Annotated in this window: 95 protein-coding genes, 1 tRNA gene and 1 pseudogene (1 of these 97 only partly in view); 56 read left to right on the forward strand and 41 right to left on the reverse strand. The window is 61.7% G+C overall.

Features of this window, described 5'->3' with window-relative positions; genetic code table 11:
• The 3 genes in view from crtY to B3N48_RS05655 are tightly spaced (each overlapping or abutting the next) and all read left to right on the forward strand, a layout consistent with a single transcriptional unit that may run on beyond the window.
• Positions 1-388, forward strand: the end of a protein-coding gene (gene crtY, locus B3N48_RS05645) for a lycopene beta-cyclase CrtY (RefSeq protein WP_296180519.1). It extends 779 nt beyond the left edge of the window; the window shows 388 of its 1,167 coding nt (coding positions 780-1,167); its start codon lies beyond the left edge, outside the window; its stop codon occupies positions 386-388.
• Entirely contained in the window at positions 385-1,875 is a 1,491-nt protein-coding gene (locus tag B3N48_RS05650) for a phytoene desaturase (protein WP_296180521.1), read from the forward strand. The genes crtY and B3N48_RS05650 overlap by 4 nt, the downstream gene beginning before the upstream one ends.
• Entirely contained in the window at positions 1,872-2,873 is a 1,002-nt protein-coding gene (locus B3N48_RS05655; RefSeq protein ID WP_296180522.1) for a phytoene/squalene synthase family protein, read from the forward strand. The genes B3N48_RS05650 and B3N48_RS05655 overlap by 4 nt, the downstream gene beginning before the upstream one ends.
• Here B3N48_RS05655 and B3N48_RS05660 read toward each other — a convergent pair.
• Positions 2,755-3,297 (reverse strand): sterol desaturase family protein, encoded by a 543-nt coding sequence (locus tag B3N48_RS05660; RefSeq protein WP_414704206.1) that lies wholly within the window; start codon positions 3,295-3,297, stop codon positions 2,755-2,757. The two genes, B3N48_RS05655 and B3N48_RS05660, sit on opposite strands and share 119 nt — an antisense overlap.
• Positions 3,298-3,510: 213 nt before the next feature.
• On the opposite strand from B3N48_RS05660, the gene B3N48_RS05665 reads away from it, so the two are divergent.
• Complete coding sequence (locus B3N48_RS05665) at positions 3,511-4,185, forward strand: HAD family hydrolase (RefSeq protein WP_296180527.1); 675 nt, start codon at positions 3,511-3,513, stop codon at positions 4,183-4,185.
• A 73-nt stretch (positions 4,186-4,258) separates the two neighbouring features.
• Here B3N48_RS05665 and B3N48_RS05670 read toward each other — a convergent pair whose 3' ends face one another.
• The 5 genes from B3N48_RS05670 to B3N48_RS05690 form a co-directional block, all read right to left on the reverse strand.
• The gene (locus B3N48_RS05670) at positions 4,259-4,612 is read right to left on the reverse strand and encodes a helix-turn-helix domain-containing protein (RefSeq protein ID WP_349677023.1); all 354 of its coding nucleotides are present in this window, start codon (positions 4,610-4,612) and stop codon (positions 4,259-4,261) included.
• Entirely contained in the window at positions 4,599-5,618 is a 1,020-nt protein-coding gene (locus B3N48_RS05675; protein WP_296180529.1) for an SMP-30/gluconolactonase/LRE family protein, read from the reverse strand. The genes B3N48_RS05670 and B3N48_RS05675 overlap by 14 nt, the downstream gene beginning before the upstream one ends.
• A gap of 55 nt (positions 5,619-5,673) precedes the next feature.
• On the reverse strand, positions 5,674-7,062 hold the full coding sequence (locus B3N48_RS05680; protein WP_296180531.1) for a tripartite tricarboxylate transporter permease: 1,389 nt from the start codon (positions 7,060-7,062) through the stop codon (positions 5,674-5,676).
• Positions 7,059-7,535, reverse strand: coding sequence for a hypothetical protein (locus tag B3N48_RS05685; RefSeq protein WP_296180533.1), 477 nt, complete (start codon positions 7,533-7,535; stop codon positions 7,059-7,061). Before B3N48_RS05685 ends, B3N48_RS05680 begins: the two co-directional genes overlap by 4 nt.
• A 190-nt stretch (positions 7,536-7,725) precedes the next feature.
• Positions 7,726-9,012, reverse strand: a complete 1,287-nt coding sequence (locus tag B3N48_RS05690) for a hydroxymethylglutaryl-CoA reductase, degradative (protein WP_296180535.1) — start codon at positions 9,010-9,012, stop codon at positions 7,726-7,728.
• Between the two features lie 132 nt (positions 9,013-9,144).
• Here B3N48_RS05690 and B3N48_RS05695 point away from each other — a divergent pair, with 132 nt between their 5' ends.
• Positions 9,145-10,515 carry a PLP-dependent aminotransferase family protein gene (locus tag B3N48_RS05695; RefSeq protein WP_296180537.1) on the forward strand — a complete coding sequence of 457 codons (1,371 nt, stop codon included), beginning with the start codon at positions 9,145-9,147 and terminating at the stop codon, positions 10,513-10,515.
• Between the two features lie 32 nt (positions 10,516-10,547).
• On the opposite strand, the gene B3N48_RS05700 is transcribed toward B3N48_RS05695, so the two are convergent.
• The 8 genes from B3N48_RS05700 to B3N48_RS05735 all read right to left on the reverse strand — a co-directional run bounded on the left by B3N48_RS05700 (position 10,548) and on the right by B3N48_RS05735 (position 19,756).
• Positions 10,548-12,290, reverse strand: coding sequence for an ABC transporter ATP-binding protein (locus tag B3N48_RS05700; protein WP_296180540.1), 1,743 nt, complete (start codon positions 12,288-12,290; stop codon positions 10,548-10,550).
• Entirely contained in the window at positions 12,287-13,234 is a 948-nt protein-coding gene (locus B3N48_RS05705) for an acetamidase/formamidase family protein (RefSeq protein ID WP_296180542.1), read from the reverse strand. Before B3N48_RS05705 ends, B3N48_RS05700 begins: the two co-directional genes overlap by 4 nt.
• Positions 13,235-13,319: 85 nt before the next feature.
• Positions 13,320-14,927: an ABC transporter substrate-binding protein gene (locus B3N48_RS05710; protein ID WP_296180545.1), complete on the reverse strand. Its 1,608-nt coding sequence runs from the start codon at positions 14,925-14,927 to the stop codon at positions 13,320-13,322.
• 26 nt (positions 14,928-14,953) lie between these two features.
• Entirely contained in the window at positions 14,954-15,880 is a 927-nt protein-coding gene (locus B3N48_RS05715) for an ABC transporter permease (RefSeq protein ID WP_296180548.1), read from the reverse strand.
• On the reverse strand, positions 15,880-16,728 hold the full coding sequence (locus tag B3N48_RS05720; protein ID WP_296180551.1) for an ABC transporter permease: 849 nt from the start codon (positions 16,726-16,728) through the stop codon (positions 15,880-15,882). The genes B3N48_RS05715 and B3N48_RS05720 overlap by 1 nt, the downstream gene beginning before the upstream one ends.
• Complete coding sequence (locus tag B3N48_RS05725) at positions 16,725-17,321, reverse strand: ANTAR domain-containing response regulator (RefSeq protein WP_296180554.1); 597 nt, start codon at positions 17,319-17,321, stop codon at positions 16,725-16,727. The genes B3N48_RS05720 and B3N48_RS05725 overlap by 4 nt, the downstream gene beginning before the upstream one ends.
• Entirely contained in the window at positions 17,318-18,463 is a 1,146-nt protein-coding gene (locus B3N48_RS05730; RefSeq protein ID WP_296180557.1) for a transporter substrate-binding protein, read from the reverse strand. The genes B3N48_RS05725 and B3N48_RS05730 overlap by 4 nt, the downstream gene beginning before the upstream one ends.
• A gap of 273 nt (positions 18,464-18,736) precedes the next feature.
• On the reverse strand, positions 18,737-19,756 hold the full coding sequence (locus B3N48_RS05735; RefSeq protein WP_296180558.1) for a zinc-dependent alcohol dehydrogenase family protein: 1,020 nt from the start codon (positions 19,754-19,756) through the stop codon (positions 18,737-18,739).
• Between the two features lie 95 nt (positions 19,757-19,851).
• Here B3N48_RS05735 and B3N48_RS05740 point away from each other — a divergent pair, with 95 nt between their 5' ends.
• Entirely contained in the window at positions 19,852-20,769 is a 918-nt protein-coding gene (locus B3N48_RS05740) for a LysR family transcriptional regulator (protein WP_296180561.1), read from the forward strand.
• Positions 20,770-20,779: 10 nt separating this feature from the next.
• Here B3N48_RS05740 and B3N48_RS05745 read toward each other — a convergent pair whose 3' ends face one another.
• A complete protein-coding gene (locus B3N48_RS05745; RefSeq protein WP_296180563.1) occupies positions 20,780-21,685 on the reverse strand; it encodes a LysR family transcriptional regulator in 906 nt (301 codons plus the stop codon).
• A gap of 87 nt (positions 21,686-21,772) precedes the next feature.
• On the opposite strand from B3N48_RS05745, the gene B3N48_RS05750 reads away from it, so the two are divergent.
• The 6 genes from B3N48_RS05750 to B3N48_RS05775 all read left to right on the forward strand — a co-directional run bounded on the left by B3N48_RS05750 (position 21,773) and on the right by B3N48_RS05775 (position 26,897).
• A complete protein-coding gene (locus tag B3N48_RS05750; RefSeq protein ID WP_296180564.1) occupies positions 21,773-22,909 on the forward strand; it encodes an alanine racemase in 1,137 nt (378 codons plus the stop codon).
• Positions 22,906-23,304 (forward strand): RidA family protein, encoded by a 399-nt coding sequence (locus tag B3N48_RS05755; RefSeq protein WP_296180568.1) that lies wholly within the window; start codon positions 22,906-22,908, stop codon positions 23,302-23,304. Before B3N48_RS05750 ends, B3N48_RS05755 begins: the two co-directional genes overlap by 4 nt.
• Positions 23,301-23,981, forward strand: a complete 681-nt coding sequence (locus B3N48_RS05760) for an HAD family hydrolase (protein WP_296180571.1) — start codon at positions 23,301-23,303, stop codon at positions 23,979-23,981. The genes B3N48_RS05755 and B3N48_RS05760 overlap by 4 nt, the downstream gene beginning before the upstream one ends.
• 144 nt (positions 23,982-24,125) lie before the next feature.
• On the forward strand, positions 24,126-24,662 hold the full coding sequence (locus tag B3N48_RS05765; protein WP_296180573.1) for a cytochrome b: 537 nt from the start codon (positions 24,126-24,128) through the stop codon (positions 24,660-24,662).
• Between the two features lie 119 nt (positions 24,663-24,781).
• Positions 24,782-25,858 (forward strand): glycosyltransferase family 4 protein, encoded by a 1,077-nt coding sequence (locus B3N48_RS05770; protein ID WP_296180575.1) that lies wholly within the window; start codon positions 24,782-24,784, stop codon positions 25,856-25,858.
• Entirely contained in the window at positions 25,851-26,897 is a 1,047-nt protein-coding gene (locus B3N48_RS05775) for a hypothetical protein (RefSeq protein ID WP_296180578.1), read from the forward strand. Before B3N48_RS05770 ends, B3N48_RS05775 begins: the two co-directional genes overlap by 8 nt.
• Here the strand turns inward: B3N48_RS05775 and B3N48_RS05780 are convergent.
• The 4 genes from B3N48_RS05780 to B3N48_RS05795 form a co-directional block, all read right to left on the reverse strand.
• Positions 26,872-27,714 carry a glycosyltransferase family 2 protein gene (locus tag B3N48_RS05780; protein WP_296180583.1) on the reverse strand — a complete coding sequence of 281 codons (843 nt, stop codon included), beginning with the start codon at positions 27,712-27,714 and terminating at the stop codon, positions 26,872-26,874. The two genes, B3N48_RS05775 and B3N48_RS05780, sit on opposite strands and share 26 nt — an antisense overlap.
• A gap of 71 nt (positions 27,715-27,785) precedes the next feature.
• Entirely contained in the window at positions 27,786-29,021 is a 1,236-nt protein-coding gene (locus tag B3N48_RS05785) for an MFS transporter (protein ID WP_296180586.1), read from the reverse strand.
• Between the two features lie 124 nt (positions 29,022-29,145).
• Positions 29,146-31,617 carry a PAS domain-containing protein gene (locus tag B3N48_RS05790; RefSeq protein WP_296180588.1) on the reverse strand — a complete coding sequence of 824 codons (2,472 nt, stop codon included), beginning with the start codon at positions 31,615-31,617 and terminating at the stop codon, positions 29,146-29,148.
• 100 nt (positions 31,618-31,717) lie between these two features.
• On the reverse strand, positions 31,718-32,806 hold the full coding sequence (locus tag B3N48_RS05795; RefSeq protein WP_296180591.1) for a DNA-3-methyladenine glycosylase family protein: 1,089 nt from the start codon (positions 32,804-32,806) through the stop codon (positions 31,718-31,720).
• Positions 32,807-32,991: 185 nt separating this feature from the next.
• On the opposite strand from B3N48_RS05795, the gene B3N48_RS05800 reads away from it, so the two are divergent.
• Together B3N48_RS05800 and B3N48_RS05805 are read left to right on the forward strand one after the other, a co-directional pair.
• Positions 32,992-33,846: a hypothetical protein gene (locus B3N48_RS05800; RefSeq protein ID WP_296180593.1), complete on the forward strand. Its 855-nt coding sequence runs from the start codon at positions 32,992-32,994 to the stop codon at positions 33,844-33,846.
• A 125-nt stretch (positions 33,847-33,971) separates the two neighbouring features.
• Positions 33,972-34,127 (forward strand): hypothetical protein, encoded by a 156-nt coding sequence (locus B3N48_RS05805; protein ID WP_296180595.1) that lies wholly within the window; start codon positions 33,972-33,974, stop codon positions 34,125-34,127.
• A 192-nt stretch (positions 34,128-34,319) separates the two neighbouring features.
• On the opposite strand, the gene B3N48_RS05810 is transcribed toward B3N48_RS05805, so the two are convergent.
• Positions 34,320-34,979: a glutathione S-transferase family protein gene (locus B3N48_RS05810; protein WP_296180597.1), complete on the reverse strand. Its 660-nt coding sequence runs from the start codon at positions 34,977-34,979 to the stop codon at positions 34,320-34,322.
• 178 nt (positions 34,980-35,157) lie between these two features.
• Here B3N48_RS05810 and B3N48_RS05815 point away from each other — a divergent pair, with 178 nt between their 5' ends.
• Positions 35,158-36,057 (forward strand): LysR family transcriptional regulator, encoded by a 900-nt coding sequence (locus B3N48_RS05815; protein WP_296180599.1) that lies wholly within the window; start codon positions 35,158-35,160, stop codon positions 36,055-36,057.
• Positions 36,058-36,153: 96 nt separating this feature from the next.
• On the opposite strand, the gene B3N48_RS05820 is transcribed toward B3N48_RS05815, so the two are convergent.
• On the reverse strand, positions 36,154-36,780 hold the full coding sequence (locus B3N48_RS05820; RefSeq protein WP_296180601.1) for a TetR family transcriptional regulator: 627 nt from the start codon (positions 36,778-36,780) through the stop codon (positions 36,154-36,156).
• A gap of 92 nt (positions 36,781-36,872) precedes the next feature.
• On the opposite strand from B3N48_RS05820, the gene B3N48_RS05825 reads away from it, so the two are divergent.
• Positions 36,873-37,538: an O-methyltransferase gene (locus tag B3N48_RS05825; protein ID WP_296180602.1), complete on the forward strand. Its 666-nt coding sequence runs from the start codon at positions 36,873-36,875 to the stop codon at positions 37,536-37,538.
• A gap of 259 nt (positions 37,539-37,797) precedes the next feature.
• Positions 37,798-38,856: a quinolinate synthase NadA gene (nadA, locus tag B3N48_RS05830; RefSeq protein WP_296180604.1), complete on the forward strand. Its 1,059-nt coding sequence runs from the start codon at positions 37,798-37,800 to the stop codon at positions 38,854-38,856.
• A 181-nt stretch (positions 38,857-39,037) separates the two neighbouring features.
• On the opposite strand, the gene B3N48_RS05835 is transcribed toward nadA, so the two are convergent.
• The gene (locus B3N48_RS05835) at positions 39,038-40,471 is read right to left on the reverse strand and encodes a M48 family metalloprotease (protein WP_296180606.1); all 1,434 of its coding nucleotides are present in this window, start codon (positions 40,469-40,471) and stop codon (positions 39,038-39,040) included.
• Between the two features lie 147 nt (positions 40,472-40,618).
• Between B3N48_RS05835 and B3N48_RS05840 the strand changes: the two genes are divergently transcribed.
• The gene (locus B3N48_RS05840; protein ID WP_296180609.1) at positions 40,619-40,870 is read left to right on the forward strand and encodes a sulfurtransferase TusA family protein; all 252 of its coding nucleotides are present in this window, start codon (positions 40,619-40,621) and stop codon (positions 40,868-40,870) included.
• 45 nt (positions 40,871-40,915) lie between these two features.
• Positions 40,916-41,986 carry an AI-2E family transporter gene (locus B3N48_RS05845; RefSeq protein WP_296180610.1) on the forward strand — a complete coding sequence of 357 codons (1,071 nt, stop codon included), beginning with the start codon at positions 40,916-40,918 and terminating at the stop codon, positions 41,984-41,986.
• Positions 41,987-42,108: 122 nt separating this feature from the next.
• Here B3N48_RS05845 and B3N48_RS05850 read toward each other — a convergent pair whose 3' ends face one another.
• Both B3N48_RS05850 and B3N48_RS05855 read right to left on the reverse strand, forming a co-directional pair.
• A complete protein-coding gene (locus B3N48_RS05850; protein WP_296180612.1) occupies positions 42,109-42,582 on the reverse strand; it encodes a peroxiredoxin in 474 nt (157 codons plus the stop codon).
• Positions 42,583-42,593: 11 nt separating this feature from the next.
• The gene (locus B3N48_RS05855) at positions 42,594-43,157 is read right to left on the reverse strand and encodes a glycine cleavage system protein R (protein ID WP_296180614.1); all 564 of its coding nucleotides are present in this window, start codon (positions 43,155-43,157) and stop codon (positions 42,594-42,596) included.
• Positions 43,158-43,471: 314 nt separating this feature from the next.
• Between B3N48_RS05855 and dapA the strand changes: the two genes are divergently transcribed.
• From dapA to B3N48_RS05880, 5 genes are all read left to right on the forward strand, one after another.
• Positions 43,472-44,350 carry a 4-hydroxy-tetrahydrodipicolinate synthase gene (gene dapA / locus B3N48_RS05860; RefSeq protein ID WP_296180616.1) on the forward strand — a complete coding sequence of 293 codons (879 nt, stop codon included), beginning with the start codon at positions 43,472-43,474 and terminating at the stop codon, positions 44,348-44,350.
• Between the two features lie 17 nt (positions 44,351-44,367).
• Complete coding sequence (bamC, locus tag B3N48_RS05865; protein WP_296180619.1) at positions 44,368-45,483, forward strand: outer membrane protein assembly factor BamC; 1,116 nt, start codon at positions 44,368-44,370, stop codon at positions 45,481-45,483.
• Complete coding sequence (locus tag B3N48_RS05870) at positions 45,484-46,242, forward strand: MBL fold metallo-hydrolase (RefSeq protein WP_296180622.1); 759 nt, start codon at positions 45,484-45,486, stop codon at positions 46,240-46,242.
• A gap of 83 nt (positions 46,243-46,325) precedes the next feature.
• Positions 46,326-47,039: a phosphoribosylaminoimidazolesuccinocarboxamide synthase gene (purC, locus tag B3N48_RS05875; RefSeq protein ID WP_296180623.1), complete on the forward strand. Its 714-nt coding sequence runs from the start codon at positions 46,326-46,328 to the stop codon at positions 47,037-47,039.
• Positions 47,040-47,129: 90 nt separating this feature from the next.
• A tRNA-Ser gene (locus B3N48_RS05880) sits at positions 47,130-47,219 on the forward strand.
• A 56-nt stretch (positions 47,220-47,275) separates the two neighbouring features.
• Here the strand turns inward: B3N48_RS05880 and B3N48_RS05885 are convergent.
• From B3N48_RS05885 to B3N48_RS05895, 3 genes are all read right to left on the reverse strand, one after another.
• Positions 47,276-47,986, reverse strand: a complete 711-nt coding sequence (locus tag B3N48_RS05885; protein WP_296180626.1) for a hypothetical protein — start codon at positions 47,984-47,986, stop codon at positions 47,276-47,278.
• 111 nt (positions 47,987-48,097) lie between these two features.
• Positions 48,098-48,793: a hypothetical protein gene (locus B3N48_RS05890; protein WP_296180627.1), complete on the reverse strand. Its 696-nt coding sequence runs from the start codon at positions 48,791-48,793 to the stop codon at positions 48,098-48,100.
• 63 nt (positions 48,794-48,856) lie between these two features.
• Positions 48,857-49,540, reverse strand: coding sequence for a zinc ribbon domain-containing protein (locus B3N48_RS05895; RefSeq protein WP_296180629.1), 684 nt, complete (start codon positions 49,538-49,540; stop codon positions 48,857-48,859).
• 59 nt (positions 49,541-49,599) lie between these two features.
• Here B3N48_RS05895 and hepT point away from each other — a divergent pair.
• Both hepT and B3N48_RS05905 read left to right on the forward strand, forming a co-directional pair.
• Positions 49,600-50,051, forward strand: a pseudogene (hepT, locus tag B3N48_RS05900) (type VII toxin-antitoxin system HepT family RNase toxin).
• A gap of 150 nt (positions 50,052-50,201) precedes the next feature.
• Entirely contained in the window at positions 50,202-50,663 is a 462-nt protein-coding gene (locus B3N48_RS05905) for a hypothetical protein (protein WP_296180631.1), read from the forward strand.
• Positions 50,664-50,781: 118 nt separating this feature from the next.
• Here B3N48_RS05905 and B3N48_RS05910 read toward each other — a convergent pair whose 3' ends face one another.
• Together B3N48_RS05910 and B3N48_RS05915 are read right to left on the reverse strand one after the other, a co-directional pair.
• Entirely contained in the window at positions 50,782-54,141 is a 3,360-nt protein-coding gene (locus B3N48_RS05910; protein WP_414704207.1) for a type III effector HrpK domain-containing protein, read from the reverse strand.
• An 87-nt stretch (positions 54,142-54,228) separates the two neighbouring features.
• Positions 54,229-57,645 (reverse strand): hypothetical protein, encoded by a 3,417-nt coding sequence (locus tag B3N48_RS05915; RefSeq protein ID WP_296180639.1) that lies wholly within the window; start codon positions 57,643-57,645, stop codon positions 54,229-54,231.
• A gap of 741 nt (positions 57,646-58,386) precedes the next feature.
• Here B3N48_RS05915 and B3N48_RS05920 point away from each other — a divergent pair.
• The 7 genes from B3N48_RS05920 (at position 58,387) to B3N48_RS05950 (ending at position 64,225) form a co-directional block, all read left to right on the forward strand.
• Complete coding sequence (locus B3N48_RS05920) at positions 58,387-58,551, forward strand: hypothetical protein (RefSeq protein ID WP_268800027.1); 165 nt, start codon at positions 58,387-58,389, stop codon at positions 58,549-58,551.
• A gap of 117 nt (positions 58,552-58,668) precedes the next feature.
• Positions 58,669-59,604, forward strand: a complete 936-nt coding sequence (locus B3N48_RS05925; RefSeq protein ID WP_296180645.1) for a SctD/MshK family protein — start codon at positions 58,669-58,671, stop codon at positions 59,602-59,604.
• Positions 59,601-59,960, forward strand: a complete 360-nt coding sequence (locus B3N48_RS05930; RefSeq protein WP_296180647.1) for a hypothetical protein — start codon at positions 59,601-59,603, stop codon at positions 59,958-59,960. Before B3N48_RS05925 ends, B3N48_RS05930 begins: the two co-directional genes overlap by 4 nt.
• Positions 59,960-60,310 carry a type III secretion protein gene (locus B3N48_RS05935; protein ID WP_296180650.1) on the forward strand — a complete coding sequence of 117 codons (351 nt, stop codon included), beginning with the start codon at positions 59,960-59,962 and terminating at the stop codon, positions 60,308-60,310. Before B3N48_RS05930 ends, B3N48_RS05935 begins: the two co-directional genes overlap by 1 nt.
• A complete protein-coding gene (gene sctV / locus B3N48_RS05940; protein ID WP_296180652.1) occupies positions 60,307-62,448 on the forward strand; it encodes a type III secretion system export apparatus subunit SctV in 2,142 nt (713 codons plus the stop codon). Before B3N48_RS05935 ends, sctV begins: the two co-directional genes overlap by 4 nt.
• Positions 62,445-63,779 carry a type II and III secretion system protein family protein gene (locus tag B3N48_RS05945; RefSeq protein WP_296180655.1) on the forward strand — a complete coding sequence of 445 codons (1,335 nt, stop codon included), beginning with the start codon at positions 62,445-62,447 and terminating at the stop codon, positions 63,777-63,779. Before sctV ends, B3N48_RS05945 begins: the two co-directional genes overlap by 4 nt.
• A 14-nt stretch (positions 63,780-63,793) precedes the next feature.
• A complete protein-coding gene (locus B3N48_RS05950; RefSeq protein ID WP_296180657.1) occupies positions 63,794-64,225 on the forward strand; it encodes a hypothetical protein in 432 nt (143 codons plus the stop codon).
• Positions 64,226-64,236: 11 nt separating this feature from the next.
• On the opposite strand, the gene B3N48_RS05955 is transcribed toward B3N48_RS05950, so the two are convergent.
• The gene (locus tag B3N48_RS05955) at positions 64,237-65,019 is read right to left on the reverse strand and encodes a tetratricopeptide repeat protein (protein WP_296180658.1); all 783 of its coding nucleotides are present in this window, start codon (positions 65,017-65,019) and stop codon (positions 64,237-64,239) included.
• Positions 65,020-65,203: 184 nt separating this feature from the next.
• On the opposite strand from B3N48_RS05955, the gene B3N48_RS05960 reads away from it, so the two are divergent.
• Genes B3N48_RS05960 through B3N48_RS06020 form a run of 13 tightly spaced genes read left to right on the forward strand, consistent with a single transcriptional unit; the run spans position 65,204 to position 74,189 of the window.
• Positions 65,204-65,794: a type III secretion protein gene (locus B3N48_RS05960; RefSeq protein ID WP_296180660.1), complete on the forward strand. Its 591-nt coding sequence runs from the start codon at positions 65,204-65,206 to the stop codon at positions 65,792-65,794.
• A gap of 28 nt (positions 65,795-65,822) precedes the next feature.
• A complete protein-coding gene (locus B3N48_RS05965; protein WP_296180662.1) occupies positions 65,823-66,044 on the forward strand; it encodes a hypothetical protein in 222 nt (73 codons plus the stop codon).
• Between the two features lie 9 nt (positions 66,045-66,053).
• The gene (locus B3N48_RS05970) at positions 66,054-66,518 is read left to right on the forward strand and encodes a hypothetical protein (protein ID WP_296180665.1); all 465 of its coding nucleotides are present in this window, start codon (positions 66,054-66,056) and stop codon (positions 66,516-66,518) included.
• A gap of 3 nt (positions 66,519-66,521) precedes the next feature.
• Positions 66,522-67,304, forward strand: a complete 783-nt coding sequence (sctJ, locus tag B3N48_RS05975; RefSeq protein ID WP_296180667.1) for a type III secretion system inner membrane ring lipoprotein SctJ — start codon at positions 66,522-66,524, stop codon at positions 67,302-67,304.
• Positions 67,301-67,936 carry a type III secretion protein gene (locus B3N48_RS05980; protein WP_296180669.1) on the forward strand — a complete coding sequence of 212 codons (636 nt, stop codon included), beginning with the start codon at positions 67,301-67,303 and terminating at the stop codon, positions 67,934-67,936. The genes sctJ and B3N48_RS05980 overlap by 4 nt, the downstream gene beginning before the upstream one ends.
• A complete protein-coding gene (locus B3N48_RS05985) occupies positions 67,933-68,526 on the forward strand; it encodes a FliH/SctL family protein (protein ID WP_296180671.1) in 594 nt (197 codons plus the stop codon). Before B3N48_RS05980 ends, B3N48_RS05985 begins: the two co-directional genes overlap by 4 nt.
• The gene (locus B3N48_RS05990; protein ID WP_296180674.1) at positions 68,523-69,845 is read left to right on the forward strand and encodes a FliI/YscN family ATPase; all 1,323 of its coding nucleotides are present in this window, start codon (positions 68,523-68,525) and stop codon (positions 69,843-69,845) included. The genes B3N48_RS05985 and B3N48_RS05990 overlap by 4 nt, the downstream gene beginning before the upstream one ends.
• 16 nt (positions 69,846-69,861) lie before the next feature.
• Positions 69,862-70,335, forward strand: a complete 474-nt coding sequence (locus B3N48_RS05995; protein ID WP_296180675.1) for a hypothetical protein — start codon at positions 69,862-69,864, stop codon at positions 70,333-70,335.
• A complete protein-coding gene (sctQ, locus tag B3N48_RS06000) occupies positions 70,332-71,375 on the forward strand; it encodes a type III secretion system cytoplasmic ring protein SctQ (protein WP_296180677.1) in 1,044 nt (347 codons plus the stop codon). The genes B3N48_RS05995 and sctQ overlap by 4 nt, the downstream gene beginning before the upstream one ends.
• Entirely contained in the window at positions 71,372-72,025 is a 654-nt protein-coding gene (gene sctR, locus B3N48_RS06005) for a type III secretion system export apparatus subunit SctR (protein WP_296180679.1), read from the forward strand. The genes sctQ and sctR overlap by 4 nt, the downstream gene beginning before the upstream one ends.
• A 4-nt stretch (positions 72,026-72,029) precedes the next feature.
• Complete coding sequence (gene sctS / locus B3N48_RS06010) at positions 72,030-72,299, forward strand: type III secretion system export apparatus subunit SctS (protein ID WP_296180682.1); 270 nt, start codon at positions 72,030-72,032, stop codon at positions 72,297-72,299.
• A 6-nt stretch (positions 72,300-72,305) separates the two neighbouring features.
• Positions 72,306-73,118 (forward strand): type III secretion system export apparatus subunit SctT, encoded by an 813-nt coding sequence (gene sctT / locus B3N48_RS06015; RefSeq protein WP_296180686.1) that lies wholly within the window; start codon positions 72,306-72,308, stop codon positions 73,116-73,118.
• Between the two features lie 24 nt (positions 73,119-73,142).
• Positions 73,143-74,189, forward strand: a complete 1,047-nt coding sequence (locus tag B3N48_RS06020; protein WP_296180689.1) for an EscU/YscU/HrcU family type III secretion system export apparatus switch protein — start codon at positions 73,143-73,145, stop codon at positions 74,187-74,189.
• A gap of 30 nt (positions 74,190-74,219) precedes the next feature.
• On the opposite strand, the gene B3N48_RS06025 is transcribed toward B3N48_RS06020, so the two are convergent.
• The 3 genes from B3N48_RS06025 to B3N48_RS06035 all read right to left on the reverse strand — a co-directional run bounded on the left by B3N48_RS06025 (position 74,220) and on the right by B3N48_RS06035 (position 79,718).
• Complete coding sequence (locus tag B3N48_RS06025; RefSeq protein ID WP_296180691.1) at positions 74,220-77,009, reverse strand: ATP-binding protein; 2,790 nt, start codon at positions 77,007-77,009, stop codon at positions 74,220-74,222.
• A 345-nt stretch (positions 77,010-77,354) separates the two neighbouring features.
• Positions 77,355-78,593, reverse strand: coding sequence for a saccharopine dehydrogenase family protein (locus B3N48_RS06030; RefSeq protein WP_296180694.1), 1,239 nt, complete (start codon positions 78,591-78,593; stop codon positions 77,355-77,357).
• Between the two features lie 27 nt (positions 78,594-78,620).
• The gene (locus B3N48_RS06035) at positions 78,621-79,718 is read right to left on the reverse strand and encodes a carboxynorspermidine decarboxylase (RefSeq protein WP_296180696.1); all 1,098 of its coding nucleotides are present in this window, start codon (positions 79,716-79,718) and stop codon (positions 78,621-78,623) included.
• A gap of 329 nt (positions 79,719-80,047) precedes the next feature.
• Between B3N48_RS06035 and B3N48_RS06040 the strand changes: the two genes are divergently transcribed.
• Positions 80,048-80,803: an SDR family NAD(P)-dependent oxidoreductase gene (locus B3N48_RS06040; RefSeq protein ID WP_296180699.1), complete on the forward strand. Its 756-nt coding sequence runs from the start codon at positions 80,048-80,050 to the stop codon at positions 80,801-80,803.
• Positions 80,804-80,843: 40 nt separating this feature from the next.
• Here B3N48_RS06040 and B3N48_RS06045 read toward each other — a convergent pair whose 3' ends face one another.
• A complete protein-coding gene (locus B3N48_RS06045; protein WP_296180701.1) occupies positions 80,844-81,809 on the reverse strand; it encodes a 3-hydroxyacyl-CoA dehydrogenase in 966 nt (321 codons plus the stop codon).
• Positions 81,810-82,185: 376 nt separating this feature from the next.
• Between B3N48_RS06045 and B3N48_RS06050 the strand changes: the two genes are divergently transcribed.
• On the forward strand, positions 82,186-83,874 hold the full coding sequence (locus tag B3N48_RS06050) for an NAD-dependent malic enzyme (protein WP_296180702.1): 1,689 nt from the start codon (positions 82,186-82,188) through the stop codon (positions 83,872-83,874).
• Positions 83,875-83,985: 111 nt separating this feature from the next.
• Here B3N48_RS06050 and B3N48_RS06055 read toward each other — a convergent pair whose 3' ends face one another.
• Together B3N48_RS06055 and B3N48_RS06060 are read right to left on the reverse strand one after the other, a co-directional pair.
• The gene (locus tag B3N48_RS06055) at positions 83,986-84,303 is read right to left on the reverse strand and encodes a helix-turn-helix domain-containing protein (protein WP_296180705.1); all 318 of its coding nucleotides are present in this window, start codon (positions 84,301-84,303) and stop codon (positions 83,986-83,988) included.
• A complete protein-coding gene (locus B3N48_RS06060) occupies positions 84,300-84,644 on the reverse strand; it encodes a toxin (RefSeq protein WP_296180708.1) in 345 nt (114 codons plus the stop codon). Before B3N48_RS06060 ends, B3N48_RS06055 begins: the two co-directional genes overlap by 4 nt.
• A gap of 250 nt (positions 84,645-84,894) precedes the next feature.
• Here B3N48_RS06060 and B3N48_RS06065 point away from each other — a divergent pair, with 250 nt between their 5' ends.
• The 5 genes from B3N48_RS06065 to B3N48_RS06085 all read left to right on the forward strand — a co-directional run bounded on the left by B3N48_RS06065 (position 84,895) and on the right by B3N48_RS06085 (position 89,825).
• Positions 84,895-86,544 (forward strand): phosphoethanolamine transferase, encoded by a 1,650-nt coding sequence (locus B3N48_RS06065; RefSeq protein WP_296180710.1) that lies wholly within the window; start codon positions 84,895-84,897, stop codon positions 86,542-86,544.
• Positions 86,537-87,199: a class I SAM-dependent methyltransferase gene (locus B3N48_RS06070; RefSeq protein WP_296180713.1), complete on the forward strand. Its 663-nt coding sequence runs from the start codon at positions 86,537-86,539 to the stop codon at positions 87,197-87,199. The genes B3N48_RS06065 and B3N48_RS06070 overlap by 8 nt, the downstream gene beginning before the upstream one ends.
• Positions 87,200-87,336: 137 nt before the next feature.
• Entirely contained in the window at positions 87,337-88,470 is a 1,134-nt protein-coding gene (gene rnd, locus B3N48_RS06075) for a ribonuclease D (protein ID WP_296180715.1), read from the forward strand.
• Positions 88,467-88,760, forward strand: coding sequence for a YcgL domain-containing protein (locus tag B3N48_RS06080; protein WP_296180719.1), 294 nt, complete (start codon positions 88,467-88,469; stop codon positions 88,758-88,760). Before rnd ends, B3N48_RS06080 begins: the two co-directional genes overlap by 4 nt.
• Before the next feature lie 132 nt (positions 88,761-88,892).
• Positions 88,893-89,825, forward strand: a complete 933-nt coding sequence (locus tag B3N48_RS06085; protein WP_296180723.1) for a D-2-hydroxyacid dehydrogenase — start codon at positions 88,893-88,895, stop codon at positions 89,823-89,825.
• A 203-nt stretch (positions 89,826-90,028) separates the two neighbouring features.
• On the opposite strand, the gene B3N48_RS06090 is transcribed toward B3N48_RS06085, so the two are convergent.
• Positions 90,029-90,622, reverse strand: a complete 594-nt coding sequence (locus B3N48_RS06090; protein ID WP_296180726.1) for a nitroreductase family protein — start codon at positions 90,620-90,622, stop codon at positions 90,029-90,031.
• A 293-nt stretch (positions 90,623-90,915) separates the two neighbouring features.
• Between B3N48_RS06090 and B3N48_RS06095 the strand changes: the two genes are divergently transcribed.
• Entirely contained in the window at positions 90,916-91,365 is a 450-nt protein-coding gene (locus tag B3N48_RS06095; protein ID WP_296181627.1) for a YcgN family cysteine cluster protein, read from the forward strand.
• Positions 91,366-91,420: 55 nt separating this feature from the next.
• Positions 91,421-92,665: a hypothetical protein gene (locus B3N48_RS06100; RefSeq protein ID WP_296180729.1), complete on the forward strand. Its 1,245-nt coding sequence runs from the start codon at positions 91,421-91,423 to the stop codon at positions 92,663-92,665.
• A gap of 204 nt (positions 92,666-92,869) precedes the next feature.
• On the opposite strand, the gene B3N48_RS06105 is transcribed toward B3N48_RS06100, so the two are convergent.
• The 4 genes from B3N48_RS06105 to B3N48_RS06120 all read right to left on the reverse strand — a co-directional run bounded on the left by B3N48_RS06105 (position 92,870) and on the right by B3N48_RS06120 (position 95,393).
• A complete protein-coding gene (locus B3N48_RS06105; protein ID WP_296180733.1) occupies positions 92,870-93,241 on the reverse strand; it encodes a YgaP family membrane protein in 372 nt (123 codons plus the stop codon).
• An 84-nt stretch (positions 93,242-93,325) separates the two neighbouring features.
• Complete coding sequence (locus B3N48_RS06110; RefSeq protein WP_296180736.1) at positions 93,326-93,814, reverse strand: RNA methyltransferase; 489 nt, start codon at positions 93,812-93,814, stop codon at positions 93,326-93,328.
• Between the two features lie 461 nt (positions 93,815-94,275).
• Entirely contained in the window at positions 94,276-94,647 is a 372-nt protein-coding gene (locus B3N48_RS06115) for a YajD family HNH nuclease (protein ID WP_296180738.1), read from the reverse strand.
• Between the two features lie 59 nt (positions 94,648-94,706).
• On the reverse strand, positions 94,707-95,393 hold the full coding sequence (locus tag B3N48_RS06120) for a spermidine synthase (RefSeq protein WP_296180740.1): 687 nt from the start codon (positions 95,391-95,393) through the stop codon (positions 94,707-94,709).
• A gap of 112 nt (positions 95,394-95,505) precedes the next feature.
• Here B3N48_RS06120 and B3N48_RS06125 point away from each other — a divergent pair, with 112 nt between their 5' ends.
• A complete protein-coding gene (locus B3N48_RS06125; protein ID WP_296180743.1) occupies positions 95,506-95,793 on the forward strand; it encodes a hypothetical protein in 288 nt (95 codons plus the stop codon).
• Positions 95,794-95,895: the final 102 nt, after the last annotated feature.

Genomic DNA, 95,895 nt, shown 5'->3' on the forward strand with positions numbered 1-95,895 from the left:
TTTGCGTGCGGGTCTGTTTCATTGCACCACCGGGTATTCGCTGCCCCATGCCGTGCGCCTGGCCGACCGGATCGCGCAACAGGCCGATCTCGACGCGGATCGACTCGCGACCGGCATCCAGGCCATTGCCCATCAGGCCTGGCGTCGACAACGTTTCTACCGGTTGCTCAACCGAATGCTGTTCCTGGCCGGACGGCCTGAACATCGATGGCAGGTGATGCAGCGTTTTTATGGGCTTTCCGATGGCTTGATCAGCCGTTTCTACGCCGGCGACAGCAGCATCGCAGACAAACTGCGAATCGTGTCGGGCAAGCCGCCGGTGCCACTCGGCGAAGCCCTGCACGCCATGTCCCGTTACCACCCCAGACACTACGAGAATCGAGAATGACCGACGCAAAGAAAGCCATCGTGATTGGCGCCGGATTTGGGGGGCTGGCCCTGGCGATCCGGCTGCAGGCGGCCGGGGTACAGACGACGTTGCTGGAGAAGCGCGACAAGCCTGGTGGACGCGCATACGTCTATCACGACGAGGGGTTCACTTTCGACGCTGGTCCCACAGTCATTACCGACCCGACGGCTATCGAGGCGCTGTTCACCCTGGCCGGTCGGCAGATAGCGGACTACGTCGAACTGCTGCCGGTGGCGCCGTTTTATCGGCTGTGCTGGGAGGACGGTTCGCGTTTCGATTACGCCAACGACCAGGCAGACCTGGATCGGCAGATCGCGCAGTTCAACCCTCGCGACGTGGCGGGCTATCAGCGATTTCTGTCGTACTCCAAAGCCGTGTTCCGCGAGGGCTACCTGAAGCTCGGGGCAGTGCCGTTTCTGTCCTTCCGCGACATGATCCAGGCCGGGCCGCAATTGGCTCGGCTGGAGGCCTGGCGCAGTGTGTACTCGAAAGTGTCGTCGTTCATCGAAGATGACAAGCTACGGCAGGCGTTTTCGTTCCACTCACTGTTGGTGGGCGGCAACCCGTTCGCGACATCATCGATCTACACCCTGATTCACGCGCTTGAGCGGGAGTGGGGCGTGTGGTTTCCCAAGGGGGGAACCGGGGCGCTGGTCAACGGGTTGGTCAAGCTGTTCGAAGACATCGGCGGCCGTCTGGAGCTCAACGCCGACGTGGCCAGCATCGAGACCGCGGGTGAGCGCGCCACCGGCGTGCGTCTCGCTGACGGACGACACTTCGATGCCGATTGTGTGGCGTCCAATGCCGACGTGGTTCACACCTACGCAAAGCTGTTGGGCGGGCATCCGCGAGGCAAGCAGGAGAGCGCCCGGCTCAAACGCAAGCGCTTCAGCAATTCGCTGTTCGTCATTCATTTCGGGCTCAAACGCCCGCAACCGCAGTTGCAACACCACACCGTGTGCTTCGGGCCACGCTACCAAGCGCTGATTCAGGAGATCTTCAAGGGCCAGGCATTGGCCGAGGATTTTTCCCTGTACCTGCATGCGCCGTGCGTGACCGATCCAAGCCTTGCGCCGCCGGGGTGTTCCAGCCATTACGTGCTATCGCCGGTGCCGCATCTGGGCAACGCGCCGATTGACTGGGCAGTCGAAGGGCCGCGTTATCGGGACCGCATTTTCGACTACCTGGAGAAGCACTACATACCGGGGCTGCGCGAGGACCTGGTCACCTGCCGCATCTTCACCCCGAACGACTTCGAGGGTGAGCTGAACGCACACCTTGGCTCGGCGTTTTCCCTTGAACCCATCCTGACGCAGAGCGCCTGGTTCCGCCCGCACAACCGCGACGCGACGCTGCGCAATGTCTACCTGGTCGGTGCAGGAACGCACCCGGGAGCGGGCGTGCCCGGCGTCATCGGCTCGGCCACGGCCACGGCCGGCCTGATGCTGGAGGATTTGCACCGGTGACAGCGGCGGACGGAAACGATCAGGCGCTGCTCGATCATGCGACGCGCAGCATTGCCGTGGGCTCGAAAAGTTTTGCCGCCGCCGCGCGACTGTTCGACCCCGCGACGAGGCGCAGCGCGGTGATGCTCTACGCGTGGTGTCGTCATTGCGATGACGTCATCGACGGTCAGGAAGCAGGCCACGACGCCACGCCGGTCAGTCAAGCGGAAGTCAATCAACGCCTGGCCGGGTTGGAGGCCCAGACGCGAGCGGTGTACGCCGGGCTGCCGGCCCAGACCGAAGCGTTTGCAGCGTTTCGCGATGTGGTGATCCGTCATCGGCTCAAGCAGGTGTATGCCCTGGAGCATTTGGCCGGATTCGCCATGGATGTGCAGCAGCGGCAGTACGTGCATATCGAGGACACGCTGGAGTACTGCTACCACGTCGCGGGCGTCGTCGGGCTGATGATGGCGCAGGTCATGGGCGTGAGTGATGAACGGACGCTGGACCGCGCCTGCGATCTGGGCATGGGGTTTCAATTGACCAATATCGCGCGGGACATCGTCGAGGACGCGGGCGTGGGTCGCTGTTACCTGCCGCGCATGTGGCTTGAGGAACTTGGGATTGCCGACCAGCACGTGGCAGAGCCTCAGTATCGAGAAGCCTTGGCCGTGCTGGCGGGTCGTCTGGTCGATCTGGCCGAGCCGTTCTACCTCAGCGCCGAGGCGGGCTTGACGGCATTGCCGTGGCGCTCGGCCTGGGCCGTGGCGACAGCCAGCGGCGTCTACCGGGAAATCGGCGTCAAGGTCAAAGAGAGGGGCAGTCGGGCCTGGGATTCGCGGGTGTCGACGTCGAAGTTCGACAAAATCCGGCTGGTCGTGACAGGGCTGTGGCGCGCGGTCATGTCCCGTGGCCGCCGCTGGCCCGATCGCCCTGCGGACGTGTGGCAACGTCCTCGTCACGCTTATCCAGCGGACCCCCATGCAACGCACGAAGCTGGCCCCGAAGTGTCGCGATAGAGGGCGCGTACAAAAAGCCGAAGGAGACACAGCGCTCCTTGCCTGCGACGGCATGGTGCATCAAGTGCGCTTGGTAGAGGCGTTTCAGGTAGCCATTCCTGGGCACGTAACGCATCGGCCAGCGCTTGTGCACCAGACCGTCGTGGGCAAGGAAATACAGAAAACCGTAAGCCGTCATGCCTGCGCCGATCCACTCCAGCGGATGCACGCCCTGATTGCCAAGGGCGATGAGCACGATGGCGAACAGCGCGAAGACCACGGCGTACAGGTCATTCTTTTCGAACCAGCCGTTACGGGGCTCATGGTGCGAACGATGCCAGCCCCACCCCCAGCCGTGCATGATGTACTTGTGCGCGACGAAGGCAAATCCTTCCATGCCGATCAGCGTGGTCAGAAACACCAGAGCGTTAACCATCATTCGAATCACCTGTGAGAAGTCAGCTGTTGAGACCTTGAAGGCGCCTCGAACGTTCTGAGTTTACGCTCGATGGCCACCGAGTTTCCAAAAGCGTTGCCGGAACCGCGACGCCTCAGTCGACCTAATCGACCGGCGGCGGCCACGCCTGAGCGAAACGTTGAACGCCCGGTGGCGCGGGTTCTCGAATGGGTACGCTTGCCACTGTATTGGAGCAACACCATGAGCCCGACGACTTCCTTCATCTTTGACCTGGATGGCACGCTGACCGACAGCGTCTACCAGAACGTCGCTGCCTGGAAACAGGCGCTGGACGCCGAGGGCATTCCGCTGGCCATGTGGCGCATTCATCGGAAAATCGGCATGAGTGGCGGCCTGATGCTCAAGTCGCTGGCCCGTGAAACCGGTATGGAGATTCCCGCCGAGCAGGCTGAACGACTCAGCGATCTGCATGCCAAGTTTTATCGCGAACTTCAGGGCCAGATCACTGCGCTTCCCGGCGCCAATGAACTGCTCGAAACGCTGACGCAAGGCGGCATGAAATGGTGCATCGCCACCAGTGGTGGTACCGAGACCGCAACGATCAACCTCAAGGCACTGGGGCTGAAGGTCGAGGACATCACGCTCATCACCCGCGACGACGTCAAATACGGCAAACCCGATCCTGATCTGTTCATCGCCGGCGCGCAGCGCATGGAGGTGCCGATCGAAGAATGCCTGGTGATCGGTGACGCGATCTGGGACATGCTCGCGGCCCGTCGCTGCAAAGCCACAGGGGTCGGCCTGCTTTCTGGCGGGTACGACATCAGTGAACTGGAGCGGGCAGGGGCGCTGCGGGTGTATGAAGATCCGCTGGACATGCTGGACCATCTCGACGAAATCGCATCACGTCCGTAGTTCGGTATGACTGCCGATCATCAATCGTGCGCGGCGCGCTTCGCGTATATGAAAACTGCCGCACAGTGCGCGCCTACTTGGGCAGCGGCTGCTCCGCCCGTGCCGTGCGCGTGTCGTAATCGAGTCGCGCGATCAGTACCGGCTTCATGTTGTTTTCTGCCCAGACGCACATCTGCTCGGTGATGGCCGTGATGCTGATGCCCAGCGCGGTCAGTGAATACTCGACGCTGGGTGGCGCGCTGGGATAGACCTCGCGCAGCACCAACCCGTCTCGTTCCAGCACACGCAAAGTCTGCGTCAGCATCTTCTGTGTCACGCCTCCGACCTGCCGCCGCAGTTCGCCGAATCGCAGCGGCCCGCGGGACAGCGTGTCGAGGCATGGGTGTCTGAGGTGGGGCGCGTCAGGGCACGCGTTATTGATGCGAATACAGCTTCAGCGCATTGGCAAAGCCTTTGGCCCTGAAAATGGCGCTGCCTTCACCGAGACTGCCGTCATTGCTCACGAGATACACCTCGTGGGTGTCGGGCTTGAGCGCCATGCTGGTCGAGCGAAGGAAGTGCCCCTTTTCGCGGCCCGGAATCAGGATTTGGCCGATGGGCAAACCGTTTGGATTGAGGACCAGCACGCGCCCCTGGCTGTACATGGCCACGTACAGATTGCCGTCCTGATCGACGCGCATGGAGTCAGGCGACGGGCCGTTGAACCGGTACACCACAGCTTCGCCAAAAGGGGCGATGGTGGTGGCGTCTTTCAGTTCGATGCGGTGCAGCAACCCGGTCGCGAACTCCGTGACCCACAGGGTCTTGCCGTCAGGGGAGAGGGCGATGCCATTGGCGATCGCGAGATTGGGCAGGATCGGCACAATGGTTTTGCCGTCAGCCGGAACGTAATAAACGCCGCCGGTGGGCTGAGTCGAGGTGCCCTTGAAGTCGGTGAAATAGAAGCCGCCCGTGCTGTCGAAGACGAGGTCGTCCACCAGGTATTTTTTGCTGCTGGGGATGATGACTTGCTTGCCTGAGCCGTCTGGTTTGTAGGCGGTCAAATTGCCGGTGTCTTTGAAATTGCCCAGCCCTGCCACGAACAATCGGCCGTCTTCGTGTATTGCCAGTCCCGCACTGCCCAGCGCGTTTTTCGGCACCACGACACTGAGTTTCTTTTCGGGGTCGACCTTCAGCACCTGCCCGCCGAAAACCTCGACCAACAGTAGATTGCCGGCCCTGTCGAACGAGGGGCCTTCCAGTTGCAGGGGGCCATCAGACACCTTCATCCACAGATCGGCGGTCACTGTCGGCAGCTCCTTTTCCGGGGAGCCAATGGCCTGAAGCTGCTGGCCGTCGGCGGGGTAGGTCAGGGTGGGGATAGCGTCTGCGTAGGCAAATGAGGCGCCTGCGCTGAGTGCGAAGCACAGGGAGGCCAGGAATTTCTTGCGCATAGGGGTTACCTTCGTGTTGTTGTTGTTGTTGTTGTTGTTTTGGTTGCGGAGTGGCTCATACGCTGAACAGGGCAACGATGGCAGGCACTGTCAGCACCGCGGCGTAGTACCCCATGAATTGCACGCCGATGTTGAAGCCCAGGAATCGCGACAGAAAACCGCCCAGCAGGCCCACGGTGACGATGACCAGTAAGCCGAGCGCGCCGCCCTCCCAGATCCCGATCACCAAAATCAGCCCGACGAACGTCGAGATCACCGCTTCGTGGCTGATCTTGCGCGAGACGAAGGACGCTGCCCGATGGGCGTAATTCATCGTGAAGGGGTAGGCAATGAGGATCGCCACGATCACTGCCAGCATCCCGTAGCCCAGAAACTCCCATGTGCTGAGCAGGCTATGCAGGTTGTTGACCTGCCCAGTGGCGGCGTCGACGCTGAAGCGGGGCGGGGCGTTGAACAGCGGCGCAGCGGGCCCTGCAGCGACCGGACTCAACGGCAAGCCAAACGCGATCAGCGGGATCAGGGCTTCAGCGATGTAGGTCGCTTCGGTGACGCCGTTGCGCGCAGTGATGACCGTTGTCAGCCGATGGTAGACATGCTTGACCCGAGACCCGACCAGTTCGCCCATGATTACAGTCATCGCCACAGGGCTGAAGACGAACGTGGCGCTGGAGATGCAAGCGGTGATCGCGGTCCACAGGCTTTGTTTGCTGTCCAGCACCCTGAGCGGATTGGGGAAATAGCCGCCCCCGCTTTTCACGTCCGGCGACAGTGAGAAGGTGCGTACGTCCTCGCGTCTCATGGTTTCCCGTTCGGCGGGGGCGAGCATGGAAAACAACGCCGCGATCAGCGGGCCGATGGCGATGCCCAGGAAGTAGCTGACGCTCAGCTTGACCCCGTATTGCCCGGTGATGCTTTGCAGGCCGACGATCACCATCACGAACGGGACCAGCGCAAACACGGCCGCCAGGCGCCCCTTGGAAAACCAGGCAATGGCTATCGCGGCGAGCAGGAAGACCCACGGGGCAGCGCGTTTGATCGCGTCACCGAACGGCGCGAGCATCACAGCGAACAGCACCGCCATGGGGACTGCAATCAGGGCCGCGATCACCGCACCGGAAATCATCTTGCGCAGGGCAATGTGCGGGACACCCAGATTGCGCAGGAAATTGGCTTCGCGCATCAGCGGCGTCGCCAGGGTATCGCCGGGGATGCCGAGCAACGCGGTGGGCACGGCGTGCGTCATGTGTTTGGCCACGGCACCGGCGAGAAAGAACGTCAGCACACCGGGCGCCGGCACACCCAATAGCACCACGAGCAAAGTGAGCGGAGCCAGGGTGGTGGTTTCGTCACTGCCGGAAATCAGGCCGATGCCGGCGAAGATCACTGCACCCACGATGCCCATCCCCAGCGCTATCAGTATCTGTTCCAACAGGGGCGTCATCATGGACGGCCACCGTTGGCCCGGATTGCTGCTACCGGCGTCATCCGCGAGTCATTCTCAGCGGTCGCATCAGGCAGGATGTTGCGCTCGTCGTCCGCGAACAGCGCATAAAGGTCCATTTCATGCAGTTCAGCGAGGGTGTCTGCGGGCAGGTCCGACAGTTGTCCAAGGTCTCCGAATTCGGCCCGCAGTTCTGACAGCACCTGCGCCCGCCAGGCCGGATCGGCCTGATGCTCGACCACCGAACGTTTGGGTTTGAACAGCTTCGCACTGATGGCGCCCCCGACCAGGCAACCCACAATGCCCACCAGCATGGCGTAGGCCTTGGCCATCTGCACGTTCTCCACCCATCCCAAGAGCAGGTGTTGCGCGAGGAAAAAAGCACTCAGGCTCACGGCCGCGCCAATGGCAATGGCGTAGATCAGGTGACGACCGTTGACGGTGTCACCCCAGACTTCATACAGATCGGATTTCAAGGATGTCTCCTGTCGCCCTTGCGAGCTTTTATTGTTATGAGCATCGAAGAATGTAGCGGAGTCAGGCCTGTCGACGCTGGTTCACGATCCCGGTGAGCAGTGCTGCGCTGGCCAACCTTCGGCGTTCAGGGCCAGACGTCCCTGCTTTCGGCTTTTGGCTTCCCAGCGCAGCCCGCGCAATGGCTGTTCCTCACGCGCCGCGTTTTTGCTTGAGCAGCTGCGCCGCGTTGTCGGCACGCACGTCGCGCGCGTCGACCATCGCTTTGACCAGCCAGGTCACTTCGTCGCCTTTGGCCCCGGCTGACAGCGCGACGTTCCGCGCATGCAGCGCCATGTGACCGCGCTGGATGCCTTCCGTGGACAGCGCTCGCAGCGCGCCGAGGTTTTGCGCCAAACCAACGGCGACGGCAATTTCGGCGAGCTCCTGGGCGGTTTTCACCCCCAGAATGCGCAAGGACAGTTGCGCCAACGGGTGAGTTTTCGTGGCACCACCGACCAGCCCGACCGGCATCGGCATTTCCAGGGTGCCGACCAGATGGCCTTGGCTGTCTTTCTCCCAGGTGGTCAGCGAGCCGTAATGACCCTGGCGACACGCGTAGGCGTGAGCACCGGCTTCAACGGCGCGCCAATCGTTGCCGGTCGCGACGATCAGCGGGTCGATGCCATTCATGATGCCTTTGTTGTGGGTGGCCGCGCGGTAGGGGTCGATGACGGCGAAGTTGTAGGCATCCAGAATGCCTTCGATCACGTCTTCACCTTTATAGGCGTCGGTGGTCAGCAACGCCGGGGCAATGCGGATCTGGGCCCGCGCCAGACGCAAGTCGGCGAGGTTCGAGAGGATACGCAGGCGGACCTTGCCGCCCGTGATTTCCTCCAGCAATGGGGCGACGGCCTCCGCCATGGTGTTCACAGTATTGGCACCCATCGCGTCACGCACGTCCACGATCAAATGCGCCACGAGCATCGGGCCTCGCGGGCTTTGGGCAAAGGTGTGGACTTCAATGTCCCGGCAACCGCCCCCCAGCTTATTGAGTAACTGATCCTTGCGATTCGCCAGTTCGATGATCTCGTCTTTGCGCCGCAGCAGGCTGAGGCGGGCGTTGAAAGGGTCTTCGATGTCGACGATCTGAACCTGCGCGCGCATCAGCGGCTGGGAGCTGGAGGTGAGGAATCCACCCGCGTCACGCGCCAATTTAGCCATGAACGAGGCGGCCGCCACGACCGAGGGTTCTTCCACCACCAACGGCACAATGACGTCGCGGCCATTGATCTGGAAGTTGCTGGCGACGGCATAGGGCAATTCGAACGTGCCGATCACGTTCTCGATCATGCCGTCCGCAATGTCGAGTGGCAGCGCCCCTGGATCACGCAGCAGCGCCACGTCGGCGGGCGGCAGGTCGAGCAGCTGCTGAAGGTGATTCAGCCGTTCGGCAGGGGTCAGGCTGCGAAATTGGGGGAGGCGGGAGTCGACGCTCATTTGAAAATCCTGTCGCGATTATTGTTGTGAGTGGTCTTACCCTATGCCGCTCTGTACCGGTAAAGAAGGTACAGTTTGGACGGACAGTACCTAAGCTGTACCCTTGCCGCTGACTGTAATAGGACGTTTCCGATGAGCAGATTGACCCTGGCTCAGCAGCTCGCGGCTTCATTGGCCGCCCAGATCGACGACGGCACGTATCGCGTGGGTGACCGTCTGCCGTCTCTTCGCGAATGCATGCGCCTGTTGGGGCATTCAAAAAATACGGTGATCACGGCGTATGAGGCGCTGGCGTCCCAAGGGTTTGTAGAAGCCCGACATGGGCAGGGTTTTTTCGTCAAACAAGGGGCCGCTGAACAGAGCGAACCTGAAGAACCGCCGCCCTATGCGCGTGCCATGGACACCATTTGGCTCATGCGCCAGCAATTCGTCCGCGAGCCCGGCCATTCGCCGCTTGGGGAAGGATTTCCGCCTGTCGAGTGGCTGATGGACATGCGGCTGGACAAGTTCACCCGGCAAATCATGCGGATGGGCGTGACCACTCTGTTCCGGTACGGTAATCGGCTTGGCAATGCCAGCTTGCGCCAGCATCTGGTGCAGAAGCTGGCGTCTTACGCCATCAGCGCGAACCCTCGGCAGATCGTCACGACGCACGGGGCGAATCACGCGCTGGACCTGATCATCCGCCGCTTCCTTGCACCGGGGGACACCGTGCTGGTTGAGGACCCCGGTTACTACCCCTTGTTTGGCAAGCTGCAACTGCAAGGCGCCCGCATGTTGCCCGTGCCGCGATTGCCGGACGGGCCCGATCTCGACGTGCTGGAAAGGCATCTGCGCGTGCATAAACCGAAACTGTTTTTCCTGCAGTCCGTTGGCCATAACCCGACGGGGTCTGACCTTTCGCCCAACAAGGCGCATCGGTTGGTCCAATTGGCTCACGCGCATGACTTCACGTTGGTGGACGACGACGCGCTGGCCGATTTCAAACCTGCCACGGCCATCCGCGTGTCGGCGCTGGATCAATTGCAGCGCTCGCTGTACGTGGGCAGCTTTTCGAAATCCGTATCCGCCGCGTTGAGGGTGGGGTTCATCGCCGGTCGCAAGGAGGTGATCGACGAGCTGGGCGACCTCAAAATGTTGCTGCACACCAGTTCTTCGGAGCTGTGCGAGCGAACGGTCGACGTGGTGTTGAGGGAGGGCCATTTCCTGCGGCATCTGATCCGGCTTCAGGAGCGCGCCAGAACCGCCACCGCCGTGGCGCTGGAAACGCTGGATGAGATGGGCGCCGAGGTGTTCTGTCGGCCGGAGCAAAGCCTCTATCTATGGGCCCGGTTTCCGCGTTTCGACGATGCCAGGGCGTTGACCCAACTGTTGCTGCCAAAGGGGTTCATGATCGCGCCGGGACACATCTTTTCGCCGGAGCAAGCGCGGATCAATCCCTGGACGCGGCTCAACGTCGCGTACCTGAATGACCCCGTCTTCAAAGCCACGCTACGCAGATAAAAAGCGCGTCGGGTTTCGGCGCGGCCCGTCGGCTACTCGAACGCCACCCAATGATCCGTCGCCACCGCCGTGAACTGCTGGGGAGGCGCGACGAAGCCCGCATCCTTGATCGGGTCAGGGCGTACCAGCTCCTTAAGCAGGCTCTTGAAGTCTCGCCGTCGACCGACCTGGGGAACGGGCACGGCTGCCAGTAACCGCCGCGTGTAGGGGTGCTGAGGGTTGTGCAGCACCTGGTCCCGTGCGCCTATCTCGACGATGCGCCCCCCGTACATCACGGCCACGCGATGGCAGATGCGCTCGACCACGGCGATGTCGTGAGAAATGAACAGGTAGCTCAAACCGTGCTCGCTGCGCAGGCGCTCAAGCAGATCGAGGACCTGTGCCTGGACCGAGACATCCAGCGCCGAGACGGACTCGTCGGCAATGATCACTTTAGGGTTCAGCGCAAGCGCTCGGGCGATGCAAATGCGCTGGCGTTGTCCACCGGAAAACTGGTGCGGGTAGCGCGCCATGGCGTCGCGCGGCAAGTCCACCTGATGCAACAGTTCGGCGACGCGCTCACGTCGTTCGGCCTCGGGCATCTGGTCGTGGATCAATAACGGCTCGCCCACCAGATCGAAGATGGTCTTGCGCGGGTTGAGCGCGGCATACGGATCCTGGAACACCATCTGCACGTCGCGCCGCACCCGCTGCAGCGCATTGCCTTGCAGCCCGTTGAGCGGCTGGCCCAGCAGTTCCACACGGCCCTGATAGCTCAGCATGTTCATCAACGCCTTGCCGGTGGTGGATTTCCCGCAGCCACTTTCGCCCACCAGCCCCAGCGTTTCGCCCTGGCGCAGCTCGAAGCTCACGCCCTCTACGGCATGCACCACGCGCGGGGTTTCGAACCAGCCACCGCGCACCGGGAAGCGCACAGTGAGGTCTTGCACCGACAGAATCACCGGCCGATCGGTCAGCACCTGTGCCACCGGCGCGCTGCCGAGGACGGGCACGGCGGCCAGCAATTTGCGCGTGTAGGGCGCCTGTGGCGCGGTGAAGATCTGCTGCAGGGTGCCCCGCTCTTCCATGCGACCCTGGTTCATCACCACGACCTCGTCGGCCATTTCCGCGACCACGCCCATGTCGTGGGTGATCAGCAACAGGCTGGTGGCGAACTGTTGCTGCAATTCGCGCATCAGTTCGAGGATCTGCGCTTGAATGGTCACGTCCAGCGCCGTCGTCGGTTCATCGGCGATCAGCACTTCGGGCTGGCACAGCATCGCCATGGCGATCATCACGCGCTGGCGCATGCCGCCGGACAACTCGTGGGGATACTGCGTCAGGCGCTTGTCGACCTGGGGCATGCGCACAGCGTCGAGCATGGCCCGGCAACGCTGGCGGACCTCATCTCGGCTCAAGGCCTCGTGACGGCGCAGGGTTTCTGCCAACTGCTGGCCCACGGTCAGCAGCGGATTGAGCGAGGTCATCGGCTCCTGAAAGATCATCCCGATCCGTTTGCCGCGCAGCCGCTGCAATTCACGTTCTGACTGGCTCAGCAGGTCGCGGCCGTCGAATAGAATGACGCCACTCGGCACGCTCGCCGCCTTGGGCAGCAGCCCCATGATGGCCAGCGACGACAGGGATTTGCCGCTGCCCGACTCGCCAGCAATGCACAGGGTTCGCCCCGGATGCAGCGTGAAACTCAACTCATCGACCACACGACGACGCGAGGCCCCGCCGCCGACGTCGATGCTCAGCCGTTCGACCGACAGACTGGGTTGATCGCGCGTCGTCACTGGAACACCACCTTGGGAAAGTAGAACGACACCACCCAGTTAGGCAGGTCGACGATCTCGCTGATGCGCAGGTCGCCGCACACCGAACACAGCATGTAGGCCTGTTCGGCGGGCATGCCGTGCTCCCGACACAGCCAGTCGATGGTGTTGGCGACGGCCTGGCGCGCGGCCTGCATCAAGTCCGGGCCGATGCCGGTAAAGGCTTCGTAGCCCGCGCTGTCGAGGTGCCGGGTCACCGGGCCGGGGGTGCTGAAGCGGGGCGTCGCCAAGGGCGTCTGTTTGATCAGGTCGAGCGTGACCACCACGTCCATGGCGCTCTCGATGGCAGTGCCGCAGACCTCGCCGTCGCCTTGGGCGGCGTGGGTGTCGCCGATGGAAAATAGCGCGCCGGCGACTTCCACCGGCAGGTACAACACGCTGCCAGCGGCCAGGTCGCGGATGTCCAGATTGCCTCCCACTCGCCGGGGCGGCACGATCGAATGCAGCCCGGCTTCGGCGGGCGCGACGCCAACCGTGCCCGCGAACGGTTTGAGTGGCACTTTGGCGAAGTCACCGAAGGCGGCGGGCGCCAGCGATTGGGTGTCGTAATGCCACAGCGCGAGAGCAGGCGTCTGGAACTGGTCGGCCAGCAGACCGAAACCGGGAATGTTCGCGGTCCAGCCGAAGCCGCCAGGCTTGAAGCTGTCCAGCGTGATTTTCAGCACATCGCCAGGCTCGGCGCCTTCGACATAAATCGGGCCGGTCACCGGGTTGATCTGGTCGAAGGGCATCACGCTCACGTCGGCCACTTGCGACTGGGCCGTGAAGTAGCCGTTGGACGAGTCCCGGCAATTCATCTGCAGGGTGGTGCCGGGCGCAACGCGCTCGACCGGGGCAAAGCTGTGGTCCCAGCCGAAGTGGCTGTTAACGCTGTGAATCGTCTTGACCAGGCAGTTCTGGCACATGGGTGCATTCCTCATGGCAATGGGGGCGGCGGTCTGTTGCGTGGCACCTGTTCAGCGGCATGTCACGCAACAGGCCACGGCATGATCACTTCACCCAGATGTAGTCGTAGTTGACCGGCACATGCACCGGATCGACGTACAGCGCATCGTCGCCACCCATGCGTTTGGAACGGACGGTGAAGCGCTGCTCGTTGAAGATCGGCACCCACGGCGCATCAGCCATCGCGTCGGTGAAGATCGATTTCCAGGCTTCCGTGCGCGCTGCCTGTTGTTCCGGCGCGGCCATCGCGTCGGCCTTCGCCGCGCGCTCATCCAGCGCCTTGTTGCAATACAGCGCCCAGTTCCAGCCGCCTTCCACTGCACCGCTGCAACCCAGAATCGGCCCATAGAAGTTCGACGGATCCGGGAAGTCGGCGATCCACGCCATCCCGCCGGACCACACCATCGGCGCCTGATCCTTCGAGCTGCCTGCGGCAATGACGTTGGCCTGGGCCAGCGATTTGATCTGCACGCGGATGCCGACTTTCGCCAGGTCTTGCTGGATCGACTGCGCGATACGCGGCTGCGGGTCGGTGTTCATCACGTACAGCTCGGTGTCGAAACCCTTGGCCAGGCCCGCATCGGCGAGCAGCTTTTTCGCCCCTTCGACATCGTAAGGCAGCCCTTTGTATTGCGTGTCATAGCCTGGCATCGCTGGCGGCAGCGGCTGATTGGCAGGCACCGCACGGCCATTGATGATGCGCACGATGCGTTCTTTGCTGATGGCCATGTTGATGGCCTGCCGGACCTTGAGGTTGTCGAACGGCGGCAGGGTGGTTTTCAGCGTCACGTAACCGGTCTGCAGCTGGTTGCCAGTGACCAGCAATGGCTTGGAGGCAGGGTCATTTTTGAACTGCAGAAATTGCGCGGGCGGCACGCCGTCGCCCGCGATGTCGACTTCTCCTTTGTTCAGGCGCAGCAGTGCGACGGTGGGGTCCTGGCCGATTTCGAAGGTGATTTTGTCGACGTAGGGCAAGCCCTTCTGGAAGTAGTTGGGGTTTTTCACCAACTCGAGTTTTTGCCCCAGCTTCCAGTCGGCCAGGCTGAACGCGCCGCTGCCCATCGGGTGTTTGCCGAAGTCGGCGCCCCATTGATCGACTGCTTCCTTGGGCACGACCGAGGCGAAGTTGATCGCCATGATGTGCAGGAAGGTTGCGTTCGGCGCGCTGAGGGTGATCGTCAGGTGCTGATCGTCGATGACCTTGATCCCGCTCAAGGTCTGCGATTTGCCAGTGGTCACGTCCTCATAGCCGACGATCGAACTGAAGAACCCGGCGCCGGGGCTCTGGGTCTTGGGATTGACCGTGCGTTCCAGCGAGTATTTGACGTCGCCGGCCACCAGCTCCCGGCCGTTCTGGAACTTCACGCCTTTGACCAGCGTGAAGCTGTAGACCGTGCCGTCCGCCGACACGCTGTAGTCCTCGGCCAGGCTCTTGACCAGCTCGGTGGTGCCGGGCTTGTAGTCCATCAGACGGGCGAACAGGCTCTTGATCATCGACCAGTTCTGCCAGTCGTAACCGATCGCCGGGTCCAGCGTCGCGACATCGTTCTGATAAGTCACCACCACATTGCCACCGCTCTTGGGCGTCTCGGCCCACAGCGGCGTAGTGAACAGCGTGGCCGCCACGGCCAGGGTCAGCGCTTTGATCTTCATTCTTGTACCCCGTTATGTTGATGGATTCAGTGGTGCTTGATGTCGATGCGCGGGTCCACCAGCGGGATCACCAGATCCGCCAGCAGGTTGCCCAGAACGATGGCCACCGCCGACAGCGTGGTGACGCCGACGATGACCGGAATGTCGATTTGCTGAATGGACTGCCAGGCCAGTTGACCGATGCCGGGCCAGCCGAAGACCGACTCGACCACCACCAGCCCGCCCATGAACACGCCGATGTCGATGCCGATCATGGGAATCACCGGAACAATGGCATTGGGCAGTACGTGCACGAAGATCACCCGCGCGCGGCTCAGGCCCTTGGCCCGTGCGGTCCGAATGAAATCCTGGTGCAACACTTCGATCATCGACGAACGCACCATGCGCGAGTACCAGCCGCTGCCCAGTAGCCCGAGGGTCAGCGCGGGCAGTATCAGATGGCTCGCACCGCCGTACCCGCCCAGCGGGAACCAGCCGAGCTGCACCGCGAAGAAATACAGGAACAGCATGGCGGCGATGAATTGCGGCGCCGACACCCCCACGAATGAAAACGCCATGAGCAGTTTGTCGGCGAAGCTGTCGCGCTTGAGCGCCGCGAGCATGCCCAGGCTGATGCCGATCAGCAGCTCGAAGCCGATGCCCGCCGCCATCAGTTCCAGTGACGGCCGCAAGCGTGCGCCGATCAGTTCGCTGACGGCGGTGCGCTGAATGTAAGAGCGCCCGAGATCTCCCTGCAGCAGATTCCCCAGATAGCCGACATATTGCTGGTAGAACGGCTGATCGAGACCCAACTGCGCGCGGATCGCGGCCACCACTTCCGGCGTCGCGCTACGGCCAGCGATCTGTCGCGCCGGGTCGGCAGGCAACAGGAACAGCAACAGGTAGGTAATGAACGTCACGCCCAGCAGGATCAACAGGGCATAACCGACCCGACGACAGATGAACGGCAGCATCAGCGACGCCCCTTGAGTGTGGGGTCGAGTTCGTCGCGCAGGGCGTCGCCGACCAGGTTGAATGCCAGTGAAAGCAGGATGATCGCCGCGCCCGGAATGAACACCAGCCAGGGCGCCGAGGTGAAGTACGTCTGGCTTTCAAAAATGATGTTGCCCCAGCTCGGCGTGGGTGGCTGCACGCCCACGCCTAGATACGAGAGCGTGGCTTCGAGCAGCACGGTGGTGGAAATCCCCAGCGTCGCCCAGACCAGAATCGTCGGCAGCAGATGGGGCAGCAGGTGGGAGAACAGGATGCGCAGCGAACTGGCGCCCAGCGTGCGCTCGACAGCGACGAAATCCCGGGCGCTCAGCGCCACGGTCTCGGCGTAAATGACTCGGGCGATCTGCACCCAGTTGACCATGGCGATCACCATCGCGACGATCCACACGCTGGGCTGGAAGATCGCCGAGAGGGCGATCGCCAGCAGCAGCGCGGGAAAGGCCATCATCAGGTCGGTCAGGCGCATCAGCACACTGCCCAGCCAACCGCGTACGAAGCCTGCGGTCAGACCCACCAGCGTGCCGATCAACACCGCCAGGCCATTCGCAAGCACGCCGATGAACAACGAGGTGCGCGCGCCGAATATCAGGCGAGACATCAGGTCGCGCCCGAGCAAGTCGGTGCCCATCCAGTAGGGCGTGGCAGAGGCCAGCGGCGCGCCTTCCATCGACAGGCCTTCGACGAACTGTTCGTCCGGGTCGAACGGGCTCAGCCACGGCGCCAGCACGGCCAGGGACACCACGGTGACGATGAACAGCAGCGACACCGCCACGGACGGCCGACGCAGCAGCGCTTTGAGCGTGTTCATGCGCGCCCCTCATCACGGGTCGCGAGGATATCCGCGCACAACGATTCGATGGGCCGGTTGAGTTGCATCGACAGGCTGCGCAAGCGCTCGTAGGCGGTGGCCTCGTCAATGTGCTGCGTCACCATCAGGCGGGCGAGTGCCTGGCCCAGCAAAGGGCGCAGGGCCAGACGTTCCTGCAATGCGGCCAGTCGTTCGGCGTCCGCGCGTTGCCGGTCACGCAGCCCGACCGCCATCATCAGCGTGGTGTACACCGATCCCTGATTGATGGGTTTGTTAAGCAGGGCGGTGGCACCCAGGTCCAGCGCGCGCTGGATTTGCGACAGCGTTTCATGAGCGGTGAGCGCCACGATGGGGATGCCCGCAGCGTTAAGCGCCTGCACGGTCGCGGGGCTGGCGAAGTGTTCAATCTCGATGATCGCCGCGAAACAATTGACCGTGTTGAACGCGCGGCCGTCGGGGATATCCCGATGCAGGTCCTGGGTCTGAATCCCGAGGCGTTGAAGGCTTTTATTCAGACTGGCCTGGCTGCGTTCGTCGCAGTCGATCAGCAGCAGGCTGCCCTGATCCAGGGCCGGAAATGCGCGAGCTTTCATTTGACGATCCTCAAGCGTGCCACGGCGGGGGCGTTGCGTTTGACCACGTCGGCGTGAAGATCCGTAACGGTCAGGTACGGGTCTGCCGCGATCGGAGCGGGGGCTGAATGCACAAGGTGGAAGCGCCCATCACGCAGTTCGGCGATATGGCTGGGCAACGCGCTGTGGTGATTGCGCGCGGACAGGCTCAGGGAGCCGAGGACACTGTCCACGGGATGGCCGAACAGGTGCTCGCAGATGGCGCCTGGCGAACTGTCCCCACCTGCTCGCAGGGCCTCGGCGAACAGCCACAATGCCGAGTAGGCGCTGGTGTAGTAGTGCGAACAATTGCGTGGGCCGTGGCGCTGCTGACGTTGGCAGAAACGCGGGTCCACGGCCTCGAAAAACGGCCCGCAGGACAGCAGGCGCAATGCATGCATCGGCCCTACGGCGTCGAGTTCGGCCTCGGTCAGGTTGCAACTGAGCACCGGCAGACGCACACCTCGCGCCGCGCAGGCATGGTCCAACTGCTGGAGAAACGCATAGGAGGACTCGCCAACCAGATTGTTGAGCACGAACGCCGGGCGTTCCTGCATCAGGCTGTCGATCAGCGCGTCGAACCCGGTCGTGCCCAAATGGCAGTACTTTTCGCTCAGCACCTCGGCGCCGTTCGCTTCGAGCATCTCCCGGGCGATACGGTTGCTCTCCCAGCCCCACACGTAGTTGGAGCCGAGCAGGAAAGCGCGTCGACCGAAATGATTGAGCGCGTAGTGCAGCAGGGGCAACAGCGTCTGATTGGGGCAGCCGCCGAGGTACAGCACGCTCTCGCTGCTTTCGTAGCCTTCGTAGGGGCTGGAATACCAGAGCAGCGCGCCGTGCTGTTCCAGATCAGGAATGATCTCTTTGCGACTTGCCGACAGCGTGGTGCCGAAAATATGCCTGACGCCCCTGTCCAGCAACTGCGCGACACCGCTGCCGTACGCGGCCGCCTCGCCCTTGGGATCGACGCACATCGCCTCAAGGCGGAAACCGCAGCGCGCGTCGGCATTGATCTCGGCCAACGCATCTTGCAACCCCAACAGCGCACTGGCCCCCATACGCCGATAGGTGCCTTCAGTGGAGAGCAAAAAGCCGACAGAGACAGAGGGGCGAGCCTTCAGCATGAAATTCCATCCATAAAAAAAGCCCGATCAACCCCGCAAAGGTTGATCAGGCTTCGATACCCGGCGCACTCAAGGGTGCTTAATGTGGCGAGACTTAAGGAGCAGACTCCGGCTTGCCGATATGCAATTGCGCATGAAATAAACGTGCCAACTGCGAAATGCACGTCCGCTGCGAGGCTCGGCGACGCAGCGCGTCCTCAACGCTCCGGGTTGGTGCAAGCGGCGGGGTAACAAGCTTCAAAGCGGAGCGGGATATGAACCCAATGACGTAAATCACGGGAAGTCGATGACGATTTTGCCGAACGCACCACGCTCCAGGTGACTGAACGCGGCCAAAGCGTCGGTCATGGTGTAGCGAGCGCTTATGACAGGCTTCAACCCGATCCGGTCTACGGCGCGTATCAGATTCTCCAGGGCGCGCCGGCTACCGGTGCCGATGCCGTGGACGGTGATGTCCTTGAGCATCAGTGGCATGGCCGGCGCGCTGAGGTCGAAGCCATCAAGTGCGCCGATCTGGCAGATGTGCGCGCCCACGGCAGCCACCTGAACCGACTTGCCGAGGTGATTTCCGCCCACCACCTCCAGGACATGGTCTACACCGCGATCTGCTGTTATGCCGTAAATGGTTTCCACCCAGTCATCGCTTCGGCTGTCCACATAGTGGTCGGCGCCAAGCGCGCGGGTGCGCGTTTCGTTGCTGGCACGGCCCGAGACAATGACGGTGGCGCCATGCGCCTTGGCGATTTGCAGGCCAAACAGAGCGACGCCACCGGTGCTGGTGATGAGTACCGTGTCGCCCGCGCGTACGCAGGCACGTTCCACCAGGGCAAACCAGGCGGTCAGACCGGCCACCGGCAGGGTGGCGGCCTCAGCATCGCTAAGCGTCGACGGCGCCAGCACCAGCCATGCTTCAGGCATCACGACATATTCAGCCAACACCCCCGGGTAGTAACCGCCCAGAGTGCGGTATGCAGGCGTGCGTGCGTCACCTGGACGTAAGCCATCGATCCACTCCGGCGTGAATGCCGACACGACGCGGGCACCCGTGGTGAACCGAGTGGCGCCAGGCCCGGACGCGACCACTTCACCCGAAAGGTCCGAGCAGGGCGTGAACGGGAAGGCCAGTGGTAGACCGCGACCGTTCTCCAGGACCATTTTGTCGCGGTAGTTCAGCGCTACCGCTCGCACCTTGACCAGTACCTGTCCGTGTTGTGGAACCGGCACAGGCACCGTACGCATTGTCAGCCGCTCGCCGACGGCATCGATTTCCCAGCGTTGCATCGTGTCTGTCATAACCACCCCTGCGCATCAAAGAAGAGCCTCAGTGTGGCCTCAACGATTGCTGCGATTAATCCCCTATAATCCGCATGTGTTGTTGAATGGGGCGCATGAATATGAAGGGAGCGGAATTTGCCGAACTGACGGCATTTGTCGCCGTGGCCACCGAGCGCAGCTTTCGTCGCGCTGCGGACAAACTCGGCGTGTCACCCTCGGCGATCAGCCACACCATTGCCGCACTTGAGCAGCGTTTGGGCACGCGCCTGCTCAACCGCACTACACGCAGTGTTGCGCCCACTGAAGCGGGCCTGGCGTTGGTCGAGCGCCTGCGCTTTGCGATGGCAGAAATGGATGAGGCCGTGCGCGCCGTCGAAGCATCGCAGGACGCTCCAAAGGGGTTGGTGCGGATCAACCTCCCGCGCATTGCGGCGCACCTGGTGATCATCCCGCGCCTGACTGCGTTCTTTCAGGCCTATCCAAACGTGCGGATCGAGCTCGTTATCGATGACAGCATCACAGACGTGGTCGCGCGGGGATTTGATGCGGGAATCCGCTCCGGCGATTGGGTCCACCAAGATATGGTGGCAATTCGCATGACGCCGGACCTGCGCATGGCTGTGGTGGGCGCGCCGGACTATCTTGCTACGCGGACCATGCCCGCGACGCCGCATGACCTGCGTGGCCACGATTGCCTGACGTACCGCTGGAGCGACACGGGCGCGCTGTTCCGCTGGCGCTTTACGGGCCCTGAAGGGGAGGTCGATGTTGATGTGGTCAGCGTGATGACCGCGAATGACACCGACATGTTGCTGGCGGCGGCTTTGCGAGGGGCAGGTCTGGCATTCGTCCCGGAAAGCTTCGTGGCAGCTCATCTGCAAAGGGGGGAACTGGTGCGCATGCTCGATGCGTGGTGCAAACCGTTTGGCGGTTTCTACCTTTACTACCCCAGTCGGACATACATGCCGGCGCCTTTGCGTGCTTTCATCGATTTCTTCAAACCAGACCTCCCATCCATGGCAACTGTTTAAAGCACACCCCTCACACCCGCCACGGCGGCTCCGGGCGAAACGCGTCTTGCAGGAAACGCATGAAGTTGCGGGTGCGTTCCGGAAGCCCGTCGCGTTGGTGGGTCAGCGCGACGACGTCGGCATCGGGGAGCTTCCAGCCGGGCAGCAGCCGGACGAGGCTTCCATCGGCCAAGGCGTCGGCGACGTCCCATTCCGAGCGCAGGATGACGCCCAGTCCTTCACGCCCCCATTGTTTGATGACGCTGCCATCGTTGCTGCTGAGGGAGGTCTGTATGCGCACGCTTTGGGTGTTTCGGCCTCGGGTGAAATGCCAGAGGGTCACGTCTTCGTTGTTCTCGCGAAGTGCGATGCACGGCAGCTGCGCCAGTTGTTCCGGCGCGCCGATCGGACCGTGTCTGGCAATGAAGGCGGGTGAGGCGCAGACGTAACGGCGGTTAGGGGCGAGGGTCCGGCACACCAGGTTGGAGACGCCCAGTTGACCAATGTGGATCACCACATCGAAACGATCCTCCACTTCCACCATCGGTTGATCCGACAGGGTCAACACAATCTCGACGTCGGGGTGCAACCGTTTGAAGGCGGCCACCGAAGGTGTAACGTAGCGACGACCAAAGCCGAACGGAGCATTGATTTTCAGCTTGCCGACAAAGCCTCGGCGCCGCTCCTGCAAATCCTCAAGCAAGGCGTCGAACTGCTCCAGCACTACCGCGCCGCGCACGCAGAGCATTTCGCCTTCGTCAGTGAACCGCAACTGGCGCGCTGAGCGGTCGACCAGGCGCAGGTCGAGTTTACGTTCCATTTGCTGCAATCGCTGCGAAACGGCAGAAGGTGTGAGACCGAGTTTACGCGAGGCCTCCAGCAGGCTTTTGCTTTCACGAATCACCAGCAGAAAACGAATGTCCTGTGCGTCTGTCATTAAGATTTACTGAATCATAGAGTGAATGAGATTAACGTTCGCGACGGTTTTGGCGGCTTAGAATAGCGCCATTACCGGAGAGAACCCATGCCCATCGAGACTGAAACTCCTCTGCTGTTGCTGGACCGCGACCAATTGGACCGCAACATCCAACGCATGCGCGAGACGCTGGCGCCGTTCAACGTGACGTTTCGCCCCCACGTCAAAACCCACAAATGCCTCGAAGTGACCGAACGTTTATTCGTCGGTGGGAAGGGTCCGATCACGGTGTCGACGTTGCGCGAGGCGGACTTCTTCTTTGCCGCCGGATTCACCGACATCTTGTATGGGGTGGGTATCGCGCCCAATAAATTTGCCCACGCCGCGCGGCTGCTGGAGCAAGGGGCCGAACTGAAACTCGTCTTGGACAACCTGGAAAGCGCGCGGCTGCTGGCGGACTTTGCCGCCCGGAGCGATCAGGCATTCGGGGTGTTATTGGAAGTCGACTGCGACGGGCATCGTTCGGGCATCCCGCCCAACGCTCCCTTGTTGGTCGAGATCGCGCAACTGCTGCAGCGCAGCGGGGTCAAGGTCAGCGGCGTCATGACTCATGCGGGAAATTCCTACGACAGCCGCAGCATCGAGGAAATCGAAGCTTTCGCCCGGCGTGAGCGGGATGCGATCGTGCAGGCCGCGCAGTTGCTGCGAAACGCAGGCTTTGAGGTGCCGATGGTCAGCGTCGGCTCCACGCCCACGGCATTGTTCACCCACGACCTGACGGGCGTCACCGAAGTGCGCGCCGGTGTCTTTGCATTCTTCGATCTGGTCATGGCCGGACTGGGCGTGTGTCAGGTGCAGGACATTGCAGTCTCGGTGCTGACCACCGTCATTGGCCATCAGCCGGACAAAGGCTGGGTCATCGTCGATGCCGGCTGGATGGCACTGTCCCGCGACCGTGGCACGGCGAAACAGCCCGTGGATCAGGGCTACGGCGTGGTCTGTGACCTGTCGGGTCAACCGGTTGGCGACCTCATCGTCACTGCGGCGAATCAGGAGCATGGAATCATTTCGTCCCGCTCCGGAAATCCCGAAGTCGCCCTGGCGCTGCCCGTGGGCGCTCAACTGCGCATCCTGCCCAATCATGCCTGCGCCACCTCGGCGCAACATGCCGGCTATCACGTCTCGACCGAGGGACGCCGCCTCGGTTACTGGCCTCGCATTGCGGGTTGGGGAATATCCCTATGAAAACGGTAACCTCACGGGACCTGCCTACGCCAGGCGGCTATTACTCACAGGGTGTCGTCTCGGGACGTTTGCTGTTCGTGTCCGGGCAACTGCCGTTCAATCCTCAGACCGGCACGTTTGCGCAGGGCATCGAAGCCCAGTTCACGCAGGCGATGGCCAATGTCGAGTCGGTTCTGCGGGCCGGCGGCGCAAGCCTGGCGACCTTGGTGAATGTGCAGATCTTCATCTCGGACGTGAGCTACTGGCCGCTCGTGAATGCCATTTATGCGCAGTGGCTGGGCGCGCATAAGCCTGCGCGCGCCATCATTCCCTGCGGCTCGCTGCATTACGGCGCCTTGGTGGAAATCACCGCCGTCGCTGAACTCGTCAACCCTTCACAGGAATCGCTGCAATGAACTCAAGCGCCGTTGAACCTCTGCAAGCTATCCAACCTTCAGCGCCGGTCGAGCTGGTGTTGTTCGATTTGCTCACCGCACTGCTCGACTCCTGGACGTTGTGGAATTCCGTCGCCGGGTCCGAGGAGATGGGCCGCACTTGGCGAATGGCCTACCTGAAAGCCACCTACGGCTGCGGCGTGTACAGACCTTACGAAACATTGGTCGAGGAGGCCGCGATTGAAGTCGGACTGGGCCGTCAAGCGGCTGCGGCGCTGGAAGCACGCTGGCGCGAGTTACAGCCCTGGGCGGAGGCCACGGCTGTTTTATCGGCACTCAAGCCGCACTACAAATTAGGCGTCGTGACCAACTGCTCGGAGAAACTGGGGCACGCGGCGGCGGACCTGCTGGGCGTGCCGTTTGACGTGGTGATCACCTCGGAAAAAGCGGGTTTTTACAAGCCTGACCCCACGCCTTATCGACTTGCGCTGGACACGCTAGGCGTAGAACCGGCCCATGCGGTGTTCGTTGCGGGCTCGGCCTACGATCTGTTCGGCACCCAAAAAGTGGGACTGCCGACCCTCTGGCACAACCGCGTGGGCTTGAGCGCACCCGAGGGCGCCCCTGCACCGCTGATGACCAGGCCGACGCTGGAGAACCTGGCAGCGGATCTGGCGAGCCTGAACACGCACGTTTAATACGGGGCGCGGGAGACAGGCCGGTGGCGTCTTGCTGATGGGCGCCAGCACTCAAGGCCGTCACCGCTTATCCTTGTCCCCGAGCCGGTGCCCACCGCCCATGTGCGCTACCATTCAAGCCTTCAGCTCGCCAGAAGGTCGAACATGCCCATGGAACGCTACACCGGTGTTGCCCAAGCCTTGCACTGGCTGACCGTCGCGGCGCTGTGCTTTTTGCTGCCGTTTGTCTGGGTGGCGGAGAATTTCCCACCGGGGCCGGTGCGGGTGTTCTGGTATATGGCTCACGAGTCCATGGGCATCAGCGTTTTTCTGATGGTGCTGATACGGCTGACCTGGCGTTGGCGGCATCGGGCGCCAGCCTATCCCGCCGACGTCCATCGGGTAACCGCGGTGCTTGCCGGCATCACCCATGGGTTGCTTTACGCGGTGCTGTTGGTCATGCCTGTCACAGGTTACTTGATGGCCGGCAACGGCCAGGATGTGCCGTTTTTCCGAATCGTGTCGCTGCCCGGCTTTGCTCACGATGAGTCGCTGGGCCGGTTCGGCGACACCGTGCACGTCTGGTGTCAATTCGCGGTGTATGGGCTGATCGTGCTGCATGTGGCGGCAACGGTCTGGCACGTGGCGATACGCCAGGACGGCTTGCTGGAGCGGATGCTGCCGCCCCAGCGTCGGCCCTGATCTTTATCGCGTCTGCGGTCATCCCGCGAGACGGAACATTCTCGCGGAACCAATGCCGTTTGCCGTCGCCTGATTCATTAATCAGAAGGAGGCGGTGCATGTGGCGCAATGATCAGGAAATGAGTTCACCCGTAAACCTTGCAGGCGGGGGTCAGCCCCTGCGCATCGGCATTCTCACCCATATCAAACACGCGATCGGCCAGCCGTTCGCGGGTGGGCTGGAAGCGTTCACCTACGACGTCACCCTGGGCTTGCGGGCGCGAGGGCATGACGTGACGCTGTTTGCCAAAGGCGGCAGCGCGGCGGAGCTGAATGCGGTGGCGGTGCCGGACGAGGAACAGTGTCGCCATCCGAGCCTCAGCAGCGCCTATGTGGCCGAGCACCACGCCTACCTGAAGCTCATGCAAAAGATCGACGATTACGGTTTTGACGTGATCTTCAACAACAGCCTGCATTACGTGCCGGTGACGATGGCGTCGATGATCCGCACGCCGATGCTCACCGTACTGCACACACCGCCGTTTTTCGAGATGGTCAATGCCTTGAGGGGCGAGCGCAAGACCGGGCATTTCAGCACCATGTCCGCCGCCAATGCGCGCAATTGGGGTGACGTGGTCCCGGACTGTGCGCTGATCGCCAATGGCATTGACCTTGAAGGCTGGCACCCCGTCGAGAACGTAGGCGAACACGCGCTGTGGTCGGGTCGTCTGGTGCCGGACAAAGGCGCACACCTGGCCATCGACGCGGCGCGACAGGCGGGCATCCCTCTGCGCGTGGCCGGACAGCGGGTGGACGAACGTTACTTCAAAGAATTCATCGAGCCGCGTCTGGGGCCGGGTGTCGAGTACCTTGGGCATTTGCAGCGTCCGGCGCTGGCACAGGAACTGGCAACCGCGGCCGTGGCGTTGGTGACCCCGTGCTGGGACGAGCCTTTCGGGTTGGTGGTCGCCGAGGCGCTGGCGTGTGGCACGCCGGTTGCGGCGTTTGATCGCGGTGCGATGATTGACCTGATCAGTGACGAGGTGGGTTGCCTGGTGCCGCCCAATGACGTTGCCGCGCTGGCGGCTGCGATGACGGTCGCGCGCGGCAAGTCGCGAACGGCCTGCCGGGCGCGTGCCGAAGCGCTGTGGAATCACGACCTGATGCTGGACCGTTACGAAGCCCTGTTGGCCGACGTCGCGGTGCAGCATGCGTGAGCCGCAGATTGGTTATTACGTGCATCACCACGGCGCAGGCCATGGCGTGCGCGCGGCGCGAATCGCCGAGGCGTTGAACGTACCGGTGACGCTCATCGGCTCGCAATTGCCCGACGAGCTGCCGGCGGGCGTGCAACGTCTGACATTGCCAGCCGACACGTCGCCGGGCATGACTGTCGAATCCTTCGATGTCATGCATTATGTGCCGTTGGGCGTGGACGGTGTGCGCGAGCGCATGGCGATGCTCGCGCAGTGGTTCGTCGAGCACTGGCCCTGCCTGCTGGTGGTCGATGTGTCGGTGGAAATCGCCCTGTTTGCGCGGCTGTGTTCGGTGCCAGTGGTTTACGTGCGACAACATGGCGCGCGGAACGACGCCGCGCATCGCCTGGCGTATGAGAGCGCAAGCGCATTGCTGGCGCCGTACCCCGAGGTGATGGAAGCGTTGGACACGCCACAGTGGCTGCGCGACAAGACCGGCTACAGCGGCTGGTTGTCGCGTTTTTCCGGCGCGCGCTCCGCGTCTGCCGAACCCGGTCGGGTGCTGATCATCACCGGACAGGGCGGCACGGGCCTGTCGACCGGATTGATCGAGGCCGTAGCGCGCCACTGTCCCGAATGGCAGTTTCGGGTGGCGGGGGGGCTTGAGCCGGGTGCCACCTTGCCGAATCTCCACTGGCTGGGCCGGGTGCCGGATCCACGGGAAAGCATGCTCAGCGCTGAAATCGTGATCGGCAGCGCCAGCGATAGCCTGGTGAGCGAAGCTGCTTCACTGGGTTGCCGGTACATCGCCGTCGCCGAGGACCGTCCTTTTGATGAACAGCGACAGCAAGCACGACGCTTGAACGAGCTGAATGTGGCCATAGGGCTCGAAGACGGCTGGCCGACCGCGCCCCAGTGGTCAGCGTTGCTGGGTGCAGCACAGGCACTGGGTCCGGAGCGTTGGCAGGCGTGGGCCGATGCAGCGTCGGCCGACCGGGCCGCCCGGTTCATCGAGAGCACATTGGCCGGAGCGATCAAAAGCCCAGACGTTGAGTGTTGAGCGTCTGAGCCACCTGCTCGGCGGAAGGCGCCTGAATGATTTCCAGACGGGCGTCGCTCCAGTGCAGCAAGCCCAAGTCGCTGAACGCCTGCAGCCAGCCTTCCATCGGCCACACCCCCCAGCGACTGTAGAAACGTCGCGCGTTGGTGACGATATCGCTGAAGTGGTTCAGCGGCGGGTCGTATGTGGGGTGGTATTGATGGAACGCCATCGCCGGGTTGTCGAGCAGCGCCACGCCCTGTTCGCGAGCTCGGAACGCGAAGTCGGTGTCTTCGCCGCCGTACCCCGTGTAGCCCTCATCGAACCCGCCGATGCGCGCGAAGGTGCTGCCGCTGCAGGCAAAGTTCAGTGACCAGAACAGGTGGTGGGGGACGTCTCGGCCCGGCCCCTCACGGTATCTCGCCAATGGATGCTCGACGCCTCGCTCATAAAGCGCCGCCTCATCCCAGCCCGGCTGGCTGGCGCCTTCAGGCAAATAGCGGACCTGACCCAAGTGCAGCGTATCGGGCCTGTCGCTCAGGCCGTCGCGATAATGGGCCAGCAGGTCGTGGGCCGGAATACAGTCGACGTCCAGAAACACCCAATCCGCCGCAGGATCGATGTCCGTCACGGCGCTGCGTGCCTTGGCCAATGGCAGGCCGCCGGGCTCGTTCACCTGCAATGTGTGGATTGGAAAACGCGGGCTGTCGAATTCGCCGCAGGGCTCGTTCATGTGCACGATCCACAAGCCTTCCGGCACCAGACTGGACGACTCAAGGCCCTTGATCAGATTCGCCAAGTGAGTGCTTCGTCCGTGCACCAGCGTGATCACCTTCATTCGCGACTCCCAAACCCTGCATGTTGAGCTGAATGACGATACTGAACACGGCCGTCGCGCTCAGTTCAGCGTCATTTTTGCCCGCGTGCCAGCAGATCCCGTTGCACCCGCCAGACCAGGTAGGCCGCCACCACTGTGGTCGCGACCAGGATGTAGCCCACCCAGTCGAAATGCTGCAATTTGCCGTCGCTGCCAATCAGCACGATATGCCCGGCCAGCATCGAGGCAACGCCGCCGGACAACTGCTGAATCGCCGCACTCACGGCGTTGAACGCGCCGCGATGAGCAGGATCAGGCACCCCGGCAACCATGGCCTGGAACGGAATCAGCCGTGAAAAAATGCCCACGAACAGCACGGTATTGACCACGATCACCCAAGGCAGGGGCACATTGGACAGGTGCGTGTAAATCGTGACCATAACGACGGTCACCACGCTGCCGACGTAGAACACCCGCAGCTTGCCGAAGGCATCGGCGGCGCGGCCAATCAGCGGGCCGGTGACAATGGTGCTCAGGCCGGTGAACAGGTACACGAAAGGCAGATTACCGATATCGATGCCGATATTGTTCACAGTGAACGCGCTGCTGAACGGCATCAACATGTAACCCCCTGTGGTCAGCAGGGCGACAGCGGCAAATGCGGCCCAGTGCTGCGGCGCGGCCAGGGTGTTGAACAGGTGACGAAAGGCCGTGTGTTCCTGGCGGATCGCCAAGTGGTCGGTGACCGGGCGCATGACCAGTTGAATCACCACGCCGCCCGCAGCGCCCATTGCCGCCAGCAGCAGAAAGGGCGCGTGCCAGCCCCAGTGATTGGCCAGGTACAGGCCGACGGGCAAACCCAGCACCTGGCTCGCGGCGAATGCGGTTTGCAGCACGCCCATCACCCGGCCTCGGGACTGCGGGGCAAACAGATCGGCGGCAATCGCCAGCACGGTCGAGCCGATCACCCCGGCGAAAATGCCCGTGACGATGCGCGCCAGCAGCAAGGTTTCGAAACTGGCCGCCAGACCGCACCAGAGCGTACCGATGACGAACCCGACGTAGAAAAACAGCAGCAGCTTCTTGCGATCGAAGCGGTCGGCGAACCCCGCGGTGACCAGCCCGGCCAACCCGGCGCTGAACGCGTAGGCGCTGACCACCAACCCGAACTGGCGGGCGGACATGCTGAGCGCGGGCAGAATCATCGCCCCCAGCGGGGCCATGAGCATGAAGTCGATGATGACGGCGAATTGCAGCGTCGCGAGCAAGCCGACCACGAATTTTTGATAGCGGCTGAACGGGATCAAAACGGGAGCGGTGGAGGTCATCGGTGAACCTGAGCACGAGAAGGGGGAAAGCAACGGGCCTCATCATGGTAGAAAAGCGCTCAACAAAACACCCTCGTCGCGAGACGTCGAGATTTTGCCGCACACGCTCGCCTGAAACCGACGCTCAGGTTCTGGCCGAGACCTTCAACAGCACGCGCGACAGCTGGTCGATGGAGTAGGGCTTGTGCAGCAGTTCAAAGCCCGCCGATCCGTTTTCCGCCAGCACGTGGCTGTAGCCCGAGGTCAGCACCACCGGGAGGTGGGGGAAGCTATTGCGCAGCGCGTGAGCCAGCTCCACGCCGCTCATCCCCGGCATCACCACGTCGGAGAACACCACATCAAACGCGTTCGGCGCCGCGTGCAGGTGCGTCAGCGCCTCTTGCCCACTGCGTGCCAGTGTCGGGACATAGCCCAGCTCAGATAACGCCTGAATCGCAAACGTCCCGACGTCGGTGTTGTCTTCCACGACCAGGACGCGCGTACCATGCCCGTCTTCAAGTTCGGCAGGGGGCTGCCTTTGATCAAGCGCCCGACCTCGCGCCTTCACACGCGGCAGGTAGAGCGTAAACGTCGTGCCCCTGCCCACCTCGCTGACCACCGCGATTTCGCCCCCGGACTGTTTGGCGAAACCGAATACCTGACTGAGCCCCAGCCCCGTGCCTTCGCCGACCCCTTTGGTGGTGTAGAAGGGTTCGAAGATCTGGTCCAGCTGGGGCGCCGGAATCCCCGAGCCGGTGTCGGTAATGGACACCGCTACGAAAGGCTGATGGGCCGCAGGATGCAACCGAATGGCCGGCATGGATTCAACGCCGCGCACCGCGATCGACAACTTGCCCTCGCCCTGCATGGCGTCCCGTGCGTTCGCGACCATGTTGACCAGCGCGGTGTCGAACTGACTGGGATCGGCGTCCACGAAACAGGGCGCGTCGGTGAGTTCGATCACGGTTTCGATGCGCGAGCCGGTGAGCGTGTCCATCATGGCGGTGATCGCGCGGACGTTGTCGCAGACGCTGAACACCTCGGGTTGCAAGGCTTGCCGCCGCGCGAACGCCAGCAGCTGGCCCGTGAGTTTTGCGGCCCGGTCCACGGTTTCGGAAATGGCGGTCACGTAGCGCAGCCGTTTTTCGTCCGTGAGCGACGGCCGCATCAGCAGGTCGGTCGAGGAGCGAATGACCGTCAGCAGGTTGTTGAAGTCGTGGGCCACGCCGCCCGTGAGCTGACCCACTGCCTCCATTTTCTGCGACTGGCGCAGGGCTTCGGCCTGTTCCTTTTCGGTGGTGACGTGCCGACCTGCGGCGTAGACGCGACCGTCCTGAAAGGTGCCGGTCCAACTGAACCATTTGTACGTGCCGTCCTTGTGCCGCAGCCGAAATTCGTACGGCGTGATCAACGGCGCCTCGAAGATCCCGGTGAAGGCGGCGAACGCCGCAAGCAGGTCATCAGGGTGGGTGTAATCAGAAAACGTGGTGCCGACCAGTTCCCGCTCCGACCAGCCGAGCTGTTCGGTCCAGCGCGCGTTGACCTCGTCCAGCGTGCCATTGGGCGAGGCAATGACCAATAATTCCTGGGATAAACCCCACGCGCGGTCGCGCTCGCGGGTGCGCATCGCCAGGTTCGCCGCCTGATCCTTTTCCGTCGTGATGTCGCGCCCGCTGCAATAAATTTTGCCGCCCTCCAGCACCGCGACCCACGCCAGCCAGCGGTAGCTACCATCGCGGTGTCGGTAGCGATTCTGAAACCGTGAAATGGGCCGGCCCTTGATCGCCTGACTGAAAATCGCCTGACTGGCCACAAGATCGTCGGGATGCACGAAGGACAGAAAAGCGGTCTTGAGCTCTTCGGGCGACCACCCCAATGCGATGGTCCACGCCGGGTTCGACGCCTCGATCATGCCTTGAGCGTTGATGACGGAGAGCAAATCCGGGCTGAGCAACCAGGTGCGGCTGCGCTCGGTGACGCGCTCGTTGACCCTGGTTTCCAGCTGGGAATTGAGGTCGCGCAATTCGTCCTGACTGAGACGCAGGCGCTGATCGGCGCGATGGCGCTCGATGGCCAGCGCTGCCGTTTGCGCAAGGACCGACATCGCTTCGATATCACTGGGGGTCGGCGAGCGTGGTTCGGCGTAGTACACCGCGAAGGTCCCCAGCACGACGCCATCCGCCGCTTTGATCGGCATCGACCAACAGGCCCGCAGACCGTGAGAGAGCGCCAGGTCGGTGTAGCCTTCCCACAACGGGCTGGTGGCAATGTCATCGACGTAAACCGGGGTGCCGCGCCATGCAGCCGTACCGCAGGAGCCGATGCCCTCACCGATGGCGATGCCATGAACCACTTCGTTGTAGGGGGTCGGCAAGCTTGGCGCGGCCCCGTGCAGCATGTACTGCCCGTCCTCGCTGAGGAACAGCACGGAGGCCTTCATGTCAGTGCTCTGGGATTCCACAGCCAGCAGCAGATTGCTGAGCACGTCAGCGAGCGGAATGCCCGAGGCAATCTGACCCAGCACATGCCTTTCCCGCTCGATCAGTGCGAACGGCGAAAAGGTGCCTCCCTGGAGGCTCAAATCGATGGAGGGCTTTTCGCCCGCTTGATCAGACACGGTCATCCGCTCGCAGCAATGAGGTAAGGTTTTGGATGTCAGCAGTGTCGGAAGATTCTACGTCACTCGCCGCCGTCGTGCTGTCCTTCGTCAATCTCGCTCAGCCGCCCCTGGCCTGGCCGGCCTGATCGGCGATTTCGTTCCACATGTGCATCGCCACATAGGCTCGCCAGGGACGCCACCCCTGAGCGTGCTTCAACTGGTCCGATTTGCGTATCAGGTCCGGCAGCGCACGGGTGATGGCCTGCATCAATACCAGGTCGGTCGCTGGCCACGCATCTGCATCACGCCAGGCGCGCATGGCGACGTATTCCACCGTCCATGGCCCAATGCCGGGCAGGTCGAGCAGTTGCTTGCGCAGCGTCTCGACATCCGGTTCGTCGTGATCGATGTCCAATTCGCCATCGGCCACCACTTGCGCAAAATGCTGCAGCGTGGCCACACGTTTGGTGGGCATGCCGATGCGGTCGAGGTTGACCTCGGCCAGCGCCCGTGGGGTCGGGAAATGCCACGGCGTGCGCGGATGTGACGGTGTACCTGCGGCGGTCCCTGCACGCTCCACCAGTCGGCCAACGATCGTCGTTGCGGCCTTGACGCTGACCTGCTGGCCCACAATCGTGCGCACCACCAGCTCGAACCCGGACCAGGCGCCGGGCACGCGCAACCCCGGCGCGGCATCGAGCAGGCGGCTCAGCCAAGGGTCCTGACTCAGGCCCTCGCGGACGGCGTCCGGCTGGGTGTGCAGATCGAACAGGCGAGAAAGGCGGGGCGTCAGCGTGCCCAGGTGTCGGCTCGCTTCACCGTCGATGCGCGCGATCAGCACGTTGCGCAGCGGGTCACGGCGCACGCTCAGTAGCCCGGTATCCCCGGCGATGTCGAGGGTTCGGTAGTAAACGTCTTCGTCCACGGTTTCCACGCCGCCCGTGGCACGGCCGGAAAAGAAGCGCAGCATCCGGACCCAGTCGAAGGGCGGTGTGAAGGGGAGCTCAAGCTCATCGGAAGGAATGCCGGCGACGATCTTCATCACGTTCTCTGTCAGCAAAAGGGTCTCCACAGCGGCCTCGGCGAACGGCGACGCTGGACGCCAGAGTGCCCGAGCCGGATGCCCGTGAACAGATGCAGATTCAACGCCATTGACCTTCGGTCCGCTGTGGGCGCGGACGTGAGCTGGCGAGCGCAGGGCAGCCATTGGTCTATCGACGCGGTTTATCGACCGCGTAATCAGCAGCGGTAAGAAAAATGTCACCTGCACTGATTAGCTTGGAAGCTCCCATCGCGCTGAGACAAAAACGTGGATACATTAGCCACCCGCCATGCCGTCTGCCGTATCCGGCGCCCGTCGTCTGCGGCGCTGCATGAGATGAGCAGCCTGCCATGACCGCCATTCCGACCGCCGACTTCACCCCCCTTGATGCGACGCGCGAGCCCTTATTGCGTGAGCGTGCCCAGGCTGTGTTTCAGGATCGGCTGTCAACGCCAGGCTCGCGCAGCGGCGAAGGTCGCGGCGAGGAGACCGAACGCCCTGGCGCCCTGTTACGAACCGGCGCCATCGATCCGCCGCCCGCCGTGCTTCGCCTGCGGCCAAGCCGAGACGTGTTTGGTCGGGTCATTCAGCCCGCTCGCGTGTGGTTGCACGCTGAAGGCACCTTGGCCGTCGAAGGGGAGAAGGCCATTCAATTGCCCCGCAAGTGGCTGTCGAAGCTGGTGGTCGGCGATGTCATCGCGTTCAGCGATGCACGGGAGTCCAGGCGGCGGATGCGCATTACCGATGTAGACGAAACGGGTTGCTGGGCCGCGCTGGTCAAAACCGCTTATCTGGTGCCAGGCGTGACCTTGAACCTGAAGAAACGGCACGGTCGCAAAAGGTCAGCGCGCATCATGGACGTCACCCGGAAAGCGAGCCAGCGCATCAAGCTGCGGGAAGGCGACACGCTGATACTCACGCGGGACGCCGACAGCGGACGGCCTGCGCTGATGAACGCGTCAGGCGAAATCCGAGCGCCCGCGACCATCGGTTGCACCTCGCCCGGGATATTCGAGACGCTGACAGCGGGTGATCCCATCGGCTTCGGCGAGGGCAAGATTGGCGGCATCATCGACGCGGTCGAGGCGGATGCCCTACACGTGCGCATCACTTATGCCCCGGGGGGCGCCAAGCTGAAGAGCGACACACTCATTGACCTGTTCCATGGCTGCGCATCACAGGCGCGGGGTCGCTTGTCGAATTAGCGCGCTGTTTCACTGGCGCATCCTGAAACACCGTACATACTCACTCACCCCCACCCCTGCTGACCTTCGTTGCGTTTGTTCGGTTTTCTTCGAGGGCTAATGAACGACTCAGAGGAGATCTGTGCATGGTTATTGCGATCAAAAAAGCGGTTTGTGGTCCGGATTGGTTGGTCATGTTGAACGACTACGCGGTGTCATTTCGCAGCATGGAAGAGGCGCAATCGTTCGTTGACCGGCTCAAGGCCAGGATCGAGGCGCCCCATGTCATCCCGGTCTACTGAGCGTACAGACCCGCGATGATCGGTGGTTTGCGCCATCGTCGCGGTTCGCCCAAGGGCGCTTAAAGCCGAGAACGGCATGGCCCCGGTCGGCGTGGCCGACGCGGGGTTCGGCATCGTTTGACGGCCGGATTGCCTGATCTACGGCTGAATGATGTCCGGGCAACAACAGCAACCAGCGGCGCCTTTTTTCAGTCAGCCGTTGGCTTCAAGCGCACCCGCTATCCGTTTTTCGACCTCATCGCGCGTCGCTGCCCATGCGGGCACGGTCTCCAGCAGTCGCTGTTGCCAGGCGACCAGGTTGGGAAACTCCCCGAAAGGCGCTCCGGTCCGGGTGTACTGCGAAAAGGGCGCGGCAATATCGATGTCGGCGAGCGTCAGCGCGTCGCCCACGATAAAAGGCCGAGTCGCGAGGTGGGCGTTCAGCACTCCGGCGGCGTCTCGGATACGGCCCGTTGCCATCTGCACGATTGCGTCGACCTTTGGTTTCCCCATAAATATGGCCCCGGCCCACTCATCGAAGAGCAGCGTGGAAAACACCCGCCATTGCTCACCTGACCAGAACATCCATTGCAACACCTCGAACTTCTCGGCGGGCGTCTTTCCCAGCAGCTCGGAATTCGTTTTTTCGGCGAGGTAGAGGTTAATGGCAGAGGCTTCCCAGAGAACGGTATCCCCTTCCTGAAGCACTGGGGTCAGGCCATGGGGATTCAATTGTAGAAATCCCGGGGTGTGACTTTCGCCCTTGAAAAGATCGATAGGCACGCGTTCGATGTCGATGTTCAGCATCGCAGCGACGGCGGTCACACGACGGAGACTGCCCGAACCCGCATCGCCATAAATTTTGATAGACATGTATTCCTCACAGAGCGTGTTGATTTCAAGTCGGTGTCACGTGTCCAACTGTCGGCTGCTTTCCCGAGTCGATCCGGTCGGCAGCAGAGCCCAGCATCTGGCGCGACGAAAACACGATAAACTTTTTCTTCCTGCGAAATTATCCCGCCATTGTGCAGAACACTTATTTGGAATCCGAATGACTGATCGCTGGCTAGAGATCGACGTTTTCACCCGTGTGGCAGAGTCCGGGAGCTTCTCTCGCGCCGCGCAAACCCTGGGCCTGTCGCAGCCATCGACGTCGCGTATCGTCACGGGGCTGGAGGCGCGGCTGGGGGTGAAGCTGCTGTTGCGCACGACCCGGAATGTCGCGCTCACAGAGGCGGGGGCCGCGTTTCTGGACCGCGCTCGACAGGCGACCGCTGACCTGGCAGACGCAGAAGACGCCGCCCGCGGAATCGATTCCCTGCGCGGGACCCTTCGTCTTGCCGTGCCGATCATGTACGGCACGCGCGTGGTCATTCCGGCCTTGCACAGTTTTCTGAAGAGATACCCCGAGCTGCGCGTCGAGATCACCATGCGAGACGAGCGGCAGAATTTGGTGGTCGACGGCGTGGATCTCGCGATTCGGATGGGAACCCTCGAGGACTCCGCATTTGGCGCCCGGCCTATGGCGTCCGTGTCACGACTGCTCGTGGCTTCGCCAACGTACCTGGCTATACGGGGTGTGCCCACATCCCCCGAAGCGCTGCGACTTCACGATGCCCTTCTGCATGAGCACAGCGTTACAGAGCAGTGCACATGGACGCTTCACAGGGCCGGAGTGCAGCATGCAGTGACGCTGCACGGAAAAATCAGGATCGATGCCGCGCCCGGTATTCTCGCCGCAGCCACGGCAGGTCTGGGCATCGCCAATGTCACCTCAATCATGGCCGCAGAGGCATTGCGCGATGGCAGTCTCGTTCGATTGCTGCCTGACTACGAACTCGAACCGTTAAAGGTATTTGCGGTGTTTCCGTCGGGGCCGAAACCTTCTGCCAAGGTACGTGTGCTGGTCGAACACCTCATGGCGGTGTTGGCCAATGGCAACGACGATTAACGTTCGGTTGCAGGACAACGCCCTGTCTCAATGATTGATCGTAGAGACCCTTCCTTCGCCACCTGGCGTCGGCCAGGGCTGAGCATGCTCGGCGGGTCAGGCTGACCGCTCGATGTAGGCGCAGAACATGTCAGACATGGCCGCCGCGTAGTCTTCGATTTCAGCGTCTGTGCGAGGCGTTTGTGAAAACGCTTTGCCCACCTTGCTCATGGTCGTCGTGATCAACTCGCCGACGCGCTTTCTGCTGGCCTCATCCGCCTGTGGCAGCACTTCCTCCATGAAGCGAACGATGGCCCGTTCGCCCTTTTCCCGGGTTTCGCGGGCCTCAGGCGCATCGCGATAGAGCGGGGCGGTATCGTCCAGAGCGACGCGCAGATCGGCCTCATCGCATTCCGAACGGAGAAACGCATGTACGAGGTTTCGCAGTCGCTCGAAGGGCGCGACGCTCGTGTCGTCCAGAATGCGGCTGAGAAGATCGGTCGTCTGATGCCACTCATCGCTTTGCAAGCGGAACAGAATCGCCGCCTTGTTCGGGAAATACTGATAGAGCGAGCCGATGCTGACGCCCGCCTTCTCGGCCACCCGTGCGGTGGTGAAGCGGCTCGCGCCTTCTTTGGCCAAAACCTGAGTAGCGGCCTGGAGAATGACCGAAATCGACGCTTCTGAGCGGGCCTGTTTGGGCTTCTTGCGCAGGGAAATCGGGGGGTGGCGGGAATCGGTCACGGCGGCTCCGGAATGCGATTATCAAATGTGAATGATTGATCGCATTCTATTCCGGCGATGTGATCCCCGCATCGTTTGCACCGGAGAAACCCATGAATACGTTGACCACATCCCCTGTTGCCTCGCTTTTGGAGCGGTTGTTCGCGGCGGCTGACGAGCAGTCCCCGATGAACAGCGCAGAACTGTCCGGATTGTCCCGGGAAGACCTGTCGCGGCTGATGCGCAGCAAGACCGATTACCTGGACTTCTACGGGCGCCTCAAGGATTTTCCTCTGGCCGTTTCGCGAGAAACCGGCGCCTTGCTGTACATGCTGGCGCGCAGTTGCAAGGCGCGTACGGTGGTCGAGTTCGGCACCTCGTTCGGCATTTCGACCCTGCACCTGGCGGCGGCCCTGCGCGATAACGGCGGCGGGCTGTTGATCACCAGCGAATTCGAATCGTCCAAGGTCGCTCAGGCGCGGGACAACCTGATCGCAGGCGGCTTGTTCGATCTGGTGGAAATCCGCGAAGGGGACGCCCTGAAAACGTTGGGCCGCGACTTGCCGGAATCCATCGATCTGGTACTGCTCGACGGCGCCAAGGCGCTGTATCCGGAGATTCTCAGCCTCGTGGAAAGCCGTCTGCGCCCAGGCGCGCTGATCATCGCCGACAATGCGGATTACGCCCCCGATTACCTGGCGCGGGTGCGCTCCGTGGCGCAAGGCTATCTGTCGATCCCGTTTGCGCAGGAAGTCGAGCTGTCGATGCGCCTGGGTTGAGGCGCTGCGGTCGTTAAGTGATCGCTCAACAGGTTACGTGATACATTCGCCGCCGCTTTGCGCGACCTCTCTCAAGAGCCTTGAAAACGAAGGTCTCGAGCGTGAGAAAGTGCGCGGCGAGATCACATCGATGCATGCGCCACGACGCGTGCACAGGGCTGGAAACTTCATGACCGTGAGGGTTTTCAGCTTTCTTCGTTGCCTGTTGTTCAGGTGTAAACTCGACGTTCGCGCATACGCGCACTCAGGTCCTGCGAACATGACACAGATTTCCGAACGCCTCCTGGTGCAGGCGCATCTCGACGCCAAACAGCCGAAAACCCTGACCCCGGAAGAAGAAGCCGAGTACCGACGCCTGATCGCTGCCGAACTCAAGGCGCAGGACGCGGTGCTGGTCGCCCACTATTACTGCGACCCGGTGATTCAAGCGTTGGCAGAAGAGACGGGCGGCTGTGTGTCCGACTCGCTGGAAATGGCCCGTTTCGGCAAGCATCATCCGGCGAAAACCGTGCTGGTGGCCGGGGTCCGTTTCATGGGCGAAACCGCGAAAATCCTGACCCCGGAAAAACGCATCCTGATGCCTACCCTGGAAGCAACCTGCTCGCTGGACCTGGGCTGCGGCGTCGATGAATTCACAGCGTTCTGCGATCAGCACCCCGAGCGCACGGTGGTGGTGTACGCCAACACCTCGGCGGCAGTCAAAGCCCGCGCGGATTGGGTTGTGACCTCCAGCTGCGCGCTGGAAATCGTCGAAAGCCTGATGGACAACGGCGAGACGATCATTTGGGGGCCGGACAAGCACTTGGGGCGCTACATTCAGCGCGCAACGGGCGCGGACATGCTGCTATGGGACGGCGCGTGCATCGTCCACGAAGAGTTCAAGTCGCGTCAGCTGGAGGACATGAAAGCGCTGTACCCGGACGCCGCCATCCTCGTGCACCCGGAGTCGCCGGAATCGGTGATTGATCTCGCCGACGCCGTGGGCTCCACCAGCCAATTGATCAACGCCGCCCAGACGCTGCCGAACAACACCTTCATCGTCGCCACCGACCGCGGCATTTTCTACAAGATGCAGCAGTTGTGCCCGGACAAAGTCTTCATTGAAGCCCCCACCGCCGGTAACGGCGCGGCCTGCCGCAGCTGCGCGCACTGCCCGTGGATGGCGATGAACACCCTCGCGCGCACCCTGCAATGCCTGCGCGACGGCAGCAACGAGATTTTCGTCGACCCGGCGATCATCCCTCAGGCCGTCCGACCCTTGCAGCGCATGCTTGATTTCACCCAGGCGGCGCGTTTGAAGCTTTCAGGGAATGCCTAAGAAGCAGCCGCGAGCTGTAAGCTACAAGCTACAAGCTGTAAGAAAAAGCTGAGTCGCTGCGGTCTTGCTTGCGGCTCATGGCTTGAAGCTTTCCACTGCTTTTCTCTTGAAGCTTGAAGCTTGAAACTCACAGCTGCTTTCCTCTTGCAGCTTGAAGCTCAGAACTCGCAGCTGCTTCCCCCTAGTTCATGAGTTCTTTGACCGCCCGCTCTTGCGCAATGATTTCCTGCTGCCGTGCGTCGATCCTCGAGGCCAGCTGGAAGTTGTTGTTTGCCCGGCGCTTGGCGAATTCCAGCTGCTGGACAGCCTGTTTGAAGTCGCCCATCAGCGCGAAGTATTCGGCGCGAGCCTGGTGTGAGCCGATGGTGTTGCCCGAAAGACCCCGGGTGTCGGCGACCTGATTCCAGATGTCCGGGTCATCGGGGCGGCCCTTGAGCAGGGTTTCCAGGGCTTTCAATGCTTCGGGCGCCTTGGACTGCTTAAGCAATACATCGACCTTGGCCTGATTCAGCGGGTAGTTGTCAGGGAATTTGTCCAGCATTCGATCAACCCGCTGCTCGGCATCGGGGAAGCGGTTGTTGGTGATGTCCAGGTTGATCAACGCCAGGTTGTACGTGATGTTGTCCGGCGCCTTGTCGATCAGCGGCTTGAGGCTCTCCCGGGCTTCGTTCAGCTGGCCCGCCTTGGTTTGCGCCAGCGCGAGGCCGTAGCGCGCGGCATCGTTTTTCGGGCTTTCGGCCAGTTGAGCGCGGAAGCGCTTGGCCGCCATCCCGGGCGTTTCCTCATAAATCAGCGCCACCCGCGCTCGCATCAGTTGGTAGGCGAGACTGTCCTCTTTGCCGCCTGGCTTGGACTGTTCGGCGCGGTTACGGGTGTCGGCGATCCGCGATTCGGTCACCGGGTGACTCATCAAAAACTCGGGCGGCTTGGCGTCGTAGCGGTACTGCCGTGCCAGACGTTCGAACATGGTCGGCATATTGCGGGGGTCGTAACCGGCTTTTTCCAGATTCATGATGCCAATGCGGTCGGCCTCGGCTTCGTTCTGCCGGGAAAACCGCGCTTGTTCCTGAATCGCCGCCGCCTGGGTCCCGGCGATGGCGGCGATCCCCGCGTCCCCCGCACCCGCAGCGGCCATGACGATACCGGCGAGCATCGCGGCCATCACTGGCACTTGCATCCGCTGTTGCGCCTGAACGCCCCTGGCGAAGTGCCGTTGCGACAAGTGAGCCAGTTCGTGCGCCAGCACCGCTGCGTATTCGCCCTCGGTTTCGGCGTGCAGGAACAGGCCGCCGTTGACCCCGATGATTCCGCCGGGTGCGGCGAAGGCGTTGATTTCCGGGGTGTTGATCAGAATGAATTCAAGGCGACGGTCCTGCACCTGACTGGTTTCAGCGAGGCGATAGACCGAGGTTTCAACGAAATCCTTGAGCAGCGGATCCGACAGCTGTGCCACCTGCGCACGCAGCAGGCCCAGCCAGGCGCGACCCAAGTCGTGCTCCTGCTGCGGTGAAACGATGGATGAACTGGCGTCGCCGAGCGAAGGCAGGTCGTCTGCGAACGCCGGGGTTGCCATCAGGCATGCAAGCGTCAGCAGTGTGGGGCGCAGAACATTCATGCACGAAACTCTGAGACAGAAAGGCGTTACTGTAGCTGGCTCAATGGCTTGCTGACCAGAGTGGGGTATTCTTGCAAACCTGTAAGAAGATTCTTCATCCAGGGGCCATTTTTGTGTCACTTGGATGTGTCTACCCGGAGAAAAAAGATGTCTGACGCTGTAGGTCGCCCTGCGACGAGCGATGCCGAGCTGGATGCCAGCGGTCTGAATTGCCCGCTGCCGCTGCTCAAGGCCAAGATGGAACTCAATCGCCTGGCGAGCGGCGCGGTCCTCAAAGTGACCGCCACCGATGCAGGCTCCCAGCGTGACTTCCGAACGTTCGCAAAACTGGCGGGCCATGCACTGGTGCATGAAGAAGCGGCCGACGGTGTCTATCGCTATTGGTTACGCAAGGCCTGATCGTTTTACCCCTCCGCTTACCTCCTTTGCCCCAAAGGTTCATCGATGTTCAAAGTGCTTCGCGACTGGATGCAGCGTTACTTCTCGGATGAAGAGGCCGTCGTGCTGGCGGTGCTGTTGGTGTTGGGGTTTACGGTCGTACTGACCCTGGGGGGGATGCTGGCACCGGTGCTGGCCGGTCTGGTGCTGGCGTTTCTGATGCAGGGCGTGGTCGTGCAGCTCGAACGCCTGCGAATGCCGGAAAAGGGCGCGGTGGGGCTGGTCTTCGCGTTGTTCATGGGGGCACTGGCGCTGTTTCTGCTGGTGTTGGTGCCGTTGCTTTGGCATCAGTTGATCACCCTGTTCAACGAATTGCCGGGCATGCTCGCCAAATGGCAGTCGCTGCTGTTGCTGCTGCCGGAGCGCTATCCGCACCTGGTTTCCGATGAGCAAGTGCTGCAGGCCATCGAAGCGGCCCGGGGTGAAATCGGCAAATTCGGCCAATGGGCGCTGACCTTCTCGCTGTCCAGCCTGCCGCTGCTGGTCAACATGATGATCTACCTGGTGCTGGTACCGATTCTGGTGTTCTTCTTCCTTAAGGACCGTCGGATGATTGGCCGATGGTTCCGAGGATATCTGCCTCGCGAACGTACGCTGATTACCCGCGTGGCCGAGGAAATGAACCGCCAGATCGCCAATTACATCCGTGGAAAAGTCATCGAGATCTTCATTTGCGGTGCGGTGACCTACATCGCGTTCGTCACGATGGGGCTCAACTATTCAGCGCTGCTGGCCATGCTGGTGGGGATTTCCGTGGTCGTGCCCTACGTCGGGGCGGTCGTGGTGACCGTGCCAGTGGCGTTCATCGCGCTGTTTCAGTGGGGCTGGAGCGACCAGTTCATCTACCTGATGGCAGTCTACGGCATCATCCAGACTCTCGACGGCAACGTGCTGGTGCCGTTGCTGTTCTCGCAAACGGTCAGCCTGCACCCGGTGGCGATCATCTGCGCGGTGTTGCTGTTTGGGGGGCTGTGGGGATTCTGGGGGATTTTCTTCGCCATCCCGCTGGCGACCCTGTTCAAGGCCGTGCTGGACGCCTGGCCTCGCAACGAGCCGACGGTGGCGCCGTTGTTGTAGTGCCGGGAGGTAAAACCTGTGGGAGCCGGCTTGCTGGCGAAAGCGGCGTGTCAGTCAGTACATCTGCAACTGATCCACCGTTTTCGCCAGCAAGCCGACTCCCACAACATGCAGGCCTGCTTTCAGGCTTCGCTTAACGCCTGAGCCGCTTCCAATACAGCCGCCACATGCCCTGGCACTTTCACGCCACGCCATTCCTTGCGCAGGACGCCGTTCTTGTCGATCAGGAACGTGCTGCGATCAACGCCCAGGTATTCCTTGCCATACAGCTTTTTCAGCTTGATCACGTCGAACAACTGGCAGAGCGATTCGTCCTTGTCCGAAATCAACTCGAACGGGAATGCCTGCTTGGCCTTGAAGTTCTCGTGGGATTTCAAACTGTCGCGAGACACGCCGAAGACCACGGTATTGGCGGCCTTGAAAGCGTCGTGCTGGTCACGAAAGCCCTGGCCCTGCGTGGTGCAGCCCGGGGTGTTGTCTTTCGGGTAGAAATAAATGACCACGTGTTGACCCTTCAGCACCGACAGGCTCACCGCCTGATCGCTGGTGGCCTGTACCTGAAAGTCGGGAACGGGGGTGTCCAGTTCTACAGCCATGGAGGTCTTCCTTACATCGGTGCTTGCGGGCGCCAGGGTTCGATCAGCGCGTCGAGATTGAGGGCGTCGGCGAAATCCAGGAACTGATCGCGCAGCCAGCTGATTTGCGTGCCGGCCGGCAATGTCACGGTGAATGTCGCATTGAGCATCGTGCCACCGGTCTGCGGGGCCTGATAGGTGTCGCAGATCAGGTTTTCCAGCTCGACGTTGTGGTCGATGAAGAACTGGCACAGCTCATTGATGATGTCCGGACGGTACGCCGAGCTGACATAAGCGACATAAGGCAAGGCCTCTGGCCGGCTTTCCAGCGAGGCGCTGCGCACGACGTTGACGGTGAAGTCGTGTTTCTTCGACAGGTTCGGCAAGCCGGTCTCAAGACGGGCCAGTGCGTCCCAACTGCCGGAGACTTGCAGGATCAGGGCACTGCATTCGCCGTGGCGAGTGAGGCGCGAGCTGACCACCGAGCAACGGTTTTCATGACTGGCGCGGCACAGGACGTTGGTCAGCTCCATTGGGTTGGCGCCAAGGGCACTGATGACAAGGAATTGTTCGCGAACTGTGGGGATGGACGACATGCAGCATTCCTAAGCGATGAGCGGTCGGTACATTCTTGGCTTGTGCGGCGGATTCGGCGAAAGCAGGACTCGCGGCATCGACCCGGATCCCTGCCGTTCGCCGCCGACGTGAGCCAGTCACATCGAGCACGGAGCAGGGCCGGGGCGGGTTTTGCAACGACGAAAGCGATCAGTCGAACGAGCTGCGCAGATGACCAGTACCGATCAAAGACCGAAGGGTAGCGAAAACCGTCGCTCAGGGGAATGCTCGCCTTGTGCAAGGATCATGGCGCCAGTACCATTACCGCTCTCTTTTTCCGGCAGGAGCGGTTTGCATGATTGCGGGCAGTATGGTGGCACTGGTCACACCTATGGATGCACAGGGGCGTCTCGACTGGGACAGCCTGAGCAAACTGGTGGACTTTCACCTGAAAGAGGGCACCAACGCCATCGTGGCCGTCGGCACGACCGGGGAATCCGCGACGCTTGACGTCAACGAGCACATCGAAGTGATCCGTCACGTCGTCAAACAGGTCGCTGGCCGCATTCCGGTCATCGCCGGGACGGGCGCCAACTCTACCCGCGAAGCGGTCGAGCTGACCCAGAACGCCAAGGACGCCGGAGCCGATGCCTGCCTGCTGGTGACGCCGTACTACAACAAGCCGACCCAGGAAGGCCTGTACCAGCACTTCAAACACATCGCCGAAGCCGTGGACATTCCGCAGATCCTCTACAACGTGCCAGGCCGCACCTCCTGCGACATGAAGGCCGAGACCGTGATCCGTCTGTCCAAGGTCAAGAACATCATTGCCATCAAGGAAGCCACGGGCGACCTGCAGCGCGCCAAGGACATCCTCGCCGGTGTCGAGAGCGACTTCCTGGTGTACTCGGGTGACGACGCCACCGCAGTCGAGCTGATCCTGCTCGGCGGCAAGGGCAACATTTCCGTGACCGCCAACGTTGCCCCGCGTGACATGGCCGACCTGTGCAAGGCCGCCATCGCGGGCGACGCCACCACGGCCCGCGCGATCCACGAAAAACTGATGCCGCTGAACAAGACCCTGTTCATCGAATCGAACCCTATCCCCGTGAAATGGGCTCTGCACGAAATGGGTTTGATGCCGGACGGTATCCGTCTGCCGCTCACCTGGCTCAGCGAGTCCTGCCACGAGCCGGTACGTCAGGCCCTGCGCCAGTCCGGCGTATTGGTTTAATGAGGAAGCACTACGCAATGAAGCGACTGGCCGGACTTTCCGCACTAGCCCTGATCATCTCCAGCACCAGCGGTTGCAGCTGGCTGTTTGGCCAGGACGGTTACTTCCGTGATCGCAGCAGCGATTACCTCGAAGCGACCCAGAAACCCCCGATGCAATTGCCCGAAGGCGTCCAGGAAGCCAAGCGCCTGGACCCGCTGCTGCCGATCCCGCGCAACGTGGCAGACGACACCCAGAAGGGTGAGTTCACGGTGCCGCGTCCGCAGCCGCTGTCCACCGTTCAGGAATCCGGCGATTACACCCTGCAGAAGAGCGGCGACAACCGCTGGATCCTGGCCCAGCGCGCTCCGGCAGAAGTCTGGCCAGTGGCTCACCAGTATTTCGAAGACAACGGTTTCCGCATTGCCGAAGATCGTCCGCAGACCGGCGAATTCAACACCACCTGGCAGCGCATGGACGAACTGTCCGCTGCCGTAGCCAAGCGCATGGGTGGCACGGGCGACAGCGCCAGCACTGAAACCCGCGTGCGCGTTCGCATCGAACCGGGCGTGCAGCGCAACACCAGTGAAGTCTACATCGTCAGCGTCCAGCGCCCGGCCGGCAGCAGTGAAGAGCCTGCTTTCCCGTCGCGCAGCACCAACGTGGGCCTGGACTCGGTTCTCACCGACGACATGCTCGCCAGCCTGACTCGTACGGCCGAGAAGGGCGGTTCGGTGTCCTTGCTGGCCGCGCGTGACTTCGACACCCCGAGTCGTGTGGCCCTGAGCGAAGACGGCAGCGGCAACCCGGTACTGAACCTGGGCGCCGACCTCGATCGCGCCTGGTCCAGCGTCGGCCGTGCGTTGAATCAGGGTGACTGGCGCGTTGAAGACATCAACCGCAGCCTGGGTCTGTACTACATCAACCTGGCTGAAAAGGCCGACAAGCCTGAGAACAAGCCCGGCATCTTCTCGCGCATGTTTGGCAGCGAAGAAACCAAGGAACAGAAAGAAGCGCGCGCCGAGCGTTATCAGGTTCGCCTGAGCAAAGTCGGTGACAACGTTCAAGTGACGGTCGAGAAGAACATCAACACCGTTGCGCCAGTCGAAGTCGCTCGCCGCGTGTTGAGCGTCATTCAGGACAACCTGGGTTAAGTGCGTTTCGCAGTTCTTGGCAGTGGTAGCCGGGGTAACGGCACGCTGGTCGCGAGCAACGATACGTACGTGCTGGTCGATTGCGGTTTCTCCCTGCGTGAAACCGAACGTCGTCTGGACAAACTGGGTGTTCACGGCCAGCAGTTGAGCGCCATTCTGGTGACCCACGAGCATGCCGACCATGTGCATGGCGTGGGTTTGCTTTCTCGTCGTTACGACGTGCCGGTTTATCTGAGCGACGGCACCCTGCGGGGCATGCGCAAGCCGATCGACGCGGGCATCCGACTGGCGGGCGGGCAGGGTGTGCAAATCGGCGACTTGAACATCGAGGTGGTCTCGGTGGCCCACGATGCGCTGGAGCCGACGCAGTTCGTGTTCAATAACGGGCGCAAGCGGTTTGGCCTGCTGACCGATCTGGGATCGTACTGTCCGTCGGTGCTCGACAGCTATCGCGGGCTGGACGCTCTGATGATCGAGTCCAACCACTGCCGCGAGATGCTGGCACGCGGGGCTTACCCTTACTTCCTGAAGCAACGGGTCGGCGGGGAATTCGGACATCTGAACAACCATCAGGCTGCGGGTCTGGTGAACGAATTGGGGTGGCAAGGGCTTCAGCATCTGGTGCTGGCCCACTTGAGCAGCAAGAACAACCTGCCGCATCTGGCCCGGCAATGTTTCGTCGACACCCTCGGGTGCGACCCGGACTGGCTACAATTGGCCGATCAGGATTCAGGGCTCGACTGGCGCGAAATCGCCTGACGTCCCCACCCAACTCTCAATGGGCGTCTGGCCCAAGTTATCTAATCTGGGCGACTCGCCCAAGCCTACAAGCGGAGCCCATCATGGAAAAACGTGAAGAACTCTACCGCGGCAAAGCCAAGTCGGTTTACAAGACCGACGACGCTGACCGCTTGATCCTGCTGTTTCGCAACGACACCTCGGCGTTCGACGGCAAACGCATCGAACAGCTCGACCGCAAAGGCATGGTGAACAACAAATTCAACGCCTTCATCATGCAGAAACTCGAAGCGGCAGGGATTCCGACCCAGTTCGACAAGCTGCTGGCCGACAACGAAGTGCTGGTCAAGAAGCTCGACATGATTCCGGTGGAATGCGTTGTGCGTAATTACGCAGCGGGCAGCCTGGTCAAGCGTTTGGGCGTCGAAGAAGGCCTCAAGCTCAATCCGTACACCTTCGAGCTGTTCCTGAAAGACGACGCCAAGGGCGACCCGTTCATCAACGAATCCCACGTCGTTGCGTTTGGCTGGGGCACCGCTGAACAACTGGCACGCATGAAAGAACTGTCACTCAAGGTCAACGACGTTCTGAGCAAACTGTTCGACGACGCAGGCCTGCTGCTGGTCGACTTCAAACTCGAATTCGGCGTGTTCAGCGACGGCTCCATCGTCCTGGGCGACGAATTCAGCCCCGACGGCTGCCGCCTGTGGGACAAGGACACCAAGAAAAAAATGGACAAAGACCGCTTCCGTCAGGGCCTCGGTGACGTCATCGAAGCCTACGAAGAAGTCGCCCACCGCCTGGGCGTCCCGCTCTAAAGCGCAACCGCCGCAAGCATCTGAAAAAACGCGGGAATTTTGAAAAAAGGGTTCGCGTTTTTTCATCAAGCTGTTATGATGCGCGCCGTTGGAGAGATGCCGGAGTGGCCGAACGGGACGGATTCGAAATCCGTTGTACTGGCGACAGTACCTAGGGTTCAAATCCCTATCTCTCCGCCATATCTAGAAAACCCCTGTAATTCAATGAGTTACGGGGGTTTTCTTTTTGGATTGTTCTACTCGGTTGTACTACTAACCTCAGCAGTTTTTGCGAGATTTTCCCCAAGGTACATGCGATTGAGTAGCACGCCGCATGCCCGTAGCGAATTCTGAAGCTTCACCGTTCCCTCCAGCGCCTCCCGAACCCAGCACGCCGGATAATCTTTCTCCTTGTGTCGAAAGCCTTCGACCTTACCGCCCCTGTTCTCATCGATGAATGAGATGGACGCATTGTGGACGATCAGTTGATGATGTTTGACCATGTTCATGAATGCGTGCGTATACCCAAACCACTCTGATGTGAGAGCGTCATTCAGCCGATCTTTAAGCTTTCCAACCGGAAGGGCGTCTTTGACGTTGTGGATGTAGAAATTGCCTGTGAGCGGCGCGGGCACTACAAGGCCGTTCAGTAGCTGCCCAAAGCTATCGTACGAATTGCGAGTGATTGCGACGCAGGCAATCAAGTTGGCTTCGCTGATTAAACCAGCTCTATGAATGGCACCATCATCGTCCTCGCACCCGAATAACCGCTCTGCAAACTTTATTCCGTGCGGGTCGTTTTCGGCATTGAATGCGGTGAAGGCATCGCGGGCGAGACACTTGTGGTACTCGAAGATATCCCTTGATCGGCCAAGTGAATTGATGATCTGGATAAGCCTTTTGCTTGTGCTAGGCTGGCGAATCTTGACTTGTGCCCTCAGGGCCTCCAGGTTCCATGCTTCACTCATAGTCATTTCCTTTGGCGTGATGGTTATCCGGTTGAGCCTTGAGGGGATCGATACTGCTGGTGGGGCGCCACCTCCACATTTAATCGGCATGATGGCAAATAGTCCGCCTGCTTAGCCGGGCGTTGGCGCTTGATGGCTAGTCCACCGTTCTTGCTTGTAGAAGGCCACGGTGGTTTCAGGGATTCCACCGACGTCCTTCATCATAGGGATCAACCTTGCTGCCTTGTTTACGTAGTAAAAAAGGACTGGGCTGTACTCGTTCATTGATTGGGTCGGGTGGTGACTGACAAGGTCAGCCATCTGGACGAGAAGAGCGCGTATCTCGCTGACAGCAACCCCAACGACTGACCCTGTTTCGTTACACATTGTTATGAAATCGCTGTAAGACTGCGGATCTCCAGTTGTCTTGGCCCCTCGTAAAGCTTCCGCGACCATATGTGAGACGAACAGCTCGGTGTCCCTTGGGATCGGAGAATTCGTTCTGACAAATCCAACGCTGGATGCCAGGCTTTCGTTTAGCCTTTTATCCATGTCCTTCACTGCCTCCAACACCTCATCCGCAACTTTGTCCCGCTTCATGGTGTTGAGTTGGAGTTGCTGCATACGAAGAGAACGCAAGATTCCGATGAAGCCAAGCATTCCAATAACTGGATTGAGGATGCCGCCAAAATAGTCCCCAAAAGTACCCCAATCCGCTTTTGAATCTGAGGCCGTGAAGCCAAATTGCGAGTTGTATAGCAGCAGGATTAAGAGCATCAGGAGCAAGAGCGCGGCAGCGATGAATGCGGCTTGACGGTCGGTGTTCACGGTTTGTGCCTGTGTTGTCAGGATGGGTTCGATTGTGGAGGGCGTATACCTTTGAAAGCGCGGTTATCGCACCACAGTTGCCTCTCGGCCACCGAACGGCAGGAAGCACCCGCCAGCACTCTTCATCAGGAAGCGGACCTTCAATTCGCTGCCCTTGGAGAGATTGTACCCCGCCTGCTTATCAGCGAAGTCAACCTGTAGGTCTTGCGTCCCGATGTGGTCTACATTCAATGAAACTTCATCAGATTCCAGCAATGCTATTTGGCCGCTCCACGTCATCCAGTGGTCTTTGTATTTAGCTTTAAAGATGTCGTCTTTCTTCTGGTTGCTGTAGCTGCTTTTGCACCCGACTTCTGCGTTTACCTGCGCGTATGTCGCAGTGCTTTCGGGATACTGCTCGACAGGGCGGGAGGATGAATAAGTAGTGCTGTTCGCTGTTGATGTCACTAGTTTGGAGTCTGGTGAATGACTGCTGAGCGGACCCAAGAAGAGATAGAGAACAAGCCACCCAAACCCGATAACACGGGATTGAGTTGAGTAGCCCTTGCGAAGCAGGAACCAGACACAGACAGGGGCGAGTACCACCATCCCAAGAAAGAGCTGGAGGCTGACCATGCGGTGTGCTGGTTGGTACGGTCTTGGGCCGACGGTTTTGATGGTCGACTTTACGGGAGCACCACAACCGGGACACGACTGGGCGGTATCGCTGATTTCCTTGGAGCATTCGTAACACGCGATGAGTGCCATATCACTTCCTTGTCAAAAAAGGCAGTTTGCCATTACCTATGACTGGCTTCAATTGGCAGATGGTCGCGAGTAGAGCCGTTTTCCAGACGAAAATCCCACCGCCGCCAGGAGAGACTCGCACTGTCAGAGCCGCTGCAAATTTGGCTAGCAGAGCGCGTGAGGAGTACGACAAAGACCCCGCGACGTTTGCGACCGACTTTACTCGTCAGGATGCAGCGATTCTGAATATCCAGCGAGCGTGTGAAGCTGCGCTCGACATGGGCCACCACCTCATTCGCCGTGAAAAGCATGGCGTCCCTCAAAGCGCTCGTGATGTATTCGAGTTGCTGTGCAGAGGCGGATGGCTGGAAGCGTCACTGCGGAGACCCTGAAAAAAATGGTCGGCTTTCGCAACATCGCCGTTCAAGAATATCAGACCCTGCAACTGCCGATCACGGTGGCCGTGATCACCCAGCATCTGGACGATTTTGTGCGATTCAGCTCGTGTGTGCTGAGGCGGGATGCGGCCTGAATCAGGGCGAAAGCGCCTCTGTTTGTGAAATTTCTCCCTCCCTGTGAAACGTTGTGAAGCCTCGCAATAAAGGCCATTTGCCCGTGCTACCGTCCTCGAAGGGTGTCGTTAATGTGACGATGCCATCATTGGATTGAGGGAGCAGCGCACATGAGTACCGTATCCGCCACCAGCAGCCAGCCGAGCAATCAGAAGTCTTCGACCTCGGCGTTCGACGACAAGCTCAATATCGCCAAGTCCAGCAAGATCATCGCCGACTATATGAAACAGAACGGCAAGGGTGCGATGACCAGTCAGGATCTCGCCAAGCTGGCCGGTGATACCTCGGGCAAAGTGCCTGCCGACGTATCAGCGGCAGCGCAGTACATGCAGCGTCACCCTGATGTGTTCACGGCCATTGAGACCCATGACGTGGCCGGTGCCGATAGCCTGTCTGGCGTCTGGAACTTCGATTGGGCGGCCAACGGTGGCTTGAACGGTACGGCGACCGACGCGATTGCGAAGATGCAGGACACCTTCGATCTGGCGATTGCCAAGTCGGCGCAGATCACAGAAGTGACTACCGGTAAGAAGGCTGAACTGGACTCCACCAAGCAGCGCCCAAGCAACTGATTGCAGGCGGTCGGATACAAAAATCCCCAGAACGTGTCTGGGGATTTTTTTGCCTTGTATGATGCCGCTGGAGGCCGGCTGCAGTGCCCGTGACAAGGCGCTGCCGAGGCGGCTCAGGTCATGAGGTCCAGGTTTCGCCGCCTGGCCAGTCCTTGGTCGGGATGTCGCTGATGGTGCCGTCCTTCACGCCATCGATGCCGTAGCGCTCGATCGAGCCGCCGAGCACCTGAGCGAAGTCGTCGGCCTTGGCTTGCTGTTGGCCTTCCTTGACCAGCCCGGGAATGATCGCGCCCAGCACGACCACGCCAGCGCCCAGGAAGCCCAGAGCGCCCGCCACAGAGGCCACGGCCGGCAAGAAGCGCGTGACTCCCAGCAGCGCCAGGCTGCCTTCTGTGACGGAGGCCGATCCCGCCAGGATGCCCAGTGAGCCCGCTGTGATCCCGAAGCCGCCTGTGAGGGTGTCACCCCGACGGATCGCCTGAACACCGTCAAAGATGCCGTACGCCCCCGCTGCGATCCCGGCCAGCCCGCCAATGCCTTTGGCGCTTTCTTCGAAGTTTTTCGCGATGTTTTTGTAGTTCTTGCCGTCCTTGACGTTGTCTTTGATTTTGTCGAGCTGGTCGGCGGGCAGGGTGTTGTCCGCCACCAGTTTGTCGCCTTTCGCGATCGCACCGTCCAGGTATTGCTGATAGGCCTTGGAGCCGCCTTCGGTCAGCACGGTGGCGGTTTGCACGGAGCCGGTGGTGATGTCGACGATGTTTTTGTCCGAGAGCTTGCCGCCGTTCTGAGTCCCGCGCGCGATGGTCACACCGGCCAGGAACAGGCCACTCACGGCATGCAAGGTCCCGCTGCCGTAAGCGGCCTTGGCGTCACCGTTCGGGTCGAAGTCCGAGAGTTTGCCGATTTTGTCCAGGAACTTGGTGCCCTGGCGGAACATATCCCAGTTGCCACGGAAACTGGCGACGATCTGATCGGTCGTGGCCACGCTGCCGTCCTGGTTCATCAGCAGTTCGGGCGAGTCGTTGCGTAGCTGATCAATGCGCTCGCGCAGTTTGTCCTCGTCCAGCTCGGCGCCGCCATCCTTGCCATAGGCCGCCTTGAGGTCGTCGAAGGATGAGCCCTTGAAGGCGTTCTCTTGAACGATGCTGGAGAAGTTGTCGTTGAGCTGCTTATCGAACTGTTGGGTAAATTCCGGATCCAGCGCGCCGTTGTACAGCGCCACTTCCAGGCTGAATGTGCTGCCTGCCGCCTCAGGCGTTTCGGTCTTGAGCAGCTCACGCAGGCGGTCGCCTGAGGCCAGCGAGTCCTTGTAATACGCCTGGATCGCTTCGCCATGGGATGACTTGCCGACAGCGGCCTGGATATCGGCGGTGTCACTGATGCCCAGCATCGACTGGTAGCTCTGGGCCGTGGCGTAGAAGTTGGCCAGGGCTTCGGGCTGATTGGTCTTGCCGTCCTGGGTGGAGGCGTCCCAAGCGGCGTCCAGCGCCTTGCCGGACTTGATCTGATCCTCGTAGGTCTTGGTCACGGAGTCTTTGAGGCCCGGGTTGGAATCGAACAGCGACTTGATCGACTCGTCCCCTTTGTTCTTGATGTACTCGGCCGTGGGCTTGTCGTTCTGCAAGATGTTCATGTGGTCGTTGATGTCCTGCAGCACCTTGTCCGGCTCCCAGAACGCGCCGGAACCATTGGCGATCGCCACCTTGCCGTAGTCATCGCCCCACATCCCGGCCTTGGCGCCTTCGATCACCAGCTTCTGCGCGTTTTGCAGATCCAGCAGCACGGCGGCTTTTTCTTCAGCGGAGTAGTTTTCCGGGTGCTCGAAGACGTCCTTGCCCAGCTTGCTGGTGTCCACGTTTGCCGTGACGTTGCCCGAGACGACGCTCGACAGCAGTGCGCTCAGGCCGGTGGCGTCGGCGGGGGCGGAATTTTTCAGCCAGGTCTGAATGTCTGCCTTGCTGGCTTTGCCATCCGCGCCGCCGGCCAGCAGCTGGCTGGACGTATCGAGGATCTTGAACGCGCCCGGTTGCGACCAGAAATCCAGTGCAGCCTTTTCCTTGTCGGACAGCTGCGGATTGGCGTCTTTGTAGTCCTTGATGTTCTGCGCGGTCAACGTGTCGCCCGCATCGGTCTTGCCACGAATCGAGTCGTACTTCTGTTCGAGGATCGCCGCGTACTCGGCGATTTCTTTGGAACCGGCGTCGGCATCCGGCTTGGCCTTGAGAAAGTCCTTGTAGCTGCTGATGTCTTCGCTGGCCTGGGCTTTGGGCAGCGATTCGAAGCCGTATTTGCCGAAGTCTTGCAGGCGCCCGGCTTCGGTGCCGTGCTTGGCTTCGCCGCCCTTGGTGAAGCCGTCGATGCTGCTGTTGGCCACGTTGTCGCCGGTCAGCACTTTGCCGTTTTCGTCATAGCCGACGATGCGATCCAGCACCTGACCGGCGCGGAAGGCCGCATTCGGGTCAGTCTCGAAATCACCCACGCGTTCTTTGAGGGCGTCTTTCACGCCGCTCTGGTTGCCCAGGTTCTTGAGCAGCGGGTTGGCGTCGATGATCTCGCTGGCGGAGCGTTTGTCATCCTTGGGCAGCTCCCAGACGATGCCCGCTTTTTCGCCTTGTTCGCGAGCGGCCGCATCGCCGCCAACGTCGGAGGCGTGTTCCAGCTTGCCTTTGAGACTGTCGAAGCCGTCCTTGCCGAAATCCTGCAGGCGTCCAGCTTCGGTGCCGTGTCTGGCTTCGCCGCTTTTGGTGAAGCCGTCGATGCTGGTGTTGTCCACATTGTTGCCAGCCAGACGCTCACCGTTCTCGTCATAGCGCACCACATGATCCAGCACCTGACCGGCGCGGTAGGCTGCATCGGGATCGTTTTCGAAGTCGCCGACCTGCTCCTTGAGCATGTCCTTCACGCCGCTCTGGTTGCCCAGATTCTTGAGCAGCGGGTTGTCGTCGATGATGTCTTGAGCGGAGCGCGTATCGCCCTCCGGCCGTTCCCACTTGATGCCCACCGCTTCGGCTTTCTCTTTGGAGGCGCTGTTGTCGCCTGCGGTCTCGATGTGCCTGAGCTCGCCCTTGAGGTTTTCAAAGCCATATTTGCCGAAGTCCTGCAGACGACCGGCTTCGGTACCGTGCCTCGCGTCGCCGCCCTTGGTGAAGCCATCGACCCGGCCATTGCTGACGTCCTTACCGGCGATGCGCCCGCCGCTTTCGTCCAACTGCTCAATGTGGTCCAGCACCTGAGTTGCCCGGTACGCGGCGTCGCGGTCGGTCTCGAAATCACCGACGCGCTCCTTGAGCTTGTCCTTCACGCCGCTCTGGTTGCCCAGGTTCTTGAGCAGCGGGCTGTCATCGATGATCTGTTCGACCGTGCGGTGGTCATCCTGGGGCAGTTGCCATTCGATACCGGCATCCTTGGCTTTGGCGCGGTCGACGGCATCGCCCCACAGGGCGCCGGTGTTACCGACGGCTTCGGCAATCCTGGTCATTTCGGTGACAGCGAGGGACATGTGACAGGCTCCTTGACTGAATGAGTGAACGCCGCCCGCCACCCTTGGCTGCGGCGTTCGAGGGGGTTATTTCTTGTCGTAATCGACGTGCAGGTCTTCATCGAGGCGATTGCTCGACGAACCATGGTCTTGTGGCGTTTCATCGAAGTGCTGCCACTCGGCGCTTTGGAAGCGAAACAGGCTGTCATCGGGCGGGGCTTCGCGGCCGCCGTAGTTGTGGATCGAGTAGTGCAGGTACTCGACCTTGTCGCCCCAGTTGTCCTGAAGCAGGCCGTCGGCCGCCAGGTCGCGGTACCAGTCGTTTTCCTTCTCACTGGCCTTCTGTTTTTTGTTGTGGTCGACGAAGTAGCCGATGATTCCGCCGATGACCGCCAGCACCACGCCGACGAGGAAGAAGGGCCCTGTCAGCGCCGCCGCCGAGCCTGCGCCGACCAGCGCCGCCGCGCCCAAAACCCCCGCCGACGCACCGAAGGCGCCGGCGGCGATTTGCAGACCGCCGGCCGCTTTGGCCAGCGGATCGCCCGTCTCGATGCCGCTCTTGATGGTGAAGGCGCCCAGTACGATGTCGGCAAAACCGCCCACGACGTCCGAGGCGGGGCCGAGCACCTTGATCACCGAACCGGCAATCTTCGCGGCCTTGCCCGCTCCGAGTTTCGCCGCACCCGCGCCCGACACCGCGTCGTCCAGGCGTTGGGTGATGCCGCCTTGAATCTTCTCGGCATCGGCGAAGGTGCCCTTGCCGTCGCCGAGGATGTTGGAGATATCCGGCGTGATGTCCAGCGCGTTGCCGATCTTGGTCTTCAGCGCTTCGGACAGCTTGGGATCGCGCACATCCACCAGCGGCGACTGAATGCCTTGCTTGCCCCAGATTTCCGGCAGGGTCTTGTCCAGGCCGAGGAAGTCCACCAGGCCGCCTTTGCCCACCAGATCGGCGACCGCGTCGCCGAGTTTGACGAAGTGGTTGCTGGCCCCGGCGAAGCTCAGGAAGTCCTTGGCGATGGCCAGTCGCTGCTGCGGTGTCTCCGCCAGCTTGCCGCCGTCGCCCGCCAGTTGGTAGATCCCGGAAAACAGCGAAACACCGGCGCCCATCGAACCCAGAATGCCTTTGCTGTTCAGCGCGCTGAAGACTTCGCCGAGGGTGCCGCGGTCGGCAATCGGCACATACGACTTGGACAGTGCGGTCTTGATATCGGCCTCGGTGACCTTGCCGTTGGTCTTGTACGCCTCGCCGACTTCTTCCAGCGCCTTGGTGACGGCGGACAATTTTTTCTTGTCGCCCAGACCTTCTTCCAGAAACTTCTCGATGACTTCCTGGGTACGACGTGGCAGGTCGAGCAATTCACCTTTGAGCACGCTTTTGAGCAGGCCGAATTCGTCTTTGGTCGCCAGTTCCTTGTTCTCGTCGGAGATCTTGCTCGGCTCGGCGATCAGGTCGTTGAGGTCGCTGGTCAGGCCGTCTGCCTGAATCGACTGCGCGGCCTTGGTCGCGGCATCGGGGTCGAACAGCGACAAGGAGGTCAGGGTGTCGCTCAAGTCCTGCTGCGCCTCATGTTCCTTGCCCTGTTTCTGCAGGTCCTTGAGGTAGGTGACGTAATCCGGGTTGTGGGTGAGGTCCAGCAGCTTCTGCTTGATCTCGTCCTTGTTGGGCAGGCGGTTGATGGCGCCGTCCATTTTCGACTTGTAGTCAGCGCTGACCGTCGGATCGGAGAACAGGGTGCCGATCTGCTCCTGCAGTTTGCCGCCGTCGATGATGTCGTGCATGTCGGCGGAGGTCAGTTCGGTCTGCTTGTCGTCGAACACACGCCAGGTGCCGCCGAAAGCGCCGGGTTCTTCTTCATAGCCGGTCAGGCCGCGGCCGTTCTGGTAAGCCGCCTGGGCTTCAAGGGCGCGGACCAGCTTGGCACGCGGGTCATCCTTGGCGATCGATCCGTCCTCGACGCCCTTGCGGTAATCGTCCAGCAACGCCTTGGTGGCCAGCTCACTGACGGTCAGCTCCGGGGAGTTTTCGTCCTTGTCATCGGCCTTCACGCCGGTGCCGAGGTTGAGCACGTCCAGTTCATCGTGGGAGGGCAGGCCAGCCTTGCTGCGGGTGTCGTCGACGTCGGTCTTGGTCCAGGCCTCCCACTTGGCGACCACGTCGTCGTACAGCTGCGGGCTCAGCTCCTTGGAGACGATGACCTTGCCTTCGCGGGTCTCGTAGCGAATCAGGCCGTCACCCAGTTCGTCCGGCGAGCCGAAGGTGATGTCGGTGTTTTTCAGGAAGTCGTTCGGCCCGGCCAGTTTGTAGCCTTCGTCTTCGCTCTTGTGAATCTTGCTCCAGGTCTCGTTGGCGGTGCTGGCGCTCTCGAACAACTCCGGGGTCAGGTCTTTGGAAACCACGACCCTGGTGCCGTCGTGCAGCGCGTAGGTCAGCGTCTCGCCTTCCTGGCCGACGGTCCAATTGAAGTTCTTGTAGTCGTTGAGGCCTGGCACCGGCGTGCCGCGATCGGCCAGCACGGCGCCATCGGACACGGCGGTGTTGATGTCGGCGGACTTGGCCGGGTCATTGATCACCTCGTGCAGCGAGGTGAGGTAGTCGAACAGTTGCGGGTTGTCATCGCGGGCCACGACCACCTTGTCAGTATCAGTGTTGTAGCGGATCAGGCCCGGGCCGACCTCGTCCACTTCACCGACTGCTGTGCCGGAGTAGGGCGGCCAGACTTCGTTGTCTGTGGCGCGGCGATACCCGTCCGCTTCGCTGGCGCTGATACCACTGAGGCTCGCGTAGGCATCGTTGACGGCCTTGAACAGCGTCGGGTTATCGCGTTCTGAGACGATGTGTTTCTCGCCGTCCTGGGTCACGTAGCGCACCACGCCCGGGCCCATTTCATCCGCCGAGCCGATGCTCAGGAAGTCGCCCAGTTTCGGTGGGGTGGCATCGGAGGCGACCTGTTTGTAGCCGTCGGCTTCGCTGGCGTTGATCCCGGACAGCGCCTTGAAGTCTTCGGCGACCTGCTTGAACAGCGTCGGATTTTCCTGTTCGGCGACGATCACCCGGGTGCCGTCCTGCAGCTCGTAACGGATCAGCCCCGAACCTTTCTCATCGGGCGGCCCGATGTATGTGTAGGCGCCGAGGGATTCCGGGGCCACGGCGTCACTGGCCGCCAGTGCATAACCTTCGTCAGCGCTGCGCTTGATCGCCTCCAGCGCCGGTCGGTCGTTGACCACCTGCTGGTACAGCTTGGGGTTGGTGGCTTTGCTGACCAGTACCCGCTCGCCGTCCTGAGTGGTGTAGCGCACGATGTCGGCACCGACCGTGCCCGGTTCTTCGATGGACGTGTAATCCTTGAGCGCCGGGGCTTTCTCATCCGCAGTCGCGGGCCGGTAAGGGTCTGCGTTCGTCACACTGCTTTTGAGAAACGCCGTGAAGGGCGTCTTGGGCGTCACTGCGTCCCGGGTGATGGATTTCGGATCGGGTGTATTGCTCAGGGGGAGCGTGGACATCGGCTTGAACTCCTGTTTGAACCATTCGGCCGCCGGTAGTGAGCACGGCCAAACACGTGTCGAGTCGTGAACCTGACGGCGTCTGTTCGCAATCGGTGGCGTCGGGTAAATGAACTACCTGAATCAATGATTGCGGTCACGCGTGATATGCAAACCTGCGTTAGTAAGCGGTTTTTTGCAGGGTTTCATATAAATCGTCCGGGGCGGAACTGTGTGACGGCGATCTCATTTAGTTCGCCATCATCGGCACATTGAATAGGCTTAGTTCCACCGTTAATGGGCAGTGTCTTCGGGACTGTCAAATGACGTCTTTAAACGCCTGCCATCCGTCTTCAACTAACGACTCGGCAGAAACCCTATCAGAGTGCCAACGCGAACGGCGTGCCGTGCGCGAGTTTTCACAACATTTCACAGCGTGCAGGGCTGATGGATGGCGGACGTAGAGCCGGTGCGCCACGGCCAGATGATTTGACGTTGGAATTCAGGCGCTGCCTCTGTAATGAAACTGAAGTTAAGACCTGCGTAGGCGAAAGTTTGCGCTTATCGTTGTGGCGTGGCGGTGTGAGATGACATTTCACAAGTTTTCACAGCGGCCAATTATTTCATCTGCGTAGTATGGGTTCGTGCAGTGACGTCAGCGCCGAAGTTTATTTGTAATAAACAGGCGTTACGGTAATGCATGAGCATTCAATGTGCCGCTATGCGGCTGAAGACATCCCCATCCAGTTAAGGAGAAAGAAAATGGCAGAAGTCCCTCCAGCAAGCTCCGGCGGCGGCGCAGATGCAGCAATCGCTAAAATGGAAGCCACTTTCAACATGGCTATCGAGAAGTCGGCAAAGATCACCGAGCTGACCACGGCCAAGAAGGCTGAGCTCGACGCGACCAAGCAACGGCCTCAGAACTGATGCCGTCATGCGGGCGGCCACATGGCTGTCCGCATGCTTTTTTTCCGGTACTTCCCGTTTTTATTTCTTGTGTGTCTAGCTCGCCTTTGCCTGCGCGCATCACTCGGGTAACTCGACATGACAGCCCAGATTTCACTGACTTCCACACTTGCCTCCACGGTGCCCGGTAAACGCGCGCCGTTGCTCAGCATCACCCGGGGGTTGCATCAGGGTGTCTGCCTGTCGCTGGACAAGGCGGCCTACATCGTCGGCAGCGCCGGTTCTGCAGACCTGCTGCTCAGTGACGCTGGCATTGTCGAGCGGCACATGGCCCTGCGTTTTTCCAAGGGGCAGGTGGCGGTCGAGGCGCTGGGCGGCGAGATCCTCGTGATCGGGCGTAATGCCCGCGAAATCAGGATTCCGCTGGGCAGTGGTCATCGTGCCCACCTCCCGGTGGACATTCGTCTGGGCACGGCATCACTGACGTTGAGCGACGCTGACAGCGAGCGCCCTCGTGCCGACAAACCTACGTACCCACTCCCGTTCAAGCCTCACTGGATCATCGCGCTGGCGCTGATGTTTCTGTGTGTGGGGGCGTTTGCCTTTCGTGGTGAGCCTCATACCCTTGCGCAGGCAGCCCCGGCGCCGTTGCCTGTAACCACTGCCAGTCAGCACAGCGCGGACGCCGCCGACGCGGGCATGTGGCTGGAAAAACAACTGGCAACGGCCGGGCTCAATCAGATCAAGGTCAGTGAGACTGGCGGCCAACTCAGCGTGCGCGGCAGCTACGACCCTGCCAGCAAAGCGCGTTGGAGGGCGGTGCAACAAGCGTTCGACAGCCGTTTTGGGCAGGCCGTGGTGCTGCACACGGCGGTGACGGCCCGCGCTGAAGTGGCGACCCCCAGGGTGCGCTTTCAGGCGGTCTGGTTCGGTCCGGATCCCTACGTGGTCAACGAGGACGGCAAGCGCCTGTATCCCGGTGCCACAGTGGCGGATGACTGGACGCTGGAGCGCATCGAGAACGATCAGGTGATTCTGGCCCGTGGCGAAGAGCGGTTCACCTTCACCCTATGAAAATCGACCCGCGCCCATCGCTGCCCAGCGTTTCCGAAAAGCCTGCTGCCGTTGACCCGATCCAGCCGGTCAGCCCTCGTCAGGGCGCGCGTTTCGACGCCGTTCTGAGCAAGCGCGAGGTTCGCGCTCGCCGTTCCTTGCGCGCAGAGGCCGAGAGCGCTTCGGCCGTCGAGGGCATCAATCCGGAGCTGTTCAGTACCGCGCGCTCGGTGGAGCTTCTGGAGTACGTCCTGGAGTACGTGGTGCCCGAGCTGGATGCCGAACCCCAGGTTCGTGAACTGGCGCAGGCGCTGATCCGCGAAGAAATCGACCTGCGCCGCAGCCTGGAAGAGCAGCGCGCCGAGGCTCAGGCCTGATGACCGCGAACCTGCCACGTCGCAAACGACAGGACGCCTCCGAACTGCTCAAAGGCATGGGCGAGTTGTATCGCCGGGGCGGCCAGACCCAGCGCGGGCTGGTGATGCTGCTGGTCGCCGCGCACCTCTCGCCGGACGATCCCGCCCTGCTGCGCAGCCTTGCGGCAGCCTTTACCCAGGGCGGGCAGCCGGAGCGGGCGTTGCGCGCCATCGAGCGGTTGGCGGCGCTTGAGGGCGAGTCGGCGGGACTGTTGCTGTTACGCAGCCGGGCACTGTGGCGCGCTGCCCGCAGGGAAGAGGCGCGGCAATGTTTCAAAGACTATCTGAGCGCCCGGAGAACCGCGCAATGACGATCATGAACCGCTTCAACGACCTGGCGCGTGTGGCGGCCGGGCGCAGTGACGTGATCATCGTCGCCTTCATGCTGATGGCCATCGTGATGATGATCATCCCGCTGCCGACCTGGCTGGTGGACGTGCTGATCGGGCTGAACATCTCGCTGAGCATCCTGATCCTGATCGTTGCGTTCTACATCTCGCACTCGGTCGAATTCTCGGCGCTGCCGCCGCTGATTCTGCTGAGCACGCTGTTTCGCCTGGCACTGTCGATCACCACCACGCGCCTGATTCTGCTGGACGGCAACGCTGGCCATATCGTCAAGGCCTTCGGTGATTTCGTCATCGCCGGGCAGGTGGTGGTCGGCCTGGTGGTGTTTCTGATCATCACCGTTGCGCAATTCGTGGTCATCACCAAGGGGGCCGAGCGGGTGGCCGAGGTCGCGGCGCGCTTCACGCTGGATGCCATGCCCGGCAAACAGATGAGCATCGACAACGACCTGCGCAACGGCGATATCGACCAGCACGAAGCCCGCCGCCGCCGTTCGCGTCTGGAGCGCGAAAGCCAGATGTTCGGTGCGATGGACGGCGCCATGAAGTTCGTCAAGGGCGATGCCATCGCAGGCCTGGTGATCCTCGCGGTCAACCTGTTGGGCGGGATGCTGATCGGCATGCTGGAGCGCGGCATGGCGTTCGGCGAAGCGGTGCATACCTATTCGCTGCTGACCGTGGGCGACGGGCTGATCGCACAGATTCCCGCGCTGCTGATCTCGGTGGCCGCCGGTACGGTGGTGACCCGGGTCAACAGCGAGGGCACACAGGGAAACCTCGGCAGCGAGATCGTTCAGCAACTGGGCAACAGCCACATGGCTCTGGGCCTGACCGCGTTGATTCTGTTAGGCGTCGCGTTGCTGCCGGGCTTCCCGTCGCTGGTGTTCATCGGCCTGTCGGCGTTGCTAGGCACGTCAGCCTGGGTAATGTTCCGCCGTAGCCGGGTCATTGAGGCCGCCCCCGAGCCTGAAGTCTTCGAGGCGGCGCAGGCCGAGCTTGAGGCGCCTGAACCGGTGCAGATGCTGAGTAAGCCGCTGGACAGCCGCATTCTGCTCAGCATTGGGCCGGCGCTTGCTGCGTCGGCACCCCCGCAGCCTTTGCGCCAGCGTATCGAAGCCCTGTGTCACGAAGTGCGTGGCGACTTGGGCATCGAGGTGCCGGTGCCTGAAGTGTTCGTCGATCCGGCGTTGGCCGCCCACCGTTTTGTCATCGAACTGGAGGGCGTGCCGGTCTGCGAAGGTGAACTGCCCGTGGACTGCCTGCTGCTCAAGGACGACCTGGTGCATGCGCAACTGCTGGACGTGCCGGCGCTGGAAGCGGATTCACCGCTCAGCCGTCAGCCCGGGCAGTGGATCGAGCAGCATCACCAGAGCCGTCTGGAGGACGCGGGGGTGGCGTTCCTGCGCATCGACGAAGTGTTGCGCGCGGTGGTCGAGCGCACGTTGGGCCGCTACGCCGCCGACTTCCTCGGCATCCAGGAGACCCGGGCGATTCTCGAACGCCTGGAAGGCAGCTACGGCGAGCTGATCAAGGAAGTGCTGCGCAACGTGCCATTGCAGCGGATCGCAGAAACCCTGCGCCTGCTGATCGCCGAGGGCGTGTCGATCCGTAACCAACGGGCGCTGCTCGAAGCGATGGTGGAGTGGGGCGGCCGCGAGACCGACGCGATTCGCCTGGCCGAACAGCTGCGCGTGGCGCTGGCGCGGCAGATCAGCCATCAGTTCGCTGACCGCAATCGGGTGATCAGCGCGTTCGTGCTGACTCCGGGGCTTGAGGAGCAATTGCGCGCGACCTTGCGTCGTCAGGACAACAACCGCGATGCCTTTGCCGAACACACCAACCGCGCTTTGCTGGTGCAGTTGCGCCATGCCTGCGAACGCTTGTCCGAGCAGCAGAACACGGTGCTGTTGGTGCACCCGGAACTGCGCCGGGCCATGCGCCGGCTGATCGTGCGTGGCGAGCTGGAACTGGCGGTGTTGTCGTTCCGCGAACTGTCTGGCGAATACAACCTGCAGGCCGTGGGCACGGTCAGCCTCAACGAAATCACCGACCGCCGCGCGCCCAGCGGCGCTGCGAATACTCCCTTGGCGACTGCCTCATGACGTATTTTTCACTGTTTCGCTCAGCTGTTTTTTTGGGTGCTTGCCTGGCGCTGATCACCGCGTTGACAGCGCCTTCGACGGCGCAGGCCCAGACCATCAGCCGGGGTGCCAGCGGCACGGTTGAGCTGGCCGCAGGCGAAGGACGCATCCTCAATTTCAAGGCCCCGGTGGATGCAGTGATGGTGGCCGAGCCGGGCATCGCGGACTTGCAGGTGGTGTCGCCGGGCGTGATCTATGTCTTCGGCAAGGCGCCCGGACAGACGAGTCTGATCGCACTCGGTGCCGACGGTGAGCAGATCGCTTCGCTGAGCCTTGCGGTGAGTAGCCATACCGGTGCGGTCAGTCGTCCATTGCAGTCGCTCAACCCAGGCAGCGCCGTGCGCATCGAAGGCGCGGGCAATCGTGTGCTGGCCAGCGGCAATGTCGCCAGCGTGGGCGAAGCGACAGACCTCAATGCCTTGCTCGGCACCGAAGGCCAGGACTTCAAGACGGCCATCAATGGCGCCTCGTATCCGGGGTCGGCGCAGGTCAACATTCGCGTGCGTTTTGCCGAGGTGTCGCGTTCCGAGCTGCTGCGCTACGGCGTCAACTGGAACGCGCTGTTCAACAACGGCACCTTCTCGTTCGGCCTGTTGACCGGCGGTGCGCTGGCGGCCGACGCGGCCAGTGGCGCGTCCAATGTCATCAGCGCGGGGCTGTCCTCCGGCAACGTCAACATCGACGCCATGCTGGAAGCCCTGCAAAGCAACGGCATTCTGGAGATTCTCGCGGAGCCGAACATCACCGCCATGACCGGCCAGACCGCAAGCTTTCTGGCCGGTGGCGAAGTGGCCGTGCCGGTGCCGGTCAACCGCGATCTGGTGGGCATCGAGTACAAGCAGTACGGCGTGTCGTTGCTGTTCAGCCCGACCGTGCTGCCCAACGACCGCATCGCCCTGCAGGTGCGCCCGGAAGTCAGCAGCCTGATGGGGTCGAACACCGTCAACGTCAGCGGCTATCAAGTGCCGTCCTTCCGGGTTCGCCGCGCGGATACCCGGGTGGAAGTCGGCAGCGGCCAGACTTTCGCCATCGCCGGGCTGTTCCAACGCGAAAGCAGTCAGGACGTCGAGAAGGTGCCGATGCTCGGCGAGATGCCGATCCTCGGCAACCTGTTCCGCTCCAAGCGTTTTCAGCGCAACGAAACCGAACTGGTGATTCTGATCACGCCGTACCTGGTGCAGCCGGTTCGCGCGCGCACGCTGGCTACGCCGCTGGATGCCCGCCCCGAGGGGGCGACCACGGCGTCTGCCGGGCCGCGCAACGGCGGCATGTTCGGCTTCTACTTGAAATGAACGGGGGAGCAACCATGAAGCGCACAGTGTCATTGCGACCCTTTCATTCGCAGCGATTCATCGGGCTGGCACTGTTGCTGCTCGGCGGCTGCCAGACGCATCTGGAGCCTGCGTCCTATTCGCCGGACTACCGGACCATGACCCGCGCAGACGGCCGCGTCGAACTGATTCCGGACGAGTGCCTGAAGCCCTCGGTCGCGGACGCATTCGACACCGACGAAGAGACTTTCGTCGCGTTGCTGCCCCCCGGTTGTGCCAACAACCTCACGTTGTTGCAGATGGTCGAGCGGCGTGAAGATCTGCTCCAGGGCCGGGCGAGCGGCCCGACCATGGCCGCTCCGGTCGGGCGGGCGGCGCAGGTGTATATCGACGGGTATGACCGTGAAGAGCTGCGTCGGCGTCAGTCAGAGCAGCAGGCCAAGGCCGACAAGCAGGAGGCGCAATGAACGGGCGTCGTTCAGTGGCTGTCGATCAGTCCCAGTTCGCGGGCCCGGGTTTGCGGGTCTTGAATGGCTTTGATCCGCTGCGCCTCGGTCAGCAGCTTTTGCCGCTCGGCAGCGGGGATGTCGTCCAGACGCAACGCCTGCACGTCGCTGTCGTGTCCGGCGAGCACCGTAACCAGCAGCTGATTGCGTTGATGGCGGGGCAGGGCGCGAGCCGAACTGCCGATCGTGGCAATGGTGCTCAACGCTTGTTGCGACTGGCCGCCCAGGGCGTAGGCGAGGGCCAGGTTGCAGCGCGTGTCGAGGTCATTGGGCGTCAGCGCCAGGCTTTTGCCGAAGGCGGACTGAGCTTCTTCGGCGTGGCCGCGCAAGATCTGCGCGATGCCCAGCCGGTTGAGCGCTTGCGGCTGATCGCCTCGCGCACTGGCCTGGGTCAGCACGGTCACGGCGCGGTCCAGTTTGCCCTCGCGCAACTGCGCAGTGCCCAAGCCCAGCAGCGCATCGGGGTCCTCCGGTTTGAGCTCCAGCGCCTGCTGGTAGGCGCGTTCTGCGCCTCGGGCATCGCCGCTGGCGAGACGTGTTTCACCCAGCTTCAGCCAGGCCTGCTGCTGTGCCTCGGGCTGTTGCGTGGCTTTATCGTAGAGCCCGGCAGCGGTGGCCGGATCGCCGCGTTTTTCCAGGTCGGCGGCCAGGCGCATGAAGCGTTCGTAGCTGCTGTCCGGGGCCGGCTGGCTTGCGCAGGCGGCGAGCATCACGCTGCCAGACAACATCAAGGTGCGGAGAAAGCGATTGGACATGGACAAGGCTCTTGGGTCGAGAACGGCGGGGCCTCGAGTCGATCACGCAGCGTCGCTGTGCGACCGGGTCGGCTCTCCCGAAAGGTTTTCCATTCTATCCACTTGAAACGTGAAGGCGACCGTTATCTGCATCCGATTCGCACGCCTTCGACGCCCCTCGATTATCGCTGTCGGAATCGCTGCCATGGCTAACCGTTTCGCGCTGCCGCTGGCTTTGTGGCTGGCTCTGGTCGTGCCGGGTGTGGCACTGGCCGACGAGGCATCAAGCATCAACCCCCAGTGGTTCGAGCAACCTTATGCGTACGTGTTGGTCGAGCAGGACGTGCGCGCTGCGCTTGAGGAATTCGGCCACAACCTGGGCCTGATCGTGGTGATGTCGGACAAGGTTCGCGGCAAGGCACGCAGCACTTTGCGGGGCCGGTCGGCAGGGGAGTTCCTGACCCGGCTCTGCGACACCAACGGCCTGAGCTGGTACTACGACGGCAACATTCTTTACCTGAGCAGCGACACCGAAACCGGTACTCGGCTGTTCACCGCGCAGGCGCATTCCGCGCAACTGGAAAACTGGCTCAACAGCCTGGACGTGTACGGCAAACAGTTGTCTTCGCGTGTCGGCCCCAATGGCGACGAACTGTTCGTATCAGGGCCCCCGGCTTACCTGAGCATGGTTCAGCAACACGTTGATCAGCAGCGACGCCCCGTGGCCGCCCCCGTGGTACGGGAGCGCGGCGTGCGCGTGTTTCGCGGCAGTACGGTTACCGAAGTGAGCAACTGAAATCCCAACCTGAAAAAGGAGTACAGCGATGTCCGTCAGTCCTGTCGACAGCAGCACCCCAAGCGTCAGCACCTCGCCTGAAGCGAAATTCAACGCCGCGGTGGACAAGTCCAAAACCGAGATGAGCGACGAAGAGTTCAACGATGCCCTGATCACCCAGGCGGTCACCATCGGTGGGCAGTTCATCATCATGCCCAAGGCCCAGGAAATGTTGAACGAGGCCCAGTCCTCCGAAGACGACGAAGAATAGGTCGCGCTCATGACTGCCAGTCTTGCTGCACCCGCCACGGCGGCATTGCCGCCGTCAGGAGGGCCTGCCGGTGTGCAGGCGTCTCAGAACCTGTTTGAGCACATGGCCAGCAACGCCAAGAGCATGCCGCAAGGCGCCAGCCCCCATCAGATCGGTGAAGGGTTGATGGAGCGCCTGAACGGCTTCATCGATCGCTCGCGCACTTTCTCCGAGCGCGCTGAAGGTCTGGCCAACGGCACGGCCCGCGGCAATGCGCCGGGCAGCCCGACTGCGGCCGCCGATCCGCAGCGGCTGGCCTCGGCGCCGACGCCGTCCGCGGACGGGCAGCCGACGAAAAAGGTCGGCGAGCAGCAGGTCGATCAGATCGTTCATTCGCTGGGGCGGATGTTCGATTACTCCATCGAAACCCAGATGGTGGTGCGCGGCGCTACGCAGATTTCCGGCTCCGCCAACACGCTTTTGAAAGGTCAATAATCCATGTCCAGCCGTTGTCGTGCCTTGCGTCTGCTGATTGTCGTGGTCTTCGCCAGCCTGTTGCAGGCCTGCGACACCGCTCTGTACACCAACCTTGGCGAGCGCGAAGCCAACGCCATGGTCGCCGTGCTGCTGCGCGAAGGTATCCCGGCGTCACGCAAGGTGCAGGACAACGGCCAGTTGTCGGTGGTGGTCGACGAAAAACGCTTTGCCCAGGCCATGGCGGCGCTGGACGAAGCCGGGCTGCCAGGCCAGGCGTTCTCCAACATGGGCCAGGTGTTCAAGAGCAACGGGTTGGTGTCCTCGCCAGTTCAGGAGCGGGCGCAGATGGTGTATGCCCTGAGCGAAGAGCTGTCCCACAGCGTGTCGCAAATCGACGGTATTCTCTCGGCCCGCGTGCACGTGGTGCTGCCCGACAACGACCTGCTCAAGCGGGTCATCTCACCTTCGTCGGCTTCGGTGCTGGTGCGCTATGACCCGGCCATCGACATCAACCCGCTAATCGCGCAGATCAAGACGCTGGTCGCCAATGGCATTGCCGGGCTGAGCTACGACGGCGTGTCGGTCACCGCGATCAAGGCCGCCGTGCCCAGCCATCAGGCCAACGCCCAGCCTCGTCTGACAAGCTTCCTCGGCATATGGCTGCTGGAAGACGACCTGTCGCGGGCGCGATTGCTGTTCGGTGCCTTGCTGCTGAGCGTGCTGGGCTTGGCCGGGGTGCTGGCCTGGCAGCAGTGGCAGCGTCGCCGTGCCGATGCCCTGTATGTGCTGGAGGATGCGCGATGAGCTCGCAACCCGAGGTGCAGCATGAGGTCTGGCAGGCGTTGCTGGATCAGCCGTTGAGCTTCGTCCGGCCTCAGGCGCTGCGCGACTGTCTGCCTGATGCCCTGAGCGATCAGCAATACGCAAACCTGCGCAACACGCCTCGTTTTCAGGGGCGTCTGGCGCAGGTGCTGACGGCCCGTTTCAACCTGCCGACGCTGGCCCGAACCCCACCACCGCAGGCAGCCGATCTGCCGGTATTACTGTTGTCGCCTGCTGCGTTCCAGGCCTTGCCGCGTCTGTGCGGCGCGATCTGGCACTCGGCGACCCTGAGCCGAGACATTCGCAGCGACGTGGTGAACACGTTGCGCAGCCTATTGAGCGATGAGGTGTTCACGACCGCGCTGGCGCATCGTGTAGCCGCCGGAGCCGCGGACCTGCTGCGCCAGCCTGCAGATCTGGTGCAGGCAATCGATCGCGATGGCGCCCTTTGCGTAGCCGCGTGGTGGCAGCAATTGCCTGCCGAGCTGCAGATCTGGCTGCGCTTGCGCCTTGAGCTGCCGTCGTTCGAAGGCGCGCCGATTGGCGCGGGTGTCGATATCGTGCGTCGAGCAGCCTCGGCCATGGCTCAACCACGCGCAGAGGTGGCCGGATGAGCGAGCTGCCGAATCGCCCCGCGCTGCGGATCATTCGCGCCGAGCAGGCTGATCTGTGGATCGACGGCTATGCCTTTGTCCGCGCCGCCGAGGCGCAGGCCCAAAGCATTCGTGAGGACAGCGCCCAGTGGCTGGAAAAAGTTCGTGAGGAGGGCTTCGAACACGCACGTCAGCAGGGTGCCGAAGAGGTCGCGATGTTGCTGGCGCAGACCAGCGCAAAAGCCGATGCCTGGCTCAGCGGGCTTGAAATTTCGCTGGCCGACCTGGCACTGAACATCGTGCGCGAGGTGCTGGACGGCATGGACGATGCCGAGCGGATTTTGCGCTGCACGCGCAAGGCGCTGACTGCGTTTCGTCAGGATCAAGGACTGACGCTGTTCGTCCCCTCGCTGCAAGTCGAGGCCGTGCGCGCACGGCTGAAAGCGGACCTTGACCACCTGCCGCCACTGGCGGTCGAGGCTGATGAACAGCTGCCCGGCGGACACGCGCGTCTGAGTGGCCCGGTGGGTTCGGTGGAGCTTGGGCTGGACGCTCAACTGAGCAACCTGCGCCGCAGCCTGCTGCCGTTCATCGAGGAGGCGCAGCCGTGAGCGCCGGTCTTGATCCCGTCATTGCGCGTCTGACCGAGCGCCTGCGCGATGCCCGGCCACGGCCCATGAAAGGCACCGTGCGCAGCATTCGCGGCGTGTTGCTGCGCGCCAGTGTGGCCGGGGTGCGCATCGGTGAGTTGTGCCAGCTACGCGACCCCGGCAACGGTCGCAGTCTGGCCGCCGAAGTCATCGGTTTCGAGCAGGATGAAGCGATCCTGTCGCCCATCGGCTCGATGGAAGGGTTGTCGACGCGCACGCAGATTATCGCCACCGGTGAGACCCTCGGTGTCGCCGTGGGTGATGCGCAGCTGGGCAGGGTGATCAGCCCCATGGGCGATTTTCTCGATGGCGAGGCGCCGCCGGGTGTGTGGCAGCGCTACCCGTTGCACGCCGAGCCTCCCGCGCCGTTTGCCCGGCAATTGATCGTCAAGCCGCTGTCCCTCGGCGTGCGCTCCATCGACGGTCTGCTGACCCTCGCTCAAGGGCAGCGCATGGGGATTTTCGGCGAGCCGGGCGTGGGTAAATCCTCCTTGCTGGCCAGCATCGTGCGTCACACCTCGGCGGATGTGATCGTCATTGGCCTGATCGGCGAGCGCGGCCGGGAGGTGCGCGAGCTGCTGGACGTCCAGCTCGATGCCCAGGCCCGTGCGCGGAGTGTGGCCGTGGTCGCGACGTCGGATCGTCCGGCAGCGGAGCGGGTACGGGCCGCGTTCGTCGCCACCGCGCTGGCGGAATATCACCGCGATCAGGGCCGCAACGTGCTGTTGCTCATGGACAGCCTGACCCGTTTTGCCCGCGCCCAGCGCGAGATCGGTCTGGCAGTCGGCGAGCCGCCCACTCGACGCGGCTATCCGCCGTCTTTTTTCTCTGCGCTGCCACGCTTGCTGGAGCGCGCCGGACCCGGCGCGATCGGGAGCATCACGGCGCTGTACACCGTGCTCACCGAAGGCGATGTGGCCAGCGATCCGGTGGCCGAAGAAACCCGCTCGATTCTCGACGGCCACATCGTGCTCAGCGCTGAACTGGCCCAGCGCAACTACTTTCCGGCCGTGGACGTGCTGCGCAGCCGCAGTCGTCTGATGGATCAGGTGACCAGCGAAGAACAACGCCGCATGGCCATGCGCATGCGCGACCTGATGGCGCGGCGCAATGAAATCGAAATGCTCATTCGGGTGGGCGAATACGCGCCGGGCAGCGACCCGCTGGCCGACGAAGCCATCGAACGACACGACGCCATCGAAGCTTTTCTGCGTCAGCCCGCCTCGGAATCGAGCAGCGAGGCACAGACGCTCAACCACATGCGCAAGGTTCTGGCATGACGTTTCCGGAGATCCCATGAACACCCACGACTTACGCAGCCTGCGGGCATTACGTCAGTTGCGCGAACAACGTGCGTCCAGCCAGTTGGTGGCCCAGCAGCGACGATGCCGCGACAGCCACGAAGCCTTGGATGACGCCAAAGAAAAGCTGCGTCTGCACCGCGAAGCGCTGGCGCGCAAGGCCGAACAGATTTACGGCAACTTCAGCGAAGGCCTCTCGGTGAGTGCCTGGCAAGCGGCCCAGGAGCATCTCGACGAATTGGCCGACAACCAGCGTGAGCTGGAAACCAACGTCGATCTGAACGAGCAGGCGCTGGCGGCGCAGGAGCGCGAGCGGGAGGTGTTTCGGGCGGTGCGCATGGCCCGCCAGCGTCAGGCTGAGGCATGCGATGCGTTGCTGGGCGACCGCCTGCGCAGCGAGCGTCAGAGCGCAGAGCGCCGTGACGAGGCCGAAGACCTGCCCGTGGTGTCATCGGGGAACCGTGCATGACGTGTCGTGAAAACGTACCCGGCGCCTCTGGGCCGGACGCGGAAGCGACGCTGGACTGGCTGCAGGCGTGCGACCCGCAGTGGCTCGCGCTGAACAACCGTCTGCATCGCCATCGTCTGCCCTGGCAGGGCATCTGTGGCGGGCAGCCGGTCACGGTGAGCTGGGCGGGTGTTACGCCGGTCACCGACGCCGCGCTGGACGTTCACCTGACGCTCGGCAGCGCTGCGCTGCTGCTGCAACTGCCAGTCTCGGCGCTGGCTGCACTAAACCTGTCGGCGTTCCCCCTTCAAGACCTGACCGGACTGTCTGGCGCTCTGCTGCTGGAGATGGCGCTGCTCGGTTTCATCGAGCCTCTGGAGCGTTCGACCGGGCAGCCTGTGCAGGTGGTGGAGGCGCCCGAAATCGCTCACAGCGAGCCGTTCGTGCTGCACGTGACGCTTGAGGTGACCCTTGGCGACGGCGCGTCGACGCTCGTGGCGCTGCACCTGAGTGCGGACGCCGCGCAGTGGCTGGTGCAATGGCTGGAGCGACACTTGCCGCCTGCCGCGCATCGTCTGGACAACTTGACCTGTCGCCTCAGCGTCGAGGCCGGCGAGGCACCGCTGACCGTCGCCGAACTGCGCAGCCTGCGCCCCGGCGATGTGGTGATGCTCGATGCCTGGCCTGTCGATCAGGTCCGTGTGTGCCTGAGCGATCGATTACAGGCTCGGGCCACGATGGAAGGTCACACCGCAACGCTGCTCGAAAAACCGATGGCCCTAACCTCTGTGAAGGAAACGTGCATGACTGATTCCACTTCCGAGTCCGTTGTCGACAGCTCACTGGATGAGCTGCTGTTGAAACTGGTGTGTCAGGTGGGCAGTGTCGAGCTGTCGCTCGCGCAATTGCGGGACATGGGCGTGGGCAGCGTGTTGCAGCTGACCACCCATGTGCATGATGAGGTGGACCTGATGGTCAAAGGCCGACGCATCGGTCAGGGCCAACTGGTGAAAATGGGTGATGGCCTTGGCGTCCGTCTGTTGAGCCTGGTCACGCCATGAGTGGGTACCAGCCCAATTTGATTGAAATCATTCTGGTCGTCGCCACCATCGGGTTGATCCCGCTGGCGGTGGTGACCCTGACCGGCTTCATGAAGATTTCCGTAGTGCTGTTTCTGATCCGCAATGCCCTTGGGGTGCAGCAAACACCGCCCAACCTGGTGCTGTACGGCATTGCGCTGATCCTTTCGGTCTACGTCACCACACCCCTGATCGGCGACATGTACCGGCAGGTTGAAGGCCGTGACCTGAACATGGAAAACGTCGCGCAGGTGAAAGAGTTTGGCGACGCCCTCAGGCCGCCGCTGCAGGCGCATCTGTCGCGCTTTGCCAACGAGAGCGAGCGCGGTTTCTTCATGCAGGCCACCGAAACGATCTGGTCGCCGGCGGCCCGCGCCGAACTGCGTGACGACGACCTCGTGGTGCTGGTGCCGGCCTTCGTCAGCTCTGAACTGACCCGCGCATTCGAGATCGGCTTTCTGCTGTACATCCCGTTTCTGGTGGTGGATCTGCTGGTCGCCAACGTCTTGATGGCCATGGGCATGTCGATGGTGTCGCCGACGCTGATTTCGATTCCGCTGAAGATCTTTTTGTTCGTCGCCTTGAGCGGCTGGTCGCGGCTGATGCACGGCCTGATTTTGAGCTACGGGTGAACACATGGGCCAGGACGTCTTTCTTTCGTTGATGAACAAGGCGCTGATGACGGTGCTGCTGCTGTCGGCGCCAGCGCTGGGCATCGCCATTGTCGTGGGCCTCAGTGTCGGCTTGCTGCAGGCCCTGACGCAGATCCAGGACCAGACCCTGCCGCAGGTGGTGAAGCTGGTGGCGGTGCTGCTGGTCATCGTTTTCGTCGGCCCGTTGCTGGCCAGCCAGGTGCTGGAACTGGGCAGCGAGGTGCTGGACAATTTCCCCGCCTGGACGCGCTGACTGACCATGGACGTCAACGTCGCCAATGCCTTTCTCGAAGTGGCCTACCCGGTCATCAGTTCCGCTGCGCTGGCGGCCAGCCGGGCCATGGGCGTGGTGGTGATCACCCCGGCCTTCAACCGCCTCGGCCTGACCGGCATGATCCGCGGTTGCGTGGCCGTGGCCATCGCCGTGCCGATGTTCATACCGGTGTTCGACGCCTTCACCGCGCTGCCGGAGCACGGCGCCTTTCTGTTGGCGGGCCTGATGATCAAGGAGTTGCTGATCGGCGTGCTGATCGGGCTGCTGTTCGGCATTCCGTTCTGGGCGGCCGAAGTGGCGGGCGAGTTGGTGGACCTGCAGCGCGGCTCGACCATGGCGCAACTGCTCGATCCGCTGGCATCCGGCGAATCCAGCGTCATGGCGACGCTGTTGACGGTGATGCTCATTGCGCTGTTCTTCATGTCCGGCGGCTTCATCATGATGGTCGACGGCTACTACCACAGTTATCAGCTGTGGCCGGTGACCGCTTTCACGCCGCTGTTCGCCAGCTCTGCGCTGATGGCGGTGCTGTCGATACTCGATCAGGTGTCGCGGGTCGGTGTGATCATGGTCGCGCCGCTGATCATCTGCCTGCTGGTGACGGACCTGATGCTCGCCTACCTGTCACGCATGGCGCCCAGCCTGCACATCTTCGACATGTCGCTGCCGGTGAAGAATCTGTTCTTCACGGTGTTGATGGTGATCTACATCGGCTTCCTGATCCCGGTGATGCTCGATCAACTGGCGGAATTTCGCGGCACCGTGGAATTCCTCAAAACCCTGGCAGGTTCGCAATGATCCCGCGCATGGAATGGCGTCGGCATGGCCGATAGCAGCGAAGAGAAATCCCAGCCGGCCACGGACAAAAAGCTGCGTGACGCCCGGCAAAAAGGGCAGGTGGCCAAGAGTCAGGACCTGGTCTCGGGGATGGTCATCCTGTTTTGCACCCTATGCATTTCGATCCTCCTGCCGCAGGCTCAGGCACAGGTAACAGCCCTGCTGGACATGGTGGCTCTGATCTACATCGAGCCGTTTCACAGCGTCTGGCCGCGGGTGCTCGACACCGCCGAACAACTGGTGCTGACCCTCACATTGCCGGTGGTTGCGGTGACGGTGGCCGTGGTGGTCCTGACCAATATCATCACCATGCGTGGCATGGTGTTTTCGGTAGAGCCGATCAAGCCGGAGTTCAAACGGATCAACCCGGCCGAGGGTTTCAAACGCATTTTCTCCATGCGCAGTTTCGTCGAGTTCCTCAAGGGACTGGTCAAGCTGGTGCTGTTGGCCTTGGCGTTTTACGTGGTGGGGCGACATGCGCTGCAGGCGCTGATGGAGTCATCGCGCTGTGGTGCGGGCTGTATCGAATCGACCTTTTTTCTGGTGCTCAAGCCGCTGATGTTTACCGTGCTGGCGGCTTTCTTGCTGGTCGGCGGAGTCGATGTGCTGATGCAGCGCTGGTTGTTCGGCCGCGACATGAAGATGACCCGCAGCGAGCAAAAGCGTGAGCGCAAGGACGTGGACGGCGACCCGCTGATCAAGAGCGAACGCCAGCGTCAGCGTCGGGAAATGCAGGCTCTGGCGACCAAACTGGGACTGGCCCGCGCCTCGCTGATGATCGGTACGACAGACAGCTGGGTCATCGGCGTGCGTTACGTACGCGGTGAAACGCCGGTGCCGGTGGTGGTCTGCCGCGCCGAGCCTGAAGAGGCTGGGGCCATGCTCGTCCAGGCGGCGACGCTGGGTATCGCCCATGCCATGGACCCGGCGCTGGCCAGTGAGATCGCCCGGCGCTCCGTCCCCGGCGATCCGGTGCCCGACACCACCTTTCAGGCCGTGGCCGACTTACTGGTGGCGGCGCGGTTGATCTGAACGCCAAAGCGAACGACGGTCGAGGGGCCGTCAGTCCTCCGGTGCGCAAACCCGGTCGTCGGCTTCCTCCAGGCGGTTGAGGTCGATGCATAGCCGTGTCGACCAGAAGCTCGCGCCCTGAGCGATGGCTTCGCTCTGGGCCTGTCGGAGCACTTGATGGGCCAGGGTGCAGCGGCTTTCATCCTCAGCGAGCAGCTGCGCCTTGATGCGCAACAGTTCCGGGATCATCCAGCGCTCTTCGCGTCCGATGGCGGTTTGCAGTGTTTCGTCGATCAGTTCAAGTGCGCGGTGGTTCAGCCCCAGCAGGGCCAGCCCCTGCGCGTACTCGCATCGAAGCAGGCTGTCGAGGGGGCTTCCACCCTGATCGCGCAATTGCTCCAGCACTTCGCCCAGATACGGCACCGCTTCTTCGGCAGCGCCCTGACGAATCAGCAGGATCTGCTCGAACCCACGGGCGAAGTGGCGCCAGAGGTACAGATCGTGGCCCTCCATGCTGTCTTGCAACACCGACAGGTAATGGCGGGTCTTGTGCAGTCGTCCCGTGAGCAAAGTGATCGGAATGGCGCTCAGGGTCAGGGTGTACCACAGCGTGGCGGGGTGATTGAGGCTGATGGCCTGGCTGACGTTCTGTTCGAGGGCCGACAGGGCAGGACCGACATCGCCTTGCAGCAACTGGATCTGCGCCTTAAGCGAGCCCGCCGCGATGCGCTGGTCGAAATGCAGGTCGATCAGGTGGGTGTGCGCGGAGCATGGTGCGCTCAAGGCCTCGACCACCGAACGGTGCGCCTCTTTCAGACGGCCCATGTAGAACTGCGCGCTGGCCCGCATGCGCAACCCCAGCAACTGCCGCTCGCTACGGCGGCCCTCCTTGCTGAGCTCGACGTACTGATCGGCCAGCTCCAGGGCGGCAAGGTACTGGTTGCCGCAGCTCTGGTCATTCCACAGGCCCCAGAGCGCCCGCAGTTGATGCTCGGTATCGCCCAGCGCCCGTGCGTCATCGGCGACCTGCAGCCAGGCTTCACGGATTTTGCTGCCGCCGCCAAACGCGAGTGTCATGACGCTGGCTGAAATGGTCAGCAACAGCATGCGTTGGTGCTGGGTGACCGGTGCGTGATCGCCGACCGGTTGCAGGCCGCGACTGACCCAGTCATAGCATTCGGCCGTCAGCGACAGGCGTAGCCACAGGGGCGCGCTCACCAGCGTCAATTCGACCGCCAGCTCGCGATCACCATCGGCCGAGTAGGCCCACTCAAGGGCTGCGCGGACGCTGTCGACGGCCGCACCATAGCGTGCGATCCACGCCTGAGGCGTGGTCTTGGGCAAATCCTGCACCGAATTGTGAAGCTCCTCGAGGGCCCACTCCGCATGGCGCAGCGCCAGCGAATCGGTTTCGCCTTGTTCTGCGAGTTTCTGTGCGGCATACAGGCGCGTGGTTTCCAGCAGGCGATAGCGCTTGATCGACTGACGCGGGTGCGACATCACCAGCGACTTGTCCAGCAGGCTTTCCATCAGCTGCGCCAGGTCCTGGGCCTGTACCTGGGTCACTGCTTGCACGGCGCTCAGGGTGAACAGGCCGGTAAACACCGACAACTGACGCAACAACGCCTGCTCCTGCGCCGACAGCATCGCGTAGGTCCAGTCCAGCGCCGCGCCCAGCGTGCGGTGCCGTGGCAGGGCTGTGCGGCGGCCGGTCATCTGCAGTCGAAAGACACCGTCGAGCATGTCCGGCAGATGGCCGATGCCGAAGGCCTTGACCCGCGCGGCCGCGATTTCGATGGCCAGCGCGTTGCCGTCCAGCTTGCGGCAGATGGCGGCGGCGGATTGGACATCGCGGTCCTGAAATACATACGTCAGATCGTGCGCGGCAATGCGCTCGACCAACAATTCAATGGCCGGGTACTCCATCGCCTGCTCGCGGTTCAGATCCGGTGTGTACGGGGGAAAGGGCAGGGGCGCCAGATCATGAACGCATTCGCCTTGCGCCCGCAGCGGCTCGCGGCTGGTGACCAGTACCGCGCAATGCCGGGCATCGCGCAGGATGGCCTCGACAGCCGTGGCGGCGTCTTCGAGCACGTGTTCGCAGTTGTCGAGAATCAGCAGCGCCTTGCTCGCCGCCAGCCGTCGGGCAATGCCGCACAACGGGGCGTCGGCGTCGCACTCGATCTTCAGCGCGGCGGCGATGACCACGTGCACCAGTTGGCCGCGACTCACGGGCGCCAGGTCGATGAAAATCACGCCTTGCGGATACCGGGTTTTCAGCCGGTCGGCCAGGGCCTGGGCGACGGTGGTCTTGCCGATTCCGGCATGACCGGTGAGGGTCACAAAGCGCCGCGTTTCAAGTTGCTCCCCCAGCACGTTCAGAAGCTTGTCCCGGCCAAATACCTGGCGAGTGCTGTGCTGTATGGGCGGCTGCGGTGCAGGCAAAGACTGTTCGTCAGGCAATGTGGCCGTGGTGATCGGCGCGACGAAGCGGTAGCCACGGCCCGGCACGGTGACGATGCAGGCCGCGTCGGTGTCATCGCCCAACGCACGACGCAGGGTGAGGACCTGCGCGCGCAGGTTGCATTCTTCGACTACGACTTTCGGCCAGACCAGACCGAGCAACTCGGCCTTCTCCAGCAGCTCGCCGGGGCGTGTGGCCATGGCGATCAACAGCAACATGGCCCGGCTGCCCAACGGCACCGGCTCGCCGTTTTTCAGCAACTGGTGATGCCGGGGGATGAGCACAAACGGGCCAAAACCAATCGCGTCATCCGGAAGCGCATTCTCCAGACCTGTCTCAGCGTCTGATTGTTCGGGAGAGAACCGGTCGAAATTCATCGCATACCTTCAGGATGAGGACCTACGGTGCCAGTTCACGGCGCCAGCCTGCATTCGTAATCAACGGGTATGTATCAGTTTCCGATAGATTGGTTACTGTTTTGAGTCGTCGATCGGCGATGGCTCTCGAAAGGCTGTTTCTTTGGTGGTTGTCTAGCACGTACGGCGCAGCGCGCGTATGACAAATCGCACTATCGTGCGATAAGGCTGCATCAAATTACGGTCAGTGAAATTGTGAAGTGCCTTGCGTCCGCCCGGCCGAGGGTCAGCCCACGCGAGCAATTAAGGGGTGGGTGGGAGGGGGTAAACAGAGTGCGCCCGCTCGGGCGCACCTGTTTTAACGACTTACGCGTCCCAGGGACGATCGCCGTTCTCATCCTTGACGCGGGTCGGCAGACCCATCACGTCAAGGGCTTTCAGGAACGCCTTGGCAGGCAGTTCTTCGACGTTGACCATGCGCTTCACGTCCCACTCGCCACGGGCGACGAGGAGGGCGGCGGCGACAGGTGGGACGCCCGCGGTGTAGGAGATGCCCTGGCTGTCGGTTTCGGCGAAGGCTTCTTCATGGTCGGCGACGTTGTAGATGAACACCTCGCGCGCCTTGCCGTCCTTGGTGCCTTTTACCAGATCGCCGATGCAGGTCTTGCCGGTGTAGCCCGGCGCCAGCGAGGCGGGGTCTGGCAGCACGGCCTTGACCACTTTCAGCGGAACGATTTCGACGCCTTCAGCGGTTTTGACCGGCTGCTCGGACAGCAGGCCGAGGTTTTTCAGCACGGTGAACACATTGATGTAGTGCGCGCCAAAGCTCATCCAGAAACGCACGTTGGGCACGTCGAGGTTTTTCGACAGCGAGTGCACTTCATCGTGGCCAGTCAGGTAGAGGTCTTGGGCGCCGACGACAGGCAGGTCGTCCGTGCGTTTGACTTCGAACATGGTGTTGCTGGTCCACTGGCTGTTCTGCCAGCTCCACACCTGTCCGGTGAATTCGCGGAAGTTGATTTCCGGGTCGAAGTTGGTGGCAAAGTATTTGCCGTGTGAGCCGGCATTGACGTCGAGGATGTCGATCGAATCAATGCGGTCGAAATAGTCTTGCTGCGCCAGGGCTGCGTAGGCGTTGACCACGCCCGGGTCGAAGCCGATGCCGAGGATGGCGGTGATGTTTTTCTGTTGGCACTCTTCGAGGTGTTTCCACTCGTAGTTGCCGTACCAGGGCGGCGTTTCGCAGACTTTGCCGGGCTCTTCGTGGATGGCGGTATCCAGGTAAGCCACGCCGGTGTCGATGCACGCACGCAGGACAGACATGTTGAGGAACGAGGAGCCGACGTTGATCACGATCTGCGATTCGGTCTCCAGAATCAGCGACTTGGTCGCTTCGATGTCCAGCGCGTTCAGGGCATAGGCCTTGATCTCCGCAGGCTGCTTGAGGCTGCCTTTGGCGTTGACGCTGTCGATGATGGCCTGGCACTTGGAGATGTTACGCGACGCGATAGCAATACGACCGAGTTCGTCGTTGTGCTGCGCGCACTTGTGGGCCACCACCTTGGCGACACCTCCCGCACCAATGATAAGAACGTTCTTCTTCAATTTTTTCCTCTCTCGTTTGTGCCAGCGTCAGGAAAGGCTGGACAGGTAATCGTCAAAACCAAACTCACGAACCACCTCGACTGTACCGTCGAGTTGTTTCACTGCGATGGACGGCATTTTCAGGCCGTTGAACCAGTTCTTCTTGACCATGGTGTAACCCGCCGCATCCACGAACGACAGCCGATCGCCGATGGTCAACGGACGATCGAATCGATATTCCCCGAAGATATCCCCCGCCAGGCAGGATTTGCCGCACACCATGTAGGTGTGATCGCCCTCGCTCGGGGCCAGCTTGGCGTCGAGGCGATAGATCAGCAGATCGAGCATGTGCGCTTCGATGGAGCTGTCGACCACGGCCAGGTGTTTGCCGTTGTACAGGGTGTCGAGCACGGTGACTTCCAGCGAAGCGCTCTGGGTGATCGCCGCCTCGCCCGGTTCCAGATACACCTGCACGCCGTATTTCTGCGAAAACGCCTTCAGGCGCGCACAGAATGCGTCCAGTGGATAGCCTTCGCCGGTGAAATGGATGCCGCCGCCGAGGCTGACCCACTCGACTTTATGCAGCAGATGGCCGAAACGCTCTTCGATGGTCGACAGCATCTGGTCGAACAGGCTGAAGTCGCCGTTTTCGCAGTTGTTGTGGAACATGAAGCCGCTGATCTGCTCGATCACCTGTTCGATCTTTTCGGGGTCCCATTCGCCCAGACGGCTGAACGGACGCGCCGGATCGGCCAGCAGATAATCGGAGCTACTGACCTGCGGATTCACGCGCAGGCCGCGCACTTTGTCGGCACAGGCCGGGGCATGGCGCTGCAGTTGGCTGATGGAGTTGAAGATGATCTTGTCGCAATTGGCGAGCATCTCTTCGATCTCGTCGTCTGCCCAGGCGACGCTGTAGGCGTGGGTTTCGCCTTCGAACTTCTGGCGACCCAGCTTCAGCTCATAAAGAGAAGAAGACGTGGTGCCGTCCATGTACTGCTGCATCAGGTCGAACACCGACCAGGTCGCGAAACACTTGAGTGCCAGCAGGGCTTTCGCACCGGAGTGCTCGCGCATGTACGCGATCTTCTCCATGTTGCGCAGCAGCTTTTCTTTATCGATGAGGTAGTACGGCGTTTTGATCATTTCGTGGCCTCCAGCAATGCCAGCCGAAAAAGGACGGGGATTGTGCCTTCACTCGAAAGGGATCGAAAGGGTAAAACCGTTTTTTTGCCGCTTTATGCGACGTTCGTGACCCAATTCTGGCTCTATCGACTATTTGTTTTCACTTGAGCGTTCAGCAGGGGCAGGGTCACCTTCGCAGGAGGATGCGGCATGCGCGTGACAGTGACCCCAGTAGTGCCTGTCAAAGCGCGGAAAACTCTTTTATGCTTTGCATTGAATACGTATGCAAATTGCCCCAATAACAACCAGCCGGAGACAAGACCGTGGCGAGTGAATACGAAACGTTGGGAATGCCGTCCTTTCGACTGGATGGCAAAGTCGCGCTAATTACCGGAGCGGGTACGGGAATCGGCGCCGGGACGGCGCTGGCGTTCAGTGCGGCGGGGGCCGAGGTGGTACTGGTGGCCCGAACGCAATGCAATCTGGATCAGGTCGCCGAGGTCATTCGCGGCAGGGGTGGCCAGGTCACCACGGTGGTGTGCGACGTGACAAATCGCGTAGCGATTCGCGACGTGATCAGCGCACTTCCCAGGCTGGACATTCTGGTGAACAACGCCGGTATCAATTTTCCGGAGCCGATGCTTGAGGTGACGGATGAACACCTGGACATCGCGATCGATCTCAACGTCCGCGCCTGCTTCGTGACCGCGCAGGCCGCGGTGCGCAAGATGCTGGGGAATAGCGGGCCGGACACCGGGGTGATCATCAATGTGTCGTCACAAATGGGCCATGTCGGGTCGCCCAATCGCACGGCGTATTGCATGACCAAACATGCCGTGGAAGGGCTGACCAAAGCCATGGCCGTCGAGCTGGCGGAACGTGGCATACGGGTCAACACGCTGTGCCCGACATTCGTCGACACGCCCATGGTGCGCAAGATCGTGGACACCCCCGAGAAGGAAGCGTTTCTGGTCTCGAAGATCCCCATGGGGCATATGGCGAAGATGGAGGACATCATCGGCGCCGCGCTCTATCTCGCAGGCCCTTCAGCCAGGATGGTGACCGGTACGTCGCTGAAAGTGGACGGCGGCTGGACCGCTCAGTAAGGCGCTCGCCACCTCTACGACAACAGGGTGGCGAACCGGCTCAGTCGCGCTCGAACGTCTTGCGCTGCGCACTGAAGGCCATGAGCGCGCGATCCCGCCACGCCCGCCGCGTTGCAAGCTGATCGTGCGCCAAAAACGCGCGACGCTGGACTTCGACGTTCGCGATCAATTCCGGGCTCCATTCCTGCTCGTGGCTGCGGGAATCGGCGATGCCGCGATAGAGCGGACCGAGACGTTGCGCATAATCCGCCACGCCGCCCACCGCGTTGAGGTCGATCGTTTCGAACGGCCCCATGAACGACCAACGCCAACCGAGGCCGTCGCGCACCGTTTTGTCGATGTCCTCGCAGCTCGCGACGCCGTCCTCCACCAGCGCCCAGGCTTCGCGCAGCAGCACCGCCTGCAGGCGATTGAGTACGAAACCCGCGACCTCTTTACGCACATGGACCACGCTTTGGCCCACGGCGTCCATCAGGGCGGCAGTAAAATCGACCACCTCGGGCGCGGTTTCGGGGGAGGGCACGATTTCGACCACCGGCACCAGATACGGCGGGTTGACGGGGTGAGCGATGACGACCCTTGGGGTGATGTTCAGGCCCAGGGCGAAGGCTGACGCCGGGATGCCCGACGTCGAGCTGCCGATGATCAGGTCCGGCGCGGCGACGGCGTCCAGCTCCAGCATCAGGGCGCGTTTGACGTCGGTGCGTTCCAGAATCGATTCCTGCACATAAATGGCGCCTTCCACGGCCTGCGCGAGGGTCTCGCAAACGGTCAGCCGCGACAGGATGGTCTCGGCCGATTCGCTCAACAGCCCATGGGTGGTCAGGTCGCCGATCTGCTGTTCGATCAGCGGCACGGCCGCGTTGGAAATTGCCGGGTTGGTGTCGTAAATCCGCACGTTCAACCCGGCCCGGGCAAACACCAGCGCCCATCCGGAACCGACCAGGCCAGCGCCGACAATGGCAACGGGGCGACCTTGGGTCAGGGTTTCAAGTTCATGTTTCATGGCTCACCTTCTTATCGTTATGTCGTCTGGGAGGCTGAGGAAATCGCTGCGAATGCTTGTTTGAATACGTATGCGCCAGAGTCTAGGAGCGCTCTTTCAGCGTGGTCAAGGGGAGTGGCGAGACGCCAAGAATCACAGGGCAGTGAAATCTGACAACTTTTTCACGATGGCCAACGGCAGGTTCAGCCATCATTCGTTCATCGTTCAGGCGACAAAATGTCGCAATCGCTTCGAGGCGAGTAAGATAGGCCCCCTGATTTTTCGTCTCCCCCCATTTTTCTCGGAAGGATCCTGCGTCGAGTGTCGTGCGAAACGACCTCCGGGGCGTCCTTTCGAGCCGGTATTGATAGAGCAAATAGAGAAAAGGCGATTACTGATGACCAAGACCTCGCGACCTTTGTATATCTCCTACGCTGGCCCGTCGTTGCTGGAGATGCCACTCCTCAACAAGGGCAGTGCATTCACGCCCCAAGAGCGTGTGGATTTCAACCTGATCGGCCTCTTGCCGCAGAACGTCGAAACCATCGAAGAACAGCTGACCCGCGTATACAGCCAATACCAGCAGTGCGCGAGCGATCTGGACAAGCACATCTACCTGCGGTCGATCCAGGACAACAACGAGACCCTGTTTTTCCGCCTGCTGGATTCGCATCTGGAAGAGATGCTGCCGATCATTTACACCCCGACCGTGGGCCAGGCGTGTCAGGAATTCTCCAAGATCTACCGCACCCATCGCGGCCTGTTCATTTCCTACCCGGATCGTGACCGCATCGACGACATCCTGCGCAGCGCGACCAAAGATCGCATCAAGATCATCGTGGTCACCGACAGCGAACGCATCCTGGGCCTGGGCGACCAGGGCATCGGCGGTATGGGCATCCCCATCGGCAAACTGTCGCTCTACACCGCGTGCGGCGGCATCAGCCCGGCTTACACCTTGCCGATCGTGCTGGACGTGGGCACCAACAATCAGGAATTGCTGGACGACCCGATGTACATGGGCTGGCGCAATAAACGTGTGACTGGCAAGGAATACGAAGACTTCATCGCGCTGTTCATCGAGGCCGTTCAACGCCGCTGGCCAGACGTGCTGCTGCAGTTCGAAGACTTCGCCCAGACCAATGCCATGCCGTTGCTGGAGAAGTACCGCGACGAACTGTGCTGCTTCAACGACGACATCCAAGGCACCGCCTCGGTTGCCGTCGGCACGCTGCTCGCGGCGTGCAAGGCCAAAAACGAAACTCTCGGCCAGCAGCGCGTGGTGTTCCTGGGCGCCGGTTCTGCCGGTTGCGGGATTGCCGAGCACATCATCGCGGCGATGGTCATCGAAGGACTGAGCGAAGCCGAAGCGCGCAAACGCGTGATGATGGTCGACCGTTTCGGCCTGCTCACCGACAGCATGGACAACCTGTTGGACTTCCAGAAAAACCTGGCGCAGAACGCCGGTGACGTGGCGGGCTGGTCGTCTGCCGAAGGCTACCCAGGCTTGCTGGACGTGGTCACCAACGGCAAACCGACCGTGCTGATCGGCGTGTCGGGGCAGCGTGGCCTGTTCACCGAACAGATCATCCGCGAAATGCACAAGCACTGCGCCAAGCCGCTGGTGATGCCACTGTCCAACCCGACCTCCAAAGTGGAAGTCACGCCACAGGAAGTCCTGACCTGGACCAACGGCGACGCACTGGTCGCGACCGGCAGCCCGTTTGCCCCCGTCACCGTAGGCGATCGCACGTTCCATATCGCTCAGTGCAACAACTCCTACATCTTCCCGGGCATCGGCCTGGGCGTCATTGCAGCAAAAGCCACACGCATCACCGACAAAATGCTCATGGCTGCGTCGAATGCACTGGCCGAATGCTCGCCGATGGTCACCGGCAAAGGCGATGCAGTCCTGCCGCCGCTCAAGGAAATCCAGACCGTCAGCAAGAAAATCGCCCTGGCTGTTGCCAAACAGGCGCAAGCTGAAAACGTCGCGCTGGAAACCACCGAAGAGATGCTGATTGACGCCATCGAGCGTCATTTCTGGATGCCGAACTACCGCAGCTATCGTCGTAGTGCGGTGTAAGCGAGGTATGAGCTCTCGGATTCTCACATAACGGTAAGCGCTGCTCAGGCGGATTCTACACATCGTCTGCCGCGTATCTGCAACCGCCCCACAACAATGTGGGGCGTTTTTTTAGACCGCGCTGAGACGATCAACCATGTCCGGGAATTTATCGACCAGCCTGATGAGTAGCGCTGCCTGAGCGTTGGGCTTTGACTTTTCCTGCTCCCAGTTACGCAGTGTGCTGGGGCTGGTGCGAATGCGTCTGGCGAATACGTTCTGGGACATATGCAACCGCTCCCGCAGCGCGATGATTTCCTGAGCCGAAATGTCCGGCGCTGGGTTTTCCGGGAACGTATCGCTACGCAGGGTGATTTTTCCTTGACGATGCTCGGCCATTTCCTCGACCCCTTGCATCATTTCTGCGAATAGATCTCGCTTCTTGCTCATTGCATGCCCCGTTTCTTCAGTTCCGAATGGATGGCTTCCTTTAATTGCCGTTCTTGATCGGAAGTCAGGTTCTCAAGCTCGTTTTTGTCATAGATCGAAAACATCCAGAATTGGCCGTCACTGAGCAGCCAGTAATAGATCACTCTCAGCCCACCTCGTTTGCCTTTGCTCCGTCGCAAATCGGGCCACCGCAGCTTCCGGAATCCTCCGGTTCTCGGCATCAGGTCGCCCATCGTAGGGTTTGCCATCAACGCTAACTGAAGCGCGCGATAAGCTTCTTCGTCGAAATAGTCGGGACGGAGGCGGTTGAAAACCGACGTTTCAAAAAATACAGCATCCATAGAAGTGTACGCAAATTGATTATGGTGGTGGGTGGGGCCGCTACCCTACCTATCGTCCACCGCTCTCTCATTCGGATTTTTGCCACGATTTGTTGCGCAGATTTTTCAGCGCCAAAAGCCGTCAAACCCCACCTTTTGTTCTCATCCTTTTCACAAAAAATTGATGGCCAGCTGCCTAAAGTTTGCGACGTCGAAGAAGCGTTTTTTCGTTTCTGGTCGGCACTTTCTCCTTTAGGCACGCAGACCCCCCATGCTGAACGTTAAAGCAGTTCGTCCCGAGCTCGTGACCGTGCTCGCCAGTGTGTTCTTGTTGGTCGGTTTTAACCTGACGCTCTGGCAGCATCTGTTCGCTATTACCGGTTTGAACGGTAAGGGGTTGCTCTTGCGGGGCGCCTTCGCGTTGATGGTGTTCTGCGCCTTTAATATGGTGCTGACGTTGTTTGCGTTCAGAAACGTATTGAAACCGGTATTGATCGCCTTATTCATGATCAGTGCGGGTGTGGCGTATTACATGGGCGAATACGGGGTGATGATTGATGCCGGCATGTTTCGTAACTTCGCTGAAACCAATGTCACTGAAGTGCAGGGGTTGTTGTCGTTAAACCTGTTAGTTCATCTATTGTTCTTGGGGGTGGTGCCCTCGGTCATTCTCTGGAAAGTTCCGGTCAATTACCGTCGCTGGCCGCGCGAAGTGCTCAGTAAAGTCGTGGTCAGTGCGGTGTGTGCCTGTGTCATGGGTGGCGTAGCCTTATTGAACTATCAAGGCCTGTCGTCGCTGTTTCGCAATCATCATGAATTGCGTCTGATGGTGGTGCCGAGCAATTACATCGGGGCGTCGGTGGGGTATCTGAGCGAACAGATCAAATCGGCGCAGAAGCCTTTCGTCAGCATCGGCCAGGACGCGCAACTGGCCAGCGACTGGCAGCAACACACACGCAAGTCGCTGACCGTGCTGGTGGTCGGCGAGAGCGCGAGGGCCGAGAACTTCGGCATCCTCGGCTACAACCGCGATACCACGCCTGAATTGAAGAAAGAGCGCGGACTGCTGACCTTCACCGACGTGCATTCCTGCGGCACGGAAACCGCCGTGTCAGTGCCGTGCATGTTTTCCAACATGGGGCGCAAGGATTACGACGCCAGTACGGCGAGGAACGAAGAGGGCGTGCTCGACGTGCTCAAGCGCGCAGGGCTCGACGTGATCTGGCGTGATAACCAGTCGGGCTGCAAGGGCACCTGCGACCGCGTGACCTTGCAGGATGTCAGCAACCTGCAAGACCCGGTGCTGTGCGCCAACCATGAGTGCCGTGACGAAATCCTTTTGCAAGGCCTGCAGCACTTCATCGACACGCTGGATAAAGACACGGTATTGGTCTTGCACCAGATGGGCAGTCACGGTCCTGAATACTTCAAGCGTTATCCGAAAGCGTTTGAGAAGTTCACGCCGGTGTGTGAAAGCAACGCCCTGAACAACTGTTCTCGGGAAAGTATCGTCAACGGTTACGACAATACGTTGTTGTACACCGATCATGTGTTGGCGACGCTCATCGATCTCTTGCGCAGCAACCAGAATAAAGTGGACACGGCCATGTTGTATATGTCCGATCACGGCGAGTCACTGGGCGAATACAATTTGTTCCTCCACGGCACGCCTTATATGTTGGCGCCGGATCAGCAGAAACATGTCCCACTGGTGGCATGGTTCTCTGACAATTATCAGCAGTCGTTCGCGGTGGACACCCATTGTTTGCAGAAGGAGCGCGATGCACCGTTGAGCCAGGACAATCTGTTCCATTCGATGTTGGGGCTGTTGAAGGTCAAGACCCGCGTTTATAACCCGGCGCTGGACATGTTCGCCGGTTGCCGGGGGATTTATACGGACGGGGTACTGGCCAATGAGTGACCCCACGACCGAGAAGCACCAGGCACAACGTTACGTGCAGCACCATGAACAGGGCCTGGCCAGACGCCTGAGCTTATGGCGCGACGCGCAATTGGCGCGTCAGGCGCTGCGCGATGCGGGCGAGCCGGGGCTGGTGCTCGACGTTCCGGCGGGGTCCGGGCGTTTCTGGCCGGTGTTGGCCGAACATTCCAATCGCGTGATCCTGGCAGCCGATCCCTCGACTGACATGCTTGAAATCGCTGAAGCGCAGTCCAGCGCCGAGGTGCGCAAGCGCATTCGCACGTTCCAGAGCTCGGCGTTGCCCATCGGGCTGTCGGAAAACGCCGTGGACTGCATCTTTTGCATGCGCCTGTTTCATCACGTGGCGGACCGGGAACAACGTCAGGCGATTCTCGAAGAGTTTTACCGCGTGACCCGCGACACGGCCATCGTCGCGCTGTGGGTCGACGGCAACCTCAAGGCGTGGCGGCGCAGACGCCAGGAAGGCCAGAGACAGGCAGCGGAGGGTGCTGCGTCAGTGCGTAACCGTTTCGTGGTGTGCCGTGCCGACATCGAGTCTGAATTCGCCGAAGCAGGGTTCCGCATCGTTGGCCACCATGACTTTCTGCCCGGCTATGCCATGTGGCGCGTTTACGTGTTGCGCAAGCACGGTTGAGCGATCCGATGGACGGTTGCGCTCCAGGCCTGCGGCGCCAAACACGGAAGATGAAGTTGTTCGAGACTTGCAGGACGGATGCCCGGTAAACGCTCAGAGCGATATATACTGCGCGCCATTCTTCAAGGGAGAGCCGTGTGGCCATCGATATTCACTGGATTCGCGACGACGACAGCCTCGCCCGACACTGCGCACAGTGGCAGACGCTGCCATTCGTGGCCCTCGACACCGAATTCATGCGGGTCGATACCTTCTACCCCATCGCCGCCCTGTTGCAGATCGGCGATGGCTCGCGCGCCTACCTGATCGACCCGTTGCTGATCAACGAGTGGAAACCGCTGGCCGCTCTGTTGGAAAACCCTGACGTCATCAAAGTCGTTCACGCCTGCAGCGAAGACCTCGAAGTCCTGCTGCGCCTGACCGGCAGCCTGCCCGCACCGCTGTTCGATACCCAACTGGCCGCGGCCTATCTGAACCTGGGGTTCTCGATGGGCTACTCGCGGTTGGTGCAGGAAGTCCTGAACATCGAACTGCCCAAAGGCGAGACCCGCTCGGACTGGCTGCAACGCCCGCTGTCGGACACTCAGATCAGCTACGCCGCCGAAGACGCCGTGCACCTGGCCGAGGTCTACAGCCTGCTGCGCCCGCGCCTGTCCGACGAAAAATACGCCTGGGTGCTGGAAGACGGCGCCGAACTGGTCGCCAACCTGCGCCGCGAAACTGATCCTTACGAGGTCTACCGCGATGCCAAGCTGGCGTGGAAGCTGTCCCGCGCCCAGCTGAATGTGTTGCGTGAACTCTGCGCCTGGCGCGAGCAGCAGGCCCGGTTGCGCAATCAGCCGCGCAACCGGGTGCTGCGTGAACATTCATTGTGGCCGTTGGCCAAGAGCCAGCCCGACAACCTCGTGGCGCTGGCAAAAATTGAAGACATGCACCCCAAGACCGTGCGTCAGGACGGCGAATTCCTGCTCGACCTGATCAAGAAAGCCGGCAGTGTCTCCCCTGATCTGTGGCCGCCTGCTTTGCCCGAGCCGCTGCCGATCGAAGCCTCGAACGTCCTCAAAAGCCTGCGCGCCATTGGCCAGCAGCAGGCCGAGCGCCTCGACATGGCGCCCGAGCTGATGCTGCGCAAGAAAACGCTCGAAGCCTTGCTCAAGACCGGTTTCCCTGACGGTCCCTATAAACTGCCCGATTCGCTGCGTGGCTGGCGCCGCGAATTGATGGGCCAGAAGCTGCTCGACAGCCTGGCCAACGCCGGAGAACAGCCTTGAAACGTATTTGCTCCATCTACCGCAGCCCCCGCCGTAACGAAATGTACCTCTATGTGCTCAAGAGCGATGCGCTCGAGCGCGTGCCGGTCGAACTGCTGGGCGCCTTCGGCAAACCGCAGCACGCGTTCGATCTGGTCCTCTCGCCGGAGCGCGTTTTGGCCCGTGAAGACATTCATGCCGTGCTGGCCAACCTGGAAAAGCAGGGCTATCACCTGCAAATGCCACCGGCTGAAGACGAGTACATCGAGCATTTGCCTGAAGAGTTGCTGCGCCGCAACGACCCGGTCTGACCGATTTTCGACCCTGCAATCCATCGCAGGGGTTTACCGGACCGCTGAAAGTGCCTGGCCCGCTTTTTTTAATCGAGCGTCGTGGCCAGACGTCTTGCGGTCGCATGTCCTGTTTTGTTGAGTTTTGAATCCATGCGCGTTCTGATCGCCGAACACGATTACGCTGTTTACACCGAACTCCTTCGCCACGCTGCGCCCGACCTTGAAGTGCTGAGCAGTGGTGATTCCGCCGAACTGTCGAAAATGGCTGCCGACACGCCGATCTGGCTCGGCCAGCCCGATGTGCTGGCCAACCTGCTGCGCCAGGGGCACAGGCCTCAATGGCTGCAATCGACCTGGGCTGGCATCACCCCTTTGCTCGCCCCTGGCCTCAACCGCGACTACCGATTGACCCGAGCCGTGGGCATTTTCGGTCAGGTGATGGCTGAATTCGTGCTGACTTACATGCTGGTGCACGAACGTGAAGTGCTGGCGCGGCTGGTGAGCCAGGTCGAGCGCAAATGGGACGACCGCATGGGCCACAGCCTTAGCGGGCGCAAGGCGCTGATCGTTGGCACGGGCGACATTGGTGTCAGCGTGGCGCACTTCCTTCAGCCGTTTGGTGTGCAGGTGTCTGGCGTCGCATCGAGTGCCAGGACGCAGGCACCGTTTGTGGAAGTCGGTTCGATGGAGGACCTGCCGCGTCTGGTGGCTGAGGCCGATTTCGTCATCAACCTGCTGCCCAATACGCCGCAGACCCACGATGTTTACGACGCCAAGCTCTTTGCGCAATTCAAGCCCTCGTCGTTGTTCATCAACGTGGGGCGCGGCGTGGCGGTGGTCGATGCCGATCTGGTCAATGCGCTGAAAGAAGGCCACTTGGCAGGCGCGGTGATCGACGTGTGCCGGCAGGAGCCGCTGCCGCAGCGCCACCCGTTCTGGACCGCATGGGGCCTGCTGTTGACCGGCCACAGCTCAGCGCCGACATCGCCTCCGGCCATGATCCAGTTGTTCGTCGACAACCTGAAGGCGTTCAACACGGGCGAACCGCTGCGCGGATGGGTGGATTTCGTGAAGGGGTATTGAGGCAGGATCCCGATCTGACAGGGGCGCCGCAATGTTCGCGGCCTGACGCGGACCTGAGTGTAGGAGTGAGCTTGCTCGCGATAGCGGGATATCTGGCGACCATTAGCGCCTGATCTATCACTATCGCGAGCAAGCTCACTCCTACAGGCTACGTGTCTGCGTTGAGACCGGAGGTGTCCGGTCCCATGACGATGACAACAGCCTTACAAACTGAAATCCCCTTCCGCCGCCAATTCCGCCACCGGGCGGCGTGGGCTTGGGGTTTCGCGGGCTTGCAGGTATTCCGGCAAGGCGGATTTGTCGCCGAGCTTACCGATGGCGACGGCTGCATGAATGGCGTAATCGTCCGGAATCTTCAATTCCTTGCGCGTCCGCGCCTGATCGAACCCGGCCATGCCGTGGGTATGCCAGCCGCTCAGGCTCGCCTGCAGCGCCAGATAGCCCCAGGCCGAGCCGGTGTCGAAGGTGTGCCACAGCGCAGGTGTTTCTTCGCTGGCGCCCGGTGCGGTGAAGGTGGTCTTGGACAGCACGATGACCAACGCCGAGGCATGCTGCGCCCAGCCCTGGTTGAACTCCACCAGCAGACTCAGAAAACGCGCCCAGTTCGGCGTGTCGCGGCGCGCGTAGAGAAAACGCCACGGCTGCGAGTTATACGCCGACGGCGCCCAGCGTGCGGCCTCGAAAAAGCTCAGCAGAGTGTCTTGCGGGATGCTCTCGCCGGTGAAAGCGCGAGGCGACCAGCGCTCGGGGAATTGTGGGTGAATGGCGTAGTCGGCAATGCGGGAATTGTCGCTCATGGGATTTCCGGTCCTGAGAAAGTGAAGTGACCGCCCGCCAGCAAGCGTGGCGAATGTGATCACCGAGTGGGATCAATCGGATGGGCCGTGGACGGCAGGCATCGTCGAAACAGGATGAGTCTGATGCGGCGGTCGCGAGGGCATGGCACCCGTATTCGCGAGGGCCTAAAGCTACTGCGCCTGCCGGGCGGTGACAAGCCCGGGCTTACCGACAGTCGCCAGCGCTTGGCCCACGTCCCCTGTGCCACTAGACTGGCGGCCTTTTCATGACCCGATACCGATGCCGCGAACCCATGGCCGCAAAACCTGAACCGTTCTGGATGCGCAAAACCCTTGACCAACTCGACCCGGTCGAATGGGAGTCCCTGTGCGACGGCTGCGGCCTGTGCTGCTTGCAAAAGCTCGAAGACGAGGACGACGGCAGCGTCTACTACACGCGCATCGCCTGCCAACTGCTCGACCTGAAGACCTGCCAGTGCACCGATTATCCGAATCGTCGCGCGCTGGTGCCGGATTGCATTCAACTCACGCCGGGTCAAGCCGATGAATTCAAGTGGTTGCCGCCGACGTGCGGTTACCGGTTGGTCAGCGAAGGCAAGGACCTTCCGCCCTGGCACCATTTGGTGTGTGGGGATCGGGAGCAGGTGCACAAGCAGCGTATTTCCCAATCCGGCCGGATGCTCAGTGAGAAGAACGTCGCTGAAGACGACTGGGAGGATTACCTGATCTTTCGCGCCGGCTGAGCGGTAGTGAGCTAACCCCGATCCAAAAGCCTGTCGCAACAGGAGTGGTCTACTCGTGCGTTATCAACTGCCGCTGTGTGCTGTCACGCTTGCCGTTGGCCTGGTGCTGTCTGTTCCGGCCAGCGCCGCGAAGCACGTTGATCTGGATTATCACGTCAGCTTGCTGCCGCAACGCGATCAGGCGCAGGTGCGTTTGACGCTGGAGCAGGGGAGTGTCGTCCGCAGCCTGGACTTGAATCTGGGCGAGAAAGGCTATTTCAGCGACTTCACCGCCGATGGCCAATGGGCCGTGGGGCCGGATGGGCGGGGTGTCTGGAAACCAGCGTCGGGCAAAGCCACGCTGACCTGGCGGGTGAAGATCAATCGCCCTGCGCCCGACACCTCCCTGGAAAAACCGCGCTACGCCAGCCGCATGACCCCCGATTGGGCGTTGTTCCGCGGCGAAGACCTAGTGCCCCGCGCGCATCTCGATCAGCAAGACGGCGTGCGCTTGCACGCGCGTTTGACCCTCGATCTGCCGCCTGGCTGGAACAACGTTGAAAGCTCATGGCCGCGGATCGGCAAGAACCGCTTTCGCATCGACAACGTGTCACGTCTGTTCGACCGGCCCTCGGGCTGGATGCTGGCGGGGTCTCTGGTCAATCGTCGCGCGCACTTGGGCGATACCGACGTCACCGTCAGCGTACCGAAGGGGCAGGGCATGCGGCGGATGGAGACCTTGACCCTGCTGACCTTCGTCTGGCCGAAGCTGCAGGCCGTCTTCCCGCGCACGCCAGGCAAGCTGCTGGTGGTCGGCGCGGCGGACGGCATGGCACGCAACGCCAGCGCCGGTCACGACTCGATCTACCTGAACGCCAGCCGACCGGTGATCAGCGAGAGTGGCGCCAGCCCGCTGCTGCGCGAATTGGTGCAGGTCTTCGCGCGCATTCACACCCGGGACCGCAGCGAATGGATTCGCGCAGGCATCGCTGAGTATTACGCGGTCCAATTGCTGCGACGCGCCGGGGGCATGAGCGAGGATCGGTATCAGGACTGGCAATCGATCATGACCCGGGTCGGACGCAAGGCGACGACGTTACGCGGCGAGCACGTTGACTCGGCCATGACGGCCGGTGCGGCGTTGCTGATGGGGGCGTTGGATCAGGAAATCCGGCAAAAAAGCGATGACCAGAAATCCCTCGACGACGTGGCGCAGGGTTTGATGCGGATGGGCGCGGTGAGCACCGAGGATTTTCTGCAGCTCAGCGCGGGGGTGATGGGGGAGCCGTCGAAGGTGTTGACGAGTAATTTGCTGCATTAACGATGGTTCTTCCCGTGGCGGCTTACCTGCGGGTTATGGCGACCTCAAGGCCACAACAATCGACCTGCCAGACCCAGCTCGAAGGGTAGGAGTGAGCATGCTCGCGACGAGGCCGGATCAGAAAAAATCCGGGGTGCAACAGACCGTTATCGCGAGCGAGCTCACTTCCACAGGGAATCGCAGCTCAATGAAAGTTTGTGTGAATCACACGCCCTTCGGCCCTTTCACAGCGTCGACTGTGTCCACAATCGCCTCTTCCGCCGCCACTTCAGCCTTGGTTTTCAGCTTGCTCAGCTCGGCGCCAGCCTCATGAATGCGCGCGCGGGCCACGTCCATCTCACTGCGGCTTTTTTCCAGCAGCGCCTTCGCGCCGCAATGGCCGGTAATGCCACGGGCCAGTACCGCGCCACCGATAGCCAGTTGCACCAGACCGAAGATGCCGCCACGACGCAGGCCCTTGCCCATCATCAACACGCCACCGGCCAGCGAGCCGATGCGCTCCCAACCCTGGACGTTCTGCTGAGGCTGGTCGTCAAGCGTGCGTTCGACGCGGTTAAGGATCGGGGTATCGCTCATGATGCGTTCTCCAGGATAAGTAGGGACCTTAAAGCTGACCCCCCCTCTGCCAAACTGTTCAATGCATTTAGCCCCAGGCATTGATCAGGTTCGGTCGGTGTCGCGACCGAATTGAGGACCGGAACGGGTGTTGTTGCCCTTGGCCATGCGGTCGTAAAGCACCACGTTGACCGTGGCAGCCAGGTTCATGCAGCCGGTGGTGGGGATGTACACCACGTCTTCGCACCAGTCGCGAATCTCTTTGTCGAGGGAGCCGTCCTCGGGGCCGAAGATATAGATCGCGCGGTCCGGGTGAGTGTATTCGGGCAAGGAGCGGGCGCCTTCCACCAATTCGACGGCCACCGGCACACAGCCAAGGGGAATGATTTTCTTCAGGTCGTCGATACCGATCAGCGGGATGTCCTGATGGATCTTCTTGGTGTCGGTCACGAAATCCCGCGCTCGCTCGTAGCGTGTGCCGGTGTAAAACACCGACGCCACGCCATAACAGCCCGCCGCACGCATCACCGACCCGACGTTTTCCGGGGATTTGGGGTTGAACAAGCCGATGCAGGCATAGCGTTTGTTGGCCACGGGGGAGGGTGCTCTAAAGGGAAAGCGCGAGATTATACGGGACGGTGCAGCTGTGCGGATGTTTATGCTGTTGTGGGAACCGGCTTGCTGGCGAATACGGTGTACCCGCCCCTGTTGGCGGTCGCTGACACGATGCCTTCGCCAGCAAGCCGGCTCCAGAAGTTCGACGTCGGTCGCAGCTGTTATGACCTATGCACAACCTTGTGGGACCCACCTTGGTGCGGGCGGCGGTCGCACCAGACTGTGTAAAAACGACTGCGGGCTGAGCGCCTTCGGCGTTACGCACATGATGCTGCGTTAAAAACAGACGAAATGCTCATTTAGAACACCTAGAGTCGGTCGCGACCCCGGCCGTTTTTCGCCTGTTTTTGCCTTGCCTCATCATCGCTCGTGACGTTTTTACACACGCTGGCACGAATGCGGGTTGTCACCCACATAGAACGTCCCACAGGGACCGCGGGTCAGTCGTCCTTCTTCATCAGGCCAGCCAGCGCCGCAAACGGATTGTGCGTCGCCTTGGCGGTTTTCGGGCTGCTGTTGGAGCTGTCGGAAAAATACTGTTGGTCGGTGTAACGCGAGTGTTCGTTGTCGTGGCAGTACAGGCAGAGCAGCTCCCAGTTGGAGCCGTCTTGCGGGTTGTTGTCGTGATTGTGATCGCGGTGGTGCACGGTCAGCTCGCTCAGGCGCTTGCCGGAAAACTCACGGGCGCAGCGACCGCAGACGTGCGGGTACATGCGCAGGGCCTTGTCGCGATACCCCATCTCGCGGTCGCGCTGAGCGTCGGCGAGGATGCGGTCAAGCTTGGACGTGTTGGTCGGGGTTCCCGAACTCATGGTGTCACCTGTTTCATGTGCTGAGGGCAATGAAGCGATTCTAGCGCGTTGCGTGCCCCTCAGCCTTTGAGTTTTTCGGCAATCCAGATCGTATGCCTCGTGCCCTTGTTGCCGTGGGCGTAGACCTTGACCTCTTCGGCCTTGAATCCGGCCTTGCGCAGTTTGTCGCTGAAGGCGGCGTCGGCGCTGGCGGACCACACGGCGAGCACGCCCTTGGGGCGCAAGGCGTTGGCACAGGCGGCCAGCCCACCCGCCGAATACAGCCAGCTGTTGGCTTTTTGCGTCAGGCCTTCGGGTCCGTTGTCGACGTCGAGCATGATGGCGTCGAAACCTTGGGGTTCGCTTTTCAGCACCAGGGCGACGTCCTGGACGACGACCTTGGCGCGCGGATCCCGCAACGGATTGCCCGATTTCTCACCCAGCGGGCCGCGATTCCACTCGACCACACCGGGTACCAGCTCGGCCACCACCACCTCGCCGTTTTTGCCCAGATGCTTGAGGGCCGAGGCGAGGGTGAAACCCATGCCAAGGCCGCCGATCAGTACCCGAGGCTGAGCCCGCGAGGCGACTTTTTTGCAGGGGATCTCTGCCAGCGCGTCTTCGGAGCCGTGCATGCGGGTGTTCATCAGCTGGCCGCCGTCGCCGCCCTGAATCTTGATCACGAAGTCTTCGCCGTATTCGAACAGGCACAAGGCGCCGCGATTGTCGGGGATCGGAGTGGTGTCGAGCAGAACGAAACGTTTCATGGCGGACTCGGTAGAAGCGTGGGAGGGTGGGGCGCGCAATTTGTCAGCGCACGAAGCGCCGGGCAGGCGTAGTCTGAGCGTCCCGACAGAAGATTGGCAGAGGAGGCCAACGATGAAACGGTCCATTCTAGCGGCGATTGCCGTGGCGGCGCTCGGCACATCGCAGGTATTTGCCGAAAGCCTGCAACCTGTCCTGACGGCCCCCGAACCCATTGCCGCGACCTCGGGGTCGCCCGGCACGGCCACGCCAACCCCCTATCCACAAGTCTCGCCACCCAGCGTTCCTCGCGCGGGCGGGCAGGGCAATCCGCCGTTACTGCCGAAAATCCCGCAGCCAGGTCCGCCAAAAGACGACGAGCCGTTGCCAGGCTTGCCGCCGCCTGCCAAGCCGAATCCTTGATCCAGGGTCGCCCGTCATTTTGAAACGGTGGGAGATTCTATGATTGCTGGCAAACCGCATTCGCCAGAGAGCCGGCTCCCACAGGGGTCATGCATAGGTCAT

Origin of the sequence: Pseudomonas sp. UBA1879 (assembly GCF_002338065.1) — a bacterium.
Taxonomy (GTDB): Bacteria; Pseudomonadota; Gammaproteobacteria; order Pseudomonadales; family Pseudomonadaceae; genus Aquipseudomonas.

Excerpts from the sequence above, each read along its gene's own strand:
- B3N48_RS05925 (WP_296180645.1), top strand. The coding sequence starts at position 58,669 with ATGACAGCCCAGATTTCACTGACTTCCACACTTGCCTCCACGGTGCCC.
- B3N48_RS05755 (WP_296180568.1), top strand. The coding sequence starts at position 22,906 with ATGAAAACGGTAACCTCACGGGACCTGCCTACGCCAGGCGGCTATTAC.
- B3N48_RS05985 (WP_296180671.1), top strand. The coding sequence starts at position 67,933 with ATGAGCGAGCTGCCGAATCGCCCCGCGCTGCGGATCATTCGCGCCGAG.
- B3N48_RS05995 (WP_296180675.1), top strand. The coding sequence starts at position 69,862 with ATGAACACCCACGACTTACGCAGCCTGCGGGCATTACGTCAGTTGCGC.
- B3N48_RS06060 (WP_296180708.1), bottom strand. The coding sequence starts at position 84,644 with ATGGATGCTGTATTTTTTGAAACGTCGGTTTTCAACCGCCTCCGTCCC.
- B3N48_RS05910 (WP_414704207.1), bottom strand. The coding sequence starts at position 54,141 with ATGACCAGGATTGCCGAAGCCGTCGGTAACACCGGCGCCCTGTGGGGC.
- B3N48_RS05715 (WP_296180548.1), bottom strand. The coding sequence starts at position 15,880 with ATGCTGCCGTTCATCTGTCGTCGGGTCGGTTATGCCCTGTTGATCCTG.
- B3N48_RS06040 (WP_296180699.1), top strand. The coding sequence starts at position 80,048 with ATGCCGTCCTTTCGACTGGATGGCAAAGTCGCGCTAATTACCGGAGCG.
- B3N48_RS05720 (WP_296180551.1), bottom strand. The coding sequence starts at position 16,728 with ATGAACACGCTCAAAGCGCTGCTGCGTCGGCCGTCCGTGGCGGTGTCG.
- B3N48_RS05770 (WP_296180575.1), top strand. The coding sequence starts at position 24,782 with ATGAGTTCACCCGTAAACCTTGCAGGCGGGGGTCAGCCCCTGCGCATC.
- B3N48_RS06035 (WP_296180696.1), bottom strand. The coding sequence starts at position 79,718 with ATGATCAAAACGCCGTACTACCTCATCGATAAAGAAAAGCTGCTGCGC.
- nadA (WP_296180604.1), top strand. The coding sequence starts at position 37,798 with ATGACACAGATTTCCGAACGCCTCCTGGTGCAGGCGCATCTCGACGCC.
- B3N48_RS05785 (WP_296180586.1), bottom strand. The coding sequence starts at position 29,021 with ATGACCTCCACCGCTCCCGTTTTGATCCCGTTCAGCCGCTATCAAAAA.
- B3N48_RS05835 (WP_296180606.1), bottom strand. The coding sequence starts at position 40,471 with ATGAATGTTCTGCGCCCCACACTGCTGACGCTTGCATGCCTGATGGCA.
- B3N48_RS05800 (WP_296180593.1), top strand. The coding sequence starts at position 32,992 with ATGACCGCCATTCCGACCGCCGACTTCACCCCCCTTGATGCGACGCGC.
- B3N48_RS05885 (WP_296180626.1), bottom strand. The coding sequence starts at position 47,986 with ATGAGTGAAGCATGGAACCTGGAGGCCCTGAGGGCACAAGTCAAGATT.
- B3N48_RS06055 (WP_296180705.1), bottom strand. The coding sequence starts at position 84,303 with ATGAGCAAGAAGCGAGATCTATTCGCAGAAATGATGCAAGGGGTCGAG.
- B3N48_RS05930 (WP_296180647.1), top strand. The coding sequence starts at position 59,601 with ATGAAAATCGACCCGCGCCCATCGCTGCCCAGCGTTTCCGAAAAGCCT.
- B3N48_RS05745 (WP_296180563.1), bottom strand. The coding sequence starts at position 21,685 with ATGACAGACGCACAGGACATTCGTTTTCTGCTGGTGATTCGTGAAAGC.
- B3N48_RS05960 (WP_296180660.1), top strand. The coding sequence starts at position 65,204 with ATGGCTAACCGTTTCGCGCTGCCGCTGGCTTTGTGGCTGGCTCTGGTC.
- B3N48_RS06045 (WP_296180701.1), bottom strand. The coding sequence starts at position 81,809 with ATGAAACATGAACTTGAAACCCTGACCCAAGGTCGCCCCGTTGCCATT.
- purC (WP_296180623.1), top strand. The coding sequence starts at position 46,326 with ATGGAAAAACGTGAAGAACTCTACCGCGGCAAAGCCAAGTCGGTTTAC.
- B3N48_RS06105 (WP_296180733.1), bottom strand. The coding sequence starts at position 93,241 with ATGAGCGATACCCCGATCCTTAACCGCGTCGAACGCACGCTTGACGAC.
- B3N48_RS05665 (WP_296180527.1), top strand. The coding sequence starts at position 3,511 with ATGAGCCCGACGACTTCCTTCATCTTTGACCTGGATGGCACGCTGACC.
- B3N48_RS05950 (WP_296180657.1), top strand. The coding sequence starts at position 63,794 with ATGAAGCGCACAGTGTCATTGCGACCCTTTCATTCGCAGCGATTCATC.
- B3N48_RS05765 (WP_296180573.1), top strand. The coding sequence starts at position 24,126 with ATGCCCATGGAACGCTACACCGGTGTTGCCCAAGCCTTGCACTGGCTG.
- B3N48_RS05695 (WP_296180537.1), top strand. The coding sequence starts at position 9,145 with ATGAGCAGATTGACCCTGGCTCAGCAGCTCGCGGCTTCATTGGCCGCC.
- B3N48_RS06095 (WP_296181627.1), top strand. The coding sequence starts at position 90,916 with ATGGCCGCAAAACCTGAACCGTTCTGGATGCGCAAAACCCTTGACCAA.
- B3N48_RS06025 (WP_296180691.1), bottom strand. The coding sequence starts at position 77,009 with ATGAATTTCGACCGGTTCTCTCCCGAACAATCAGACGCTGAGACAGGT.
- B3N48_RS06070 (WP_296180713.1), top strand. The coding sequence starts at position 86,537 with ATGAGTGACCCCACGACCGAGAAGCACCAGGCACAACGTTACGTGCAG.
- sctQ (WP_296180677.1), top strand. The coding sequence starts at position 70,332 with ATGACGTGTCGTGAAAACGTACCCGGCGCCTCTGGGCCGGACGCGGAA.
- B3N48_RS05710 (WP_296180545.1), bottom strand. The coding sequence starts at position 14,927 with ATGAAGATCAAAGCGCTGACCCTGGCCGTGGCGGCCACGCTGTTCACT.
- B3N48_RS05690 (WP_296180535.1), bottom strand. The coding sequence starts at position 9,012 with ATGAGCGTCGACTCCCGCCTCCCCCAATTTCGCAGCCTGACCCCTGCC.
- B3N48_RS05895 (WP_296180629.1), bottom strand. The coding sequence starts at position 49,540 with ATGGCACTCATCGCGTGTTACGAATGCTCCAAGGAAATCAGCGATACC.
- sctT (WP_296180686.1), top strand. The coding sequence starts at position 72,306 with ATGGACGTCAACGTCGCCAATGCCTTTCTCGAAGTGGCCTACCCGGTC.
- B3N48_RS05705 (WP_296180542.1), bottom strand. The coding sequence starts at position 13,234 with ATGTGCCAGAACTGCCTGGTCAAGACGATTCACAGCGTTAACAGCCAC.
- B3N48_RS05955 (WP_296180658.1), bottom strand. The coding sequence starts at position 65,019 with ATGTCCAATCGCTTTCTCCGCACCTTGATGTTGTCTGGCAGCGTGATG.
- B3N48_RS05840 (WP_296180609.1), top strand. The coding sequence starts at position 40,619 with ATGTCTGACGCTGTAGGTCGCCCTGCGACGAGCGATGCCGAGCTGGAT.
- B3N48_RS05735 (WP_296180558.1), bottom strand. The coding sequence starts at position 19,756 with ATGACAGACACGATGCAACGCTGGGAAATCGATGCCGTCGGCGAGCGG.
- B3N48_RS05805 (WP_296180595.1), top strand. The coding sequence starts at position 33,972 with ATGGTTATTGCGATCAAAAAAGCGGTTTGTGGTCCGGATTGGTTGGTC.
- sctV (WP_296180652.1), top strand. The coding sequence starts at position 60,307 with ATGACGATCATGAACCGCTTCAACGACCTGGCGCGTGTGGCGGCCGGG.
- B3N48_RS05845 (WP_296180610.1), top strand. The coding sequence starts at position 40,916 with ATGTTCAAAGTGCTTCGCGACTGGATGCAGCGTTACTTCTCGGATGAA.
- B3N48_RS05775 (WP_296180578.1), top strand. The coding sequence starts at position 25,851 with ATGCGTGAGCCGCAGATTGGTTATTACGTGCATCACCACGGCGCAGGC.
- B3N48_RS06120 (WP_296180740.1), bottom strand. The coding sequence starts at position 95,393 with ATGAAACGTTTCGTTCTGCTCGACACCACTCCGATCCCCGACAATCGC.
- B3N48_RS05980 (WP_296180669.1), top strand. The coding sequence starts at position 67,301 with ATGAGCTCGCAACCCGAGGTGCAGCATGAGGTCTGGCAGGCGTTGCTG.
- B3N48_RS05825 (WP_296180602.1), top strand. The coding sequence starts at position 36,873 with ATGAATACGTTGACCACATCCCCTGTTGCCTCGCTTTTGGAGCGGTTG.
- B3N48_RS05680 (WP_296180531.1), bottom strand. The coding sequence starts at position 7,062 with ATGATGACGCCCCTGTTGGAACAGATACTGATAGCGCTGGGGATGGGC.
- B3N48_RS06090 (WP_296180726.1), bottom strand. The coding sequence starts at position 90,622 with ATGAGCGACAATTCCCGCATTGCCGACTACGCCATTCACCCACAATTC.
- B3N48_RS05750 (WP_296180564.1), top strand. The coding sequence starts at position 21,773 with ATGCCCATCGAGACTGAAACTCCTCTGCTGTTGCTGGACCGCGACCAA.
- B3N48_RS05855 (WP_296180614.1), bottom strand. The coding sequence starts at position 43,157 with ATGTCGTCCATCCCCACAGTTCGCGAACAATTCCTTGTCATCAGTGCC.
- B3N48_RS05905 (WP_296180631.1), top strand. The coding sequence starts at position 50,202 with ATGAGTACCGTATCCGCCACCAGCAGCCAGCCGAGCAATCAGAAGTCT.
- B3N48_RS05740 (WP_296180561.1), top strand. The coding sequence starts at position 19,852 with ATGAATATGAAGGGAGCGGAATTTGCCGAACTGACGGCATTTGTCGCC.
- sctJ (WP_296180667.1), top strand. The coding sequence starts at position 66,522 with ATGTCCAGCCGTTGTCGTGCCTTGCGTCTGCTGATTGTCGTGGTCTTC.
- sctS (WP_296180682.1), top strand. The coding sequence starts at position 72,030 with ATGGGCCAGGACGTCTTTCTTTCGTTGATGAACAAGGCGCTGATGACG.
- B3N48_RS05920 (WP_268800027.1), top strand. The coding sequence starts at position 58,387 with ATGGCAGAAGTCCCTCCAGCAAGCTCCGGCGGCGGCGCAGATGCAGCA.
- B3N48_RS05945 (WP_296180655.1), top strand. The coding sequence starts at position 62,445 with ATGACGTATTTTTCACTGTTTCGCTCAGCTGTTTTTTTGGGTGCTTGC.
- sctR (WP_296180679.1), top strand. The coding sequence starts at position 71,372 with ATGAGTGGGTACCAGCCCAATTTGATTGAAATCATTCTGGTCGTCGCC.
- B3N48_RS05935 (WP_296180650.1), top strand. The coding sequence starts at position 59,960 with ATGACCGCGAACCTGCCACGTCGCAAACGACAGGACGCCTCCGAACTG.
- B3N48_RS05915 (WP_296180639.1), bottom strand. The coding sequence starts at position 57,645 with ATGTCCACGCTCCCCCTGAGCAATACACCCGATCCGAAATCCATCACC.
- B3N48_RS05815 (WP_296180599.1), top strand. The coding sequence starts at position 35,158 with ATGACTGATCGCTGGCTAGAGATCGACGTTTTCACCCGTGTGGCAGAG.
- dapA (WP_296180616.1), top strand. The coding sequence starts at position 43,472 with ATGATTGCGGGCAGTATGGTGGCACTGGTCACACCTATGGATGCACAG.
- B3N48_RS06125 (WP_296180743.1), top strand. The coding sequence starts at position 95,506 with ATGAAACGGTCCATTCTAGCGGCGATTGCCGTGGCGGCGCTCGGCACA.
- B3N48_RS05970 (WP_296180665.1), top strand. The coding sequence starts at position 66,054 with ATGACTGCCAGTCTTGCTGCACCCGCCACGGCGGCATTGCCGCCGTCA.
- B3N48_RS05780 (WP_296180583.1), bottom strand. The coding sequence starts at position 27,714 with ATGAAGGTGATCACGCTGGTGCACGGACGAAGCACTCACTTGGCGAAT.
- B3N48_RS05850 (WP_296180612.1), bottom strand. The coding sequence starts at position 42,582 with ATGGCTGTAGAACTGGACACCCCCGTTCCCGACTTTCAGGTACAGGCC.
- B3N48_RS06065 (WP_296180710.1), top strand. The coding sequence starts at position 84,895 with ATGCTGAACGTTAAAGCAGTTCGTCCCGAGCTCGTGACCGTGCTCGCC.
- B3N48_RS05795 (WP_296180591.1), bottom strand. The coding sequence starts at position 32,806 with ATGGCTGCCCTGCGCTCGCCAGCTCACGTCCGCGCCCACAGCGGACCG.
- B3N48_RS05965 (WP_296180662.1), top strand. The coding sequence starts at position 65,823 with ATGTCCGTCAGTCCTGTCGACAGCAGCACCCCAAGCGTCAGCACCTCG.
- bamC (WP_296180619.1), top strand. The coding sequence starts at position 44,368 with ATGAAGCGACTGGCCGGACTTTCCGCACTAGCCCTGATCATCTCCAGC.
- B3N48_RS05725 (WP_296180554.1), bottom strand. The coding sequence starts at position 17,321 with ATGAAAGCTCGCGCATTTCCGGCCCTGGATCAGGGCAGCCTGCTGCTG.
- B3N48_RS06050 (WP_296180702.1), top strand. The coding sequence starts at position 82,186 with ATGACCAAGACCTCGCGACCTTTGTATATCTCCTACGCTGGCCCGTCG.
- B3N48_RS06115 (WP_296180738.1), bottom strand. The coding sequence starts at position 94,647 with ATGAGTTCGGGAACCCCGACCAACACGTCCAAGCTTGACCGCATCCTC.
- B3N48_RS05730 (WP_296180557.1), bottom strand. The coding sequence starts at position 18,463 with ATGCTGAAGGCTCGCCCCTCTGTCTCTGTCGGCTTTTTGCTCTCCACT.
- B3N48_RS06085 (WP_296180723.1), top strand. The coding sequence starts at position 88,893 with ATGCGCGTTCTGATCGCCGAACACGATTACGCTGTTTACACCGAACTC.
- B3N48_RS06020 (WP_296180689.1), top strand. The coding sequence starts at position 73,143 with ATGGCCGATAGCAGCGAAGAGAAATCCCAGCCGGCCACGGACAAAAAG.
- B3N48_RS05675 (WP_296180529.1), bottom strand. The coding sequence starts at position 5,618 with ATGCGCAAGAAATTCCTGGCCTCCCTGTGCTTCGCACTCAGCGCAGGC.
- B3N48_RS05650 (WP_296180521.1), top strand. The coding sequence starts at position 385 with ATGACCGACGCAAAGAAAGCCATCGTGATTGGCGCCGGATTTGGGGGG.
- B3N48_RS05760 (WP_296180571.1), top strand. The coding sequence starts at position 23,301 with ATGAACTCAAGCGCCGTTGAACCTCTGCAAGCTATCCAACCTTCAGCG.
- B3N48_RS05810 (WP_296180597.1), bottom strand. The coding sequence starts at position 34,979 with ATGTCTATCAAAATTTATGGCGATGCGGGTTCGGGCAGTCTCCGTCGT.